The organism is Bordetella bronchialis (assembly GCF_001676705.1).
Taxonomy (GTDB): domain Bacteria; phylum Pseudomonadota; class Gammaproteobacteria; order Burkholderiales; family Burkholderiaceae_B; genus Bordetella_C; species Bordetella_C bronchialis.
In genome coordinates this window covers 5,643,716-5,757,013 of the sequence record NZ_CP016170.1, presented here as the reverse complement: position 1 = coordinate 5,757,013, position 113,298 = coordinate 5,643,716, and the positions used below count along the sequence as shown (strand labels likewise).

Here is a 113,298-nt window from a genome sequence, read left to right as displayed (position 1 = left end):
GGCGAAGCGGGCCGCGTTCATTTCCAGGATGAAGCGCCCGGCCATGGGCAGCCGCAGGGCCCGCGCGTGCCAGCGCAGGCGCGCCGCGGGGGCGCGCAGGCTCCAGCGCCAGGCGGCGAAGGCGGCGATGCCCGCGGCCAGGCCGGCGATGCCGTAGTCGCGCACCATATCGCTCATGGCGACCATGACGCGGGTGATCAGCGGCAACTGCTGGTGCGTCTGGTTGAAGGCGCCGATCACCTGCGGCACGACGAAGCCAAGCAGGAAGAAGATGATGCCCACCGACACGATTCCGACGATGGCCGGATAGATGAAGGCCGTCAGGACCTTGCCACGCAATGCATTGCGCTGCTCGACGTAGGTGGCGAGGCGTTCCATGACCAGGGAGAGGTCGCCCGATTCCTCGCCCGCCGCGACCAGCGCGCGATAGATGTCCGGGAAGTCGCGCGGGCGGGTGGCCAGCGCGTCGGCCAGGCGGTGGCCGGCCCGCACGTCGGCGCGCACGGCCGACAGCGCCTGCGCGACATGGCGCTTTTCCGCCTGCTCCAGCGTGGCGGTCAGGGCCGCGTCCAGCGGCAGGCGGGCGGCCAGCAGGCTGGCGATCTGGCGCGTCAGCCAGGCCAGCTCGACGTCGCCCAGGTGCTTGCCCAGCCAGCGCGGGGATCCGGCGCGCTGGCCGCCGGACGCGTCGCGCACGGCCAGCGGCGTCAGGCCGCGGGCGCGCAGCGCGTTGCGGGCGCCGCGCGGGGAATCGGCGTCTATCATGCCGCGTTCCAGGCGGCCGGCGGCGTCGCAGGCTTCGAAGGTGTAGGAAGGCATGAAGGTCTCCTGGCGCCGGTCAATCGTCGCGCGTGACGCGCAGGATCTCCTCCGGCGAGGTCTCCCCGGACTCCACCCAGCGCTGGCCGTCCTGGCGCATGTTGCGCATGCCGGCCGACTCCGCGGCGCGCCGCATGGCCTGCTCGCCGCCGCCCGCGTGCATGAGCGCGCGTATCTCGTCATCGATCACGAAGAGTTCATGGATGCCCGTGCGGCCGCTGTAGCCGGTGTGGCCGCAGCGCGCGCAGCCCACCGCCCGCCAGGCGCTGCCGCCGCCGGTATCGGCGGCGGGCTGCCGGCAATGCGGGCACAGGCGCCGCACCAGGCGCTGCGCCAGTACGCCCAGCAGGGACGACGACAGCAGGAAGGGCTCCACGCCCATATCCGTCAGGCGCGTGATGGCCGACACGGCGTCGTTGGTATGCAGCGTGGCCAGCACCAGGTGGCCGGTCAGCGAGGCCTGCACGGCGATCTGCGCGGTTTCCAGGTCGCGGATTTCGCCGATCATGACCACGTCCGGATCCTGGCGCAGGATGGCGCGCAGCGCGGTGGCGAAGGTCAGGTCTATGCGCGCGTTGACCTGCGTCTGGCCGATGCCGGGCAGGTCGTACTCGATGGGGTCCTCCACCGTCAGGATGTTGGTAGTGGACGCGTCCAGGCGCGCCAGCGAGGCATACAAGGTGGTGGTCTTGCCGCTGCCGGTCGGGCCGGTGACGAGAACAATGCCGTGCGGCTGGTGTATCAGGCGGTCCAGGCGCGCCAGGACCGTCGGGGCCATGCCCAGGCTTTCCAGGCGCAGGCGCCCGGCTTCCTTGTCCAGCAGGCGCAGCACGGCGCGCTCGCCGTGGCCGGTGGGCAGCGTGGAGACGCGCACGTCGATGGGGCGCCCGCCCACGCGCAGCGCGATGCGCCCGTCCTGCGGCAGGCGCTTTTCCGCGATGTCCAGGTTGGCCATGATCTTGATGCGGGAGATCAAGGCATTGTGCAGGGCACGCCGCGGGCTGACGACGTCGCGCAGCGTGCCGTCCACGCGATAGCGGACGGTGGAGTGGGTTTCGAAGGCTTCGATATGGATGTCGCTGGCGCCGTCGCGCGCGGCCTGGGTAAAGAGGGCGTTGATCATGCGGATCACGGGCGCGTCGTCCTGCGTATCCAGCAGGTCCTCGACTTCCGGGATGTCCTGCATCAGCCGGTCCAGGTCGATCTCGTTTTCCGAGGCGGCCACCACGCTGGCGGCGTCGCCCGCGTGGGCGTAGGCGGCGGCCAGCAGGGTCTCCAGTTCGTCGTCGGCGATTTCGCGTTCCTGCGCCAGCGGATGATGGCGGCGCGCCTCCGCGCGCGCCCAGTCCGGCGTGCGCGGGCTGAAGGTCAGCAGCGGGCCTTCCGGCCGGACCGTCAGCAGCGCGCGTTGCGCGCGGGCCCAGGCGTAGGGCAGTGCGCTCATCGCCGCACGCTCCAGGGAGGGGATGCGGGCCCGATCGTGGCCGGTAGGTGGCGCGGCTTCATGGGGGCGTTCATCGGGTCGGTATTCGCGGCATTCATCGGCTATCCATCGTGATGGGCCTTCCCGCGCGGGACAGGGGTCAACGTATCGTCTCGGGCCGGTAGCCCAGCCTGGTCAGCATCTCGGCGGCGGCGCCCGCCGTCGCGGGGTCCCGCGCGACGCGCGTGCGCACCAGCACGCCCGCGCCGCCGGGCGCGACCTGGGTGTAGGCGCGCAGCCCCGTGCTGGCGACGCGCTGCACGATCTGCTGGGCCTGGGCCGGGGAGTCGGCGCGCGCGATCTGCAGCACCAGGGCCTGTCCGCCCGCGTCGGGATTGGCGGCCTGGCTGGCGACGGCGGGCAGGCCCTGCAGCGACGCGGCCGGCTCGGGCAGGCGCGGCGCCGGCGGATAGATGCGGGTGTCGGTGACCGTGGGCGGCGGATCCTGGCGCAGGCTTTGCTCCGCATTGGCGGGCCGCAGGTCCACCGGCCGCGAGGACAGGGGCTGGGCGTCGCTGCCCAGCGGCGGCAGGTGCGGTGTGTCGGTGTCCGGCAGCGGCCAGCTGTGGGGCGGCTGCGCGTTGTCCTGTACGCGTCGCATGTAGTCGTAGCGGTCCAGCGTCAGGCGGCGGCTGTCCTGGCTGCTGCGCACGATGTGCGGGCGCAGGAAGATCATCAGGTTGGTCTTGGTGCGGCGCCGGCTGGTGTAGCGGAACAGCGAGCCGATGACGGGGATGTCGCCCAGTATGGGCACCGACTGCGTGCCGCTGGTGCCGGAATCCTCCAGCAGGCCGCCCAGCACGATGATCTGCCCGTCATCCACCAGGACGCTGGTGTCCAGCGCGCGCTTGCGCGTGATGATGCCCGCGCTGCTGGTGGCGGTGTCGTCGATGCTGCTGACTTCCTGGTACAGGTCCAGCTTTACCGTGCCGCCTTCGGAGATCTGCGGCCGCAGTTTCAGCGTCAGGCCGACGTCCTCGCGTTCTATCGTCTGGAAGGGGTTGCTGGAGCCGTCGCCGGAATTGGTCACGTACGAGCCCGTGACGAAGGGCACCGTCTGGCCGACGATGATGCTGGCCTGCTCGTTGTCCAGCGTCAGCAGATTGGGCGTGGACAGGATATTGGTGCCCTGCATGCCCTGCATGGCGCGCGCCAGCACGCCCAGGTTGATGATCTGGTGGCCCAGCGCGTCCACGGTGCCCTTGACGACGCCCAGGTTCAGGCCCGATCCCAGCGCGTCCAGCGTCGTCGGCGTGCTGGAGGTCAGATTGATGCCGCTGCCGTTCAGGTTGGTCCCGCCGAAGGCCGTGGTGCCGTTGCCATTGAAGCCGTTGCCGCCGAACATCCACTGGATGCCGAATTGGGCGGCGTCGTCGCTGGATACTTCCACGATCAGGCTTTCGACCAGGACCTGGGCGCGCCGCTGGTCCAGTTCGTCGATGACTTCGCGCAGGCTGCGGTACAGCGGCTCCGGCGCGGAGATGATCAGCGTGTTGGTGGTGGGATCGGCCGTCACGGTGGCGCCGTTGGCCGAGAAGGCGCTGCCCTGCGCGTCGCGGTCGGCATTGCCGGCGCCCTGGCCGAAGCGCTGCGAGGCATTCATGCCGTCAGCGCCGCCGTTCAGCGCGTTCTGCGTCTGCGTCGTCTGCGAGGGGTTCATGACCGACGTGCCGCCGCGGTACCCGCTGCCGCCATAATCGCCACCGCCCGCGCCACCGCCGGAAGCGCCGGCCGCGCCGCCACGGTTGTCCGATTGCCCTGTCAGCGCGCCGCGCAGCACGCCGGCCAGTTTCACCGCCTGGGCATTGCGCAGGTAGACCACGTGCAGGTTGCCCGCGGACGCCTGCGGGTTGTCCAGCCGCATGACCAGCTGCCGCGCCAGCTGCGCGCGCGCCGGGTTGGCGGCGCGCACCAGCACGCTGTTACTGCGCGGATCGGCGGCCACCGTCACCTGCTGGCTGGCGTCGCTGCCGCCGCGCGTGTCCATCATGCCGCCCACCACCGAGGCGATATCGCTGGCGATGCCGTAGCGTACGGGGATGACGTCGGCCGACAGCGAGTCCGGGTTGTCGATGTCGGCGATGACCTTGGCGATGCGCGCCATGTTGTCCGCGTAGTCGGTGACGACCAGCGTGTTGTTGTTGGGATAGGCGTTGATGGGATTGTTGGGCGCGATCATGGGCCGCAGCACCGGCAGCAGGTTGGTGGCGTTCTCGTACTGCAGGTGAAAGACCCGCGTAACCAGGCCGCCCGCGGCCGCGCCGCCGCCATCCGTGACGGGAGCGCCCTGCAGCTTGGCATCCGCTTCGGGCACGACGCGGCTGACGCCGTTCACTTCCACCACCGCCACGCCTTGCATGCGCAGCGCACCCAGCAGCATGTCGTAGGCGGTACGCGGCGATACGGGCTTTTCCGAGACCAGCGTGAGTTTGCCCTTGACGCGCGGATCGACGACGAAGTTGCGGCCGGTGTAGCGGGCCAGCGCGCGCACGACGGAAGGCAGGTCGGCGTCGACGAAATTCAGGTCCACGCTGTCCGTACCGCCGGCGCTCGTCGGCGCGTTGGCGGCATCGGCATCGGCGGCGGCGCCCGCCGCGCTCGCCTCGCCCGCGTCGACCTCGCGGCCGTTCACCTTGACGCGCACCCGCAGCGGACCGAGATCGCGCGGCGCCGCGGCAGGCGGCGTGCCGGTGCGCTGGGCGCGCGCGCGGGCGGGGTCGGATTGGCTGGCGCCGGCATGGATCAGCGGGTTGTCCGGCACGGCGGGCGGCGCGGGCCGCTGCGCGGGCGTCGCGCATCCGGCCAGCACCAGCAGGGTGGCGAGCGCGGCGGGGATCCGGCGAGGCATGGCCGCCGCCTGCGGCCCGGCGGGGTGCCCGCGCTGGACGGATAGGGCGGGACGGGTACGGGAAGCGCGTGCTGCGTTCATTGAAGCTTTACTCGGTGATCACGGAAGTCGCAGTTGGGTGACGCCGTTGCGGTAAGCGCCCAGCGTGTTGAGCAGGGGCTCCAGTGCGTCGCGGGTGGCGGCGTCGGCGTCGGGCGCCGGCCCGGCCTGGCCATCGAAGCGCCAGCGCCCCTGGCGGCCTTGTCCATGGCCTTCGACGCGCAAGGCGCCGCGCACGGTATGCACTTGCAGGTCCAGGCCGCCCGCGCCGTCGGCGGCCAGCGATGCCTGGTAGTCGCCCAAGGGCTGTATGCGCACGCGCGCCGAAGAGGCGTTGGACCAGGTCAGCTGCAGGAGACGGCCCTTGGATGGCAGGTCGCCCAGGTCGAGCGCGGGCCAGGACACCGCCAGTTGGCCGCCCGGTTCCAGGGTGTTCAGCGGCGCGCCCGCGGCGGTCAAGGCCACGGCCGGCAGCGTCAGCGTGCCCTGGCCCAGCCGGGCGCCGCCCAGGCCCGGCGCGATTTCCAGCGGACTCGCCAGCCAGGGATGGACGACGCGGGCGGCGGGGCCGGTGCCGGCGAGCCAATGCCAGTGCCACGTCACCGGCTGCGGCAGGGTGCGCCGCATGCCGGGCGGCCCGATGGCCAGGCGTGCCTGGCCGTTCCACAGCGTGCCGGAGGCATCGACAGGCACCACGATGGCGTCCGCGGGTACGGCGCTCAGCAGCCAGCGCGCGGGCAGGGTCGCCACGGCCGCGGCGACCGCCACCAGAACGGCGGCCACGGGCAGCGGCCAGCGGCGTGTCCTCATGGCCGCGCCCCGATCGCGGCATCGCTGGCGTCGCGCAGCACGAGCGTGCCGGTCGCGCGCGCCGGGATGGGACGGCCCAGGGAATCGCGGGGCCGGACGATATGGACTTGTACGATCCGCAGATGCAGGAAAGCGGGCGCATGCGCCAGCCAGTCGAACAGCGCGGCCGGCGATGCGTCGTCGAAAGCGATGCGCCATGCCTTGTCGTCCGGGGTCTTGCCGACCTGCTGCGTGCCGCCCAGCGCGGCCCGCGCCAGGCTGGCGCGCAGTGCCTCTTCCATATCCCGCGCCGGGATACGGTTGCCCTGTTCGCGCTTCAGGGCCCGGGCTTCCTGGACCAGGGCGTCGACCGCCGCGGCCTGGGCCCGCAAGCGTGGCAGTTCATCGCGCCATCGTTCGATATCGCGCCAGGCCGGGCGCAGCCCCAGTGCGAACACCGCGGCGGCCGTCAGGATGGCCCCCAGCGCGCGCAGCAGGCGGCGCTCGCGCGGCGTGAGCCGGGTCCAGTACCGGGACGCCCGCTCGGCGGTGTCGCGGCAGCGGGCCAGCAAGGGCGCGGGCAGCAAGAGGCGGGGAGCGCGCTGCGCGGATACTTTCATGGCCGCGACTCCGCGGCGAGCCGCGCGCGGCCGCCGGGGTCCAGGCGGTCGGCCAGCCGCGCCGGGGCGATTTTCCACCCACTGCCCGTGGCGGTCAGCACCAGTCCCGCCGTGCCGGCCTGGCGTCGGGCCGCGTCGTCGCGCGACGCCGGCGCGGGGGGCGACTTGTCGCCGCGCTCTATGGAGAGCACGCCGTTCTCGTAGGAAAGCGCGGACAGGTCGAAGCCGCCGGCGGGCAGCATCCGCGCGGCGGCCTGCGCCAGCGGCATGAAATCGCCGTCGCCGGCGACGTCGCGGGCGGCGCGCAAGGCGTCCACGCGTTGTTGCGCCTGCTTGAGCGGATCCACGATCAGGGGGAGTTCGGGAAAGGCGGCGGCCACGCGGTCATGGATGGATTGCCGCAGCGCCTGGCCTTCGGCGGCCAACTGCGCCGCGTGCAGGTTCAGCCCGGCCATCCAGACGATCGAGGCGGTCGCCGACCATATCAGCGGCGCGCGCCAGCGGTGCCGGCCTTGCGCCATGGGACGCAGCTCGGGCAGGGCCAGCGACCACGCCGGCCCGGGCTGCCGCCACCGCGCGTCGGCGGGCAAGGACAGCGCCTGGCCGGCGCGGTCCGCGCGGTCCGGATGCCGGGGCATCACCGCGCTGGCGGGATAGAGCGCCACGACGTTCAGGCCGGCCCGGGCCAGCGTCTCCCACGCCCGCGCCAGCGCGGCGCGGCCGGTCCACGCCACGTCCGCCTGCCCCTCGGCATCGCGCGGGCCGTAAGCGATGGCAAGGTCCTCCGTGGGCGATAAGGTCAATGGCTCCACCAGCGCGACGGCCGCCGCCTGCAGCCGGGGGCCGCGTAGTGGCGGCAAGGCGATGCGGGTTTCGACGGTATCGTGTGGATGCAGGATCGCCTCGACCCGTCCCGGCGGCACCGCGCCGGCCAAGCCCGACAGCGGCAGTTCGCCGCTACGCAGAATGCGTCCATCGCGATCCAGCAGGGCGAAGGGAAGCATCGAGTCGGGCGACAGGTCGCGCAAGGGCGGCAGGGCCAGGCGCAAGGCGGTCTTCAATTCATTTCCCTCATCCAGACGAGGCGCGTGGACTGTTCGTCCCGCTCCAGCAGCGCCTGCATCGCCGCCGTGGCGTGGCCCAGCCGCACGACGCCCGACAGGCTGAACCACAGGCTGTCGGTGGCGATGCCGTCCTTGTCCAGCCTGATCGCCGGGTTCGCAAGGCGGTTCGCGAAGTCGGCGGCGTCGTTGAAATAGCGTCCGCGGTCCCGCTCCGCCGCCATTGCCACGGCCTGGCCCAGGGGCAAGGGGGCGACGACCGCGTAAATGACTTCGGGCGGCGCGGTATTGACGTTGATCGGGCTCTGCTCCGGCAGGACGGTGGCGCAGCAGCGCAGCCGCTGCAGGGCTTCGTCGTCGATGCCCGCGATACCGCGCAGGTCCTCCAGCGATTGCACGCCGGGTGCAAGGGGCGGGCGGACGGCCTTGGCCGTATTGCCCGTGGCCGCGTTGCCGGCGCCCGTGCTCGTATTGCCCGCGTCCGTATTGCCCGTGTTCGTATTGCGGGGGGCCGTAACGCCGCTGCCCGCGGCAGCCGTAGCGCCGTTGTCGACGGCATCGCGCGCGGCCTGCGGCTGGCCTGCCGCGATCCGGCGCGCGATGACGGGCGCGACGGACGGACGCAGGTTCAATGCCTGCAGCAGCCGTTCGAAGGCCACGAGCTGGCGCGGATCCACCTGTCCTTGCACCGCAAGATTCTGCAGGTTGAACTTGCCCTGTTCATCCTCGATGCGGCCGGACAGGAGCGCCGGTTCGGATTCCCCCGGCGGGTCCAGGCGAAGGTCGACGATGGGCAGCGCCCAGGGCTGGTCCATGCTGGTGATGGGGCTGTGGCGGGCGGTCTCGCGCAGTATCCGCGTGGCCCATTCCACCCCGCCCAGCAGCAGCCACCGGGCTTGCGCCCGCGACCGCTCGCTTTGCACCAGGCGCGCGCGTTCGCTTTGTCCGCGCAGCATGGTGCTGGCGATGACGGCGGCGGCGCCGACCACCAGCAGGGCCGCGATCACGGCCATGCCTTGCTGGTGTCGCGAGCGGTGGTTCATGGCAATGCCACCACGCGGCGGTACACCATGGCCTGGCCGCCCACGGGGGCGGCCAGCCGCAGCACGAAGGCCAGGCCGGTCGCCGCCGCGCCGTCGCCGTTGTCCGGCAGCGCGATCCAGCCGCGGCCAGGGATCCAGGCCTGCACGGCGAAGTCCAGCACGCCGTCCAGAACGTCGGCGCCAGGGCCGGCTTCGGGCAGGGGAAAGGCTTGGGCGCCCGGTCCCGCGGCCCGGCGCAGCGCATCGCCGTCGCGCCACCAGCGCACATGCTGCCAGCGGCCGTCCGGCGCGGCGGCGCGCACGATATCCAGTTGCGCGCCGCCGCGCGCCGGGTCGACCCGTAGCGCGGCAGGCAGGCTGCGCCTGACCACCGCTTGCGCCGTGCCGCCGTCCAGCACCGTATCGGGCGCGCGCATCTGCATGTCGCGTTGCAACTGTCCCAGCACGCGAATCAGCGCATCGTCGCGCTCGGCGTCGCGCCGCACGTGATCGCGCGTGCGCACCACGCTGTCCAGTCCGCGCCATGCCAGCACGCTGACGATGGCCAGTAGCGCGATGGCCACCAGGACCTCGATCAGCGTGAATCCGCGCTGGCCGCCACGCGCCGCGGCGGATGGGCGATCCGGCGCCTTGTGGGGCGGGGTGCGCGGAGCTTGCCGGAACTTCGACTTCATGGCCGTCCGCTTATCAGGCCGCGCAGTTGCGCCAGCTGCGGTCCCCCGTCTTCCGCCAGCACGCGCACGGTGACCTGCCGCATATCCTTGTAAGGGGTGGTCTGGATATGCTGCTCGCATACCAGCGCCAGCCCGCCTTGCGGGCATGGCGAGCGCGCATCGTCGGCGGGCGGCAAGGTTTGCCGCGCGCGCAGCTCCGCCAGCGCGTTTTCCGCGGACACCAGCGCCAGCGCGCGGTCGCGCAATTGCGCCTGGCCGGTCGCGATCTGTCCCGCCGCGCGCACGCAGGCCGCCAGCGCGATGGCGATGATGGCCAGCGCCACCAGGATCTCCAGCAGCGAAAAACCCTTCTGGCGGCCACGCGGATTCATTGTTGCAGCGCATAGCGTCCGGAGGCGTCGCGCACGATGGCGATGCGCTGGAAATCGTCGCTGAGCTCGATGCGCATGGGCGGTGCGATCCATTCGGGCAGGAAGACGGCGGACTGGGGCGCATCCATCCGCACGTGGACGTTGACGGCCTCCCAGCGGCGCGGACGCAGGCTTTCGTCGTCCTGGAAGTCGTCCGGCGGCGGGGCTTCGATGACCTGGGCCCGGGCCTCGCCCGGGGTCCACGGCGGCGGCCGCGTGAAGCGATAGCCCTGGCCGTCCGTGTGCCAGCGGATGGCGCGCCCGCCCGCGCGCGCTTCCGTCTGCGCCAGCGCGAACAGCAGCGACAGGCGCCGCGCGTCGCGCGCCAAGGGCTGGTCGTCGCGCTTGGGCTGGGACAGGCCCGCCGCGGTGGTGACAATGGCGATGATGGCCACCACCACCATCATCTCGATGAGCGTGAAGCCCTGTTGCCGCGGTGGCCATCCGGCGGGCCGCCTACAGGTTCCAGGACCCGATGTCCGCGTCACTGTCTTCCCCACCGGGTTTGTTGTCCGCGCCCAGGGAAAACACATCGATTTCGCCTTTTACGCCGGGATTCAGATACTGATAAGGGTGGCCCCAGGGGTCGTTGGGGAGTCGGTCCAGGTAGCTGTGCCAGCCGGGCAGCTTTTCGTCGGCCGGCTGTTGCACCAGTGCCTGCAGGCCCTGCGTCGCGCTGGGATAGCGCCCGTTGTCCAGCCGATAGAGCTTGAGCGCCTGCAGGATGCTGGAGACGTCCTGGCGCGCGGCCACCGCGCGTGCCTGGTCGGGACGACGCAGCAGATTGGGCACCACCAGGCCCGCCAGAATGCCCATGATCACCACCACCACCATGATCTCGATCAGGGAAAATCCGCGCTGGCGGGCGCGCTGTCCTGTGCGCCGGCCGCGATGCGGAGAGCCGCAAACTTTCATGTGAATCATCCTCGGTTCCGGTCCTGTTGCGGGCTGGCCGGGAGGCGGGGCGCCTTGCGTTTCGCTGTCACAACAAGTTAGGAGTTCTGTCATATGCGGGCCCTATCATCGTGGGTCCGAATGACAGCGATATGTCCATTTCTCTCCGCCCGGCCTGGCGTTACATGCCGCTACGTATCGATCCCGCCCGCGCCGCGCGTCATGCCGTGGTCCTGGTCCTGGCCGCCGGCGTGGGCGCCTGGGGCGCCGTGCTGCTGGCCCCGCCGGCCCGCGCCCTGCCGCCCATGCTGGACGCGGCGCGGCCGGCCAGCGGCGACACCGCCGCCGTGGCAAGCTGGTTCGGGACGTCGGCGGCGCCAGTCAAGGTAAGCGTGCTGGGACTGATATCGGCGGGAACGCACGGCGCCGCCATCCTGGCGATAGACGGCGGCGAACCGCGCGCCTATCGCGTCGGGCAATCGATCGTGGACGGCGTCACCTTGTCCAGCGTGGAGCGCGCCGGCGTGGTGCTGGAACAGGCCGGACAGCGCATCCAGGTGGCGGCGCCAGCGGAACCCCCCCTGGGAAGTCCGGGCATCGTGCCGGTTCGCCGATAGCTTTGGGACGGAGCAGGCTGCGCATCGGCGATGTGCCGGTGGGCCCCATCGGGTTGGGCGTCAAAGGCAATGGTGCCGCCGCACAATCGGTTGAAATCCCGACGGCAGCCGGTGTCAACGACACTGTATAAACGTACAATCCTTTCGGGCCGGCGGCCATGCCAGCCAGCGTCAAAGGATCCCTTCAATGAGCATGAACACCGACCTCGCCGGGCGGTTGCGAAACACGCCACTGCCCCGCAGTCACGGACTCTTGCCCTTGTTCGAGGCCGTCGTTAATTCGATCCAGGCCGTCGCGGCATCCGGCCTGCAACCCGCTGATGGCGAGATAGTCGTTGATATCCTCCGTGTTCCGCAGCAGCCGATGCTCCTGGACGCACAAGGGCGACGAGGTGCACCGCCACAAGAACCTATCATGGGCTTCAAAGTCCGCGATAACGGCTGCGGATTCGACGACGCGAACCTGCAGTCCTTCCAGACGCTCGATTCCGCATTCAAGGCTGCCGAAGGCTGCCGCGGCGTCGGGCGTCTTCTGTGGCTGAAGGCATTCGATTCGGTTCGAGTAGTCAGCGACTTTTACGGGACGAGCAACGTGCTTCTCCGGCGGGCGTTCAGTTTTACCGTGGCTAAAGGAGTCGACGGAGTCACGCTGGCAGACGCGCCATCGGGCGTTAATGGACGGCAAACCGAAGTTTGCTTGCAGGGGTTCAGGAAGGAGTATCGGGACCGAGCGCCTAAGACGGCGCGAACGATTGCCAACGATTTGTTCGAGCACTGTCTGTGGTATTTCGTGCGAGATGGTGGTGCACCGCGTATCAAGGTGCTGGACCAGGATGAGGCAATTTCGCTGGATGACGTATACGAACAGTACATGTTCTCGTCGGCTCAACGGCAATCGTTGACCATCAAGGGACACGCCTTCGAGGTCACGCACTTGAAACTCAAGGCTGCCGAGACAAGAGAACCGTTTATTGCGTGGTGTGCGGCTGGCAAAGTCGTGAAGAAAGAAAGTATCGTCGGCAAGATCGCTGGTCTGCACGGGCGTATCGTCGAGGATGGTGGCGCTTTCGTCTATGCCTGCTATATGACTTCGCCATTCCTGGACCAGCACGTACGTGCGGAACGGATCGGGCTCGACATCGACGAGATCAGCGCTGACTTGTTCGAGGCGACCGACCTGGGGTTGGCCGACATCCGGTCGGCAGTCCTGGAATCGTCCAAGAGTTTTCTCGCGCACTATCTGAAGGAAAGCCGTGTAGCCGGGCGCGAACGCGTTGATAGGTTCGTTGCACAGCGTGCGCCGCGATATCGCCCTATCCTCGGCAGGATCGATGATGAAAAACTAAGCGTCGATCCTTCCATTTCGGACAAGGACCTGGACTTGTTCCTTCACAAACAGCTGTCCGAAATAGAGGGAAGTCTGCTTGCGGAAGGCCACTCGATCATGAATTTCGGAGCGGACGAGACGCCCGAAACTTATCTCAAGCGGCTCAACGAATACCTGTCCAAGGCGGACGACATCAAGAAGTCGGACCTTGCCAGCTATGTCTTCCATCGAAAAATCATCCTGGACATCTTGCAGCAGGCGGTGCAGCGGCGGGATGATGGGAGGTACGCGCGGGAGGAGCTGATTCACGACGTCATCATGCCGATGCGGAAAACATCGAATGATGTTCTGTTCGACAGTGCCAACTTATGGCTTATCGATGAACGTTTGGCATTCCATGACTTTCTTGCCTCGGACCGGCCGCTGTCGACGTTGCCGATCGTGAGAGTGGGACAGGCAAAGGAGCCCGACCTTGTTGCGTTGAATGTCTTCGACGAGCCTTCGCTTTTTTCGGAAGGGCAACGCTTGCCTCTCGCCTCCCTTGTCGTCGTCGAGATAAAGCGCCCGATGCGTAACGATGCTGCGATGGGAGAGGAGAAAGACCCGATCGAACAGGCGCTTGGCTACCTGGACCGCATTCGAAAAGGACAGGCTCAGACCGCGACCGGGCGGCCGATCCCGCGTTCCGAGGAGATTCCGGGCTTCTGTTACATCATCTGCGATATCACGCCATCAGTGGAAAGGCGCTGCAAAATGGCGCAGCTCAAGGCGACGAGTGATTGCCAGGGTTATTTTGGATACAACGACAATTACCGCGCCTACATCGAGGTGTTGTCCTATGACCGCCTGCTGAACGGTGCACGAGAGCGGAATCGGGCGTTTTTTGACAAGCTCGGTCTTCCAACCAATTAAACGCAGGTGCCCGGTGCACGCGGTCGGCGTTTCGAATGCGCGCAGGGTTGCGGCAGTTTGTTGACCCAGGCCGGTCGCCTCAGGACGCCGGCGCAAAGGACACGATAGCGATATCGCCGTCCAGGAAGACCCGGTAGTCGCGCGCCACGGACACCGCCTGCGTTTGCGGCGCCGCGCGGGGCGCCGACGCTTCGTGTGCCGTATCCACCCCGAAGAGCCGCAGTTCCTCGTAGGCCCAGCCCCAGCCTTCCGTCAGGTGCACCGGGACCAGCGTGGCGATCAGCGGATACTTGCGGATGGTGTGCCGGACCACCACCGAATGCCCCAGGCTGCCTTGCAAGGCATATTCCGTGATGCGGTGCTGCGCGCCCAGGCGGCTGAGGTCCGCAGACACCTGCGCCGCCACGCGGTTTTCGAATTCCTTCTGCAGCTTGAGCGAATCGCCATACACGAAGCAGAAGGTCAGCAGGCCGTAGACCGGCACGGCGAACCCGGCCACCTGCCAGCGCGGCGCCAGGCGCAGGCGGTCCAGCGCGGTCCAGACGAACAGCAGGCCGGCGGCGCCCAGCGCGCCGAAGCCGATGGCCACGCGCGGCGCGTAGACCGGCACCCGCAAAGCCAGCATGGGTCCCCAAGGCGCGATGAACAGGGCGGCCGGCAGCAGCGCGATGGCGGCGGCCATGGCGATACGCCCCGGCATCGACGCCGCACGCCAGGACAGCGCCAGATAGCGGACAGCCCAGTACAGCGCCACCAGCGTGCCGCCCGCCATGAACCACAACAGGGGCTTGGCCCACAGCCCAGGCAGCATGTCCACGACATAGCGCCAGAAGCCGGCCAGGTTGCGCTGGGCGATGGCCGCCAGGTCGCCGGCGGAGGCGATGGCGCCATGGGCGGTGGCGTAGTGGCCTTTTACGGTGACGGCGACGACGGCCTTGTAGGCCGCCAGCGCGCAAAGCAATTGCAGGCCCCGCATGCCCAGCATCGCGGCCAGCTCGCGCATGGGCCGCAGGTCTCGCTGCGCGAGGACGAACTCCGCCACGGCGAAAACCAGGAAGACGTTGAGGGCGGGCTGGTACAGGCACAGGGTGGCGAGCAGCGCGACCGCGCCCAGCAGGGCGCCCCAACGCACGCGCGGGATCGCGGTGACGGCCAGGCAGGACAGCGCCGTCGCCAGCGTCATGGGCAGCACGTCGAACTTGTACGACAGGTTTTCCAGGAAGAAAGGGCTGGCCACCATGGGCGCCAGGATCAGCGGCGCGCGCCAGGTGCCCGGTATGCCGAATTTCCGCGCCAGCGTGACGGCCAGGTAGGCGAGCAGCAGCAGCGCCAGCAGCTGGGGGAGGGGGGACAGGTCGGAGATGGGCGCGCCCAGGTTCAACGTCTCGACCACCAGGTTGGAGAGCGGCCTGCCGTCGGAAGTCCACCCCAGGTAGCCCGTGCGGGCGCGTCCCAGGTCGTCGATATAGAAGCGGTCCGCATGGATGATGGGGTAGATCACCAGGCCGTATAGCAGCAAAGCCGCGATGAACACTTTCTGGCGTGGCGGGGAAGAGGCGGGGGACTGCATACGGTGAGGCGATGTCCGCGACGTGTCACAAAAAAGCCGCAATTAGAGCAGCCCGTTCGTCAGGCTTGCGTCAAATTTCGGGGTGGTTTGTCAGTGGCCGGACGGGTGGGAATGTCTTTCTTTCGCTTTGCTGTCTTTTCCACGCTTTGATTGCAAGCGAACCGCCTTGCCGCGCGGTGGCGGTGGGCGGGCGGACTCTCCGCGCGCCCGCACCCGGAGAACGGTCCTCCACAAGACGGACCGCGCCCATCGCTGACCGGGGATGCCGTCGGACTCCGGGATCACCCCAAGGGCGCGAACCGCCCATCCCGTTGTGTAATCGAGAATGCAATAATACAATCATCGTCTAATACGATAAGTAAATGCCAGGCAGCACCGAAGGCAATGGAGCGGACATGGACAGACTTCAGGGCAAGGTGGCGGTGGTAACCGGCGCGGCAGGGGGCATAGGCCGGGCGATCGCCCAGGCGTATGCGCGCGAAGGCGCACGCGTGGGAATGCTGGACAACAATGCGGAACTGCTGGAGCAGGCCGTGGCGGAAACGCCCGGCGCCCAGGCGCTGGCCTGCAATGTGGCCGACCGCGGGGCGGTGCTGCGCGCGATCGGCGGCTACGCCGAACGCATGGGCGGCCTGGACGTGCTGGTCAATAACGCGGCGTATTTCCACTACGCCCCATTGACGGAAATGCCGGAGGACGTCGTCGACCGGATGATCGACGTAGGCCTGAAGGGCGCCTTGTGGAGCCTGCAGGCGGCCACCCCGCACCTGATCGCGCGGGGCGGCGGCGCGGTGATCAACCTGTCTTCGGTGGCGGTGACCATCGCCATCCGGCACGCCGCCGTGTACAGCGCCATCAAGGGCGCGCTCGATACGCTGACGCGCCAGCAGGCGGTGGAACTCGGCGCCCACGGCATACGGGTCAACGCGCTCGCGCCCGGGCCGGTAATCACGCCGGGCGCCAGCACGGTCATCGATGCGCAGGGCTGGGAAACGCGACGCCAGAAAACGCCGCTGAAGCGGCTGCCCACGGGGGAGGACATCGCCGCGGCCGCCGTGTTCCTGGCCAGCGACGAGAGCGTGACGGTGGCCGGCGTCACCCTGAAGGTGGATGGGGCCTTGACGATAAGCGGCTACTGAGCCGCCCCCCTTAGCGGGCCCGCGGGAGCTCGAAGCCACGACAGGCGCGTGGCCACCATAACAACGCGTTGCTGCGAGGAGACGCGATGACGGAACTGCAGATACAGCTGGAGGCCTTCCTACAGGCCTTGGCGGCCGGCGTGGCGGTGGGCGCGCTGTACGGCCTGATGTGCGTGGGGCTGGCCATGATTTTCGGGATCATGCGGGTGATCAACTTCGCCCAGGGCGACCTGATGATGCTGGGCATGTACGTCGCCTACTTCTTCTTCATCGCCCTGGGTTCCCACGTGCTGGCCGGGTCGCCCTTGGGCGCCTACCTGTCCATCCTGCTGACCGTCCCGGTCATGTTCGCCGTGGGCTATCTGGCCCACCGGCTGTTGATCTCGCGTGTGACGGGCGGCCGTACCGCCGCGCTGGAAGGCGAGGGGCATTATGCGCAGCTGATCCTGACGCTGGGCATCGCGCTTATCCTGCAGAACGGCGGCATGATGCTGTTCGGCCCGCAGCTGGTTTCCATACGCACGCCGGTGTCCAGCAGCGCCTGGGAGATCGGGCCGCTGTGGGGCGACTTCGTCAGTATCTTCGTCAACAAGGGCCGCGGCATCGCCGCGCTGATCTCGGCGGCGACGATCCTGCTGCTGATCGCCCTGGTCAACCGCACGCGCCTGGGCAAGTCGCTGCGCGCCGCCGCCGACAATCCCGTGGCGGCCTCCTACATGGGCATCGACGTCAACCGCGCCTATCGCATCGCCTTCGCGCTGGGGACATGCGTGACGGCCCTGTCCGGCGGCCTGCTGGCGACCAATTTTCCCTTCCATCCCTTCGTGGGCCTGGAATTCGTGATCATCATGTACGCAGGCGTGGTGCTGGGCGGCATGGGCAGTATCTCCGGCGCGTTCTGGGGCGGCATGGTGATTGGGCTGGTGCAACAGCTGTCGGCGCTGGTATTGCCCACGCAGCTGCAGAATGCCGCCATCTTCGTTTTCTTCCTGCTGATCGTGACCCTGCGTCCCCAGGGGCTGTTCGGCCGCGTGGCGGAGCGCACATGAACGGGCCGCGACATTTCTGGTGGCTGGCGGCGCTGGCGGTGGGGTATCCCGCCGTTGCCCTGCTCGTCGACAACACGTATCACCAGCTGATCTTCACGCTGGTGCTGGTCTGGGCCTGCTTCGGCCTGTCGTGGAACATGCTGAGCGGCTACACGGGCCTGGTGTCCTTCGGCCATGCGGCCTTCTTCGGCCTGGGCGCCTATGCCACGGTGCTGGCGCAGATCTACCTGGACCTGACGCCCTGGCTGATGATTCCCGTGTCGGCCGTCATCGGCGCCGCCGCGGGCCTGCTGGTGGGCCTGCCGACGTTCCGCTTGCGCGGACACTACTTCGCGCTGGCGATGCTGGCCTATCCGCTGGCCCTGCTGTATGTCTTCGAGTGGCTGGGCTACCAGGAAGTGACCTTCCCCATGAAGCGCGAGAACGCCGCGGCCTATATGCAGTTCTCCAACCCCGGGCTTTATACCGTGGTGGCGATGTGCATGCTGGTCCTGTTCGTGGTGCTGACACGGTATGTGGAGCGCACCCGCTTCGGCATGGCGCTGATCGCCATCAAGCAGAACGAGGCGGCGGCGGAAGCCGCGGGCATCGACACCTTGCGCTGGAAGCTGAAGGCGATCGCGCTGAGCGGCGCCATCGCGGGGGCCACCGGGGCCTTCTACGCCGTCGTGCTGCTGGTGGTGACGCCGGTGTCGGTGTTCGGCATGCTGGTTTCGGCGCAGGCGCTGACGGTGGCGATGTTCGGCGGCGTGGGCACCGTGTGGGGGCCCATCATCGGCGCGGCAATCCTGGTGCCCCTGGGCGAGATCCTGCATGCGGAGCTCGGCGCGCGCTATCCCGGCATACAGGGCGTGATCCTGGGCATCGCCATCATCGCGGTGATCCTGGCGGCGCCGGAAGGGGTGTTCTGGAAGACGCGCGATTACCTGCGCCGCCGCGCCGGGCGCGACGGCCGCGGCCCTGTTGTCGCGGCCAGGGGCGGCGCGCCGGACGAGCGCCGGACGGCTGCCCCGGCGCCGGCCATGGGCAATGGCCACGCGGCGCCGGCGGGCGCCGGCAATGCGATGTCTTCGGCCCTGCGCGGCATGGCCGATGGCGCGGCGGCATTCGTGCCGATGGCCTTCGAGACCCTGCCTGCGTCCGAAGCGTCGGCCACGCTGGCCGTCGCGGCCGACGCGGCCCGGCGCGGCGCCGCCCAGGGCCAGGCCGGCGCGGGGGCATCGGGCAGCCAGCCCATCCTGGAAGTCCGCAACGTGTCGCGCCGCTTCGGCGGCTTGCAGGCGGTGCGGGACGTCAGCTTCAGCGTGCGGCGCGGCATGATCCTGGGCATCATCGGCCCGAACGGCGCCGGCAAGACGACGCTGTTCAACCTGCTGAACGGCTTCCTGCGGCCCGACACGGGCGTGGTGCGCGTCAACGGCGTGGACATGGCCGGACGCAAGCCGCACGTGCTGTGTGCCGCCGGCATGGGACGCACCTTCCAGGTCATGCGGCCCTTCATGCGCCTGACGGTGCTGCAGAACGTACAGGTGGGCGCCTATGTCAAGGCCCACAACGAGGCGCACGCGCGCGAGCTGGCGCGCCAGGCCGTGGCGCGCGTGGGGCTGTCCGATTGCGCCGACCAGGTCGCGTCCACGCTGACCACGCGCCAGTTGCGGCTGATGGAGCTTGCACGGGCCCTGGCGGGCCAGCCCGAGCTGCTGCTGCTGGACGAAACGCTGGCCGGCCTGGGACACGGCGAAGTCGACGACGTGCTGGCCGTGATCCGCTCGCTGTCCCGCGACGGCGTCACCATTGTCATCATCGAGCACACCATGCAGGCCATGGTGCGCCTGGTGGACCAGTTCGTCGTGCTGGACCATGGCGAGGTGCTGGCGGTGGGCGACCCGGCGTCGATCACCCGCGACACCCGCGTGGTGGAGGCCTACCTGGGCAAGAAGTGGAGCGCCAAGGATGCTTGAGATCCAGAACCTCGTGGCCGGCTATGCCGCGCTGCCCGTGCTGCACGAAGTGTCCATCCGCGTCGAGGCCGGCGAGTTCGTTTCCATCGTCGGCCCCAACGGCGCGGGCAAGAGCACGTTGTTCAAGACCATATCGGGCACCGTGGGCGCGATGTCCGGCGCGATCCGCTTCGACGGCAAGGACCTGCTGTCGATTCCCGCCGCGCAGCGTCCGCACCTGGGTATCGCGCACGTGCCGGAGGGCCGCCAGGTTTTCGCGTCGATGACGGTGCAGGAGAACCTGGAGATGGGCGCCTACACGGCCGCGGGCCGGCGCGACTGGGCCCGCAATCTGGCGCGCATCTACGAGTGGTTCCCCGTGCTGCCGCAGCGCGCCCGGCAACTGGCGGGCACCTTGTCGGGCGGCGAGCAGCAGATGCTGGCGATAGGCCGCGGGCTGGCGTCGTCGCCGCGGCTGCTGATGCTGGACGAGCCCTCCATGGGCTTGTCGCCGGCGATCGCGGATTTCATCTTCGAGCGGCTGATCGACATACGGCGCGACGCGGGCCTGACAATTCTGCTGGTGGAACAGCGCGTGGCCGAGGCCTTGCAGTTCGCCGATCACGCCTATGTGCTGGAGACGGGCCGGGTGGCCTTGTCCGGCACGCACGAGACACTGCAGGCGGACGACCGCGTCCGCCGCGCATACCTGGGAATGTGACGCAGCGCTTGAGAACCGCTGGCGGCTGACGCCAACGCAACCGCTACCCGGGCCCGCCTTGCGGGCCCGCCAGGCGGGCCAACCCTTGAGACCCGCTGGCCGGGCTAACAGGAGGAGACAATGAAGACCTTGACGATACCGCGCCTGCTCGGCGCGGCGGCCCTGTGCGGCCTGATGCTGTCCGCCGGCCTGCCGGCGCCCGCGCGGGCCGCCGATCCGACACCGGTCAGCGTGGGCCTGATCGCACCGATGTCCGGCCTTTACGCCCGCCCCGGGCAGGTGATGCGGATGGGGGCGGAGATGGCGGTAAAAGACATCAACGCCCAGGGCGGCATCAAGGCGCTGGGCGGCGCGCCGCTGAAGCTGGTGGTGGTGGATTCCGGCGATTCGACGGAGAAAGCCAAGAGCGCGGCGCAGCGCATGGTGGCAGACTATCCGGACCTGGTGGCGGGAACGGGGGCCTATCTGAGTTCGTTCACGCTGGCCGTCACGGAAGTGACGGAACGCGCCAAACTGCCGATGCTGACCCTGTCGTATTCCGACCAGATCACGGGACGGGGCTTCAAGTACATCTTCCAGACTTCCGCCACGGCGGGCCGCCAGGCGGAAATCGCCCTGCCTATCATCCTGGAGCTGGCGGAGAAGGCCTCGGGCAAGCGGCCGAAGACGGTGGCCATCCTGACCGACAATACGGCGGCGTCGCTATCCTCTGTGAAGGCGATGAAGGACGGCTTGCTGCAGAAGAACAATCTGGAGCTGGTGGTCGACGAGACGTTCACGCCACCGCTGTCGGACGCGTCGTCGCTGATCCAGCGGGTGCGGTCGCGCCGCCCCGACCTGGTCTTTTTCCTGCCGACGGTGATTTCGGACGCGAAGCTGATTCTCGAAAAAATGAACGAGACGAACGTGCGGATCCCGGTAATCTCGTTCGGCATCGCGATCGCCGAGCCCGATGTACTGAACACGGTAAGCCCCCAGTTGCTGAACGGGGTGATGTCGGCGGTGGCAAACTGGGGGGCGAAGGGCCAGGAAGGGCTGATCCAGCGGATGAAGACGGAGTACAAGGAACCCTGGATGACCCAGAACGCCATCTCCACCTACGGCGATATGTGGATCATCAAGGCGGCCCTGGAGAAAGCAGGCAAGGCCGACCGCGAGGCCGTGGCGCAGGCAATGCGCAGCCTGAACGAAGGGCCGACGCCTTACTTTCCGGGCGGCGAGCTGAAATTCGACGAGGCGGGTCACCGGCTTGGGGCATCGCTGACGATCATCCAATGGCAGAACGGCGTGCCGGTGACGGTATTTCCTGAAAATCTTGCGCTGGCGCAGCCGATCTGGCCGGGCAAGAAATAGACATCGCGATGGTGGGGGGGCGGGGCTTCATTGTCCGAGATACGGGTTCGTGGGTGAGGGCGCGGATGATGGTGGCTGAGCGGTATCTTGCGCTTGTCGTCTGAGGGTGCCGTATCAGGTTGTCTTGCTCATTGCCGTCTGTTGGGGGTGTCTTGGTCGTGCCGTCCGTTGTGGATGTCTTGGTTATGCCGTCCGTTGTGGATGTCTTGGTCATGCTGTCTGTTGCGGATGTCTCGGTCATGCCATCTGTTGCGGATATCTCCGTCATGCCGTCCGTCGGTGGAGATGCCTGGCGTGTCCGGCCCGGTCGGCCGGTCCAGCGCCTTCGCGCTGGACTACCGCATCGTCTTCCTCGTCCGGCGGCCGAAGGGGCGGTGGTTTTCTAGCGGCTTTTTTGCCCGGCCGACCTCCCTACGGAAGCCCTCGCGCGGCCTCCGACGGGCCGGCCCCGCCAGGCATCTCCCCCGCCGGACTCACGGGTTGCCTTAGAGTCGGTCGCTGGGGCGGTCGGTGTTCTTGGCCCTTCGTGGGCCGTGTTTCCGGGTTAAGGAAGATCTTGCGTTGCCCGTCGTTTTCGGGCCGCCCTGCGCGGCCCAAAAACGCCTACGCGGTTGGGGCATGCGGTGGTTGCTGTTAATGCGACGGGGAGTGTAATTCGACGGTTGCTTGTGATGCGACGGTTTCCGGTGACGCGAGGGGCGTTGGTAGTGCGACGGTCCTTGTAATGCGACGGTCCTTGTAATGCGGCGGGCGTTAGCAGTGCGACGGTCCTGGTAATGCGACGGGCGTTAGTAGTGCGACGATTGCTGGTAATGCGGAGGTCGAGGAACTGGAGTGGAATCTTGGCCCGCGCAAGGGTGGGGGAGACAAGGCGGTGTGGCGGGCCGCCCCACGGCCCGCCACACCGTGGCACCGAGGCTTGCCGCGGATGCTGGCATAGGTGCCGCCTGCCGCTCTCGCGATTGCAGGGAGTGTGTGTACTGGCCAGACTCGATGGCGGCGGTTGATATCGCGGAAGCCGCCACGTTGCGCCCGCAGCCACGTGGCCGCAATGGGTTCGCGCGGCTGCTCAACCCGTCTCGCATTGAGACCAGGCGCGCGTCGAGCGCCAGTCGTATCCTGCTTCCTGGCGTATGCCCTGAATGCCGACGTGGCGATTTTCGACGGCCTGCTTGGGTCGCCAACGACTTACAGGTCGAATCGATGTGGGACGGTATTCGCGCGCGGCGACGAAACCGCCGTTCGCCATCCATGCTTCGTTTTGGACATGTCAGGCCTCAAGCACAAAATTCCTGACACTCCCGCGCTTTGTCTTGGACGACTGAGGTAACGGCCACACACACAAAATTTCTGACACCCTCGTCCACACACAAATTTTCTGACACCCTCGCTGCCCCTATGCCTGCGCCACTTATGGCAGCACCGACGCCATTGGATAGGGCTGCAACCGCTTATCACTGACGGCCGCGCCTATGCCACCGTCCGTGGCAAGCTTCGGTGCTACGGTGTGGCGGGCCGGCGGGCGGCCCGCCACACCGCCTTGTTACCCCCCAACCTGCGCGGGCCGAGATTCCACTCCGATTCCCCGATCGCCGCATTACCGGGACCGTCGCATTACCAGGACCGCCGCACTACCAACGCCCGTCGCATCACAAGCAACCGTCGTATTACCGGCAACCATCGCATGCCCCGACCGCGTAGGTGTTTTTGGGCCGCGCAGGGCGGCCCAAAAACGACGGGCAACGCAAGATCTTCCTTAACCCGGAAACACGGCCCACGAAGGGCCAAGAACACCGACCGCCCCAGCGACCGACTCTAAGGCAGCCCGTGAGTCCGGCGGGGGAGATGCCTGGCGGGGCCGGCCCGTCGGAGGCCGCGCGAGGGCTTCCGTAGGGAGGTCGGCCGGGCAAAAAAGCCGCTAGAAAACCACCGCCCCTTCGGCCGCCGGACGAGGAAGACGACGCGGTAGTCCAGCGCGAAGGCGCTGGACCGGCCGACCGGGCCGGACACGCCAGGCATCTCCACCGACGGACGGCATGACGGAGATATCCGCAAGAGACGGCATGACGGAGATATCCGCAACAGACAGCATGACGGAGATATCCGCAAGAGACGGCATGACGGGAGATATCCGCAACAGACGGCATGACGGAGATATCCGCAACAGAGAGCATGACCGAGACATCCACAACGGACGGCATGACCAAGACATCCGCAACGGACGGCATGACCAAGACATCCGCAACGGACGGCATGACCGAGACAACCTGGACCGCCCGCCAGGAAAACAACCGGCATGAGCAAGACACCCAGGGACAGCCGCCCGCCAGAGACCACATGAGCAGGCCGACCCCGGCCCGTGATTCGATCCTGCCTTCAGGATGCCGCCGCGGATTCCTCTTCCGCCGCTTCGTCACCTTGCCGCAGCACCTCGATGGCGACTTTTGCGGCGTTGCGGACGTGGAGGCTGCCGGCGCGCCGGGCGGCTTTGCCGTCTCGTGCGGCCAGCGCATCCATCACGTCGGAGAGTTCGGCGACGCTTTTCTTGGCGCGTCCCGGCGCCTGCATCGACGTGGATCGCAGCAGCATTACGCGGGAATTGAGCAGGCGCAGCGTTGTTGTCAGCGCCTCGTTCCCCGCGCCATCCAGCAGTTGCTGGTAGAAGAAATTCTTGGCGGTCAGCCGTTCCAGCGCCGTTCCGTGCGTCATCGCCCGCTTCAGTGCCTGGAAGGCTTCCTGCAGCGCCTTGCGCTGGGCATCGCTGGCATGTTCGGCGAAGAGTTGGCAGGCCAGGCCTTCCAGTTCCTCGCGGACCTGGTAGATGCCTTCGGCCTGCTCCGGCGACAGCCGGTCCACCACCGGCCCCCGGTGCGGGATCACATGGATGAGGCCTTCGGATTCCAGTTGGCGCAGCGCTTCGCGCACCAGCGTGCGGCTCACCCCTGTCATCTCGCAAAGCTCGCGTTCCGGCAGCCGTTCGCCCGGCCGGAAACGGCCCACCAGAATGGCGTTGCGTATGCTTTCGGTAACGCTGTGCCGCAGTACCGAGGCGGCACGCGGCACTTTGAAATCGCCTTCAGGCGCGGCAACGGCGTTCATGCGTGAGTTCGGAAAATGGCTGGCCGCATAACGGCAATGGGAGGCATTTTAACTGCTCCCGCGCCCGCCGGCGCCCTGTTGCAATGTTCGCCCGCATCATGTTGCGCGAATGCCTAACGCATCACGAAGGGATTGGGAACGTCGCCGCCCGTGCTTATCCAGACGCTTTTCTCCTGCAGGTATTCGCGGATGGCCGACAGGCCGCTTTCCCGGCCGATCCCGGACCGCTTATAGCCGCCGAAAGGCGACAGATAGCTGGTGGCGCGGTAGGTATTGACCCATACCGTGCCGGCCTCCAGCCGGCGCGACAGGTTCAGCGCGCGTCCCATGTCGCGGGTCCATAGGCCCGCCGCCAGGCCGTAGCGCGTGTCGTTGGCGATGCGTATCGCCTCGTCGTCGCTGTCGAAAGGAATGACGCAAAGCACCGGCCCGAAGACTTCCTCCTGGGCGATGCGCATATCCGGCTTGACGTCGCAGAAGACGGTGGGCTCGACGAACCAACCGCGTCCGCATTCCGGCCGGCTGCCGGGCGTGCCGCCCAGCACGCAGCGGGCGCCCTCCGCGCGGGCGACGTCGATGTAGTCCAGGATTTTTGCCAATTGCGGCTGGGTCGTGACCGGGCCGATCTGGGTTTCCGGCAGGGAGGGATCGCCCATGCGGGCGGTGCGGGCGAAGGCGATGAGTTTCTCCACGAAGGCGTCGTGGACGTCGCGGTGCACCAGGGCGCGCGAGCCCGCGATGCAGGTCTGGCCCGTCGCGGCGAAGATGCCGGAGACCGCGCCCTTGACGGCGTTGTCCAGGTCGGCGTCGGCGCAGACGATGTTGGCGGATTTGCCGCCCAGCTCCAGCGTGACCGGCTTGATGCCGCGGGCAGCCATTTCGTAGACGTGCTGGCCGGTCTGGTCGCCGCCGGTAAAGGCCACCTTGGCGACGTCCGGATGCGTGACCAGGGCCTCGCCGATATCGCTGCCCAGGCCGCTGACGATGTTCACCACGCCGGGCGGGAAGCCGGCTTCCTCGAACAGGCGGCCGAAAACCAGGGCCGAGACGGTGGAATGCTCCGAAGGCTTCCAGACCACCGTATTGCCGGCGGCCAGCGCCGGCGCCAGCTTCCAGGTGGCCAGCAGCAGGGGCGAATTCCATGGCGTGATGGCGGCCACCACGCCCAGCGGCTCGTCGCAGGTGAAATTGAAGCAGTCCGGCTTATCGATGGGAATGACGCGGCCCTCGATCTTGTCGGCGAGCCCGCCGAAGTAGTAATACCACTGCGGCATATAGCGCAGCTGGCCGCGCATTTCGGAGATCAGCTTGCCGTTGTCGCGGGTCTCGATGGCGGCCAGTTCGTCGGCGTCGCGCGCGATCAGGTCGCCCAGCCGGCGCAGCAGGGCGCCGCGCGCGGTGGGGGTCAGGCCGCGCCACGCGGGATCCCGGTAGGCATTGCGGGCGGCCTGAACGGCGCGGTCCACATCCTCGGCGCCGGCGCGGGGCACGCGCGCCCAGGCCTGGCCGGTATAGGGATTGAAGGATTCGATCCACCGGCCGTCCTGGGCGTTGACCCAACGGCCGTTGCATAGCATCTGGAAATCCTGCATGGCTGCTCCGTATAAGGCTGTGTGCGATGTGGCGTGCGTTTCAGGTGCGGGCGCGCGCGCCGCGCCACCCTGGCCGGCGGCGCTTCACTGGACCGCCAGGCGGTTATCGCGGACCACGCCCGTCCATTTGGCGGCTTCGGACTGGATGTAGCGTCCGGCTTCCTCCGGCGTGCTCAGGATGGTGCCGATGCCGTTGCGGTCCATGAATTCGACCAGCGCGGGCTGCTTCATGGCGCGCTGGCTGGCTTCGTAGAGCTTGCGGACGCGGTCCGGCGGCGTGCCCGCGGGCGCCGCCAGCACGAACCAGTTGGCCGCGTCGAAGCCGGGCAGGACCTCGGCCACCGTCGGCGCGTTGCCGGCCGCGGCCAGGCGCTGCTGACCCGTGGTCGCGATGAGCTTGAGGCGGCCCGATTGCACGAAGGGCAGCGAGGACGCCGGGTTGTCGAACATCACATCCACCTGCCCGCTGATCAGGTCGGGAAAGGCGGGACCGGCGCCCTTATAGGGCACGCTGGTCCACTTCACGCCGGCCATGCTGCCCAGCAGTTCGCCGGCCAGGAAGTGGATGCCGCTGTTGCCCGGTGCGGCGAAGTTCACCGAGCCGGCCTTGGCGCGAGCCATGTCTATCATCTGCTGGACGGTGGACGGCTTGAAATGCGTGGAGGCCACGAGCACCAGCGGGTTCGATGCCAGGATGGTCACCGGGGCGAAGTCCTTGCGGATGTCGTAGGGCAGGTCCTGGTAGAAGGCCGGCGTAATGGCATAGGCGGCAGAACTCATCACCACGGTGTAGCCGTCGGGTTCGGCGCGCGCGACTTCCGTCATGCCGATCTGGCCGTTGGTGCTGGGCTTGTTCTCGACGATCACGCTCTGGCCCAGGATCTGGCTCATCTCGCGGGCCAGCGGGCGCGCCAGCGCATCGACGCCGCCGCCCGCGCCGAAGGGCACGATCATGCGCACGGGGCGGTCCGGGTAGTCGGCCAGGGCCGGCGCGGCGCACATCCAGGCGCACAGCAGCGCCGCAATCGTGGGGACGGGTTTTCTCATGACGATCGCGAAGTCCCCGCCTCCCCGCCCGGCGCCGCCGGTCCCTTGTGGCCGTGGCGGGGCAGGCCCGTGGGGCCTCCCTCCTCCTGGTTCGTGATGATGTGCCGCGGCGTCACTGCCCTTGTGGCCGGCTGGCGCGTCGGTGCGGTGCTTGGAGCTTGTTATGATTGTATGACTGTATCATCGACATCGAAGCGTCCGCGCTAGTGATAACCCTAAAAGAGGCGTCGCCATTCCGGCATGGCGCAGCGGCCGACCACGCGATCTCGCGCTGGCGATTTACTATATGATTGCACGATTGTATGATCATGTGTATCGCGAGCGGACCGGTGCCGCCGCGCCGGACAATGCGGCAGCCGCGGGCGCAGGCCGCGCCGACCGAAAAGGGACAAGCGATGGCAAACGACGAGCTATTCCAGAAGGGCTTCCAGAACCGCAAGAACGTACTGGGCGCCGCCCACGTCGAGAAATCCTGGAACGCGGCGGACGACTTCAATCGGCCGATGCAAAGGCTGGTGACCGAATACTGCTGGGGCGAGGTCTGGGGCGACGACACCTTGCCCTTCAAGACGCGCAGCTTGTTGAATATCGGCATGCTTACCGCGATGAGCCAGCACCATGAGCTGGCTTCGCACGTGAAGGGCGCCTTGCGCAACGGTTGCAGCCGGGAAGAGATACGCGCGGTGCTGATGCAGGCCGCCATCTATTGCGGCGTACCGCTGGCCCTGGCGGCGTTTCGCGTGGCCAGCGAGGCCATCGCGGCCTATGAGGCGGAAGCCGCGCGCGGCTGATCGCGGCGCGATCCGGTACCTCGAAACATCCAGTGCCCGGCGTGCCGCGCGCGGTCGGCGCCATACGGCATGCGGGCTGGGCAGACTATCCACAGGAGGCAGGCAATGAAGGTATTTCACGGCAGGGTCAACGGCGTTCCCTCGGAACAGCGCGGCGCGACATTCACGGGCGTGGTGTGGGCCGATCCGGTGATGCCCAGCATGGACAATGTCGGTATCAACAACGTGTTCTTCTCGCCCGGCGCGCGCACCCATTGGCATACGCACGAGTATGGACAGGTGCTGCATGTGACCGCGGGGCAGGGCTGGATCTGCCTGGACGGCCAGGAGCCGCAGGTGATCCGCCAGGGCGACGTCGTATGGATAGGCCCCAACGAACGCCACTGGCACGGCGCGGCGGCCGATACCTACATGATCCACATGGCCACTTCGCTGGGCAAGGCCGACTGGCAGGACGCAGTGACCGACGCGCAGTATCCGGCGCAGCGCGCCGCGGGTTGAACAGCGCCCGCCGGCGCCATCTTCCATCCGGTGGGAGCGCGCGATGGAACTCAGACAGCTGGAAATGTTCATCGGCATCGCGGAGGCCGGCGCGTACTCGCGCGCGGCCATGCGCCTGTCCATCAGCCAGCCCATACTGAGCCGGCGCGTCAAGGCGCTGGAACGGGAGCTGGGCGTCGCGCTGTTCCACCGCACCGGCCGTGGCGTGCTGCTGACCGAGGCCGGCACCTTGCTGGCGGAATACGCGCGCGGCATCGTGGAAAGCACGCGCAGCGCCGTCACCGCGGTACAGGCGTCCAGCGCGGTGCCGCGCGGGCCGGTAGTGATCGGTATGCCGGCGTCCATCTCCGCGGTGCTGTCGGTGCCGCTGATCCAGGCTTTCCGGCGGGCGGTGCCCGGCATCTCGTTGAAGTTCATGGAAGGCTACAGCGGCCATGTGCTGGAATGGCTGGGCAACGGACAGACCGATATTTCGATCCTGTACGATGCGCCGCGGCTGGGTATTCCGTCGCTGCGGGCGGAATCGCTGCTGACCGACGAGCTATTCCTGCTGGGGCCGCGCGACGATCCGGCGGGCGTCGGCGCGGGCCCGGTGCAGGCCGCGCGCCTGAGCTGCATACCCATGATCCTGCCGGGCCGGCCGCATGGCATACGCGTACTGGTGGACGAGGCCCTGGCGGCGCTGGGGCTGGAGCCCAATGTCGAAATGGAAATCGACGCCATGCACTCCATGCTGCAACTGGTGGAGAGCGGGCTGGGATACGCCGTGCTCTCGTATTCCTGCGTAGCGCCGCAGATCGCGCAGGGCCGCATGCGCATCTGGCGCATCGAGCGGCCCGGCATTACGCGATCGCTGCTGATCGCGGCGTCCACGCAGCGGCCCTCCACCAAGGCCGTGCGCGTGCTGCGTACGATACTGCGCCGGCAGATCCAGGACATGATCGCCAGCGGGCGGTGGACGCCCGATCCGGCGGTGTTCTCCTGACCGGACCCGCGCGTGCGCCCCGCCTTGCGGGCGTCCGGCCGGGGCGGTTACGCGAGGGCCATGGACGCCCGCGACTTGCGGCCGGGCGCGGCCGCCGCGCCGCGCCGCCTACTTCGCGGTTTCCCCACGCTGCCGGATCGCCACCCCCGCAATGGTCTCGACCATCTTGGCGATATGCGTGAAATCCGCGTCCTCGCCGCACATGGCGTGCGTCATGACCAGCATCTCGCGCACGGCGGAACCCACCACCATGGGGACGCCGATAGCTTCGGCCTCGTCCACGCACAGCCGCACGTCCTTGTAGGCCAGGCGCGCGGCGAAACCGATGTCGAAGGTGCCCGTCAGTACGGCGCGCGGGAATTTGTCCTGGCTGGCGGTGTTGCGGCCGGAGCCGGAGTTGATCACGTCCAGCATGGTCTTGGGATCCAGGCCGGCCTTTACGCCCATGGCCATGGCCTCGGACGTGATGGCGACGGCCGCCGCCGACATCAGGTTGTTCGCCAGCTTCATGCTTTGGCCCATGCCGGCCTCCGCGCCCAGGTAGAACACGGGACCGAAATGCTTCAGGGCGGGCAATAGCGCGTCATAGTCGGCCTTGGGGCAGGCGGCCATGACCGCCAGCGTGCCGGCGCGCGCGCCACCCACGCCGCCGCTGACCGGCGCATCGACATACAGGATGTCGCGCCTGGCCAGCGCGCGGCTGACTTCGCGCGCGGTGCGCGGCCCGATGGTGGACAGGTCGACGACGCGCTTGACGCGGCCGCCGGCCATCAGGCCGTCCGGATCCGTGGCGACGCGCTGCACGATGTCCGGTGTCGGCAGGCTCAGGAATACGGTCTCGGCGCGTTCCGCGACTTCGCGGGCATTGGCGCACGCCGCCGCGCCGCGGCCCGCCAGCGCCTGTACCGCCGCCGCGCTGGTGTCGTAAACCGCCAGGCCATGGCCGGCGTCCAGCAGGCGTCCCGCCATGGGGCCGCCCATATTGCCCAGGCCTATGAATCCGTAAGTCTCCGATTGCATGCTCGCTCCTTCGATGGGTCAGGGGTTTCTCATTGCTGCGGCGTCAGGCCGATCTGTTTCGCCAGCGAGGCCACCTCCTTGGTGTCCTTGGCGAGCAGCGCGGAGAACGGCGCCGGACCGCGCTCGGCCTGGGCCGGCACCGTGGCGGCCAGCTGGTCGATGCGGGTCTTGAACTCGGGGCTGTCGATGACCTTGGACAGCGCCGATGCCAGCCGGTCGACGACCGGCTTGGGCGTGTTCCTGGGCGCGACCACGCCGTTCCAGATGGCCAGGTCGAAAGCGGGCAGCCCGCCTTCGGCGAAAGTCGGTACATCCGCCATCTGCGGCAGCCGCTGCGGCGCGGAGACGGCGATGGCGCGGATGCGTTTGTCCTTGTGCAGCGGCATCATCGTCACGGTCTGGTCGATGACGGCGTCGATGGTGCCCGCCATCAGGTCGGCCAGCGCCGGACCGGAGCCGCGATACTGGATCAGCTCGCCCTGCGTCCTGGAGATATGCAGGAACAGGCCTTCCGCCAGGTGGGCCGTGGTGCCGGGGCCGCCGGAGCCGAAGTTCAGCTTGGGTCCGCCCGCGCGCATGCGCTTGAGCATGTCGGGCAGGCTGGCGATGCCGCTCTTGTTGCTGACCGACAGCACCATGGGCACGGTCGCCACCGTGCCGATGGGCGACAGGTCGCGCACCGGATCCACATGGGCGGTGGGATAGAGCAGGGGAATGATGGCCAGCGACATATTGCTGAACATCAGCGTGTAGCCGTCGGGTTCGGATTTCATCAGGCGCTGGTAGCCGATCAGGCCGCCCGCGCCGGTGGTGTTCTCCACGACCACGGACTGGCCCAGTTCGGTGGTCAGCCCGCTGGCGATCTGGCGCGCCAGCGTGTCGAGGGTGCCGCCGGGGGCCACCGCGACGATCATGACGATGGGACGCGTGGGAAAGGTGTCGGCGGCCGCGGCCGGCGCGGCCAGTATCAAGGCGGCGACACAGCCGATGAGGAATCGCAACATGTCTGTCTCCTGGATGTTATCGGTAGGCGTGGCCTACGCTTCGTGCGCTTGCGGCATGCTTGCGGGCCGGTGCGCGCGTGAGCCAATACTAGTCATGCGATGGCCCGGGAAAGGCCACGCCGCCGGCATATCAGAATGCGCGCTTTCGGCATAACGCCGCGGGATGGCGGCAGGGGCGCCGGCGCCGCGCCTTGGGGTTACCCGTCCCGCGTGCCGGCCATCCGGCGCGCATGCCCCGGATGCCCGTGGACGTCATCGCAGCATGAGGCCGCGCGCCAGCGGAGAGACATCGTCCAGATGGTCCAGGCCGCGGATCAGCGACAGGGTGTGCGCCACCTGGGCGCCGTCCAGGCCGGCGCGGGGCGCCAGCTGGCGGTACTTTTCCTCGATGTCGGCCCAGTCGATGCCGCGCGCGCCGGCGCCGCGCGGCGCATGGCAGGTGGCGCGGTGCACGGTGCCGTCCACCATATGGATGATGACGGTGCCGCCATGGCGATGCGGGAAGCGGTCGGGCAGCGGGGGCGGTTCGCTGGCGTAGCGCACCTTGTCCTGCAGCGCGGCGATGCGCGGATCGCGCATCTTTTCCGGGGTCAGGTTGTCCCAGCCGAAGCCGCGGTCGACGATGGACGCGGCCACGAAATACGCCACGCTGTGGGCCGCTTCCACCAGGTTGCGCGGGTGCGGGGCGCCGCCGAAGGTGGTGTGCTGGACGGCGGCCGAGACGACGACGCCGGCGATGCGGCCGGGGTCGAGCTCATGCTCGCGCGCCGCCGTGGCGGCGGCCTCCGCGACGGCATGGAAGGGATGCGCGCCCGGCATCAGCTTGATGGCCATATCGGTCACGATGTCCCAGGACTGCCCCAGGTCCCGGGCGATGTCCTCGACCGCCTGGCCGCCCATGGCGTCCAGGAAACCGCGCGGCGCTTCCAGGATGGCGGGATCGCCCTGGAAGCCCGCGCGCGCGGCCTGGGCGGCCTGGATGCCCGCCATCGCCGCCATGCCGGCGTGGTATTCGCGCGAACAGCTGGTGTCCGCGGCCACCGCCAGGCCGCCGATGGACGTGGCGGCCAGGACGATGGCGTGCGTCATCGCATCCTCGTCCAATTCCAGCAGGCGGCCGGCGGCCACCGCCGCGCCGAACACGGTGGAGACCGAGCCATGGAAGCCGCGCCGCATGCGCCCCGGCGTCAGCGATTCGTCGATACGGCCGGCTACTTCATAGCCCAGCGCCATGGCGGCCAGCACCTCCTTGCCGGGCCGGTTGCGCCATTCCGCCAGGGCCAGCGCCGTGGCGCTGACGATGGTGCCGATATGCGCGATGCTGCGCAGGTCGCTGTCGTCGGAGGCCGCGGCATCGCTGGCCACGGCGTTGACGCGCGCCGCGCGGGCGACGGGCAGGCGCGCACCGTGGAACCACACGGTGGCGCCCGGCGTGCCCCCGTCCTCGGTTTCCAGGCGCCGCACGATGTCGGCGGAGGGGATGCGGTAGCCCATGGAGGCGCTGGCGATGGTGCTGGCCAGGCTCATCTTGGCGTGTTCCATCGCCAGCGGCGGGATGGCGGAGGCCGGCGTGCGTACCGCGTGGGCCGCCAGGACGCGGGCCAGGGTGGCGCCCCCTGTCGCGCCGTCGCGCGGGATGCCGCCGGCCGTCATTGCGCGCCCCCCTTCATGGATTTCAGGACGGGCAGCCACTTTTCCAGGTCGCGCCCGATCAGCGCGCTGAAGTCCTTGGAGGGCGCCAGCGGCGTGGGCGCCACGTCGTAGCCCTGTTCGGTGAGCTTGGCGCGCAGGCCGGGGTCGCGCATGACCGCGTCCAGCGCCTTGTGCAGGCGCGCTACGCGGTCCTGCGGCACGCCGGCCGGCGCGATGATGCCGAACCACAGGGTGACTTCGAAGCCCTTCATGCCGCTTTCGTTCAGCGAAGGAACGTCCGGCAGCAGCGGCGAGCGCTGCAGGCTGGTCACCGCCAGCGGCTTGAGCTTGCCGCCGCGGATCAGGCCGATCGCCGCCGGGATGTTGTACAGCCCCAGGTCCACCTCCTTGCTCATGACGGCCACCAGCCCTTGCGGCGCGCCGGTGTAGGCCACATGCATGAGCGGCCTGTCCAGGTATTGCCCCAGCACGACGCCGGCGATGTGATGGCTGGTGCCCACGCCGCTGGAGGAAAAGCTGAACTTGTTGGCCGGCTGTGCCTTGATGGCCTGCGCCAGCTCGGCGACGGAGCCATAGGGCGAGCCAGGCGCCACCACCAGTACATTGGCCACGTCGGCCAGCACGGCGATGGGGGTGAAATCCTTCAACGAGTCGTAGCCCGGCTTGTCGTAGAGCGCCTGGTTGGTAATCATCGTGCCCTGGGCGGCCAGGCCGATGGTGTAGCCATCGGCGGGGGCGCGGGCGATGTCCACGGTGCCTATGGTGCCGCCGGCGCCGGCCTTGTTTTCCACGACCACCGCCTGGCGCAACTGCGTGGCCAGCTGGTTGGCGACCGCCCGCGACAAGGTGTCCGCGGCGCTGCCCGCGGCGAAGGGCACGATCATCTTCAAGGCCCGCGACGGGTAGTCGTCGGCCGCATGCGCCGCGCCGGCGGCCAGCAGCAGGCAGGCGCCGGCCGCGGTCGCGGCACGGCGCAGGGTGTCGGTAAGCATGATGTCTCCTCCTGGATGTTCCCGATACAACGGGGGGACGTGTATGTTGAGAATTCTTGTTGTCCCGGTACACGACTATAGGAGGCGGTCCGGCGGACGTCATGCGAATTTATTTGGCGACCGTTGAGGATCATTCACGCATCATGCATAAGTTGCGCAATATCCTGGGGCCGCTGCGCGTGCTCGACGCCGTCCACCGCAGCGGCGGCGTCGCCCGCGCCGCGCAAAGCCTGCACGTCACGCCTGGCGCGGTCAGCCACCAGATCCGCGCGCTGGAAGCCGCGCTGGACACGCGCCTGAGCCGCAAGGTGGGGCGCGAGGCCGTGCTGACGGCCAGCGGCATGCAGCTGGCCACGCGGGTGGCGGAGCTGTTCGACCGGGTGGAGGAAGCGGTGCAGGAGGCCAGCGCGCGCGGCAAGACGCGGCGGATCCGCTTGAAGGTGATTCCCAGTTTCGCCATCAAATGGCTGATGCCCAGGCTGGCCAGTTTCTACGCCGCGCACGCGGACATCGACCTGGAGGTGGCCACCGTGACGCGCGCCGACGACGTCAGCCTGGGCGATGCGGATTTCGTGGTGCGGCGCGGCCACGGCCATTGGCCGGGGACGCACGCCGAGCGGCTGTTCGACGACGTGCTGGCCCTGGCCTGCGCGCCGTCGATGGCGGCGGGCATACGCCAGCCGGACGACGTGCTGGAGCACAAGCTGCTGCATTCGATGATCGCGCCGGTCAGCTGGGAGGCCTGGCTCGCGCATGCCGGCCTGCCGGCGGCCGGCGCGCGGCTGGTGCCGCTGGCCAACGCGGCGCTATGCCTGCAGGCCGCCGTGCAGGGCGTGGGCATCGCCCTGACGCAGCAGGCCTATATGCAGGAAGAGCTCGCGCGCGGATTGCTGGCGCACCCGCTGGACATGGCGCTGCGCAGCGGGGATGCCTACTACCTGGTCAGCGCGCCCGGCACGCTGGATATCCGTCCTTGCGCGGACTTCGCGGCCTGGGTGCGATCGGTGGTGTGAGGCCGGCGCACGCGGCGGCGGAGGCGTCCGCGAGAGCCGCCCAGGCGCCGTCAGGCCGGGTCGTTCGCCTGGCTGACCAGCTTGTCGCGCTGCGCGCGCAGGCCGGCGAAGACGGCATCCGCGACATGCGCCGGGAAACCTGGCGGCAGCAGGGCCGCGGCGTGTTCGATGGCGGGCTCGGTGGCCTCGACCAATTCGCCGATGATGTCGTCGACCATGCTTTTGTCCAGCCCCGCCTCTGCCGCCTGCGTGTACCAGTGCCGCCGGCGGATTTCCGCCAGCCGGTAATGCAGCCCGCCGGATCCCCGCACCCCCATGGCCAGCTTGGCGCGCTGCGGCGCCAATTGCGCGCGCTTGTTGCCGATGATGGGGTGCGCGGAAAGAATGTCGTATAGCGGCGTCGCATGGTAGCGGCCGCCGGCCAACAGCGCGATGCTGAAGTTCTTGGCGTGCCCATCGGTGGCGGCCAGCATCCAGAAGAACATCTGTGCCTTGTAGAAGGCGCGCACGTCTTCTTCGCGTTCGGATGAATCCAGCACGCCGCGGATGATGGCCGTTATGCCCGGGCCGCCGTCCGCCTGGTATTTGCGCAACGGCGACACGCCCATGGCCTGGCACATGTCTTCCTGGGGCAGGCGCACGATGGTGCCGGTATCCGTGAAACGGCGGTCGAAGCGCTCCACCACCAGGGCCTTCTGGTCCTCGAAACGAGCCATGTCGCAATGGGCCACCGGCAGCCCGTAGGCCGCCGCCAGCTTGGAGCACAACCATTCGTTTTCCACGGAGGCATGCATGTCCGCCTGCATCGCGCCGACCAGTCCCATCGGCAATTTCAGGATATGGGTGGTGGGCGTGCTGCCACGCGGGCGCAGCCACTGCCCCTGGTGGCGCAGCAGGGCCGTTTTTTCCTGGGCGCCCGCGATGGACAGGCGCAGATCTGCGGTCCGGTCCTCGTGGCCCAGCGGTGCGCCGCTGACCGCGGCTTTCAGGATCCGCGCGATATCCGCATCGTCCAGCGGGTCCGCTTCGATATGGTCCAGGCCGGTCGGGACTTCGCCGGGCGGCAGCAATTGCACGGCGCCCACGCAGTCGCGGCCCAGTACCGCCAAGAGGTCGAAAGGGGCTGCGCTGTCGGCGCGGTGGTGTTGGGCCAGCCTGCGCCGGATCGCGTCGCTGTCGGGCAGAAGATTGTCGAAGAAATCGTGGACGACCGCTCCCTTGTAGGGCGCGTTGCCCAGGCGGAAGGGAAGGGACAGCGAAAGCGGGCGCCCCGCGGGATCGTCCAGCCATGCCGGGCTGTATTGGAGCGACGACACGCCGGCCTCCTCCGCCCAAAGGCCGACGTGCGCGCCGTTCATCCAGATGGCCAGCCGGTGCAGCCTTCGGGCCATGTCACCACTCCGACTTGGCGACGGCGCGATCCGCCTGGTCCATGGGCCGCAGGGCAAGCTCGACACGCAGCATCTGCAGGATGCGGAAAACCCGGTCGAAGCTGGCCTTTTCCGGGGCGGCTTCCAGCTTGGCATAGCTTTGCTGGGTGATGCCCAGGCGGGCCGCCAGTTGCGCCTGGGTCAGCCCTTTGGCCTTGCGGAACCCTTGCAGGATGGGTCGCAGCTGTTGGAGCGTGCGGACGGGATAGTCCATGGTATGCGCCGGAGAAGTGTAGAAAGACAGTCTACCGGTTGTATTTTAAAAATACAACTCCCAGGCAGTAATACCGTTTTACGCCTATTAGGCTGTATTCGCGTAAAACAACTTATGGGTTGTCAGGCCCTGCCTTGTACGCCTTATTCCCGGTTGCCGCGCCCCAGGAACTGGCTGGGCCGGCGCAGGGCGGGATCGAAGGGGTTGATCTGCGCGCCGATCGTCCGGGCTTCCTTGTGCAGCATTTCCACGATAAGAGGCAGGCGTTCGCCGCTCAGGCGTTCCTGCGGGGCGGCCACGCTCAGCGCCGCCACCGTATCGCCGTTGCGGTCCTGCACCGGTACGGAAAGGCCGGCAATGCCTGGGTACAGCCCGGGCCCGTCGCTGTAGGCATAACGCGCTTCCAGGCATTGCTTGATGCGCACCCGCATGGAGATCTCGTCGATGAAGCCCAGGTGGTGCAGGCGCGGGATGTTGAAGCGGATGACTTCCTCGCGCTCCGCCGGGGGCAGGCTGGCCAGCAGGATCAACCCGGCCTGGCCCAGCCCCAGCGGCACCCGGCCGCCGATATCGCCGGTGTGGGATCGCACGGGAAAAGGGCCGTCGATGCGGTCCAGGCAGATGGCGTCGAAGCCCTGGCGCACCAGGATGAAGATGGTGTCGCTCAGCATGCCGCACAGGCGCAGCATGGAGGGGCGGTAGACCTCGCGCAGATTGGAGCGGTAGCGGCCCGCCGCGGACCCCAGCGCGTAGAAGGCCACGCTCAACTGGTATGCCTTGCCGCCGGGGGGCTGCTCCACGGCGTCTTCCTGGATCAGGGCCTGCAGCACCCGGTGCGCGGTGGCCGGCGCCAGGCCCGTGCGCTTGGCGATCTCGGTCAGGCGCAAGGCCTCGCCCTTGGCGTCGGCCAGCGCGCGCAGCACGCCGAAAGCCCGTTGCAGCACGCCCTGGGCGTTGGCCTCGTTTTCCCGTCCATCGGAAGAAGTCATAGGGAGTTCCATCCAGCCGCATAACGCGAAGTCAGCAACGGATCATAATTCTGTACAGCGGAAAAATACAGAAAATTTATCGGCTGTACGGAAAAACCCCATTGACCCGTATCGCGCGCCAAACCTAGACTGGTCTGGCGTTATGCGCGAAGGCGATCCACGGCGGACGCCTTCATCTCGGAAAACGGCAGGGTCCGGCATGTCATTTCTCCGCTTGGAAAAGCTTTCGAAGGACTATGGAGACCTGCGCGTGGTGCGGGACCTGGACCTGTCCGTGGAGCAGGGCGAGTTCGTGTCCCTGCTGGGGCCGTCGGGCTGCGGCAAGACCACCACCCTGCAAATGATCGCCGGCTTCGCGGAGGTCACCCGCGGCCGCGTCGTGCTGGACGGCCGCGATATCACCCACGCGCCGCCCAATACGCGAGGCCTGGGCATCGTTTTCCAGACCTACGCCCTGTTCCCGCACCTGACCGTGCAGGACAACGTCGCCTTCGGCCTGGCCATGCGCAAGGTGGGCCGCGCGGAACGGCGCGAACGCACCCGCGAGGCGCTGGCCCTGGTCAAGCTGGACCAGCATGCCGACCGTTACCCGCGCGAGCTGTCCGGCGGCCAGCGGCAGCGCGTGGCGCTGGCGCGGGCCCTGGTCATCCGGCCGCCGGTGCTGCTGCTGGACGAACCGCTGTCCAACCTGGATGCCAAGCTGCGCGAGGACATGCAGTTCGAACTGCGCGCCATCCAGCGCAAGACCGGCACCACCACGCTCATGGTGACGCACGACCAGGCCGAAGCGCTTTCCATCAGCGATCGCGTGGTCGTCATGCAGGAAGGCCGCGCCACGCAGATCGACGCGCCGTACCGGATGTACGAGCACCCCGGCAGCGAATTCATCTCGCGTTTCGTCGGCAAGACGAACCTGCTGCCGGGCACCGTGACGCGGGCCGGGACGCGCGCCGAGGTGCGCAGCGGCGAACTCAGCCTGGATGTGGACGGCCAGGGCCTGCGGCAGGGCGACGCCGTGCGCGTCTGCCTGCGGCCGGAAAAACTGCTGCCGGTGGCGCCGGGCCAGGGCAGGCTGACCGGCACGGTCGCCACCCGCTACTTCCTGGGCAGCCAATGGATGTACGAACTGGACACGCCGCTGGGCGCGCTGACGGTGTTGACGCCCAACGACGGCCGCGCGCCGCACGGCGACGGCGAACGCATCGGCGTGGACTGGGCGGAAAGCGTGGTGCGCGTATTGCCGACCGCGGAGGCCGCCGCATGACGGCCCGCGCAAACCGATGCGGCCGCCCGCCGCATGCGCGGCGGCAAGGGCATGCGCCCCGGACGATGGCGGAGCGATCCCATGCGCGGCGCTGATACCGGCACGCCCGTGGCCTCCCCGCCCACGCCGGCCCCGCGGCTGGACGGCCTGCCGTCCATCCTGGGGTCCATTCCCATCAGCCTGCTATTCCTGACGCTGGTGCTTACGCCGCTGGGCCTGACCTTCGTCCTGAGTTTCCGCCCCTTCGACTACAACACCGGCGTACAGCCCGGCCTGACGCTGCAGCAGTACGCCACCGTGCTCAGCGATCCGTACTTCCTGGGCATCTTCTGGCGCACCCTGTGGATATCGGTGCTGACCACGCTGATATGCGTGGTGGTCGGCGTGCCGGAGGCCTACATCCTGAGCCGCATGCGCGCCCCCTGGCGCTCGATCTTCCTGCTGGCCGTGCTGTCGCCGCTGCTGATCTCGCTGGTGGTGCGCGCCTTCGGCTGGAGCATGCTGCTGGGGCCCACGGGCCTGCTGGGACAGGCGGCCCAGGCATTGGGCCTGGGCTCGCTGCTGTACACGCCCACGGCCATCGTGATCGGCCTGGTGCACATCATGCTGCCCTTCATGATCATCCCGGTGTGGACGTCGCTGCAGAAGCTGGACCCGTCCGTGGAGCACGCCGCGTATTCGCTGAACGCCTCGCGCCTGCAGGCGCTGCTGCGCGTCGTGCTGCCGCAATGCATGCCGGGCGTCCTGTCCGGCAGCCTGATCGTGTTCGGCCTGAGCGCCAGCTCCTTCGCCATCCCGGCCCTGCTGGGCGGCCGGCGGCTGAAGATGGTGGCCACCATCGTCTACGACGAATTCCTGACGGAGCTGAACTGGCCGCTGGGCGCGACCCTGGCCATCCTGCTGCTGCTGGCCAACGTCGTCATCATGATGGCCTACAACCGCGTCATCGAGCGCTCCTACCGGCGCAGCCTGGGGTAGCACATGCTGAAGAACGGTCCTTTCGCGCTCGCCTTCAATGCCCTGGTGGCGGCTTTCGTGCTGGCGCCGCTGGCGGTGGTGTGCCTGGTCGCCTTTACGCCCGCCTCCACGCTTAGCATCCCCACCCACTCGTTCTCCCTGCGCTGGTTCCGTGCCCTGTTCGCGCACGCGGATTTCATGCAGTCCTTCCGCAACAGCCTGCTGCTGGCGACACTGGCGGCGACTATCGCCGTATGCCTGGCGCTGCCGGCGGCCATCGCGCTGACGCGCTACCGCTTTCCCGGCCGCGAGGCCCTGAACGGCCTGCTGCTGTCGCCGCTGATGATCCCGCACCTGGTGCTGGGGGTGGCGCTGATGCGCTTCTTCGCCCTGATCGGCAGCAGCGGCAGCTTCGCCTGGCTGGTGGCCAGCCACGCCGTCATCGTCACGCCCTATGTGCTGCGCCTGCTGGTGGGATCGCTCACGGGCTTCGACCGTTCGGTCGAGCACGCCGCGCTCTCGCTCAGCGCCAGCCGCGCGACGGTGTTCTTCCGCGTCACGCTGCCGCTGATCGTGCCCGGCGTCTTCGGCGGCTGGCTGCTGGCCTTCATCAATAGCTTCGACGAACTCACGATGTCGGTGTTCATTACCGCGCCGTCCACGGTGACCCTGCCGGTGCGCATGTACATGTATGCCACGGAGTCCATCGATCCCATGATGGCGGCAGTGTCGGCGGCGGTGATCGCGCTGACGGCCGTCGCCATGCTGCTGCTGGATCGCGTGTACGGACTGGACCGGGTCCTGGTGGGGCAGCGATGAACGCGCCCTGCCCGCCACCCTTGCTGACCCGCCTGGCCGAACAAGGCAGGGCGCCCGTGGATTTCGTGCTGGACGGCCGGCCGGCGCGCGCCCTGGCCGGCGATACGGTAATGACCGCCGTGCTGACGCAGGCCGGCCGCCTGCGGCAAACGGAATTCAGCGGCGCCCCGCGCGCCGGCTTCTGCATGATGGGCGCCTGCCAGGATTGCTGGATGCGGCTGGAGGACGGCACGCGCGTGCGCGCCTGCTCCACCTTCATCGCGCCGGGCATGCGCCTGCTGTCGTACGCACCGAAGGAGGACAGCCATGCAAGCGGCCGTCCCGGATAAGACCCGTCCCGGCCCGGTATCCGCCGCTGCCGCGGCACCGCAACCCATCGTCGTCGGGGCGGGGCCGGCCGGCATCCGCGCCGCGCAGGCGCTGGTGCGCGCCGGCTTGCGGCCCGTCGTGCTGGACGAGGCGCAGCGCGCCGGCGGCCAGATCTATCGGCAGCCGCCCCCGGGTTTCCAGCGCGGCGGCCGCGATCTCTACGGCTTCGAGCATCGCAAGGCGGCCAGCCTGCACCAGGCCATGCAGGCCTTGCTGCCGGCCATCGACTACCGGCCCGGCGCGCTGGTGTGGAATTGCGAGGATGGCGTGCTGGACGTGCTGCGCGACGGCAGGAACGAGACCGTCGCCTACTCCCACCTTATCCTGGCCACGGGCGCCACCGACCGCGTGCTGCCTTTTCCGGGCTGGACCATGCCGGGTGTGTACACCCTGGGCGGCGCGCAGGTCGCGCTGAAGTTCCAGGGCTGCGGTATCGGGCAGCGTGTCGCCTTCATGGGGACCGGTCCGCTGCTGTACCTGGTGGCGTATCAATATGCCAAGGCCGGCGCGCAAGTGGCGGCCGTGCTCGATACCTCGACGGCCGCCGACCGCCTGGCCGCCATGCCGGGGCTGGCGCGGGCGCCGGGGCTGGCGGCGAAGGGCCTGTACACCATGGGCTGGCTGCGCTGGCGCGGCATTCCCATGTACACGGGGGTACGGCCGGACCACGTCATCGGCTATGAACGCGTTTCGGGGGTCGTGTGCCGCCAGGGCAACGGCCAGGACGGCGGCAGGACGCTGCGCATCGCCTGCGATGCCGTGGCCTACGGCCTGGGACTGCGGGCCGAAACCCAATTGGCCGCGGTCGCGGGCTGCCGCTTCGATTATCACGAACGTGATAGGGCGTGGTTGCCGAAGCGCGATGCGGCGGGGCGTACCTCCGTGCCCGGCGTCTACGTGGCCGGGGACGGTGCCGGCATCGCGGGCGCGGACGCCGCCGAGCTGGCGGGCGAGCGCGCCGCCCTGGCCTTGCTGCAGGACCTGGGCATGCCGGTCGATACCGCGCGGGCGCGGACGCTGGGCCGCAAGCTCGCGCGCCAGGACCGGCTGCGCGATGCCCTGGAAAGAGCGTTTCCCTTCCCCGCGGAATGGGCGGCATCGCTGGACGACGACGTGGTCCTGTGCCGCTGCGAGGAAATCACGGTGGGCGCGCTGCGCGCCTCGGCCCAGGTCGACGGGGCGCGGGAATTGAACCGCGGCAAGGCGCTGACGCGCGTCGGCATGGGCCGCTGCCAGGGCCGCATGTGCGGCGCCGCCGCGGCCGAAGTCCTGGCGCGCGCCAGCGGCGTGCCGTTGCCCCAGGTAGGCTGGCTGCGCGCCCAGCCGCCCATCAAGCCCATTCCCATCCAGCTGTTCGCCATGGATATGGGCGATGAGCCGGACCTGGGACTGACCGCGCGGGGCAGGTCCTGATGGAATGCCTGCATACGGAAGTCGCCATCATCGGCGGCGGCATCGTCGGCGCCAGCGCCGCGCTGTTCCTGCGGCGCCGCGGCGTGCCGGTCGTGCTGCTCGACGCGGCGGCCTGCGGCGCCAAGGCCAGCGGCGTGAACTACGGCGGCGTGCGGCGGCAAGGGCGGCCACTGGCGCAGATGCCGCTGACCCGCCGCGCGCACGCGCTGTGGGGCGACCTGCGCGGCCTGATCGGCACCGATGGCGAATACCAGCGTTCCGGCCACCTGAAACTGGCCTACAGCCAGGCCGACCTGGCGGAGCTCGAGCACTATCGCGCCAGCACCCGCGGCTACGGCATGCACCTGGAAATGCTGGACCGGCCCGCGCTGGAGCGCCGCTTTCCCTGGCTGGGGAATAGCGTGGTCGGCGGTTCCTTCTGTCCGGAGGACGGCCACGCCAATCCCCGCCTGGTGTCGCCGGCCTTCGCGCAGGCGGCCCGGCGTGCCGGCGCCACGGTGCGCGAGTCCACGCGCGTGGACAGCGCCCTGCATGACGGCGCGGGCTTCGTGCTGCGCGCCGGCGACACGCTGGAGGTGCGCGCCCGCATGCTGTTGAACTGCGCCGGCGCCTGGGCCGGCCATTTCGCGGCGGCCTTCGGCGAGGCCGTGCCGGAAACCTCCATCCATCCGCTGATGATGGTGACCGAACCCCTGCCGCGATTCATGACGGCCAGCCTGGGCGTGCAGGGCGGCGGCGTCTATGCCCGCCAGGTAGACCGCGGCAACTGCGTGATCGGCGGCGGCCGCGGCGTCTCGGCCAGCCCGGACTTCGCCCGTCCCGGCCGCGCGCAGATCGGCGCGCTGCTGGCCAAGGCGGCCGACCTGCTGCCATCCCTGCGCACGGCGCACGTCATCCGCTTCTGGTCCGGCGTGGAGGGCAATATGCCCGACCACAATCCGGTGCTGGGACCCAGCGGCACCACGCCCGGCTTATTCCATGCCTTTGGATTTTCCGGGGCCGGTTTCCAGATCGGCCCGGCGGCCGGCGAGGTCCTGGCCGACCTGGCCGCCACCGGCCGCACCGATATTCCCATCGATGCATTCCGCATCGACCGTTACGCGGCCGGCGCTCATGCGGCCGCGCAACGCACCGATCTTGGCCATGGGCACACGCTGGAGTCGACATGAGCAAACATCGCCGCGATGGCAAATCCCGCTTCAAGCAGCTGGCTGGCGCTGCCGTGCTGACGGCCCTGGCGGCCCTGCCGGCGGGCGCCTGGGCGCAGCAGAAAACCCTGTACGTGGGCATGAACGGCGGCGATATGGAGCGCGCCTTCACGCAGTATGTCTTCCCGGATTTCGAGAAGGCCAACAACGTCAAGATCGTCGTCGTGCCGGGCACGTCCACCGAGGTCCTGGCCAAGGCCCAGGCCTACAAGGACAATCCGCAGATGCACGTGATGTTCCTGGACGACGGCGTGATGGCGCGCGCGGCCTCCATGGGCCTGTGCGAGAAGCTGCGCGACGATCCCGTGCTGAAGGATCTTTATCCCACGGCGGTGATGAAGGACGGCATGGCGGCGGGGATAGACATGGGCATGACGGGCCTGGGCTACAACACCCGCCTGTTCAAGAAGAACGGCTGGGCCGCGCCGACCTCATGGATGGACCTGGCCGATCCCAAGTACAAGGGCAAGGTCGTATTCCAGTCGGCATCGAACAGCACCTTCGGCCTGCACGCCTTCCTGATGTACAACCGCATCGAGGGCGGCGACGACCAGCATACGGACCCGGGCTTCGCCAAATGGCGCGGCACCATCGGCCCGAACGTGCTGGAATACATCCCGAATTCGGCCAAGCTGGCGGAGATGATCCAGTCCGACGAGGCGGCCATCTTCCCGCTGACGCCCACCGCCATCGCGCGCCTGAAGAAACGCGACATTCCGGTCGAGTACGCCCAGCCCAAGGAGGGTTCGGTGATCCTGATGGTGGGCGAATGCGTCATCGCCAAAAACAGCGAACCCGACCTGGCGCAGAAGCTCGCCCTGTACCTGCTGTCGCCGCAGGCGCAGGCCAATGCCTTGAAGTATGGCGGCCACTTCCCGTCCAATCGCAAGGTGCAGGCCGATCCCGCCAACCAGGATATGCTGAAGTCCTTCCAGACTTATATGGAAACCGCCAAGGTGCTGGACTGGGACGTCATCAACGCCACGCGGCCCGCCTTCAACGCGCGCTGGAACCGGACGGTGGAACGCTGAACGCCGGCGCGCCCTTTCGCAATATGCCCGCCACGCGGCGCCGCCATCGCGGCGTGGCGGCAGGAGACCGCTTCAATGAGCAATACCGCATTCGATTTCCATGACAAGGTCGCCGTCGTCACCGGCGGCTCGCAAGGCATAGGCGAGGCCTGCGTGCGGCGCCTGGCCGGCGCGGGCGCGGCCGTCGCCATCTGGGACGTGGCCGACGCGCCGGGACAGGCGCTGGCCCAGGCGCTGTCCGCCGACGGCGCCCGCGTCAGCTATGTCCATTGCGATGTGGCCAGCAAGGCGTCGGTGGATGCGGCCGTGGCCGCCACGCGGCAGGCCTGGGGGCGCATCGACCAGCTGGTCAGCAACGCCGGCATCGTGCGCCCCTGCCCCTTCCTGGACATCACGGAAGCCGACTGGGACGCGGTGCTCGACGTCAACCTGAAGGGCGCTTTCCTGGTCGGCCAGGCCGTGGCGCGCGTCATGGTGGAGCAGGGCGGCGGCGCCATCGTGCACATGAGTTCCGTGAATGCCGTCATGGCCATTCCCACCATCGCCTCGTATAACGCCAGCAAGGGCGGCCTGGCCCAGCTCACGCGCGTCATGGCGCTGGCGCTGGCCGATCACGGCATACGCGTCAACGCCGTGGGGCCGGGCACCATCGCCACGGAGCTGGCGCGCCAGGCGGTGCTGGCGGACGAGTCCACGCGGGCGCGCCTGATGAGCCGCACGCCGCTGCGCCGCCTGGGCGAACCGGCCGAGGTCGCCGACGCGGTGGCCTACCTGTTGAGCGACGCGTCCAGCTATATCACGGGCGAAACGCTGTACATCGACGGCGGCCGCCTGGCGCTGAACTACACGGTCTGAGGCGCCCGGCGGCGCATCAATATGCGTGTTCCGGCGCCGGGAAGCTGCCGTCCTTGACGGCCCGCACATAAGCCTGCACGGCGTCCTGGATGCTGGCCGCGCCGTCCATGAAGTTGCGCACGAAACGCGCCTTGCGGCCCGGGTAGACATTCAACATGTCGTGCAGCACCAGCACCTGGCCCGAGCATCCCGCGCCGGCGCCGATGCCGATGGTGGGGATGTTGACGTCGGCCGTGATGTCCGCCGCCAATGCCGCGGGAATCATTTCGTACAGCAGCATGCTGGCGCCGGCATCGCGCATGACGCGGGCCTGCTGCTTCAGGTGCGCGGCGGCCGCCTCGTCCTTGCCCTGCACGCGGTAGCCGCCCAGGGCATGCACGAACTGCGGTGTCAGGCCCATATGGGCGCAGACGGGCACGCCGCGCTCGGTCAGGAAGGCGACGATCTGGGACATCCACGGCGTGCGGCCGTCCATGCCTTCCACCTTGACCATCTGCGCACCGGCCGCCATCAGCCGGGCCGCGCTGGCATAGGCCTGCGCGGGCGACTCGTGATAACTGGCCCAGGGCAGGTCGGCCAGCACCCAGGCGGTCTTGTTGCCGCGCGCCACGCATTCCGTGTGATAGACCATGTGTTCCAGGCTGACCGGCAGGGTGGTCGACTGGCCCTGCACCACATTGCCCAGCGAGTCGCCGATCAGCAGGATGTCCACGCCGCACTGGTCCAGGAGCGCGGCGAAGCTGGCGTCGTAGCAGGTAAGCATGGCGATCTTCTCGCCGCGCTGGTGCATCGCGGACAAGGTGGCCAGGGTGATGGGCTTGCGAGGCGCTTGCGCGTCGCCGGCGACGGTCGGATACATGTGCGTGCCTGATGGTCGTGATACGTGGAGGTCGGGGCACGCCCCCGCGGCATGCACCAATAAGGCGCATTCTATCGGCTGCGGCGTAATGGCGCGCGGCCCCGCCGGTCCGGATGCGCGAAGGGCTTAGGCCGCCGGGATGATGCCCACCGGGTAATTTTCTGCAAAGAATGTGGTTCCGACCGCGGCGGCGCGGTCCCAGGGGGTGTTACAGGCCTCGCCCCGTGCCGGAGCCCATATGTCGTTACGGAAGTTCCTCGCGTATGCCCTGCGGCCGGCGCTCCGGCGGCCGGCGATCCGGTGGCCGGCATTCCGGCGGCCGGCGCTCCGGTGGCCGGCATCCGTGCGCCCGACACTCCGGCGCGGCATCGCCGCCGCCATGCTGCTGCCGTCGCTGGCTTTCGCGGGGCCCGCCGCGCGGGCGGCGCCGGCCCTGGATCCCAGCCAGGCGCGCGATATCGCCGCCGACGCCTACGTTTACGCCTACCCCCTGGTGCTGATGGACGTCGCGCGCCGCGTGCAGACCAATGTGCAGTCGCCGGACACGGCTTTCGGTGGCGGCGCGCCGGTCAACCGCTACACGCATATGAGCCGCGCGGCCGATCCGCTGCTGCATGGCCTGCCTTATCCCGACGTCGATACGCTGTGGTCGGCACTGTGGTTCGATGTATCGAAGGAACCCCTGCTGCTCGAAGTCCCCGATGCGCGGGGCCGCTATTACTCGATCACGCTCTCGGACATGTGGAGCGACGCGTTCGCGGCGCCGGGCAGCCGCACCGCGCAGGATGGACTGCGCGTCTACGCCGTGGTGGCGCCCGACTGGCAGGGCAAGCTGCCCAAGCCGGCGGAGGTCCTTCGCGCGCCGACGGCCGCCGGCCTGCTGCGCGTGCGAATCGCCTACCGTGGCATCCAGGACCTGGGCGCGGCGCAGGGCTTTCAGATGGCGCTGGACGCCACGCCCTTGTCGCGCTGGGGCAAGAAGACCGTACCGCCGGACGGCCAGTTCGACGTGGCCCTGTCGCGCCGCGCGCCGGCCGAACAGGTGGCCGAGATGAAGGCCCAGGAATTCTTTGCCGCCTTCGCCGAGCTGGCGGCGCGGTATCCGCCGCATGCGGCCGACGGGCCCATATTGCAGCGCATGGCGCGCCTGGGCCTGGCGCCCGGCCAGCGCGTGGACCTGGCGCGCCTGCCGGCCGATGTGCGGGCCGCCGTGGAGGCCGGGGTACTGCGCGGCCAGGCCAGCGTGCGTTCGCCCATCCAGCCGCGCGCGCGTCCCGGCGACGCCTGGCGCATGCCGCAGCGCCGCCTGGGCAGCTATGGCACCGACTACACCTTGCGGGCGCGCACGGCGCGCGCCCAGGGCGCCACGCCCTTGCCCGAGGACGAGATCGTGCTGCGCGCCGGCAGCGATTCGGATGGCCGGCCGCTGGATGGCAGCTTCCGCTACGAGGTGCGCTTCGATCGCGGACAGTTGCCGCCCGCCGATGCGTTCTGGTCGATGACGCTGTACAACGACCGCCGCGAACTGTACGACAACCCCATCGGCCTGTATGCCGTGGGGACCCGCCACCCCTTGACGCCGGGCGCGGACGGCACTTCCACCGTGTACGTGCAATACGCCCAGCCGGCCGGGGAACAGGTGCGCAACTGGCTGCCCGCGCCGCAGAGCGGCCGCTTTACCTTGATACTGCGGCTTTACCAGCCCGGCGCGGATGCCGTGGAGGGGCTCTGGACGACGCCGGCGATACGGCGCATCCAGTGATCGGGCTGTCAGGATCAGGCGGCCAGGATCAGGCGGCCAGGATCAGGCGGCCAGCCCGCCGAGGACCGACGCCGCCACCAGCATGACGCCCACCCACAGGTTGGCGCGAAACAGGCCCAGCCCCAGTTCCGGACGGTCCAGATCCAGCTTTTTCAATTGCCAGGCCAGGTGCGCGGCGATCAGCGCCATGCCCACCGCATAGGGCCAGCCCAGGCCGATGGCGTATCCGCCCCAGGCCCACAGCGCCACGGTCGCCACGTAGAAGCCGGCGATCCATGCCTTGCCGGCGGCGCCGAAGCGCAGCGCGGTGGAATGCAGGCCCAGCCGGCGATCGTCGCGTACGTCGATGTAGGCATAGATGGTGTCGTAGCCGATCTGCCACAGGATGGTGCCGATGTAGACCGCGATCGCGCCCAGGGGGACTTCGTTGCGGGTGTCCGACCAGGCCATCAGCATGCCCCAGTTGAAGCACACGCCCAGCACCGCCTGGGGCCAGTACGTGACCCGCTTGCACAGCGGGTAGATGACCACGATGGGCAGCAGCGCCACGGCCAGCCAGCGGCTCATGGGATTGATGGCCAGCAGCAGCAAGGCGCACACGGCCAGCTGCGCGAACAGGAACCACAGCGCCTGCCGCAGCGTGAGCTGGCCGCTGGTCAGCGGGCGGTAGCGCGTGCGTTCGACATGCTTGTCGATATCGCGGTCGAAGATATCGTTGATGGTGCAGCCGATGCCGCGCATCAGCAGCGCCCCCAGCGAGAACACCGCCACGCGCCAGGCATCCAGCCAGCCGCCGGCGGCCTGGGCCAGGGCGGCCAGCGCCGGCAGCAGGGTCAGCCAGGTGCCGATCGGGCGGTCCAGGCGGCACAGCCGCGCATACGGCCCCCACGACCGGGGCAGCCAATGGGCCACCCAGTCGTCGAACTCGATGTCGTTCAGGTCGATGCGGCCGCCGGGATGCTGCGTGGACATGCCGCCGTCCTCAGCCCAGCCGCGCCTTGATCAGGCGGCCCAGGGTCGCCATGCCGCTGCGGATTTTTTCCTCGGGCACGGTCACGAAGCTCAGCCGCAGCGTGTTGCGCGGCGCCGGGGCATTTGCGTAGAAGGGCTGGCCCGGCACGAAGGCGACCTTCTCTTCGATGGCCGCTTGCAGAAGCTCGGCGGTATCGATGCCTTCGGGCAGCGTCACCCAGATGAACATGCCGCCTTCCGGACGCGTCCAGGACGCGGCGGCCGGGAATTCGCGCTGCAGGGCGTCCAGCATGTAGCCGCATTGCTTGCGGTAGAGCTCGCGCACGGTGGGCAGGTGCTGCGCCAGGAAGCCGTCCTTGACGATCTCGTACACCGCCATCTGCGTCAGCGTGGAGGTGTGCAGGTCGGTGGCCTGCTTGGCCTGCACCATTTTGTCGATCAGTTTGCGCGAGGCGGCGATGTAGCCCAGGCGCAGGCCGGGCGCCAGCACCTTGGAAAACGAACCCATGCGGATGACATTGGCGCCCACTTCGCCGCCCAGCGACAGCAGGCTGGGCTGCGGTTCGCCGGCGTAGCGCAGTTCGCCGTAGGGGTCGTCCTCTACGAGCGGCAGCGCCAGACGGGCCGCCTGCTGCACCAGGGCTTCGCGGCGCTCGCGGCTCAGCGTGCGTCCCGTGGGGTTCTGGAAGTTGGGCAGGGCGTACAGGAAGCGCGCGCCCTGGGTGTTGGCCGGCGTCAGGGCTTCGGGGATCAGGCCGCCTTCGTCCGACGCCACGGATTCGTAGCGGGGCTGGTACAGGCTGAAGGACTGCAGCGCGCCCAGGTAGCTGGGCGTTTCGACCATGACCTTGCTGTCCTTGTCGATCAGCACTTTGCCCAGCAGGTCCAGGGCCTGCTGCGAGCCCGAGACGATCAGGATCTGTTCGGGCGTGACGTGCGCGCCGTTGCGGTTCAGGTCTTCGGCGACCCAGGCGCGCAGCGGGCTGTAGCCCTCGGTGGGGCCGTATTGCAGGGCCACCTTGCCATTCGAAACCAGTACCTTGTCGAACGCCGCGCGGACGACTTCCACCGGGAACCCGCTGGGGGCCGGCAGGCCGCCGGCGAAGGAGATGACGTCCGGCCGCTCGGTGACCTTGAGGATCTCGCGGATGGCCGAGCTGGTCAGCTGCAGGGCACGTTCAGAAAAGGAACAGTCGGGTTCGAAAGGCTTGTCCATGGAGGGTAGGCAGCAAAGAACGGGTAGAAAACGGCCACGCGGGGGGCCGGACAAGGCCGCGGCCTGGCCCGCGGGGCCGGACAGGGGATCCAGACAAGGAAACCGGGGACGGGGGGATGCGGGGGCCGGGCGGACGGCAAAGCGGTATTCTCCCACTTTTTGCCGCGGCCCCGGGGGCCGCGTACGCCCTGGCGCCGCCCATGCGGCGTGCAGGGCGCGATGCCGGCCGCGTCCGTGGCGCACCGGCAACGCCATCGTTTCCTTGTTTCGTTGTTGTTTCGTACGGGCCGGCGGCGCCATGCACGCCGGCTGGAGATGCCGCCATGTTTTCCGCCGTTCCGTCCACCGCCGCCACCAAGGCCGAACGTTATGCAGAGCTCGTCGAGCAGGCCCGCGGCCTGTTGGCCGGCGAGCGCGACCGTGTCGCCAACGCCGCGAACTTCTCCGCGCTGGTGTACCACTCGCTGTCCGAGCTGAACTGGGCGGGCTTTTACTTCTACGACGGCACGGAGCTGGTGGTGGGCCCTTTCCAGGGCAAGCCCGCCTGCGTGCGCATCGCGCTGGACCGCGGCGTATGCGGGGCGGCCGCCAGCCAGCGGCGCACGCAGGTCGTGCCCGACGTCCACGTTTTTCCCGGCCACATCGCCTGCGATGCCGCCTCGCGTTCGGAGATCGTCGTGCCGCTGGTGCGGGACGGCGAGCTGATCGGCGTGTGGGATGTGGACAGCCCGGTGCCGGCGCGCTTCGACGAAGCGGACCGCGCCGGCATGGAAGCGCTGTGCCAGGTATTCCTGGACAGCCTGCACCCCCGGGTCGCGCCCGCCAGGGTATGATCGGCGCCATGATCTCCCGCGCCTTTGCCCTTTCCCATGACGCCGCGCATGCCCCTGGCATGGCGCCGGCGCGCGCGCGGGTCCTCAAAGCCAAAAAACAGCCGCTCATCTGACCGGAGCAGCTGTTCCGTCAGAAGAGCGACGGAACAGCGGCAGGGCGGGGCCTTTCCACTCGATACCCATCCATACGTATCCGGCGCGCTTCCAGCGGACCTTCCACGGTCTTTCTCCTGGAGTCGATATGGATACGCCCACCCTTACCACCGAAGCTTCGCCCCTGCGCGCGGCCGTCCGCGCGCCGGCTTTCCGCGGCATCTGGATCCCGCTGGTTACGCCTTTCCGGCATGGCGAGGTCGACCTGGCCGCCCTGCGCCGCCTGGTCCGCCATTACCGGGATGCCGGCGTGCACGGGCTGGTGGCCTGCGGCAGCACCGGCGAAGCCGCCGCCCTGGACGCCGCCGAACAGCTGCTCGTGCTGGATACCGTCGTGGGTGAAGCGGACGGCCTGCCCGTGGCCATGGGCCTGTCGGGCAATCACCTGGGCCAGGCGAGGGACCGCATCCGCCAGTTCGGCCAGCGGCCGCTGGCCGGCGTGCTGGCGTCCGCGCCCGCCTATGTGCGGCCGGGGCAGGACGGCCTGCGGATCTGGTTCGAGACGCTGGCCGACGCCTCGGCCGTGCCGCTGGTGCTGTACGACATTCCCTATCGCACCGGCGCCACCCTGGAAACGGCGACGCTGCTGGCCCTGGCCGCCCATCCCAACATCGTGGCCATCAAGGATTGCGGCGGATCGCTGGACAAGACCGTCGCGCTGATCGCCGATGGCAGGCTCGCCGTCATGGCGGGCGAGGACTTGCAGGCCCTGGCCACGCTGGGCCTGGGCGGGACCGGCGCCATCGTGGCCTCGGCCCACGTGCGGCCGGACCTGCACCTGGCCATGTACGACGCCGCCCGGACCGGCGACTGGGATCGCGCGCGCGGGGTGTTCCATGCGCTGGCGCCGGTGATCCGCCTGCTGTATGCGCATCCCAACCCGGGCCCGGTGAAGGCGGTGCTGGCGGCGCTGCACGGCTGCGACGATGTGCCGCGCGCGCCCATGACCGCGCCCGGGCCGGAGCTGCGCGGGGCGCTGGCCGAGGCGATCGCGGCCTTGCCCCCGGCACGCAAGTGATCTAAAAACCCAGGAGCCGCCCGCATCGCCCGATGGAGCTTGCGTCCAACGGGGGGCGCCTGGAGGGGCCGCGCGGCATCGCGCACGGCATCCGATGCGCCGCGGCGGCAGACCCGAGGGCTTGCGCGGTCCCGGGCATATAAGCAGATAAGTGGAGACAAGGCCATGGCGATGGCGACAGGCGAACAATCAGCGCGGCCGGCGGTCGCGGGCGCGGCGGACGGAGTGGGCTCGCCCATGGCCCGCACGGGAATGCCATCCGGCGGCCAGGAAAACGGTCACGGCAAGGGCAGCGGCGCACGGGGCGCCGGCCCTGCCGCTGGCGGCCGCGCCGACGCGCTGCCGGGCACGGCCGAACGGCTGGAATTCGACTACGTCATCGTGGGCGCCGGCTCGGCCGGTTGCCTGCTGGCCAACCGCCTGTCGGCCGATCCGGCCACGCGCGTGCTGCTGCTGGAAGCGGGCGGGCCGGACAGCTGGCACTGGATCCACATCCCGGTGGGCTACCTGTACTGCATCGGCAATCCGCGCACCGACTGGTGCTACCGCACGCAGCCCGATGCCGGCCTGAACGGCCGCTCCCTGGGCTATCCCCGCGGCCGCGTGCTGGGCGGCAGTTCGTCCATCAACGGCATGATCTACATGCGCGGGCAGCGCCAGGATTACGACGGCTGGGCGGCCGCCGGCAATCCCGGCTGGGGCTGGGACGACGTATTGCCCCTGTTCAAGCAGACCGAGGACTATCACGGCGAGGCCGGCCCCTATCACGGCAAGGGCGGCGAATGGCGCGTGGAGCGCCAGCGCCTGTCCTGGGACCTGCTGGACGCCTTTCGCAAGGCCGCCGCGCAGGCCGGCATCCCCTCCATCGACGACTTCAACCGCGGCGACAACGAAGGCTGCGACTACTTCGACGTGAACCAGCGGCGCGGCGTGCGCTGGAACGCGGCAAGCGCCTTTCTCAAGCCTATCCTGAAGCGCCCCAATCTGCGCATCGTTACCGGCGCGCGCGTCGCGCGGCTGGCTTTCGAGGGGCGGCGCGCGGTGGGCGTGCGCTTTCGCGGCGAGTCGGGCGGCGAACAACTGGCGCGCGCCCGCGCGGAAGTCATCCTGTGCGCGGGCGCCATCGGGTCGCCGCAACTGCTGCAGGTATCCGGCATCGGTCCCGGGGCCTGGCTGCAGTCGCGCGGCGTGCCGGTGCTGCACGACCTGCCCGGCGTGGGCGGCAATCTGCAGGACCATCTGCAGCTGCGCCTGATCTACAAGGTCACCGGCGCCAAGACGCTGAACGCCATTGCCGGCACGCTGTGGGGCAAGGGCATGATGGGGCTGCAGTATCTGTTCATGAAACGCGGGCCGCTGACCATGGCGCCGTCGCAGCTGGGCGCCTTCGCGCGGTCCGGGCCGGAACACGGGCGCGCCAATGTGGAATACCACGTGCAGCCCTTGTCGCTGGAAAAATTCGGCGAGCCGCTGCATGCCTTTCCCGCCTTTACCGCGTCCGTGTGCAACCTGCGGCCCACCAGCCGCGGCCATGTGCGCATCGCCAGCCCGGATCCCGCCGACCATCCGGAGATCCTCTGCAACTACCTGTCCACCGATGAAGACCGGCGCGTGGCCGTGCAAAGCGTGCACCTGACGCGGCGCATCGTCGCGCAACCGGCGCTGGCCGGGTACAAGCCGGAGGAATACCGCCCCGGCCCCCACCTGCAAAGCGACGAGGACCTGGCGCGCGCGGCGGGCGATATCGGCACCACCATCTTCCATCCCGTGGGCACCTGCAAAATGGGCGCGGACCCGCAGGCGGTGGTCGATGCGCGACTGCGCGTGCATGGCATAGAGGGCCTGCGCGTGATCGACGCCTCCATCATGCCCACCATCACGTCCGGCAACACCAACTCGCCCACCATCATGATCGCGGAGAAAGGCGCGCGCATGATCCTGGAGGACAGGCGCGCGAGCCGGGCGGGCGTGGCAAGGTCGGCGGCGCCGGACACGGTGCCCGCATAGGGCGCTTACCCGGGCATCGGCACGCGGGTCCCGCGCGGCGGCCTGGCGTGCCGGTCCGCGCTCCCAAAGAATCGCTTATGCAAGGCATAAACGCCGAAAGCTTAATTTATGGTCCGCGGTGGCGCATGATCTCCCCCGATCCTGCTCACACCGGAACCCACATGACCTATCCCACCGACCGGCCGGCGCACGGCTTCGCCGGCATAGCCCCCCCGACGATCCGCGATGCGCTGGAAGGCGACATGGCGGCGATACAGGCCATCTACGCGCACCACGTCGCGCACGGCATGGCGTCCTTCGAGCTGGCGCCGCCGTCCCTGGACGAGATGCTGTCGCGCCGCGCGGCGGTGCTGCGCGCCGGCCTGCCCTACCTGGCGGCGGAGCTCGATGGCCAGGTGGTGGGCTATGCCTATGCGGGCCCGTACCGGCCGCGTCCCGCCTATCGCTATACCGTCGAGAATTCCGTCTACGTGGCGCCGGGACTGGACGGCCGCGGCGTGGGCACGGCGCTGCTGGCGGCGCTGATCGCGCGCTGCGAACAGGGCCCCTGGCGGCAGATGCTGGCCATCATCGGCAATAGCGCGAATGCGGGCTCCATCGCCCTGCATCGCCGCATGGGCTTCCAGCCCGTGGGCACCTTCAAGGCCGTCGGCTACAAGTTCGGCACATGGGTGGATACGGTGTTGATGCAGCGTGCGCTGGGTGCGGGCGCCGCCAGCCCGCCGGCCGGCGCCGGGCAGGACGCGCGGTGATCGCGCGGCGCACCGTCATCAGCCTGGCCGTATCGCAACTGGTCTCCTGGGGCGTGTCGTTCTACCTGATCGGTGGCTTCGGCGCGGCCATCGCCGCCGGCCTGGAATGGCGGCTGGACTCCGTCCATGCCGGCTTTGCCCTGGGCCTGCTGGTCATGGGCATGGCATCGCCGCTGACGGGTCGCCTGATCGACCGGTACGGCGGGCGTGCCGCCATGACGGCCGGTTCGGTGCTGAACGCCCTGGGCTGCGCCGCGCTGGCGGCTACGCACGGCGCGGCCATGTATATCCTTGCGTGGCTGTGCCTGGGCCTGGGAATGCGCCTGACGCTCTACGATGCGGCCTTCGCCGCGCTGGCGCGCATAGGCGGACCTTACGCACGCGGGCCCATGGCGCAGATCACCTTGCTGGGGGGATTGGCCTCTACGGTGTTCTGGCCGCTAGGGCACCTGCTGGCGGACCACTTCGGCTGGCGCGGCGCCATGGTGGCCTATGCCGTGTTCTCGCTGCTTACGATTCCGCTCTATCTGGCCATACCCGATGTCCGCCATGACGGCGCGCGGCCGGCCAGCGCGCGGCCCGCGCCCCCGCCCCTGGCGCCCCATGGCGCGCGGCTGAAGCTGGCGGCCGGCCTGTATGTGCTGCTTACCACGCTGGCCAATTTCCTGAATGCGGGAATGTCCGCGCACATGATCGCCATCCTGGGCGGGCTGGGCCTGGGCGCCGCGCTTTCCGTCTGGATCGCCACCTTGCGGGGCGTGGGGCAATCGCTGGCGCGGTTCTGCGAGATCCTGTCGGGCGGACGCCTGCACCCCATCGTGCTGAACTTCCACGCCTGCCTGCTGATGCCGCTGGCCTTCGTCGCGGCCTTGTACGCCGGGGCGTCCGACGCCGCGGCGGTCGTGTTCGCCTTTCTATACGGCGCCTGCAACGGCATCCTGACGATCACCCGCGGCACCTTGCCCCTGGTGCTGTTCGACCATCGGACCTACGGCACGCTGGTCGGCCGCCTGATCGCGCCCAGCTTCATGTTTTCCGCGGCGGCCCCCGTCGCCTATGCCTATCTGATGGAGGGCCGCGGCGAACAGTGGGGCGTGTATCTGTCCCTGGGCTGCGCGCTGGCCATGCTGGCCGCCGCCCTGGGCCTGTTGCTGGTCTTCCGCCGGCGGGACGGGCGGCAATAAGGCGAGGCCGGGCGTTCGCGCGGCGGACCGCCGGGCCGGGGTGGGCCTGCGTCCGGTCCGGATGGACGCCTCAGCCGCGCGGCGCCGGCGCCGCCAGGCCGCCCACGACGAAGGCGGTGATCTGATCCATGACTTCCTGCGCGTCGTCCGGGTTGCAGATGCCATCGGCCAGTTCTTCCAGCCGGTGCGTATCTGAAAACGCATACATGTACGCGCCCACCATCAGGGTGACGCGCCAGTACACGTCCTTGGCATCCAGGTCCGGCCGCGCCGCGCTGATCGCCTCGACATAGGCCCGGGTGGACGCGTCATAGGCTTCATTGCGCAGTTTGTAGGAGATCTCGGGCGGCTCCGTATGCAGGCGTGCCTGCAGGCGGATGAAGGCGCGGCCCTTGGCGGTGCGCCGCAGGGCCAGGGTTGGCTCCAGGAAGGCGCGCACGATGTCCCGCAGGGCCGGCGGCCGCTTCCCGCCCAGCAGCGCCTGCAGGCGCTCCATCCGCTCGTCGGAAATCTTGCGCCCGCGGCGCAGGAACACCGCTTCGTACAGCCCGTGCTTGGAACCGAAGTAATAGCTGATCAGGGCTTGCGTCACCTTGGCTTTGTCGGCGACGTCGCGCAGCGTGGTGCCGGCGTAGCCCAGGTCGGCGAAGCGGTTCTCCGCCGCATCCAGGATTTTCTCCCGCAGATTGCCGTTGGTGCCTTCCGGCCGGCCCGGGCGTCCTTGCGCGGATGCGCCGGCGGCCTTGGGGGTGGCGGCGCGTCCGCGCGCGGCGCCTGCGGGTCTACCTAGCTCTCGCATGTCGTCCTTCGAGTGGGTTTGCGCGCGCTGCAAGGCGCGCGGAGTTCCCGTCGCGGGGATGCCCGTCGCGGGGATCCCCGTCGCGGCGCCGTGCACCAGGACCGGGCCACGGACGCCGCGACGGCGAATTGTCCCATATCGCCGTGACATCGCGGGGTCATGCCGCGCGCCGCTGCGGCTCCGGCGTGGCGCGGAAAGCGGTCGCGTCGTACTCGTACACCCAGTTCGCGCGTATGCCGCCGGCATGCGGGTTGAACAGTCCGCGCCACCAGTAGCCCACATCGCGCTTGATCTGTTCCCAGCGGGTGGGCAGGTGGTAGGTGCGGCCGCGTTCGCGCGACTCCAGCTGCACGCGGCTGGTGCGCGGCAGGCGCTCCGCCTCGTAGTCGCGCAGCGCGGCGGATACATTGGCGCCGTGGGCGTCGAGCGCGGCGGCCAGCACCAGGCTGTCCTCGATCGCCATGGCCGCGCCCTGCGACAGGAAGGGCAGCATGGGGTGGGCGGCATCGCCCAGCAGGGTAATGCGGCCCTGGTGCCAGGTGGCCATGGGGTCGCGGTCGAACAAGCCCCATTTGAAGACCGTGTCCGCGCGCTCGAACAGGCGCTGAAGGTTGGCATGCCAGCCGCGGAAGGCGCCCAGCAATTCCTCGCGGCTGCTGGGCGCGTTCCAGGACTCCTCCACCCATTGCGAGGTTTCGTTCACGGCGACGATGTTCACCGCCTTGCCGCGGCTGACGTAATAGGTCACCACATGGCCGTGCGGTCCCATCCAGAAAGAGGAATCCGGGCTGACGAAGGAAGGCATGGCGTCGAAAGGCACGACCGCGCGGTAGCACATATTGCCGGTGAAGCGCGGGGCCTCGTCGCCGAACAGGTCGCGCCGCACCACCGACCGCACGCCGTCGGCGCCGACGATGACATCGGCCTCGTACTGGCTGCCGTCCTCGAAGGTGGCCACGGCGGCCGCGCCCTCGTTGCGTACCGACGCGCAGGCGCTCGACAAGGACACGGACGATTCTGGTATGCGCCGCACCAGGATCTGGTGCAGGTCGGCGCGATGGACGTGGTAGAACTCGGCGCCGTACAGGCGCGGGCACTCGTCCACCAGCGGCATGCGGAATTGCTCGCGCGCCGTCTTCCAGTTGCGCCCGACCAGCGCCTGGGGCAGGAAGCCGATGCCGCGCAGGTCCTCGGCCAGGCCCAGCGCCTTCAATACCTTCACCGCGTTGGGCGTCATCTGGATGCCCGCGCCCACCTGGCCGAATGCGGCCGTGCGCTCGAACAGCCTCACTTCGATGCCGCGCAGCGCCAGGGCGTTCGCCAGCGCGGCGCCGCCGATGCCGCCGCCGATGATGCCGACGCGTGGTTTCCTGCTCATGCTCTTCTCCTCGCGCCCCTGCCGGGCGCCTTGTTATGGGGTCTACGCCAGAATGTCCAGCGCTTCGTCGCGCGTCATCACCGCCGCGTACTTCTGGCGCATGTCGAACAGGTTGGCCTCGTGCGGGGCGATCGCGCGGTCGCCCACGCAGTCGCTTGCCACCACCGGCCGGAAGCCGTGCGACATGGCGTCCACCACGCTGGCGCGCACGCAGCCGCTGGTCGTGCATCCTGCGATCACCAGTGTGCGCACGCCCTGGCGGGCCAGCCAGGGCGCCAGGTTGGTGCCGAAGAAGGCCGACGGCAGGGTCTTGCGCACCACCGCTTCGCCGGGCCGCGGCGCCAGCGCATCGACGATGGCGCTGGCCGGATCCCGTTCCTTGAGCGTCAGCATGCCGGGCACTTTCAAGGTAAAGATGTTGGCGTCGCTGTCGTCGTCCGCGAAGACGATGCGGGTATGCGCCACCGGCCAGCCACGCCGGCGCGCCTGCGCGAGCAGGGGCACGGTGGCGGCGATGGCCGGCTCGATATTGCCGCCGCCGAAGCGGGCCGGATCGGCGAAGCCGTTGACGAAATCCACGATCAGCAGCGCCGCCGGACCGTCCAGGTCCATGCGGGCGCCGAATCCCTGCTGGCGGTAGACCGCCTCTTCCGTGTGCGTCATGCCGTTTCCCTGTCCTTGCTTTCGATGACCTTGCCGTCGCGGACTACGTCCTGCCCATCCAGGCTGACGGTGCAGCCGCGCAGCGGAATGTCGATGTGGCATGCCGTGGCGCGGCTGCCGCCGGCCTCGTTGTTGGGGCCCAGCGAGAACAGGAAATTGCCTTCGTAGGCGCGGGCGTCCATGCCTATGGTCGCCTCGCGGTCGTACAGCGACAGCGTGGTCCAGTGCGCGCGTGGCTGCAGGCCCCAGCCGATGTGCGAAATCGCATAGGCCTCCGGATCGTCGAAGGCGCGCATGTACTCGCGCAGCAGCTCGGCGTCCACGCCGCCCTCGATGGCCGTGGCGTAGCCCCCCTCGACGGTCAGCGCGATGGGCGCGTTCACATAGCATTTCTGCGGCAGCAGGATGTCGCCGCGGTCGATGACGATGGTGCCGGTGGCGCCGCCTTCATTGGGCCAGGTCAGGACGAAGCCGCTGGGCCAGTGGTCCCAGCGGCCCGGTTCGTCGACGTAGCCGTATTCGCTGATGGCGGGAAACTCGCCCAGCGGGCAGCGCAGGTCCGTGCCCGCCGGCGAGGTGACGCGCATCTCCCGCGCGGCCTGGATGCGCTTCGCCGCCGCGGTGACGCGGGCCTTGTCCCGCGCGGTGGGGACCATGCGCGCCAGCACTTCCGGCGGCTCGACGGCCAGCAGGATGCGGGTGCCCCCGCTCAGGATCTCGTGCTGTTCCGGCGAGAACAGCAGGGTCATCAGGTCCAGCACGTAGTCGCTGGCCTTCAGCGCCGCGATGGCGGCCTTGTTGCCGGTCAGCGGCGTGGTGCCCAGGTAGGCCAGCGCGTCGCGGCTCAAGGCCTTTTCGCCGTTGACCGGCGGCAGGTCCAGGCGGTTGACCACGGCGCCCATGGACTGCGTGGCGATCAGCGCGGTGGACAGGGTCTGCGGATGCGTGGCGGCGCTGGTCAGGATGGTCACGGACTGGCCGGCCCGCAGGCCGGAGAGTTCCAGCACCTGTTTCCAGGCACGCACCATTTCGAAATCGCTGACGGGCATGGTTCAACTCCTTGCGTGCGCGGCGGACGCGGGCTCGGCGGCGGGCAGGGGCGCGCCCAGGAAATCGCCGAAGGCCGCATAAAAGGCCGCTTCGTTGTCCCAGGGAATCATGTGGCCGGCGCCGGGGACGCGGGTGTGCCGGGTGCCGGGCTTCAGGGCCTGGATCTCCGCGACGTCCTCGTCCCGCACCACGTCGCCGCGCTCGGCGGTCATCAACAGCAGCGGCACGTCCAGGTGGGGCAGATGCGCGTGGATGTCCTCGGTATGGAATTCCTCGAAGCTCTGGCGGATGGCGCGCTCGTCGCAGGTATGCAGCCACTCCGCACGCAGGCGCAGTTGTTCCTCCGTCCATGTGGGGCAGAAGCGGCGCATGGCCTCCGCGTCCATGCCCTGGCGCGCCTGGGCGATGGAATCCACGTACCAGGGCAATTGCGCCGGATAGGCGCGCCGCCCGGGTCCGGAAACCGGCGGATCCACGGCCACGATGCGCGCCAGCCCGGCAGGCCGCCTGCTGGCCGCGCGGATGGCGATGCGCCCGCCCATGGAATGGCCGACATAGCTGTAGCGCGCCAGGCCCAGCGCCTGGGCAAAGGCATTCACATCGTCCGCCTGCGCATCCAGGCCGTAGTCCAGGGCCTCGCCCGCCTGCGTCAGGCCGCGGCCGCGCACGTCCAGGACATAGGTGTCGAAGACCTGGCCCAGGCGCTCGCCCACGAAGCCCCATGTGATCGCCGGGCTGGTGATGCCGGGGATGACAATGACGGGATCCAGCTTGCCGGCCCCGCCGGGTGCCGGCGCGTAGCGCAGATAGTGCTGGCGAATGCCGTTGGCATGGACATGGCCGCCGTAGTGGATGATGCCGGGCATATCAGTAGGCTCCCGAGAGCAGCGCACCGGCGCCCGGAACGATGCGTTCCAGGTCCAGCGCCTTGAGCATCGCGTAGGTCGTCGCGATGGCGGCGGTGATGACGGGCTTGCCGGTCATGGCCTCCACTTGCGCCACCACGGGCAGCGAAGGCATCTGCACGCAGGCCGAGAGCACGATGGCGTCGGCGCGCGACAGATCCATGCCGGCGACGATGGCGGGCAGGCGGGCGGGATCGTGCCGGCCCACTTCCAGGTTGTCGGGGATCTCCAGGGCGCGGTGGTCCACGACTTCGTAGCCTTCGTTGGCGATGTAGTCGATCACCAGCTGCGTCAGCGGCTTCATATAGGGCGCGACCACGGCGATGCGGCGCGTGCCGATGACGTCCAGCGCCTCGATCAGGGCCCCCGCGCTGGTGATGACCGGCGCATCGGCGCCATTGGCCGCCGTATGCGCCTTCAGGCGGCTTTCCGACTGCCTGTGGTAGCCGGGCCCCATGGCCATGATGGCGACCAGGCAGGCGTAGCCCAATACGTCCACGCGCGCATCGCTGAGCTCGACGGCGCAGCGGTCGGACTCGGCGTCCATGGCGGCCAGCTCTTCTTTCACGACCTTCTTCATCCGCATGCGGCTGGAGTGATAGGTGAAGCGCTCCGGCCGGATGGCCTGCCGCGCGTTCAGCATGGCGGGGATTTCGGTTTCCATCGTCGTGTTGGAGCTCGGCACGATCTGGCCGATCCGGAAAGTCTTCTGCATGGCGTTTCCACTCATCGTTATGGTTGTTCCGCTGGCGGCCGTGCGGCGGCGCGCGCAGCCTTCGGCGCCTGCGGACGATGCGCGCCGGCCCGGCGATCAGGCGCCCAGGTAGGCATTGAGCAGCTCCTGGTCGCCCAACAGGGCACCGGCCTCTTTCTCGGCCGCGATGCGGCCGGTTTCGACGACATAGGCGCGCGAGGCCACCGCCAGCGCGTTATGCACGTTCTGCTCGACCAGCAGCACGGTGACGCCCTGGGCGCTGATCTCCCTGACCACATCGAATACTTCCAGCGCCATCTTGGGACTGAGCCCCAGGCTGGGCTCGTCCAGCATCAGCAGGCGCGGGTTGGACATCAGCGCGCGGGCGATGGCCAGCATCTGCTGTTCGCCGCCGCTCAGCGTGCCGGCCAGCTGGCGCTGCCGCTCCTTCAGGCGCGGGAAGCGTTCGAAGGCCAGCGCCATGCGCCCTTGCACCTCGGCGCGCGATCGGCACAGATAGGCGCCCAGGTCCAGGTTCTCCTGCACGGTCATCTCGGGCCAGACGTGCCGTTCCTCCGGGCAGTGCGCCAGGCCCAGCGCCAGGATGTCCGGCGCGGGCACGCCGCCTATGGTCCGGCCATCCCAGCGGATCTCGCCGGACATGGGGGCGATCAGTCCGGAGATCACGCGCAACAGGGTGGACTTGCCGGCGCCGTTGGCGCCGATCAGGGCCACGACCTCCCCCTGCCGGACTTCCAGCGAAACGCCGTGCAGGGCCTTGAGCTTGCCGTACCCGGCATGCACGTTCGTCAGCGTAAGCAAGGCGTCGCGGCTCATGCGGCTTTCCCGATATAGGCTTCGAGGACGGCGGGATTGTTCTGGATGTCCCGCGGGGTGCCGGCCGCCAGCTTCTGGCCGAAGTTCATGACCACCACGTGGTCCGACACCTGCATCACCAGGTTCATGTTGTGCTCCACCAGCAATATGGCTTCCACCCAGGTGCCCGGCAGCGTCTTCAGCAGCCGGGCCAGCACGATGGCTTCATGGCTGTTCAGGCCCGCGGCCGGTTCATCCAGCATCAGCAGGCGGGGCCGGGCGCCCAGGGCCACGCCGACTTCCAGCAATCGCAGCTCGCCGCAGGACAGCGCATGCGCCGGCGTGTCGCAGCGCGCCTGCAGCCCCATCAGCACGGCGATGCGCTCGGCCCGCTCGGCGATGTCGCGCTCGGCGCCGCGCTGCGCGGGCCCGGGCAGGAAGGTGCGCCACAGCGGCGCGCGGGCATGCAGGTATTGCGCCGCCTTCAGGTTCTCGCGCACGGTCAGCGTCTTCAGGACGTTGGTCTTCTGGAAGGTCCGCACCACGCCCATGCGCGCCATCTCGTGCGGCCGGCTCCCGGTCACATCGCGGCCCATGAAGCGCACCCGCCCCGCGCTGGGCGCATAGAAGCCGGTGACCAGGTTGAAGCAGGTGGTCTTGCCCGCGCCATTGGGACCGATCAGGCTGACGACCTGCCCGGCGTCGACGCGGAAGTCGATATCGCGCACGGCATGGATGCCGCCAAAGGATTTGCTAAGGCCCTGGACTTCAAGCATGGCGCTTCTCCGTTTGCGGCGCGCGGCGCGGCGCCAGGCGGCGGACATAGCCCATGAAGCCGTCCGGCGAGAACAGCACCACGGCCATGACGATCAACCCGAACAGCGACAGCCGCAGCTCCTTGAACTCGCGCAGGTACTCTTCCAGCAGCGTCACCGCCACCGCGCCGACGATGGGACCGGCCAGCGTGCCCTTGCCCCCCAGCAGCACCATGATGATCATGGACACCGTGAACGGAAAACCGAATACCTCCGGACCCACGTAGGAGATATAGGCCGCGTAATAGCCGCCGGCCAATCCTGCGAGGAAGGCCGCCACGGTAAAGACGAACAGGGCGTAGCGCACCGGATCGATGCCGATCGACAGGGCCACGTAGCGGTTCTCGCGCAGCGTCACGGCCGCGCGGCCGGCGTTGGAGTGCACCAGGCGATAGGCAATGAACAGCGATGCGGCGGCCAGCGCCACCCCCATCGCCGCATAGCCGCGCTTGCCGGACAGCCACCCCGCGCCGTCCAGGAAGGCCGGATGCGGCACATTGGAAATGCCCATGGGGCCGTTGGTCAGGTCTATCCAGTTGTTCGCCACCAGCCGCAGCACCTCCGCGAAGGCCAGCGTCACGATGACGAAGAACGGCCCCTTCAAACGCAGCGTGACGCCGCCGATCAGCAAGCCCGCCAGCGCCGCGACGACGCCCGCCAGGGGGATCAGCAGGCCCGGCGCGATACCCAGCCGCGTCGCGCCCAGTGCCATCGCATACGCGCCGATGCCGAAGAACGCCACATGGCCCAGCGGGAATTCGCCCACGTAGCCGACGATCAGGTTGAGACTGCTGGCCAGCACGGTGTACAGCAGGACCAGGATGGCGATATGCAGCAGGTAATCGTTGCGGATACCCAGCGCGAAGGCCAGCATCAGCAGCACGAAGGCCGCCAGGAAGTTGCGTTCGGCATTCATCATGCGCGCTCCGCCCGCGTGGGGAACAGGCCATAGGGCCGGAAGAAAAGAATCAGGATGACCAGCGCGAAGCCGACCAGGTCCACCGAGCCCGTCGATAGATAGCCGCCCCACAATGCCTCGGCCACGCCCAGGATCAGGCCGCCGGCGATGGCGCCCGCGAAGCTGCCCATCCCGCCCAGGATCACCACGACGAAGGCCTTCAGGCTGACCAGGCCGCCGATGCTGGCCTGCGCCACGTAGATGGATCCCAGCAGCATGCCGGCCGTGCCGGCCAGCGCCGTCCCCATCGCGAAGGTGGCCGCGTAGACGCGCGCCGTCGGGATGCCGGCCAGCCGCGCGGCCATGGGATCCTGGAACGTGGCGCGCATGGCCTTGCCCAACCGGGTATGGCGGATAAGCACGTGCGCCGCGACGATCACCACCGCGCAGGCGGCCACGGCAAAGATCCGTACCTGCGTGATCACCACGGGACCCAGGAAGACCGGCGTGCCGGCCACCGGCGCGACGACTTTCTGCGGCGCCGTGCCGACCAGCAGCAGGGCGGTGTTGGTCAGGAAGATCGACAGGCCGATGGTCAGCAGGATGCCCGGTTCTTCGCCCTGGCCGCGCACGCGCTCGATCAGCACGCGGTCGACGATCCAGCCGACCGCGCCCATCGCCAGGATGACCAGCGCCAGGCCGGCGAAGAAATTCAAGTCCAGGGCCGTGGTCAGGGCCCAGCCCAGCAGGCCGCCCATCATGTAGAACTCGCCATGGGCGAAGTTCACCAGGCGCATCAGGCCGAAGACCAGGGTCAGTCCCAGCGCCGACAGGGCGTAGAACGTGCCATTGACCAGCCCATTGACCAGGAATTGCAGCAACAGGTCGAACACGGATTCCTCCGGGCGGCGGTAGGGGCATCGCCGCGTCCACGGCGATGCCAGGGATGGCCATCGCGGCAGGTGGCGGCCGCCGATGGCGTGGGCGGCGGAACGCCGGTCAGGGGGCCTGCACGGTCGTCCGCGAAACGATCTCCGGCGTGCCGCCCTTGAGCTGCACCAGCACGGCGTCGAAGCCGTAGGCCTGGTGCTTGGCGTCGAAGCGGAATTCGCCGTTCGGGCCCTTGTAGTCGGTCTGCTCCATCGCGGCGCGGATCTTGTCCGGCTCGGCGGCGCCGGCCCGCTGGATGGCGTCCATGATGATGTTCAGCGCGTTGTAGCCGGCCGCGGAATACTTGCCGGGCGCTTCCTTGTAGGCGGCCTGGTAATCGGCGACGAAGGCCTTGTTGGCCGCCGTGTCGATGGTCGCGGCGTAGGGAACCGCGGCGTGTATGCCTTCGGAGGCGTCGCCGGTCAGTTTGACGAAGTCCGCCGTGGCCCAGCTGCCCACCCCGAACACCTTGCTGCTCAGCCCCAGCTCCTTCATCTGCTTGACCACGATGGAGCCGTCCTGCGTTTCGGCGGCGACGAAGATGCCGTCCGGCTTGGCCGCGCGCACCCGGGTCAGCAGGGTGTAGAAATCCGTGGTGCCGTGGTCGAAGTACTCTTTCAGAACGGTCTTGCCGCCCATGGATTCGATCTGGCGCGAGAACTCGTCCACGCCGCCGCGTCCCCAGTCGTCATTGACGCCGATATAGGCGATGGTCTTCAGCTTCAGATTCTTGACCAGGATCTCGGCGAAGGCGTGGGCCATCAGGGCATCGGTCTCGGCCGAGCGGAAGAACCACTTGTTGCCGCGCTCGGTCAGGTCGGTCTTGGACGACACGCCGGACAGCAGGGGCACCTTGTATTTCTCGGCCACCGACATGATCGCGATGGTGGCGGAGCTGCAGAATGCGCCGGAGATGACCGGAACCTGGTCTTTCTGGATGAGCTTTTCCGCCGCGTTGACGGATTTGGCCGGTTGGCATTGGCCGTCCTCGACCACCAGTTCGACCTGCTTGCCCAGCACGCCGCCCTTGGCATTGCGCTGCGCCACCGCGAGCTTGGCGCCGTTCACATCGGCGATGCCGTTGTATGCGACCGAGCCGGTCAGCGGCTGGATCACGCCGATCTTCACCGTGTCGGCGGCCGCGGCCGTGCCGGCGGCCATGAGCGCCGCGAGCGCGGCGCAGCCCATAAAACCCTTGTGCATGTAAGCCCTCCGTTCCGTTGCCGTACTTCACCCTTGCCGGCCGCCGCCCGCCGGCAGAATGCCGGCGGGGCGGTTCGAGAATCTTGCTGAAGACACGCGCCGCGCCATCGCGGTCGCGCCGTCAAATATTAAATGATTGATTAATAAATTTGAAAGGGGAAAAACGCATCCGCGATGGCGGGGTTTTCCCGGGGGGGGCGCGAGCGTCGTGCCACCGTTCGCGGCGTGACGCCGGCGCGACAGGCGGTCATCCGCCCGTTTCGCGTAGGCCGTATGCAGGCTGCCCCGCCTATGCCCTAGGACGCCCGTCGCGCGGGCGCGTTCGATCGGCCGTTGTTCGTCGGGCAGTTCCAGAGACGCGGCCGATGCGGCCGTCATCCCTTTCTACAACCGCGCCGCTCCGGCCGCCGCTCGGTCGCCTTCACGACACCTGTACGTCGTAGTCCATATCGTCAATTGGTTACGCGTCCGATCAGCCGAATCATGGGCCAGCCCCAATGGGCAGCGCCTTCGCTTGCACCGTATTACGCCAAGCGGAGGTCTTCCACCGTTTGACATGGCAGGCCCGAAAATGAATCTGTTCCATAAGACAGTCTGGAATTCGGCCAGGCAGCAGTACATCGTTACGTCGGAAGTCGCGCGCGGACGCGCGAAGTCGGCGTCGTCGTCCTCCAGCCGCGCGCGGCGGGCATTGATGCCCGGTATCGCGTTGTCCTGCCTGGCGGCGGGCATGGCGATGCCGCCCATCGCATCGGCATCGAGTTGCCAGACCGGCACGCCGGGCCAATCGGCACCGGCAGGCGGCCAGTGCACCATCGCGGACTACAACCCGCCCGGCAGCAACGGCGGGGTGGGCGAAGCGGTGGTGGACAACGGGCAGACCGTGACCCTGCGCGGCACATCGGTGGTGGGCACCGGTTACAACGGCAATACCACCGTGCCGGCAAGCACGGTCAACGCGATCTCCGGCAGCTTCGACTCCAGCGCGCTGGTCACCGGGCCGCAGAACGTCGCGGTCAGCGCGCGCAATCCGGCGACCGGCACCAATGTGGTCTTCCGCACCTTCGATTCCGCCGCCTTCCTGGACAAGTCCAATCTGTCCACGCCGGTCAACCAGTTCGAGGACGTGAACGGCGACATGTACTACCAGGCGTCGCTGGGACGCGTGGACAAGACGGGCGGCACGCTGAACGTCAACCTGGGCGCCACGCCTTCCGGCTCGCCGACCTCGAACGGCATCCTGATGGTGTCCAAGCAGACCTACCTGACCTCGGCGGACGGCAGCGGCGCGGCGGACAGCCGTGTCGTTTGGCAATCGCGCAACACCATAGACATGGGCATCGATCCCGGCCTGCCCACGCCCGACCAGAACGGCCGCCTGACGGTGTACGTGCCGGTCACCACCTATGCGGGCACGGTAAGCTTCAATGGGGCGACCTACCAGGTGACCAACGCGGCGGAGCTGGCCGCCTACAACAATGTGCTGGTCGACGCGCTGAAGAACGGCGTGCTGACGTCGCAACTGGAGTACGACACCGCCTTCGCCCAGGCCTATACCACCGTCGACAAACCCGTCACGTACATGACGAACACCTCGGACGGCGACCTGACGCGGACGCCCAACGGCGACCGCTACGCCATACTGGCCAGCGGCGCGCGCGGCAGCGCGACCATCGCCGCGGGGGCGCAGCTGGATATGGTGCGCGCGTCCGGCGCGGTCAAGGCCACGGACGGCGCCACCGTCACCAACGAAGGCATTCTGTCCGGCAACGTGATCCAGCAGGTCGCGCGGGTGGAAAGCGGCGCGCGCTTCGTCAACGCGGCCAGCGGCGTCGTGTCGGCGGGATACCAGGTGGGCGACAAGGCCAACACGGCGACGGATGGCCTGTTCTACTACACCGGCTCGGGCATCATGGCCAGCGATACCGGGACCACGGTCGTGAACCGCGGCGTGGTGAATGTGTCGGGCATGAGCTTCGACGGCTACACCACCACCGGCATCGGCCTGGCCAATGGCGCGGCGGGGACCAACGAAGGCACGATCAACGTCGGCGTGAATCCCGGCTATACGGCCACCGTGGTGGGCGTGAATGTCCGTGGCGGCAGCAGCTTCACCAACACCGCGGGGGGCACCCTGTATATCGGCCGCGCGGCGCAGTACGCCACCGGCGATGCGGTGGCCGATGTCGCCATCGCGGGTCCGACCTATGGCGTGCGCATCATGGACACCGGCGATACGGCCATCAATGACGGCCAGATCGTCATTGGGTCGCAGGCGCAGAACGCGGTGGCGATGTTCTCGACCGCGCCGTTGTCCTCGCTGCTGCAGAACAATGGCACGATCACGATCAACGGGGCGGCGGGTGGCCTGCCCATGGCCAATATCGGCATGCTGGCGGACGATAACGGGGCGGCGGGCACCGGCGCCATCGTGCGCAACGCCGGCGTCATCAACGTCAACGGCGTCAACGGGATAGGGGTGATGGTCAACGCGGATCCCGGCATCGCGGCCAACGCCGAATCCAGCGGCACCATCAACGTCAACGGCAATGCCGATCCCGCCAGCGGCACGCGCAATTTCGGCGTATGGGTGGATGGCGCGCAGGGCAGCGCGTCGGTAACCGGCGCGATCAACCTGGGCGGCACCGGGGGCATAGGCGTATTCGCCCAGCATGGCGGCACGGTGAATGTGGCGGCGGGCTCGGTGCCGCGCTTCCTGGGCGGCACGGACCAGATCGGATTCTTCGCGGCGGGCGCCGGTTCCACCATCAATGTGTCGGCGAGCGCGATGACGGTGGACACCGAACGCTCGACGCTGTTCCGCGTCGCGGACGGCGCGGCTTTCACCGGCGCGTCCTCTGGCGGGGCCTTCGACACCACGGTGTCGGGCACCGACGCCCGCGGGGTGGTCGCCACGGGGCGCGGCACCACGATGTCGACCGGTAATTCGACGTGGCGGGTGACGGGCGCGGCCGGCGCGGCCGGTGGCGCCGTGGCCATCGTCAACGAAGGCGGGGCGGCCGGCACCATCGACGCGGGCACCGTCATCATGCTGTCGCGCGGCGGCGCGACGGCCGGCATCGTGGACGGACAGGGCCACGACCTGACGGGCGCGGCCTGGGGCGATCCGGTCGCCACCACACTGACCAACAACGCCGCCATACAGTCGGCCACGGACGGCGTGACGGGCTTCGCGGCGCGCAACCTGGGCACCCTGGTCAACAACAACAACGTCGTGCTGTCGGGCCGCTCGTCCATCGGCGTCGTCGTCGGGGCCCAGGGCGCGGTGCGGAACAACTCGACCATACAGGTCTCGCATGGCGACGGCGCGCTGGTGCAGGGGGCCAATGCATGGCTGGAGAACAACGGGATCATCCAGGCCAATGACGGCAACGCGGCCGTGCACCTGACCGGCGCGGGCGCATCGGTGGCTTTCTCCGGCAACGGGCTGATCCAGGCGCAGGGCACTGCCGACGGCATCCTGCTGGACGCGACGGCGACGGGCGGCAGCGTGGTGGGCACGGCGGGCACCATAGTCGTGAGCGGGACCGGGATGGCGATGAACAACCAGGCCGCGGGCGGCGTGATCGCCTTGACGGACACGCTGATCTCTACCAGCGGCTCGGGCTCCGCGGGTATCAGTTCATCGGGCGCCAACGGCGACGTGCTGGTGACGGGCGGGCACATCGCCACTACCGGCGCGGGTGCGGCCGGCATCCATATCAGCAGCGCGGGCACCTTGCAGCTGTCCAATGCCACCGTCGCGACGGCGGGCGAGCTGGCCTCGGGGATCATGCTCGATAGCGGGGCGACCGCGGCATTGATGGGCGCATCGGTGACGACCACGGGTCCCAATGCGGCGGCCTTGCAGGTGGAAGGCCCGGCCGGCGCGGCAAGCGCCAGCGGCAGCGCGCTGCGCAGCGCGGGCGGGCCGGGCGTGCTGGCCAACGCGGGCGGCGCGGTGGCGCTGAACGACACCGCTGTCCAAGGCGGAACGGCGGCGATCGCGGTCACGGACACCAGCGGCACCGGCAACGTGTCGACGATTTCGGTAAGCGGCGGTTCCCTGTCCGCGCAAGCGGGCCACGCGATCGACGTCACGGGGGCGCGGGCCAACATCAGCGTGCGCGCCGGCACGACGATCACGGCGGCATCGGGCACGCTGCTGAACCTGCGCAACGCCAGCGTGGTCAATCTGGACGCGCAGGGCGTGACGCTGAACGGCGACCTGATCGCCGACGCCGGCAGCAGCGGATCGGTGGCCCTGCGCAACGGCACCGTGCTGACGGGCCGCATCGATCCGCTGGCGGTTAGCATCGATACGAGCAGCACCTGGAATGTCACCGCGTCTTCGGAGACGGCGGCGCTGTCCAACGCCGGAACCATCGCCTTCATGGCGCCGACCGGCGATCCCACGCAGGCGGCGAGCTACAAGACGATCACGGCCAGCAGCTACGCCGGCAACAACGGAACCATCGCGCTGAACACCTACGTCGCGGGAGACGGCGCGCCATCCGACCGCCTGGCGATCGACGGGGGCGGCGCGACGGGCACGACGGCGCTGCGCATCCAGAATACCGGCGGACGCGGGGCGCGCACCACGGGCGACGGCATCAACGTGGTAACGGTGACGAACGGCGGGACGACGGCTCCCGGGGCTTTCCAGCTGGCGGCGCCGGTGCAGGCGGGGGCCTACGAGTATCTGCTGTACCGCGGGGGCAGTACCAGCGCGGACGATTACTTCCTGCGGTCATCGCTGGGCGGTCCGTCGTCTCCCGGCGATCCGACGCCCGCCGGTCCCCCGGCATACCGCCCCGCGGTGGCAGGCTACGCCATGATGCCCGCCTTGAACCTGGACTACGGGTTCAGCATGCTGGGCCGGCTGCATGAGCGGGTGGGCGATGTGTATGCCACGGAGCAGGCGCAGAAAGGCAACAGGAACGGCTTCTGGGGGCGCATAGGCGGCGACGGGCTGAATGCGGATTCGGGTGACCGGTTCTCGGTGAACCAGCACACCTTCTTCATGCAGTTCGGCAAGGACTGGACCTTGTCGCAGTCCGCGGAGGGCGGCAGCACGCATGCGGGCGTGACGGCGACGCTGGGCGTGTCCAATGCGGATTTCAAGGACGGCAAGCGGGATCTGAATCCGACCCTATCGGACAAGGCGGGCAGCGCGACGACGCAGGCGCAGAGCCTGGGCGGGTACTACACGAAGTACTGGCAAGATGGCAGCTACTGGGATTCGGTGGGCCAGGTGACGCACTACCGGAACAAGTACGACGACGTGTATGGCAACGGGGCCAACCAGAATGGCGTGGGGGTGGCGTTGTCGCAGGAGGTCGGCAAGCCGTTCTTCCTGATGCCCAAGCTGGCGATCGAGCCGCAGGCGCAGCTGATGTACCAGTACCTGAAGCTGGATAGTTTCGATGACGGGGTGTCCCGGGTGTCGGGGAATAGCAGCAACGGGGTGCGGGGCCGATTGGGCTTCCGCTTGTTCGCGCCTAACGTAAAGACAGAGGACGGGGCGGGGTCGGGGACGCCTTACCTGACTTTCGACGTGCTGCACGATTTCGTGCCGCCGCGCGCGGTGACGGTGGGGGGGACGTCTGTGCGGTCGGATTTCGGCAGGACCTGGGGGGAGGTGGGGGTCGGGATCAATCAGGTCGTCGGGAAGGGGGGGCAGCTATATGCCAACTTCAAACTGGCGAAGAATTTCGGCGGGGAGGAGCGGAAGGGGATATTCGGGCAGGTCGGATATCGGTATAGCTGGTAGCTGTGGGGGCGGGCCGTTGCAGGGCGTCTTTCTCATGTCATCCTTGGATGGGCGCTTGCGGAGGTCGTCTTTGTCATGCCGTCCGTCGGTGGAGATGCCTGTCGTGTCCGGCCCGCTCGGGCGGTCCAGGGCCTTCGCCCTGGACTACCGCTTCGTCTTCCTCCTTCGGCGGCCGAACGGGCGTTGGGTTTCTTGCGGTTTTTTTGCCCGGCCGTCCTACGTACGGAAGCCCTCGCGCGCCCTCGGACGGGCCGGCCCCGACAGGCATCTCCCCCGCCGGACTCACGGGTTGCCTTAGAGCCGGTCGTTGGGGCGGCTCGTGTTCTTGGCGCTTCGTGGGCTTTGTCTGTGGCCCAAGAATGATCTGCCGTTGCCCGTCGTTTTAGGGCCGCCCTGCGCGGCCCGAAAACGCCTACGCGGTCGCGGCATGCGGCGGCTGCAGGTATTGCGGCGGTTGCTGGTGATCCACGGGTGTTGGTAATGCGACGGTCGCTTGTAATGCGGCAGTCGGCGAATCGGAGTGGAATCTTGGCCCGCGCAGGGGTGGGGGAGACAAGGCGGTGTGGCGGGCCGCCCGCCGGCCCGCCACACCGTGGCACCGAGGCACCGAGGCATTTCACGGATCCTGGCAACCGCCGCATGCCCCGACCGCGTAGGCGTTTCCGGGCCGCGCAGGGCGGCCCGGAAACGACGGGCAACGCAAGATCTTTCTTACCCCGAACACGCGACCCCCGAAGGGCCAAGAACACCGCCCGCCCCAGCGACCGCCTCTAAGGCACCCCGTGAGTCCGGCGGGGAAGATGCCTGTCGGGGCCGGCCCGTCCGAGGGCGCGCGAGGGCTTCCGTACGTAGGACGGCCGGGCAAAAAAGCCGCAAGAAAAACACCGCCACTTCGGCCGCCGAAGGAGGAAGACGAAGCGGCAGTCCAGGGCGAAGGCCCTGGACCGCCCGAGCGGGCCGGACACGACAGGCATCTCCCCCGACGGACGGCATGAGAAAGAAGACCTCCGCAAGCGACATCCCAAGACGGCAAGAGCAAGAAGACCTCCGCAAGCGACATCCCAAGACGGCATGAGCAAGAAGACCTCCGCAAGCGACATCCCAAGACGGCAAGAGCAAGAAGACCTTCGCAAGCGACATCCCAAGACGGCATGAGCAAGAAGATCCACGACGACATCGCCCGTTCAGTCGCGGGCGATTCGATCGATCAGGGCCTGGCGGTGTCGCAGCTGCCTGGCTTGTTTCAGGTGTGCCATGTCGATCAGGACGCCGCCATCGCCGACCGCGCCTTGGCCCGACCGGTTGGTTTCCTCGATCAGAGCCTCCACATGCGCAGCCCACTCCAACTGCGCCGCCGTCGGCGAAAAGGCTTCGTTCGCCATATCGATCTGGGAAGGATGGATCGCCCATTTGCCTTCGAAGCCCAGGGCCGCGGCGCGGGCGGCGCAGGCTTGGTAGCCTTCGGTGTCCCGGAAGTCCGTGTAGGGACCGTCGACCGGGCGCAGGCCGTAGGCGCGGCAGGCGTTGGCGATGCGGGCCATGGCGAAGTGCCATTGGTCGTTCCAGTGCCGCTGCCGCGCGCCGTTGCCGGCGGCGGATGTCAGCACGGCGTAGCGCTCGCTGGGGGTGCCGAACACCGCATCGTAGGTTCGCATGTCCACGGTGTAGTCGCCCACGCCGAAAATCATGGCTTCCAGGCGGGGGGAGGATGCGGCGATGGCCTCGGCGTTGGCCACGCCCAGCGCGGTTTCGATCAGGACCTCGATGCCCACGCGCTTGGGGCGGCCGGTTTCGCGTTCGATCAGCGTCAGCAATTGGTCGACGAACTGGACGTCGAAGGCCGAGCCGGCCTTGGGTAGCAGGATCAGGTCCAGGCGCGGGGCCTGCCGGGCAACGTCGAGGATATCGCGGTGGGCCCACGGCGTGTCCAGGCCGTTCACGCGCACGGCCATGGTCTTGCGGCCCCAATCGATCTCGTTGAGCGCGGCGATGGCCTGGGCACGGGCCTGGTCCTTGGCGGCGGGCGCCACGGCGTCCTCCAGGTCCAGGAAGACGACGTCCGCCGCGCTGGCGGCGGCCTTGGCGAAGAAACGCGGGTTGGTCGCCGGGACGGCCAGTTCGGAACGCTGCAGGCGTTGGGGTCGTGGGGGGATGGTGACGGGCGGATGGTGCGGGGTTGGCGTCATGGCGTGGGCTTCCGTTTCGCGATGGCGTGCGCCAGGCGCAGCAGGCGCCGGGCGGGCGGGATCAGGTCGACCGCCACGAACGCGCTATCCATGACGCTGGTGCCATGGCCACGCGCGATCTGCGCGTCGTAGGCGGCGACGAGGCGGGCGGCGTGTTCGATTTCGGCTTCGGTGGGCGAGAAGATGTCGTTCACCACGTCCACCTGGTTGGGATGGAACACCACCTTGCCGGCGTAGCCCATCGCGCGGGCCACCACGGCGTCTTCGCGCGTGGCCTGGGCGTTCTTGACGTCCTGGAAGTAGGCGGCGTCGATGGCTTGCAGCCCGGCGGCCGCCGCGGCCGCGGCGATGGTGGCGCGGGGGTAGTGCAGCGTGGCTTCGGTGACGGCGGCGCCCAGTGCGGAGGTATAGTCGCCCGAGCCGAAGAAAAGGGCGCTGGTGCGCGGTACGGCGTCGGCGATGTCCAGCGCGCGCAGGACGCCGCGCGGCGTCTCGATAAGGGCGATCAGTTCGATGGGGCGGTCGCGGCCGCGGTCGGCATGCAGGGCGAGCAGGCGCGCGTCGACGGCGCGCAACATGTCGGCGGATTCGACCTTGGGGACCATGATGCTGTCCAGCCGGTCGAAGGGCAGGGCGGCGAGATCGTCGCCGCCATACGGCGTGTCGAGGGCGTTGATGCGTACGCAATACTCCAGGGGCGGTGCGCGGTTCCCGCCGGGCGTGGAGGAAGGCCGGTCCGCGTCGGCTGCCGGTGACCCCGGCAGGCTGGACGCGGCCGGCGCTTGCCGCAGCACGGCCGCCACGCAGCGTCGCGCCTCCGCCTTTTGCGCGGGCGGAACGCCGTCCTCCAGGTCGTAGACCAGTACATCGGCGCCGTAGGTGGCGGCCTTGCGCAGGCGGTCTTCGCGGTTGCCGGGCGTCATCAACAGGGTGCGCCGCAGGCGCGGCGCCGGCCCGGCCCCGGCTTCCTTGGCAATCCTGGCGCTCATGCGTCGATGGCCTCGGCGTCATGCGCGGCGGCGACCAGTCGGTCGATCTCCTCCGGGACTTCGCCCAGGAACAGCCGTTGCACGTTGGGGTTGTCCAGCAGTTCGCGGCCGGAGCCGGCGTAGACGACCTGGCCGGTGTGCATGACGTAGCCGTGGTCGGCGATCTGCAGCGCGCGCGAGGCCTTCTGTTCCACCATGATGACGGTCAGGCCGGAGGCCGAGAGTTCCACCAGTTTCTCGAAGACGGCGTTGACGAACTTCGGCGACAGGCCCAGGGACGGTTCGTCCAGGATGATGGCCGTGGGCGAGGTCATCAGCGCCCTGGCGATGGCCAGCATCTGCTGTTCGCCGCCGCTCATGGTGCCGGCCAGTTGCCGCATGCGCTGGCCGATCACGGGAAAGGTCGCAACGACGCGCTCCAGGGCCTGTCCGATGCGCGCGCGGTCCTTGCCCAGGATATAGGCGCCGATGTCCAGGTTCTCGCGCACCGTCATGTCGGGCAGCACGATGCGTCCTTGCGGGACGAAGGCCAGGCCGCGCGCCAGGCGCTTGTGCGGGGCCTCGCGGGTGACGTCGGCGCCGCCCACCAGCACGCGGCCCTTCCATGCGGGCAGCAGCCCGGCCGCGGCCTTGATCGCGGTGGACTTGCCGGCCCCGTTGGACCCGATGACGGCGGTGATGCCGCCGCTGGCGAAACGCATGCTGGCATTGCGCACCACCGCCACGTCGCCGTAGCCGGTGGTGACGCCCTGCATGTCCAGGAAAACCGCTTGGTCTGTGCTCATGCGAACCTTCCTTGCAATGCCGTCCTGAGCCTTGCGGTGCGGTGCGGTGCGGTGCCATGCCATGCCATGCCATGCCGCGCCGCGCCCCGGAGGGAAATCCCGCTTCCGCCCGTCCGGTACGACGCAATCAGCGTTTGTTCCACGCAGGCATCGGAATCACCGCATCGGTGGTCTTCAGGTCCGTGGGCATGACGATCTCGCGCTTGCCGTCGCGTACCTGCACGAGCAGGCCGGTCACGCCCACCTGCTTGCCGGTCTTCGGGTCCACCTTGTGGTGGCCCATTACGGTGTCGACCTCCAGGGTGGTCAGGACCTCGCGCAGCTTGTCCTGGTCCAGCGAGCCGGCGGCCTTGACGGCGGCCTCCATGACGGTGGCGCCGGCGTAGGAGAAGGCGGAGTAATAGCCCGGATCGCTCTTGTAGGTTTGCTGGTAGGCCTTGACGAACTCGACGTTGCCCTGGGTCTTCAGGGATGGCTCGTACAGCGACATGCCGAAGGCGTATTCGCCGTCCTTGCCGGATGCCTTCAGGAAGTCGTCGATGGATACGCCGTTGTGCACGAAGACCTTGGGCAGGTAGTTGGACGCCTTGAACTGGCGCACCATCTCGATGGCCTCGTTGGGATAGCCCACGGATACCCAGATGTCGGGCTGCGACTGCCTGGCCTGCGCGATCATCGACGAAAAATCCGTGGTGCCGGCGGGGAAGAACTCCGATGCCAGGACCTTCAGGTTGCGCTTCTCGGCTATCGCCTTGATGGACTTCTCCATGTCGCGCGCGGCGGGATAGTCGCGCCCGAAAAAGGCGATGGTCTTCAGGTTGTACTTTTCCGCCAGGGGGCCGACGCTGGCGACGTAGGCGCTGATGGGCGCGGCGGTCTGGAAGACGTATTTGTAGCCGCGCTCCTGGATCTGCTCGGATGCGCCGCCGGAGTTGAAGAAGATGCGCTTATGGCGGTTCGCGACACCGGACGCCGTCGCGGCGGAGGCCGAGCCCCAGGGCCCGAACAGCAGGTCCACATTGTCGTCGGTGATCAGCTTTTCGTACAGGCGCGCCGCGGTCGCCGGATCGCTGCGATCGTCGTACACGATCAGCTCGACCTTGCGGCCCAGCAGGCCGCCGCGGGCGTTGACCTGGTCGCGCCACAGGGCGACGCCTTCCCAGTAATGCTTGGCGCTGTCGGCCAGGTTGCCGGACTGGGACAGCGCCACGCCCACGCGTATCGGCTTGCTTTCCTGCGCCACCGCGCCGCCCGCCATGCCGGCGGCGGCCATGGCCATCGCCAGGGCGGCCGCGGCCTTCATCGCGCGGCCCATGCAAAGGCGGCGCAGTGCGTCCACCGGGCCCTTTTCCAGCAGCTGCTTCTTCATGTCTCGTCTCCTCCGTTATAGAGCCGTCCATGCTCGCGGGCCGGGCGGCGCGTGTGGACCAGGGGCGGTCCCGGGCATGCCTTCAGAAGTACGCCTCCTTGACGCGTTCGTCGGCGCGGATGGCCGCGGCATCGCCGTGGGCGATGATCTGGCCTTCGGCCAGCACGTAGAGGTCATCGCAGATTTCCAGCACGATGCGCATCTCGTGGTCGATGAAGAACACCGTCAGTCCCTGGTCCCGCAGGGACTGCAGGTGCTCGACGATGCGGTTCTGCAGCCGGGGGTTGATGCCGGCGAAGGGTTCGTCCAGCAGCATCACGCGCGGTGCCAGCATCAGCGCGCGGGCGATCTCCACCAGCTTGCGCTGGCCGTAGGAGAGCTCGGCGCCCCATTTGTCGCGCAGCGCGGGAATCTCCAGGAAATCCAGCAGCTCCAGGGCGCGCTGTACGGCATCGGCGTCGGACATTCCGTGCGCGACGGCGACCAGGTTCTCCAGCACCGTCAGTTCCGAGAACAGCCGCGATATCTGGAAGGTGCGGCCCAGGCCGCGCCGGCAGATTTCCGCGGGCGAGGTGTGCGCCAGGTCCTTGCCGTCGAACAGGACGCGGCCCGCATCGGGCGGCAGCGTGCCGGCGACGATGTTGAACAGGGTGGATTTGCCCGAGCCGTTCGGCCCGATCACGCCCGTGATGGACCCGCGCGCGACGCGCAGGCTGGCTCCGTCCAGCGCCACGCGCCCGCCGAAGCTCTTGCGTACGTCTTCCACCACCAGGATGTCTTCTTGCGCCATGCGCCGCTCCCTTTGTGTCTTGCCCCCGCCGTGACCGTCTCAACTCAAACGCTTGCGCGGCAATCGCGTCGGATCGCCGATGCTTTGCTTGCGCGCGGGCGGGGCCGCGGCCCCGCGCCGTTCCGCCAGCCGGCGCAGATGGCCGCGCGCCACCGGCACCCACTTCCAGGCGTGCCGCTGCGCGAAGTTGACGATGCCGCGCGGCATGAACAGCACGGCGACCAGGATGATCGCGCCCACCAGCGCCAGGTAGATTTCCGGCAACCGCGCCCACAGCACTTCGTTCACCACGGATAGCGCCAGCGCCCCGACCAGCGGGCCCAGCACCGTGCCCATGCCGCCCAGCAAGACCATGGCGATGACCGTCAGCTCGGTCATGGGCGCGAATGCGGTGGTGGGGTCGATGAAGCCCAGATAGCAGGCGTAAAGGCAGCCCAGCGCGCCGGGCATGAAGGCCGAGGCGATGAAGGTGCCCACCTTCAGCCGCGTGGTGCGGACCCCCAGCGCGGCGGCCGCGGTCTCGTCCTCGCGGATGGAAAGCAGCTGCAGCCCCAGCCGCGAGTTGTCCAGGCGCCAGGTGGCGATGGCCAGCGCCAGTACCACCGCGCCGGCCGCGTAGTACACCAGCTCCAGGTCCACCGCCGTCAGGTACAGCCCCGTGCCGCCCTGCGTGATGTTGTCCAGGCCCAGCGCCAGCGATTCGCAGACGCGCGCGATGCCGAACATGCCGATGGCGAAGAACGGCCCTTTCAGGCGCAGCATGATGGATCCGAGCAGGGCGGCGCACACGGAGGCGAACACGGCGGCCATCAGCGTCGCCCAGGGCCAGGCGATGTCGTTGCCGATGGCGATGGCGCCCACGTAGGCGCCCAGGCCGAAGAAGGTAACCTGCCCGAAATGCGTGTAGCCGGCATAGCCGCCGATCAGGTTCCAGGAATAGGCCAGCCCGATGAAGATAAAGGTCTGCACCAGGAAGGACATCAGGTAGGAGCCGGCATACAGGGGCGCGACGGCGGCGGCCAGCAGGACGGCGGCAAGCAGCAGGGCGTATCTCATGCGCGCGCTCCCATGCCGAAGATGCCTCGGGGGCGGAAGATCAGCACGATCAGCATGGCCAGGAATACCGTGGCGGCGCCCAGCACCTGTCCGTAGAAGTAGCCCGCGAAGACTTCCAGCACGCCCATCATCAGCGCGGCCAGCATGGCGCCGGGATAGCTGCCCATGCCGCCCACGATGATGACGGCAAAGGCCTTGATGCCGAAGCGTGCGCCCAGTTGCGCGTCCGACGCGAAGGTGGGCGCCAGCAGTACGCCGGCCAGGCCGGCCATCGCCGCGCCCAGCGCGAAGGTCACGTTGCGCACCTGGTTGATGGAGATGCCCGATATCACCGCCAGCTCCGGGGCCTGCGAAACCGAGCGTATGGCCTTGCCGTAGCGCGTGGCCTGCAGGAACCACCACACGCCCAGCGTCGCCGCCATGGCGACCAGGAAGGACACCAGCCGCGACAGCGGAATATCCATGCCCGCGATCGCCACCGAGCCGCCCAGCACGGTGGGCAGGCCGCGATAGCCGCCGCCCCAGATCAGGATGGCGACGTTGACGATGATGGTGGACAGCGCGAAGGTGGCCAGCAGCGACATGATCATGGGGCCGTCGGCGATGCGCCGTATCACGATCCACTGCATGGCCAGGCCCAGGGCGGCCGTCAGCAGCGGCGCCAGTACCAGCGCGGCGATGTAGGGCAGGTGCATGCCCGCCACCAGCGACACGGTGGTCAGCGCGCCGACCGCCAGCAGGTCGCCGTGGGCGAAGTTGATCACCCGCATGACGCCGAACACCAGATTCAGGCCGCAGGCCATCAGGGCGTACAGGCCGCCCAGCAGGATGCCGGCCACGAACAATTCGATGAAAGGCACGATGATGTCTCCTCCGTTGCGCCGCGTGCGTCGCGGCGCCGTCTCCAGCGTCGACAGGCCTTGCGCCGCCGTGCGCGGCGTCTTCCGCTGGCGCCGCGCGCCTAGATCACGCCGGCGCGCATCAGCGCCTCGATGCGCGCTTCCGACAGGCCCAGGCGCTGGCGGTAGACCTCGTCGTTGTGCTCGCCCAGCGCTGGGCCCAGCCGGTCTATGCCGCCCGGGGTGTCCGTCAGCCGCGGCACCACATTGGGCACCGCGTACTCGCCCACGCGCTCGTCCTTGAAATGCACGATGTTGCCGCGCGCGGCGTACTGCGGGTCTTCGAATATCTCGTCGATGGCGTAGACCGGGCCGCAGGGCACCTGGTGTTCCTCGCAGCGGCGCAGGACTTCGTCGCGCGTGTATTGCGCGCTCCAGGCGCCGACGTATTCGTCGACCTGCGCCCGTTCGGCCTCGCGTTGCGTGATGGTCCCCCATTTGCCGGCGCCGCCGAACTCCGGCACGCCCATGGCGTGGGCCAGGCGTTCGAAGATCTTGTCGCTGGTGCAGGCGATCGCCACCCAGCGTCCGTCCCGGGTCGGATAGTGGCTGTGCGGCACCACATTCACCGTGCCGGGCCCCATGCGCTGGCGCACATAGCCTTTCATCTTGTAGGCCGGCGCCAGCTCGTCCAGGATGCGGAATATCGGTTCGTACAGGCCGATGTCCACCACCTGCCCGCGGCCGGTCTTGGCCAGCGACTGCAGGGCCAGCAGGACGCCCAGCGCGCCGTACAGGCCCGCCATGTAGTCCGGGATGGTGGCCGAGCCGGGCGTTACCGGCGGCCGGTCCGGATAGCCGGCCAGATAGGACAGCCCGCCGAAGGCGTTGCCGATGCGGCCGAAGCCGGGACGCCCGCTATAGGGTCCGGTCTGCCCGTAGCCCGATATGCGCACCATGATCAGGCGCGGGTTCACTTCCTTCAGCACATCCCAGCCCAGGTTCCACTTTTCCAGCGTGCCGGGCTGGAAGTTTTCCACCAGCACGTCGGCATCCTTGACCAGGGCCTTCAGCAGTTCCGCGCCTTCGGGCTTGCGCAAATCCAGCGTGGCCGACTTCTTGTTGCGGCACTCGGACAGCCAGGGCAGGGAATCGCCCGATGGCGTGATGGTGCCGAAGCGCCGCAGCGCATCGCCCACGCCGGGCAGTTCCAGCTTGATGACGTCCGCGCCGAACTCGGCCAGCTGGGTCGAGCAGAACGGCCCGGCAAGAAAACTCGATACGTCGATCACTTTCAGGTGATCCAGGGGCCGTACCGCGGCCGCTGCGTTAGCCATGGGTGTCTCCTCCCGTGCGCGCGGACTGCGTGGTCCGCGCTTCGATGGTTACTGCTTCTGGGTTTTCGCGGCCAATGCCATGACGCGCCGCGCGGCGTAGACGATGGGGTAGTCGATGAACTGGCCGTCCAGCTGGATGGCCGAGGATCCCTGCGCCTCGGCCTGCGCGAAGGCGTCCAGCACGCGGCGGGCGCGGGCGATCTGCGCCTCGGTCGGCGAGAAGGCGGCGTTCACTACCGGCACCTGGTCGGGGTGGATGCACAGCTTGCCCTGGAATCCCAGTTCGCGCGCCTTGCGTGCCGAGGCCGCGCAGCCTTCCGGGTCCTGCAGGTTCACCCATACGGTGTCCAGCGGGGCTTCGATGCCCGCCGCGCGGGAATGCAGCACGACCTGGGCGCGGTAGGCGTTGAGCTCGTCCTCGTCGCGGGTCCATGTCAGGTCCAGGTCAAGCGTGAAGTCGCCCGCGCCGAAGGCGACGCGCTTCACGCGGGGCGTGGCGCCGAGCATGCGCGGCAGCTCGGCCAGGCCGCGAGCGGTCTCTATGATGGGTATCAGGTCCACGCCGCCTTCCGGCATGCCGCGTTCGCGCTCCATTTGCCGTATCAGCCAGTCCGCCGTGGAGAGCTCGCCGGCCGATTCCACCTTGGGCAGCACCACGCCGTCCAGGCCGGGCCGCACGGTTTCGGTGAGATCGCCGTAGGCGAATTCCGTGGACAGGGGATTGACGCGCACATAGCCCAGGCCGCGCCGCGGCCGCGCGATGGCCTCGCTGACCTTGGCGCGGCTGGCGACCTTCTCGGAGATGGCGCAGGCGTCTTCCAGGTCCAGGATGACCGCATCGGCATCCAGCGTGAAGGCCTTCTCCACCCGCCTCGGGTGGTTGGCGGGCGCGAACAGAAAAGACCTGAACACCGTCATGCGTATCTCCCTTCCGTCCGGCCGGCGCCGGTCTGCTTGCCGCGCCAGGCTGTGCGAAATGTGCGTTTGTACGTACAATAAGGGCCGCTCCCGCGCCTGTCAACACCGGGCGTTTACCATCCCCCTTTTTGCCGAGCCGATGCGCGCCATGCCTTCTTCCGCCGAAGCCCTGCCCTATCCCGGCGCACTCGCCGGCGGGCGTAATCCGCTCTACGTCGCGCTGGCCAAGACGCTGGCCGGCGACATCCATGGCGGGCGCTATCCCATCGGCAGCACATTGCCCACCGAAGGCGAGCTGGCGCAGCGCTACGGTGTCAGCCGCCATACCGTACGCCAGGCGCTGCGCGAGCTCAAGGAAGAAGGCCTGCTGTGGTCCCGTCCCGGCATCGGCACCAAGGTGCGCGCGCGGCCTGAATCGCCGCGCTTCTTCAGCGGTATCCACAACATCTCCGATCTGCTGCAGTTCGTCGACGCCACGGAGATGCACGTCAAGTCGCGCCGCGAGATCGTCGCCGACGGCGCGTTCGCCGAATTGCTGCACTGCGCGCCCGGCCAGGCCTGGTCCGAGACCAACATCGTGCGCAAGGTGCCGGGCGGCGCCACGCCGCTGTGCTATCTGCAGGCCTATCTGCGGCCGGAATACGCGGGCGCCATCGGCCGCGCCCGGGTCATCAAGCGCCCCATCTATTCGCTGGTGGAGGAACGCTACGGCGTACGCATCGTCGAGGTGCTGCAGGAAATCACCGCCGCCCGCCTGACACCGGAAATGGCCCAGGCCCTGAAGGCCGAGGAAGGCCAGGCGGCGCTGCGCATCTCGCGCTACTACCTGGACAAGCAGGGCGCCATCGTGGAAGTCGGCATCGGCCATTATCCCAGCGGCCGCTACACGCAGAGCACGCGGTTCCGGGCCCATCACGCGGAAGACTAGGCGGCGGCCCGCGCCCCGCCGCCGGGCCCTGCTCATTCGGGATGTTCGTGCGGATGCTCGCGTCCCCAGCGCATGACGGCCTCGCGCGTGCTGCCGTGCATGGAATGGCTGCGCGGCGGTATATCGAGCAGGCGCGCGATGTCGCGCGCGGCCGCCAGCACGGCATCCGGGTCCAGGCCGGTGTCCAGGCCCATCAGGGCCATCATGCGCGCCATATCCTCGCTGGGGAAATTGCCCACCGCGCCCAGGCTTTCGGGCATGGCGATACCGCCGCCGATGCCGCAGATGGCGCCTTCCAGCCAGCTCGCGCCCGCGTCCAGCGCCGCCAGCATATTCGCGGTGGCCATGCCGCCCAGGTTGTGCACGTGGAAGCCCAGTTCGACATCGGGATAGCGGTCGCGCAGGCGCGCGAACAGTTCGCCGACATGGCGGGGATCCTCCAGCCCCACCGATCCTGCAAGGTACAGGCGGCGGATGCCGGCGTCGCGGAAGCGGCCGACCATGGCGGTGACGCGTTCCTGCGGGATGATCCCTTCGTAGGGGCACCAGAAGGCCATGCCGATGGCCAGTACATAGCGCAGGCCCTTCGCATCGGCGATGCGGAAGCCCTCGATCGCCTGGTCCCCGGCCTGCTCGGGCGTCATGTTCTGGTTTTTCCTCAGGTACGAAGCGCTGGCGATGGTCAGTCCCACCACTTCGTCCACCCGCGCCGCCGCCGCGCGCTCCGCGCCGCGGGCATTGGGCGCCAGCCCGCGATAGATGACGCCCGGCCGGCGCACGATGCGCTCGCACACGGCTTCGGCGTCGCGCAGGTTGGGAATGACCCGCGGATGCACGAAGCCGGTCACCTCGATGACGGGAAAGCCGGCCTGCGACAGCCGGTCCACCATGCGCACCTTGTCCTCGGTGGGCACCCATTTGCGCAGGCTTTGCAGCCCGTCGCGCGGGCCCACTTCGACGATATCGATCTGGTCGGGTAGCCGCATCGCCGTCTCCCTCATGCCCGGGCGCCTGGCCCGCCGACTATCGGGGGGCCGTCCGGAGTCGTGTCCACCTGGATGCCCGCCCGGGCCAGTTCGGCCTCGCTGTAGCCCAGGCGTTCCACCAGGATCTCGCGGTTGTGCTGCCCCAGGCGCGGTCCCGGATGGCGCACCGCGCCGGGCGTGGCCGAGAGCTTGCCGACCACGTCCTGCATGCGCAGCTCGCAGGCCAGTTCTTCGTCGTAGACGGCCCGGATGTTCCCGCGCGCGCGGATATGCGGGTCGGCCAATATCTGTGCCACATCGTTCACCGGCGACATGGTGCAGCGCCGCGCCGCGGAGCGCGCCAGCAGGTCGTCCAGGTCGAAGCGCGCGATGGCCGCCTGCAATGCGTCATCCAGCGCCTCTACATGGCGCAGGCGCTGGCGGTTGTCGGCGAAGCGCGGGTCGTGGACCAGTTCCGGTATGTCCAGGGTTTCGCAGATATTGACGAAGGCGGACTGCGCGCTGCCGCCCACCGTCACCCATTTGCCGTCGCGCGTGCGGTAGGTATTGCGCGGCGCGGTGAAGGGCAGGCGGCTGCCTTCGCGGCGCTGCACGATGCCCAGCTGGTCGAAGTTGATCACATGCGGTCCGATCAGGGTCAGCAGGGTCTCGTAGATGGCCAGGTCCACATACTGCCCGCGTCCGCTGCGGCGTTTTTCCGCCAGCGCCACCAGCGCGAGGAAGGCCGCCATCAATCCGGTGGTGGAGTCCGCCAGGCCGAAGCCCGGCAGCAGCGGCGCGCCGTCCGGATAGCCGCTGATCTGCGCATAGCCGGCATAGGCCTCGGCCAGCGTGCCGAAACCCGGCCGATCGCTATAGGGCCCCGTCTGGCCGAAGCCGGTGATCCGTATCATGATCAGGCCGGGATTGATCTGCTTGAGCGTTTCGTACCCCAGGCCCCATTTCTCCAGCGTGCCGGTGCGGTAGTTCTCGACGACGATGTCCGTATCCGCCACCAGCCGTTTCACCGCGTCCACGCCCAGCGGCGTGTGCAGGTCCAGGGTGACGGACTTCTTGTTGCGGTTGATGACCTTGTAGTAAAGGCCCACCCCGTTCTTGTTTTCGCCCCAGTAGCGCACCTCGTCGCCCTTGCCGGGACGCTCCACCTTGAGGACGTCGGCGCCGAAGTCCGCCAGGAACATCGCACTCATGGGGGCGGCCAGGAAGTTGGAGATGTCCAGCACCTTCACGCCCGCGAGGGCGCCAGCCATGTCTTGCACGCCAGCCATGGTGTCTCCTTAATGTGCGTTTGTACGTACATTAAGGGCTGGCATGCCGGCCGTCAATAGCGGCGCGGCCGGCGATACGGTTCGGGTATAGTCGGCACCTTCACGATGCCTCGAAGAGCAGACCGGAAAATGCCCAGCGCCCGCGACCTGGTGTACGGTGAATTGCGCCGCCGCCTGATGGCCGGCGCCTTCCTGCCTGGCCAACGCCTGCGCGAGGAACACATCGCCAGCGAGCTATCGGTAAGTCGCACCCCCGTGCGCAACGCCATCGAGCGCCTGGCCGCCGATGGCCTGGTCAAGCGCGATGGCCGGCGCGGCACGGTGGTGCTGGGCTGGCTGGACCGCGATATCAACGAGGCCTTCGAGCTGCGCCTGCTGCTGGAACCCTATGCCGCGCGCGCCGCCGCCGAGCGCGCGACGGCGCAGCAGATCGACCTGCTGGAACAGATCAACGAAGCCATGGCGCGCGCGGTGCAGTCGGACGACCCCGACCGGGTCGCCCAGGTGCAGCAGCACAACAACCGCTTCCACCATGCGCTGGTGGAAGCGGCGCAATCGGCGCGGGTGCGCGCGCTGGTGGACAACCTGCTGGATGTGCCGATCATCATCGGTTCGTTCTATTTCTATAGCCGCGACGACATGCTGCGCAGCGTGGCGCACCACCGCCAGCTCATCGAGGCGCTGCGCGCACGCGACCCCGCCTGCGCGGAGGCCGCGATGCGCCTGCACCTGACGGCCACGCACCTGCTGTTCCGCAAGCAGCGGGAAAGCGCCGGCAAGCGCAGCCAGGCCGTCTAGGCGCCGCCGCGGAATTGCATCCCGGCGTCGAAGCGCCGCGACGCCCGTCGATTCCGCGTACGCATCGACAAACAGCAGGAACGCTAGCGGACGGGCGGAGGTACCGCCCCAAGCGGCCTATTGCTTCGGAATACCCGCCTCCTGGACGACCTTGCCGAACACCTCGTAGTCGGCGCGGTAGCGTTGCGCCAGGTCGCCCGGCGTGCCGCCCATCACGGTGTAGCCGGCCTCTTCGAGCTTGCGCACCAGTTCGGGTTTGGCCAGGCTGCGATTGAGCGCGGCGTTCAGCGCGGCGACCACATCGTCCGGCGTCTTGCCCGGCGCCATCAGGCCCCACCAGATGGTCTGGTTGATGGACTTGAAGCCGCTTTCCGCGAAGGTGGGCACCTGCGGCAGGGCCGGCGAGCGCGCGTCGGCGACCACCGCCAGGGCGCGGACCTGGCCGCCACGGATCTGCGGCAGCAACGACGCCACGGAGCCGGTGTACAGGGCGATGCGTCCGCTCATCAGGTCGGGAAAGGCCTGTCCCCAGCCGCGGTAGGGCACGTGCATCAGCTCTATGCCCGCCGCCTTGCGCCACAGGTAGCCGATCAGGTCGCCGCTGCCGCCGATGCCGGGTATGCCCAGCGATACCTGGCCGGGCTTGGCCTTGGCCGCCTTCACCACGTCGTCCAGGGTTTTGTATGGCGAGTCGGGCAGGACGACGAACACGCTGGGCGAGGACGCCACTAGGCCCACGGGCTTGAAGTCCTTGAAGGTGTCGTAGGTCAGTTTGCTGTACAGCCAGGGGTTCAGCACGATGTTGTCGGTCTGCGCCATGACCAGCGTATGGCCGTCGGGACGGGCTCGCGCGGTGGCATCCAGGGCCAGGTTGCCGCCGGCGCCGGGCTTGTTTTCGACGACGATGTTCCAGCCCGTGTCCTGGCTGACGGCCGTGCCGACCATGCGGGTCAGGGTGTCGGTACCGCCGCCCGGCGGAAAGGGCGAGATAAAGGTGATGGGCGCGCCGCCCAGGTCGGCGGCGGCCGCGGCCGCGCCGCAAAGGGCCAGGACCGCCGCGGCGGCGATTTGCTTGAAGTCTCGCATTGTCTTCCTCGTCGTTTCTTCCAGGGATGCCGGCCTGCGTCCGCGCATGCGGATCGAGGCGGCTGTTTTTTCTATTGCCGCGCGGTGCGCGGATCGACACTGGTTTCCTATGGTTTTTCCCGCAGCGCCAGCGTGGTCAGCCATTCGAGCCGCGCGGGCACGGTGTCCGGGAGCCGCAGGGGCGCGCCGCCGTTAGCCGCCCTGGCGGCATCGAGGCCTTGGGCGGTACGGGCGAAGAGGCGCTCGACGCCATCCAGCACCAGGGGCTGCAGGCCGGCCTCTACCAGTTGTTCCCGCGCCTCCCGTACTTCGGCCATGCGGCGCGGCGCGTGCAGGACATGCGAGCGCAGGAAGGAGTCCATGAAGGTGGTCAGCGGCGTGCGGTCGATGTCCGCCAGGACTTCGTACAGGGCATCCCGCAATCCCATGCGTTCGGCGGCGACCAGGCATTCCACGGTGAGGCTTTCCATGCCCTTGGTCATGATGCTGCGCAATAGCTTCAGGCGTACGGCGTCGCCTGCCTGGCCATCGATGGCCTGGGCCGGCGCGCCGGCGTCGCGCGCGAAGGCCGCCACGGCCTGGGCACCGGTGCCCGCGCACAATAGCGGCGTGCGTTCGGCCAGCAAGGCGATGGCGCCCATGATGGCGACGTCGGCGAAGGCGATGCCGTGGCGGGCGGCCACGTCCGCGGCGGCGCGCATGTCGGTGGCGCTGGCGGTGGTGAAGTCCGCGTACAGGGCGTCATGGCGCAGGTGCGGCAGCGCCTGGCCGGCGACGGCCAGGGCCGCATGGCCGAAGACGGCGGAAACGACGAGGTCGGCACCGGTCAGCCAGGGTCCGGGGGCATCGTGCAATGCGGCGCCATGGGCGGCGGCCCGCGCCTGCATTTCCGCATCCTGGCGGAGTTCGCATATCGCGTGGATGTCGTGGCCCGCGGCGCGCCAGGCCAGGGCGTAGCAGTGGCCGACCTCGCCGCAACCTATGAGTGCAATTTTCATCTGGAGTACATAAAAAGAACAAAATGGCTTTATAACGCTGCCGGGAAGGGGGAGATTATCGGGGGTTACCCGGTGTTTGGATACATAAAGAGTACATTGTCGCCTCACCATGGCTATGGCTATGGCTATGGCTATGGCTATGGCTATGGCTATGGCTATGGCTATGGCTATGGCCAAGTCGGGCGCCCGCTGCTGCGGTGCTTACCCACCCGTGCCCGTGCCCGTGCCGGCGCCGTCGTCTATGCCATTGCCGGGGGCTTGGCGTTCGTGCAGGGTTCAACGTTGCATCAACGTCGCGACGACCGGATTCTGTATAGTCTTGAGCGCCTTTACACACAATCAGCACGACGCCGCTCCGCCGGACGTCGTAGAACGACACAAAGGGAATTCCTGTCCATGCCGACCACGATCGAACTGATCGCCACCCTGCTGTTCGCCATCGCCGTCCTGCACACGTTTTCGGTTCCCTTTTTCGCTCGCCTGGCGCACCGCAATGGGCCGCACGCCGGCGTCTGGCACCTGCTCGCCGAGGTAGAAGCCGTTTTCGGGGTGTGGGCCTTCGTCCTGATCGTCAGCATGGCCTTGCTGGCGGGCAGCGGCAAGGCGATCGAGTACATGGACACGCGGAATTTCACGGAGCCGCTGTTCGTTTTCGTGATCATGGTGGTGGCGGCCAGCCGTCCCATTCTGGAGTTCGTCGATGCGGTGGTGCGCGGCCTGGCCCGTGTGCTGCCGATCCGCAACGAGCTCAGTACGTATTTGGTCGTGCTTTCGGTGGTTCCCTTGGCCGGGTCCTTCATCACCGAGCCCGCGGCGATGACGCTGGCGGCGATCCTGTTGCGGGACGCGTATTTTCGCGTGAGCGGGCGCGCGGGGTTCAAGTACCTGACCTTGGGGGTGTTGTTCGTCAATGTTTCCATCGGCGGGGTGCTGACGTCGTACGCGGCGCCGCCGGTGCTGATGGTGGCCTCTACTTTCGGCTGGGACGCCGCGCATATGGCCACGCATTTCGGCTGGCGCGCGGCGGCGGCGGTGTTCATCAATGCCGCGGCGCTGACTTTCTTCTGCCGCGATGTGCTGCGTGGCGCGGGGAAGGGGGCCTCGGCGGACGATGGCGGCCGGCCGCGCGTGCCTGTGCCGGTGATCGCCGTGCATTTGCTTTTCCTGGTCGCGGTGGTGCTGAGCGCGCATCATCCGGCGATTTTCCTGGGTTTGCTGATGATGTTCATCGGGTTCACGGAGGCCTATAAGCGCCACCAGAATCGCCTGATGATCAAGGAGGGGCTGATGGTCGGTTTCTTCCTGGCGGGCCTGGTTGTGCTGGGTGGGTTGCAGAAATGGTGGCTGCAGGATCTGTTGGGCGGGTTGTCGCCGACGGTGCTGTTCTGGGGCGCCACCGCGCTGACCGCCATCACCGATAACGCGGCGCTGACGTACCTGGGATCGCTGGTGCAAGGCACGGATGAGACCTGGCGCTATATGCTGGTCGCGGGGGCTGTCACCGGCGGCGGGCTCACCGTCATCGCCAATGCGCCGAATCCGGCGGGCTTTGCCATCCTGAAAAACCACTTCCCGGATGGGAGTATCGCGGCGGGACGCTTGTTTCTGGCGGCGCTATTGCCGACCCTGGTCGCGGCGGGGATGTTCCTGCTGCCGGTGTAGCGGCGAGGGGGCGTTCGGGCTGCTCGGCAGGCTATCGGCTTGTGGGCTGTCCGTTGTGGGCCGTCCGTTGTGGGCCGTCCGTCGTGGGCTGTCCGCCGTGGGCCGTCCGTCGTGGGCCGTCCGTCGTGGGCCGTCCGGCGGGGTGGTCGCCTGTCGGGGCCAGCCTGATCGGCCGGTCCGGCCCCCGGGGGCCGGACACCGCTGCGCTAATCTCGTCCGGCGGGCGTTTGTCGTTCGCGTTCTTCTTCATGGCGTCCGCGCCACGCCTCCCTTCGATTCCGCTTGCTCGTCCTCAACAGGCTGACCCCGACAGGCGACCACCCCGCCGGACTCCGGCGTCTCTCAGTGACGGGGGCTGGGGCGGTCGGGGTGCTTGGGCTTCGTGGATCTGGACGGGGGTTTCGGAAGATTTTGCGGGGCTGGTGGGGCGCGGCCGCCCAGCGCGGCCGTGCCCCACTGCGGGGATGCGCTCTCGGCGGCTGGGGGAAGGCGGGCTTCCGGCCGCCTTGTCGCGGGGGCTGGCGGGATTGGCGGCGGCCTTGATGGGGGTGCAGCAAAAACCCGCTAAAATTCAAGACTTTCCCGTATTTTTGCCGGCCCCGCTCCAGCCGCGCCCTGCGTATCGCACCGGGCGCTCTCGGGCGGGTTCTTTCGTGCCGGCGGGCCAGGGAGTGGACTGAATGCCTATCTACGCCTACAAGTGCAGCAGCTGCGGCCATGCCAAGGATGTGCTGCAGAAGATCTCCGACGCGCCGCTTACCGTGTGTCCCGAATGCGGGGCCAGCACGTTCGCCAAGCAGGTTACCGCCGCCGGCTTCCAGCTGAAGGGCTCGGGCTGGTACGTCACCGATTTCCGCAACAATGGCACGGGCTCGGGCTCGGCCGGCGGTGCCAAGACGGAGTCCAAGGCCGATGGGGGCGACAGTAGCGGTAGCGCCGCCAAGTCGGCCGACGCGGCCCCGGCCGCCGCCTCGTCCACGGCCCCCGCGCCGGCCGCTGCGCCCGCGGCGCCGCCCGCCGCCGCTTCCTGACGCCCGCCATGGCGATGCGCGTTTTCAAGAAGTACTTCATCACCGGGCTCCTGATATGGGTGCCGCTGGTGATCACCGTCTGGGTGCTGGGCGTGCTGATCGCCACGCTGGAAGGCTTCGTTCCCGGTTTCCTGTCGGCCGAGTCGCTGTTCGGCGTGGATATACCGGGTTTCCGCTTTCTGCTGGTCATCCTGGTGGTGCTGCTTACCGGCGTTTTTGCCGCCAACCTGCTGGGCCGCACTTTGCTGGACCAATGGGAAAAGCTGCTGGGCCGCATTCCGCTGGTGCGCTCGATCTATAACTCGGTAAAGCAGGTCAGCGATACGGTGCTGGCGCCGAACGGCCAGGCGTTTCGCCAGGCGGTGCTGGTGCAGTATCCGCGCCAAGGGGCCTGGACCATCGCTTTCCTGACCGGCACGCCCAGCGGGGAAGTGGCCACGCACCTGCCCGGCGAGCATGTCAGCGTGTACGTGCCCACCACGCCCAACCCGACGTCCGGTTTTTTCCTGATGATGCCGCGCGCCGAAGTCATCGATCTGCACATGAGCGTGGACGCCGCCCTGAAGTACGTGGTGTCCATGGGGGTGGTGGCGCCGCCCCCGCCGATGGCGCCGGCGGCGCCCGCGCCTGCTCGTCCCGCCGAAATCCCCACCGCGCCCGGCGTGCGCCAGCGCGGGGACAACACGCCCTGACAACCGGGCGGGCGATGCCCGCCTTCGATTCATTATCGTGACGCTCCAAGGCGCCCCAACAAAGTAGAAACGGAGTCATCCCGCAATGCGTACCTGCTACACCGGCCAGGTTTGCCGTGACCACCTCGGTCAGACCGTTACCCTGTACGGCTGGGTAAACCGCCGCCGCGACCACGGCGGGGTTATCTTCATCGACCTGCGCGACCGCGCCGGTCTGGCGCAAATCGTTTTCGACCCCGATAACGCTGCTTTCGCCACCGCCGAGCGCCTGCGCAACGAGTTCTGCATCCGCGTGACCGGCCTGGTGCGCCTGCGTCCGGAAGGCACGGCCAATGCCGAGCTGGCCTCCGGCGAGGTCGAGGTGCTGTGCAAGGAAGTGGAGATCCTCAATCCTTCGGTCACGCCGCCTTTCCAGCTGGACGACGACAACCTTTCCGAGACCACGCGCCTGACGCATCGCGTGCTGGACCTGCGCCGCCCGCAGATGCAGCGCAACCTGATGCTGCGCTACCGGGTTTCCATCGAGGTGCGCAAGTTCCTGGATTCGCTGGGCTTTATCGATATCGAAACGCCCATGCTGACCAAGAGCACGCCGGAAGGCGCGCGCGATTACCTGGTGCCCTCGCGCGTGAACGCCGGCCAGTTCTTCGCGCTGCCGCAGTCGCCGCAGCTGTTCAAGCAGATGCTGATGGTGTCGGGTTTCGACCGCTATTACCAGATCACCAAGTGCTTCCGCGACGAGGACCTGCGCGCCGACCGCCAGCCGGAATTCACCCAGATCGATTGCGAGACCTCGTTCCTGAATGAAGTGGAGATCCGCGAGATCTTCGAAAGCATGATCCGCCATGTATTCAAGGTGGTGCAGAACGTCGATCTGCCGCAGCCTTTCCCCAGCATGACGTGGACGGAAGCGATGCGCCGCTACGGTTCGGACAAGCCCGACCTGCGCGTGTCGCTGGAATTCACCGACATCAGCGACATCATGCGCGACGTCGATTTCAAGGTGTTCGCGGCGGCCGCCGCGGCGCCGGGCAGCCGCGTGGTGGCCTTGCGCGTGCCGGGCGGCGGTACGCTGTCGCGCAGCGAGATCGACAGCTACACGCAGTTCGTCGGCATCTACGGCGCCAAGGGCCTGGCCTGGATCAAGGTCAACGAAGCCGCCAAGGGCCGCGAGGGCCTGCAGTCGCCCATCGTGAAGAACATCCATGATGCCGCGCTGGCCGAGCTGCTCAAGCGCACGGGCGCGCAGGATGGCGACATCATTTTCTTCGGCGCCGACAAGGAAAAGGTCGTCAACGACTCCATCGGCGCGCTGCGCGTGAAGATCGGCCACAGCGAGTTCGGCAAGCAGTCGGGCCTGTTCACGCCGGGCTGGCGCCCGCTGTGGGTGATCGACTTCCCGATGTTCGAATACGACGAAGAGGAAGGCCGCTACACCGCCGCGCACCATCCCTTCACCAGCCCCAAGGACGGCCACGAGGACTTCCTGGAAACCGATCCCAGCAAGGCCTACGCCAAGGCGTACGACATGGTGCTGAACGGCTGGGAAATCGGCGGCGGCTCGGTGCGTATCCACCGCGAGGAAGTGCAAAGCAAGGTGTTCCGCGCCTTGAAGATCGGCGCCGAGGAAGCGCGGCAGAAGTTCGGCTTCCTGCTGGACGCGCTGCAGTATGGCGCGCCTCCGCACGGCGGCATCGCCTTCGGCCTGGACCGCATCGTCACCATGATGAGCGGCGCCGAGTCGATCCGTGACGTCATCGCCTTCCCCAAGACGCAGCGTGCCCAGGATCTGCTGACCCAGGCGCCTTCGCCGGTGGACGAAAAGCAGCTGCGGGAGTTGCACATCCGCCTGCGCAATACGGAAGCCAAATAGCGATGCGGTAAGCCGGGGCCATGTCCATCCTGCGCGTCGTCAGCTACAACATCCACAAGGGGCGTTCCGCGCTGGGCGCGCGGGACTCCCTGAAGGAGCTGCGCCTGGGGCTGTACGGGCTGCGCCCCGACCTGGTCTTCCTGCAGGAAGTCCAGGGCCGCAACGAAAGCCGGGGCGTGCTGGACGCGCAGCATATGTCGCTGGCCGCCGCGCTGCACATGGACATGTGCTACGGCCGCAATGCCATACGCAGCCAGACCGACCACGGCAATGCGCTGCTGTCGCGTTATCCCATCCTCGACCACGAGAACCAGGACATCTCCGATCACCGCCTGGAGCAGCGCGGCTTGCTGCACGCCACGGTAGAGGTCGGCAATCGAGAGATCCATTGTTTCGTGGTCCACCTGGGACTGTTCGCCGGCAGCCGCACGCGGCAGATCCAGGCCCTGGTCGACCGGATCGACCGCATGGTGCCGGCGGGCGCGCCCATGCTGATCGCGGGCGATTTCAACGATTGGAACGACCGCCTGGCCCCGCTGTTCGTGCAGCGCCTGGGCGTGTACGAGGTGTTCTCGCACGCGCCGCGGCTGGTGGGCGGCGAAGGTCCGCGCCTGCGCGAAAGCATGCGCCGTCTCAGCAATGTGCTGCGCGGCGTGCCGAATAGCCTGGCCATGCTGGAACGCACCAACCAGCTGACCATGCAGGGCAATTATCGGGACGTGCCGCCGCCGCGCACCTTCCCCGCCGTGTTTCCCTGGTTCCGCCTGGATCGCATCTACCAGCGCGGCTTCGGGGTGCGTAGCGCGCGGGTGCTGCGCGGGCGCGCCTGGGCCAAGCTGTCGGATCACTCCCCCTTGCTGGCGGAGCTCGAATTGCCGTGAGGACCCGGCCGGTGCGACTGCAATGGACGGACGGCAACGCCGTCCGCCTGCTCAAGAACGGCGCGGATTTCTTTCCCGCCCTGTGCGATGCCATCGATGCCGCGCGCACGGTGGTGCACCTGGAAACCTATATCTTTACGCTGGACCGTACCGCCCAACGGGTGCTGGAAACGCTGGCGCGCGCTTGCGCGCGCGGCGTCAAGGTGCGCGTGGTCATCGATGGCTTCGGCAGCTGGGAATGGGTGGACGAGGTGCGGCGGCGGATTCTCGATTTCGGCGGCCAATGCCGCATATTCCGCCCGGAGCCGGGCTGGCCCGGCCGGCTGCTGTTTTCGCGCAGCCGGCTGCGCCGCCTGCACCGCAAGGTGGCGGTGATCGACGGCCGTGTCGCCTTCGTGGGCGGCATCAACATCGTCGACGACTATGACGATCTGGAACCGGCCGACGGGATCGAGGCCAGCCCGCGCTTCGATTTCGCCGTGGAAGTGCGCGGACCGCTGGTGGCGTATGCCGTCCATGCGCAAGACCTGCTATGGATACGCCTGAGTCCCGCCGCGCAACGTAATGGCGAGATCGCCGCCGAACGGCGGCCCTTGCGCCGGCCGGTGTTCCGTCCGCTGGAGCAGGCGCCCGGCCATCTGCGCGCGGCGCTGGTGCTGCGGGACAATCTGCGCTGGCGCCAGACCTTCGAGCGCGCCTATCTGTACGGCATCAACCGCGCCCGGCGCGAGATCCTGATCGCCAACGCCTATTTCTTTCCCGGCCTGCGGCTGCGCCGGGCGCTGAAGCGCGCGGCCGCCCGCGGCGTGCGCGTCAGGCTGTTGCTGCAGGGCAAGGTGGAGTACCGGCTGCAGTATTACGCGACGCACGTCCTGTACGCGGAACTGCTCAACGCCGGCGTCGAGATCTACGAGTACATGCCCAGCTACCTGCATGCCAAGGTGGCGGTGATCGACGACATCGCCACCGTGGGCTCTTCCAACCTGGATCCCTTCAGCCTGCTGCTGGCGCGCGAGGCCAATGTGGTGGTCGACGATGCCGCCTTCGCCCGCCAGCTGTATGACCAGCTGGAAGCGGAAATCGCCCGCGGCGGCAGGCTGGTCCGCACGGACGATCACCGTGGACGCGGCTGGATGCGGCGCCTGGCGGACAATGCCGCCTATACCGTGCTGCGGCTGGGCGTCGCGCTGACGGGCCAGTCCGCCGGGTATTGAAGAGCAGCGCGCCGGGACGGTTTGCCGGACTTCCCGCACAATCCCGATTGAAGCGCTGGACTTCGCACCGCATTCCGCGGGCTGGCGCCAACGTTCCTGCAAGGAGACAACGGCCATGCATTCCCCTGGCGAGACCTTCACCGGAAACCGGGCCGACCGGGCTGCCCCCCTGCCCGCCACTGCCGGCGCCGTGCCGGCGCGCATCCGCCGCATCGCGGTGCTGGGCGCCGGTGTCATGGGGGCGCAGATCGCGGCGCATTGCGTCAATGCCGGCATCCCCGTGGTGCTGTTCGACCTGGCGGCCGAAGGACCGGACCGCAGCGCCACCGCGCGCAAGGCGATCGCGCAGCTGCAGCGCCTGAACCCCGCGCCGCTGGCCGCGCCCGACCTGGCCGGGCACATCCGGGCGGCCAACTACGACGAGCACCTGGACACCCTGCGCGATTGCGACCTGGTCATCGAGGCCATCGCGGAACGCCTGGACTGGAAGCAGGACCTGTATCGCCGTATCGCGCCGGCGCTGGCGCCGCACGCCACGCTGGCCACGAATACGTCCGGCCTGTCCATCGATACGCTGGCGGCCACCCTGCCGGAAGACTTGCGGCCGCGCTTCTGCGGCGTGCATTTCTTCAATCCGCCGCGCTATATGCCGCTGGTGGAGCTGATCCCCGCGGCGCACACCGATGCCGGGCTGCTGGACCGCGTGGAGACCTTCCTGGTATCGGACCTGGGCAAGCGCGTGGTGCGGGCCCAGGACACGCCCAATTTCATCGGCAACCGCATCGGCGTCTTCGGCATCCTGGCCGCCATGATCGAGGCCGGGCGCCACGGCCTGGGCTACGACGTCGTCGACGAACTGACCGGCGCCCGCCTGGGCCGCGCGAAATCCGGCACCTTCCGCACCGCCGACGTGGTCGGCCTGGATACCCTGGCGCATGTCATCCGCACCATGCAGCAGGGCCTGCCCGGCGATCCTTTCCGCGACGTCTTCGCCACGCCGCCGGTACTGGCCGCGCTGCTGGAGCAGGGCGCTCTGGGCCAGAAGACCGGCGCCGGCTTCTATCGCAAGGAAGGCAAGACCATCCTGCGCCTGGATCCCGCCTCGCGCGGCTACGTGCCGGTCGACGCGCGCCTGGACGATGCCACGGCCGCCGCCCTGGCCGAACGCGACCCCGCGCGCCGCCTGCGCGCCTTGCGCGAGTCCACCCATCCGCAGGGCCGTTTCCTGTGGGCGCTGCTGCGCGACACCTTCCACTATGCCGCCGTCCACCTGGCCGACATCGCGCACACCGCGCGCGACGTGGACTGCGCCATGCGCTGGGGCTTCGGCCATGCCCAGGGGCCTTTCGAAGTCTGGCAGGCCGCCGGGTGGACCACCGTGGCGCGCTGGGTGCAAGAGGACATCGACGCCGGCCTGGCCCTGTCCACGGCGCCCTTGCCGGCCTGGGTAACGCAGGGCCTGGTGGTGCAGAACGGCGGCGTCCATACGCCCGCCGGCTCGTGGAACGCGCGGGAAGGCATGTTCCAGCCGCCGCGCGACCTGCCTGTCTACCGGCGCCAGCTGGCGCCCCCGCGCCTGGTGGGCGAGCCGCGCGAGGCCCCCGGCCATACGGTTTTCGAGAACGACACCATCCGCTTGTGGACACTGGGTGCCGCAAGCGACGGCGCCGCCGCGCACCGCGCCGGCCCATTGGAAGACATCCTGGTCGCCTCCTTCAAGACCAAGATGAACACCATCAGCCCCGCCGTCACGCGGGGCCTGCTGCAGGCCGTCGACCTGGCGGAATCGCAATACCGCGGCCTGGTCGTGTGGCAACCGCGCCAGCCGTTCTCCGCGGGCGCGGACCTGCAAGCCATGCTGCCCGCCTTCATGCAGGGCGGTCCCGCCGCCATCGAACCGCTGGAGCGCGACCTGCAGCGCGTGGCGCAGCGTTTTCGCGCCGCGCTCGTGCCCACGGTCGTCGCCCTGTCCGGCCTGGCGCTGGGCGGCGGCTGCGAAATCGCGGTGCACGCCTCGGCGCGCGTCGCGCACCTGGAGACCTACATCGGCCTGGTGGAGGTCGGCGTCGGCCTGGTGCCGGGCGCCGGCGGGCTGGCCTATTGCGCCCGCCGGGCCGCCGAGCAGCGCGCCGCGTCCGCGCCGGATGCGCCCTTGCTGCCTTACCTGCAGAAATTCGCCGAAGCCGTCGCCGGCGCCAAGGTCTCGCGCTCCGCCCTGGAAGCCCGGCAGATGGGCTACCTGCGCGAGGCCGATCCCATCGTCATGCACGAGGACGAACTGCTGTACGTCGCGGTCCGCCATGCCGCCGCGATGGCCGATGCCGGCTGGCGGCCGCCGCTGCCGGCGCCTTTCCCGGTGGCGGGCGCCGATGGCGCGGCCACGCTCACGGCGCAACTGGTCAACCTGCGCGACGGCGGTTTCATCTCCGCGTACGACTACGAGCTGGGCCGTACCGTCGCCCACGTCATATGCGGCGGCGACGTGGATCCCGGCACCCTGGTGGACGAGGAATGGATGCTGGCGCTGGAGCGGCGGGCCTTCCTGACCCTGCTGGGCAACCCGCAGACGCACGAGCGCGTCCTGGGCATGCTCAAGACCGGCAAGCCGGTGCGCAACTGACAATCGTGCCGGCCCGCGCGCCGGCCGGAGGGAGACCTGCCATGACCCGAATCCTGCAAGATGCCTATATCGTCGCGGCCACGCGCGCGCCGGTCGGCAAGGCGCCCAAGGGCGCCTTGCGCCATACGCGTCCGGACGACCTGCTGGCCGACATCCTGCGCGCCGCGCTGGCCCAGGCGCCCGCGCTGGACCCGGCCGCCATCGACGATGCCATCATCGGCTGCGCGCGCCCGGAGGGCGCGCAGGGGCTGAACGTCGCACGCATGGCGGTGCTGCTTGCCGGCCTGCCCGATCGCGTGCCGGGCATTACCATCAACCGCTTCTGCGCCTCCGGCCTGAGCGCCATCGCCATGGCCGCCGACCGCATCCGCGTGGGCGAGGCGGATGTCGTCATCGCCGGCGGCACCGAATCCCTGAGCCAGGTGCCCATGATGGGCCATGCCCCGTCGTTCTCGCCACGCGTATTCGCCAACCAGGAAGACATCGGCATCGCCTATGGCATGGGCCTTACCGCCGAACGCGTGGCGGAACAATGGAAAGTCACGCGCGAGGCGCAGGACGCCTTTGCCTTGCGCTCGCACCAGCGCGCCATCGCCGCGCAGGACGCCGGCGAGTTCGACCAGGAGATCACGCCGGTCGCCGTCGTGGCCCGCCAGGCCGACCTGCAATCGCGCGACATCGACATCGTGCGGCGCGACTTCATGCGCGATGAAGGGCCGCGCCGCGATACCTCCATGCAGGCGCTGGCGGGCCTGAAGCCCGTGTTCGCGGCGCGCGGCAGCGTCACCGCAGGCAACAGCTCGCAGATCTCCGACGGCGCCGGCGCGCTCATCCTGGCGTCGGAGCGCGCCGTGCGCGACCACGGGCTGACGCCGCTGGCGCGCTTCGTGTCCTTCGCCGTCCGGGGCGTCGCGCCCGAACTGATGGGCATCGGCCCGAAGGAAGCCATTCCCGCCGCGCTGCGGCAGGCGGGGCTCCAGCAGCAGGACATGGATTGGATCGAGCTGAACGAGGCCTTCGCCGCGCAAGCGCTGGCCGTCATCGGCGACCTTGGCCTGGACCCGGACAAAGTGAATCCGCTGGGCGGCGCCATCGCGCTAGGGCATCCCCTGGGGGCGACCGGAGCCATCCGCGCGGCGACGGTCGTGCACGGCCTGCGGCGGCGCCAGGGGAAATACGGAATGGTGACGATGTGCGTCGGCACGGGGATGGGCGCAGCGGGCATATTCGAGCGGGTGTAGGCGAGCCCCGCTCGGCGTCCCGCGCGACGGCGCCGAAGCGGCATGACGCGGCGCGTGCCATGCCAGTCCCGCGCTTCGGCCGGCCGATGCGTCAGGCGCGGGCCGTCTTCGGCCGCCCGACCAGGCCCAGCGAGAGCGCCGTCCCGACCAGGATGATGGCCGCGCCCAGCAACATCGTCCCGGTGATCTGTTCATCCAGCAGCAGCGTGCCCCACAGCACGCCGAAAACCGGCACCAGGAAGGTTACGCTGACCGCTGCGGTCGGGCCCACGCTGGCGATCAGGCGGAACATCATGACGTAGGCCATCGCGGTGCAGACCAGCGCGAGCGCGGCCGTCGCGCCCCATGCCGGCATGGACACAGGCTGCGTCGGCCACGTCCAGATGGCGGCGGGGAGCAGCAGCAAGGATGCGCTGATCATGCTGCCCGTCGCGCCGCTCAGCGCGTCCACGCCCGCCAGGTAGCGTTTGGTGCTATTGGCCGCGATGCCATAGCACAGGGGCGCCAGCAGCGCCGCCATCACGGCCATGCCCGTTCCGCCGTCGCCGAAGTCGAACTTGTCCCACACCAGCACGACGATGCCGGCGAAGCCGACGAACAGCCCCAGCACGCGCCCGGCCGGCAGCCGGTCGCCCAGCCAGAGCCAGCCGATGATCGCGCCCCACATTGGCGCCGCCGCGTTCGATACCGACAGGAAACCCGCGCCCAGGTCCCGCGCGGCGTAACCGTAGAGCAGGAAGGGCAAGGCCGCGTTGAAGGCGCCCACCCACAGCATCGGCTTCCAGTGGGGCAGCATCGCGCGCAGGCCGCCTCGCCACAGCATCACCAGCAGCAGCGCCAGCGCGGCCAGGCCGACGCGCAGCTCCATCAAGGGCGCCGGACCCAGTTCCGGCACCGCGATGCGCATGAACAAGAAGGAACCGCCCCAGACGGCGGCCAGTATCAACAGGTCGGTCAGATCTCGGCTGCGCATGATGGGTGCATGGATGCCAGAGGGCAGGAAATGCCCGGAAAGGCAAAGGAACGCCGGAAGGGCGAACGGATGCCGGAAGGGCAAGCAGCATACACCCGTTGCCCGGCGTCGCACCCTGTTTTTTGCGCGGGTTCTGCCGGCCGCGTTTGCGAATGAGCGGCCCCGGAAATGTTGCCGGGTCGAATCGCAAACGGCGGCCGGAGCCGCCTTAGCCAGCGATCAGGTGAAGAAGGTGTGATAGCCCACGAAGACCAGGATCAGCGCGGTCACCACCGCCCAGGACCAGCGCGAGTTCCGCAGGCCATGGGATTCCGGCGGCGGCGGGGGAGGGGGCGGCGCCAGTTGCGGTTGGGCGGCCATGTGGTCGATGAAGGCGGCGAAGAATTTCTGGACGATCTTCTCGCCGGCCTTCATGAGCGGCGCTTCGCCGACTTCCGCCAGTTTGCCGCCGGCCATCGCCGCCAGCGTGTACGAGAGCCGGGTCCCACCATCCTTGGGCGTCAGATTGACCTGCGCCGTGCCGATCGCCAGACCGGCGGCGTTGCCCTTGCCCTCGAAGACCAGCGTACAGCCGTGGGGCGGATTCACATCGGACAGCAGGACCTCGCCTTCATAGTCCGCGGCCAGCCCGGCGACCTTGGCCCGTACGGTAAACGCGTACTCGGTGGGCGATTTGCACTCCACGTCCACGCAGCCGGGGATGCACTTGCGCAGAACGGCGCACTGGGTCAATGCGTCCCAGGTCTGGTGCGGCGTCGAAGGAATCCATTGAGCATCGGAAATGCGCATGGCTGTCTCCTTTATTGGCCTTCTTTCGGACCATTTTGGACCTGATTACTGCGAAAGGCTACAGGGTGGAATACCGAGTCGGTACCGGTTTGCAACTGACGAAGGGCTGACATGCCGGGAAGCACTCTCGGCCCGCTCCTGCGGGTGCGTCCGGCGTCCCGGCGTCTTGATAGACGCGCCTTCGGCCTGGAAACCGCTCCGCCCGCGGCGGCGCCGCGCCTGGGACAGGGTCCGCTTGCGGATTTCCAGAAGTGTCAAATGTGACGGGATATATTGAATGGGACATTCCGGCTGGCCTGTCCGCGTCCGATTTGACGGCCGATTCAAATTTTGCATTGAATCAGTGACATACGGAAAGTACGCGCCCCGGAACCGTTGCACGAAAAGCAGTAAAATCCCTGCGCCATCAACGGGGTAACGATGAGCTGTGCCGGAATACTCTTCCGTTCGCACAGAAATGAATTCATGCAGCCGACCCTAGAAAACCGGAAAAAAGAGTCACAGGGTAGGTAATCCTCCATGCTTTACGTGTCCATCGCCTTTCTCGCGTCCGCCGCGTTCACGCTCCTGACGCTCAGGTTTGGACATTGGCATTTACGGTATACGGGCGATACCGACCTGACCGGGGTGCAGAAATACCATGTGCGGCCGGTGCCCCGGGTGGGTGGAATCGCCCTGGTCGTCGGAATGCTGGTCGTGGCGGGCGCCGCGGCGTGGCGCGAGCCGCAATTGGTCCAGCCGCTGCTGCTGCTCTTGCTCTGCGGGATGCCGGCCTTCCTGGGCGGACTGGCGGAAGACCTGACCAAGCGCGTCCGGGCCGTCGCGCGCCTGCTGCTCGCCATGCTGGCCGGTGCGCTGGCCTTCTGGCTATTGAGCGCGGCGGTGGTGCGCCTGGACATCGTCGGGGTGGACTGGCTGTTGCAGTTCTGGGCTGTCTCGCTGCTGTGCACCGCGATCGCCGTGGGCGGGGCGGCCAATGCCATCAATATCATCGACGGCTACAACGGCCTGGCGGCGGTGGTATCGATCATGATCCTGGCGGGCATGGCCTATGTGTCGTACTACCTGGGCGATCGCCTGCTGGTCGTGGCCTCGGTGGGAATGATCGGCGCAATCGGCGGTTTTCTGATCTGGAATTATCCGCGCGGCCTGATTTTCCTGGGCGACGGCGGGGCGTATTTCATCGGCTACATGATCGGCGAATTGTCGATATTGATGCTGTACCGGCACCCGAATGTATCGGCGTGGTTTCCTTTGCTGTTGTGTATTTATCCTGTGTTCGAAACCCTGTTTTCAATCTATCGCAAGCGCTGGCTGCGCGGCCGTTCGCCTGGCATGCCGGACGGGGTTCACCTGCACATGCTGGTTTATAAGCGGCTGGTGCGCTGGGCGATCGGTTCCACCGAGGCACGGCATAAAGTCCAGCGTAATGCGATGACATCGCCTTATCTATGGGTGCTGTCGTCGCTGGCGGTGATTCCCGCGGTGCTCTTCTGGCAGTACGAGTATGTGCTCATGGGCTTCGTGGCTTTGTTTTCCATTATTTATCTGACCCTGTACCGCACACTGGTACGGTTCGCGACCCTGCGGTGGCTGATGGTCAAGAAAGAGGCTGACGATTGATTGCCCCAGTTGAAGCAGTGTCGAGACACCAGGACTCAGCCGCCTCCACGGGCACGCCACCGGCGCAGGTTCCTCATGTGGCTATCCTGCTGTGCTCCTATAACGGGGAAAAATTCCTCCGAGAACAGCTCGATTCGATCGAGGCGCAGACATTTCCCAACTGGAAGGTATGGGTCTCCGACGATGGCTCACGCGACGGTACCCTGCAAATCCTCAACGAATATCGTCAGCGTTGGGGAGGTGACCGACTGGAGATAGTCCGTGGGCCTTCACGGGGATTCGCGGCGAATTTCCTTTCGGTAGCCTGTCGACACGAGATCCATGCCGACTATTTCTCCTATGCCGATCAAGACGATATTTGGGAAGCGGACAAACTGGAACGGGCCGTAACGTGCCTGGAGAAACTCGGGGTAGAGCTGCCCGCGCTCTATTGCTCCCGTACCCGCCTAATTGATGAAGCCGGCGCCGAGCTGGGCCTTTCACCTCTGTTTACACAGAAACCCGACTTCCGCAACGCTCTCGTGCAGAATGTCGGGGGCGGCAATACGATGGTGTTCAACGCGGCTGGCCGTCAGCTGCTGCTGGACGCTGGTCCGGACCTCGATGTGGTGGCGCATGACTGGTGGACATACGTCGCCATCAGTGCGGCGGGGGGGACCATCGTCTACGACCCCCAGCCCTCGCTCCTGTATAGGCAGCACGGCGGCAATCTCATCGGGTCCAATCAGGGCCTGGGAGCGAGGCTCGCGCGGGTGCGGCTGTTATTGAAGGGCCAGCTGCGCGAGTGGATCGACGCCAATGTAGCGGGACTCGGACGTATCCAGGGGCGGCTTCCCTACGCTCAGCTGCAGATCTTTCTCGAGTTCGATAGTTCCCGGCACGGCGGTATCATTCGGCGGCTTGCCGGCCTCCGGCGGTCTGGCGTCTACCGGCAAACCGTCGGCGGCAATATCGGCCTTATCGTGGCCTCTTTTTTCAAGAAACTATAGCTATGACGATTCTGGTAACAGGCGGGGCCGGCTTTATTGGCGGGAATTTCGTGTTGGACTGGCTGGCCCAGTCCGATGAGCCGCTCATCAACGTGGATAAGCTAACCTATGCCGGCAACCTGGAAACCCTGGCGTCGGTCGAGAGGCGGCCTGACTATACCTTCGTCAAGGCAGATATCGGCGACCGCGCTGTTATTGCCCAGTTGCTGCAAGAGCATAAAGTAAGGGCTGTGGTGAACTTCGCGGCCGAGTCGCATGTGGACCGATCAATAGACGGACCGGCCGAATTCATCCATACCAACGTACTTGGCACTTTCAATCTGCTCGAAAGCGTGCGAGGCTATTGGTCGGCGCTGGCCGAACCCGAAAAAGCAGCGTTCCGTTTCCTCCATGTATCGACTGACGAGGTATACGGCACGTTGGGCCCTGCCGACCCCCCGTTCAGCGAGGCCAACCCCTACGAGCCGAACAGTCCGTATTCCGCTAGCAAAGCGGCGTCCGATCATCTGGTGCGCGCATGGCACCACACCTACGGCCTGCCCGTACTGACAACCAATTGCAGCAATAACTACGGCCCATATCACTTCCCGGAAAAGCTCATTCCGCTAGTCATCCTGAATGCTCTGAACGGAAAGCCCCTGCCAATCTATGGCGACGGACAGCAGATCCGCGATTGGCTCTACGTCAAGGATCATTGTTCGGCCATCAGAACCGTCCTGGCGAAGGGGCGGCTGGGTGAAACCTACAACGTAGGTGGCTGGAACGAGAAACCCAATATCGAGGTCGTCAGGACAATCTGCTCCATACTCGACGAGTTGAAGCCGCGGGCGGACGGCCAGTCCTACGCCGAACTCATCACTTTTGTCAGGGACCGTCCCGGCCACGACAGGCGCTACGCGATCGACGCTCGCAAAATCGAGCGCGAGCTGGGTTGGAAGCCCCTCGAGACCTTCGAATCCGGGATACGTAAGACGGTCCAGTGGTATCTGTCCAATAGCGAATGGACGTCGAACGTGCAGAGCGGCGCCTATCAACAGTGGCTGGACAAAAACTACAGGGGCCGTGAACGGTGAAAATCCTGCTATTCGGGAAGAACGGGCAGGTCGGATGGGAGCTGCAGCGAGCGCTGGCGCCTGTAGGAGACGTTGTCGCGCTGGGGCGAGGCACTGAAGGCGGGTTCTGCGGCGATCTGGCTAATCCTGCCGGTATCGCCGCCACGGTAAACGCTGTCCGGCCCGATGTGATCGTCAACGCTGCAGCCTATACCGCGGTGGACAAGGCCGAAGCCGAGCCCGACGAGGCGCGACGTATTAATGCGGACGGTCCGGCTCTTCTTGCAAACGCCGCGGCCGCCGTCAATGCCTTGTTCGTTCACTACTCGACCGACTACGTGTTCGACGGCAGTGGCGCTAGTCCGTGGCGGGAGGACGACCGGACGAATCCACTTAGCGTCTATGGCCGTACGAAGCTGGAAGGAGAGCGGGCAATGCGCCAGGCTGGCTGTGCGTACCTTATATTTCGCACCAGCTGGGTATATGCGGCGCGGGGCAACAATTTCGCCAAGACGATGCTGCGTCTCGCGCAGGAGCGCGAAAGCTTGTCTGTGATCGATGACCAGATAGGCGCGCCCACGGGCGCGGACCTGATCGCGGACGTGACTGCCCATGCCATCGTGCGCGCGTTCCAGGAGCCAAATCTGAGCGGCGTCTATCACCTTGCCGCCGGAGGGGAAACGTCCTGGCATTCCTATGCCCGGTTCGTCCTTGAGCATGCGGCGCGCGCGGGAGTGCCCCTTAAGGCCAGCCCCGACAACATCACGCCTATCCCTTCTACCGCGTACAGTACGGCGGCGAAGCGTCCGTTGAATTCGCGGCTGCAGACATCGCTGCTGCGCCGCTCGTTCGCGCTGTCGCTGCCATCCTGGCAAGACGGCGTGTCCCGAATGCTTACTGAAATCCTCGGAAAATGACTTCTCCCATGCAACGTCAACGTAAGGGCATCATCCTGGCCGGCGGCTCCGGCACCCGCCTGTATCCGGTCACCAAGGCCGTATCGAAACAACTGCTGCCCATTTACGACAAGCCGATGATCTACTACCCGCTGGCGACGCTGATGCTTGCCGGGCTGCGCGATATCTTGATCATTTCCACCCCGCAGGACACGCCAAGGTTTGAGCAATTGTTGGGCGACGGCAGCGCGTGGGGCTTGAATCTGCGCTATGCGGTGCAACCCAGCCCGGATGGCCTCGCACAGGCCTTTATCATCGGCAAGGACTTCCTGGATGGTTCTCCGTCGGCATTGGTCCTGGGCGACAACATTTTCTATGGACACGATCTTCACGTCCAATTGGAGCGCGCCGATGCGCAGTCCTCCGGCGCCACGGTTTTCGCCTATCACGTGCAGGATCCCGAACGATACGGTGTCGTGTCGTTCGACTCGCAAGGGCGGGCTACCTCCCTGGAGGAGAAGCCCCTCCATCCCAAATCCAACTACGCGGTAACGGGCCTGTACTTCTACGACGAGCAGATTTGCGATATTGCCGCTGGCCTCAAACCATCGGCACGCGGCGAGCTGGAAATAACAGACGCCAATCGCGTATACCTCGATCGTGGCGAACTTACGGTGGAGATCATGGGGCGCGGTTATGCGTGGCTGGACACAGGCACGCACGAAAGCCTTATCGCGGCCAGCAATTTCATCGAAACTATCGAGCACCGCCAGGGCTTGAAGGTGGCCTGTCCGGAAGAAATCGCCTATCGCCAGTGTTTCATCGACGCGGCGCAGTTGGAAAAGCTGGCCGCCCCGCTGGCGAAAAATGGCTATGGACAGTATCTGCTCCGAATCTTGAAGGACGAGCTGCAGTCGTGAGCACGTGAAGGCGGGACACCGCACACACCGATACAATCGGCCTTTTGATTGCAAGGGTAAAGCGATGCGGATGGTACAGGGGCGGTTGCTGTTTGGGTTGGTGTCGTTTCTGATCCTGGTTGCGGTTGCCATGACGTCGCACGTCTACAAGACCCGCATCGATCCGTTCGCCAGCATTGAGCATTTCCTCGATGGAACGTCCGGCCTCAACGACCCGGCGACCTTCGCGTCCATGGCCATCGACTACTTTCGGCTGGGTCATATTGGCGAAGCAAACCGATTTGCCGCGACGCTGTGGCCCCCGGGCTTCGTGTTTCTGGAAGCCGGCATCCTGAAGCTGTTCGGATGGGATGCGCCATTGCCGTTCATCCTGCAGATACTGGCCTGCGCCCTGCTCGCCGTTACGCTGGCATGCCAGCGCGAACTATTCCGCCTCTACGTAAACGAGCGGGCCGCCGCCATTCTGCCGTTCGTCATTTTTGTGTTTCCTATCGCACGGGCTTTTCTGCTCGAGCCACTTGGCGTCGTGTATGGGGAGACGTACTCCGTTTCGCTATTTGTGCTGGCGTGCACCCTGGTCGTCTTGGCTTACCAAAACGGTAGTACCTGGATGGCCATCGCGGCAGGCGTCGCTCTGGGTGGAGCCGCTTATTTTCGTTCGCAATACGAACTGATCGTTCTCGCCATGACGGGCTGCGCTATTCCCGTTCTGCTCTGGGCCATGATGCGTGCCTTGCGCAGCCGGCAGGACGCGCAGCGCAGCGAATATCGCACGGTAGTGAAGGTCGTGCTCGGAGCCATTGTCGCGGCACATGTGGTCATGTTGCCGTGGCGACTGCACAATTACACGTTGGGCTTTGGCCCGACCTGGGTCCAGACTTCCCAGATCGTCATAAAAAACTCGCTCACTTCGGAGCGGGAACTGCGTTCGATTGGAGGTGCATTCGTCATTTCGGGTGGCGGGCACCTCGCCTGCAAGTTCGAACCATCGTATTGCGGTAAGTCCGACAAGAAACTTTTCTATCGGGCTTTCTTCCATCACCTTGGCGATTGGTACAAGGCAAAAATCTCGCTATTGCCAGTCTTCTGGTCCCCTTACTGGAATACCAGCAGCGCCGACGGCTTTGCCATACGCGAGATGGTGGCCGATACGATCTTCGTGATTTGCCTGTTGCTTATCGTCCCCTTGATGGTGGCCTCCAGGAGGGCGAAAGGCTGGTTGATGGTGGTGTGGCCCGCGGTGTCCTTCTATGGTGCCTTCTTCGTGATCTTTTCGCTTGTGCACTTCGAAACCAGGTACTTCTACCTGATCAAGTTATTCTCGTTTACGCTCGTCGTGATCCTGTGTTGCATGACAGTCAGGGTCCGCCGGCACCCCGGCGAGGCCTCGTTCATGGACTCGGGGACGCGTTAGGCGTCTTGTCGTTTTCATCCGGGTCGAAGTTCACACGCTCCAGTTCCACCACCAGGGGAAGCTTGCGCACCCTGGTGTATATGGCACCGATGTATTCCCCAAGGAGCCCGATGATCATCATCTGGATGGCGGCGAAGAAAAACATGCCTATCATGATTGGCGCGATGCCGAGCTGGAAATAATCCCAGAACAGCAGCTTCGCGATGAACGTCGCTATTGCCACCACAAGGCTCAGGATAGAGAGGCCAAAGCCGCCCATCGTGAGCAGACGCAGCGGCACCTTGGAATGGTTCGTGATGCCCAGCATCGCGATGTCATACAGGGTATAGAAGTTGTTCTTCGTGATGCCGCGCGTGCGCTTGGGCTGCTTGAATGGCACTGTGGCGATAGGAAAGCCGATCTCGCATACCAGCCCGCGGAAGTACGGATATGGATCGTCCAAGGTGCGCAGGATCTGTACGACCCTGGCATCGAACAGGCCGGCGCCGGTCGCATTGGGAACCAGCGGGACTTCCGAGATCCGGGTGATGAAACGGTAATACATCGAGCGCACGAAAAACATCGCGCGGGACTCTTCGCTTTGCGGCTTCGTGGCCAACGCGATCTTGTAGCCCTGCTCCCACTTTTCGATGAATTGCGGGATCATTTCCGGCGGATCTTGCAGGTCCGAGGAAATCAATACGCAGGCGTCACCCTTCGACTGCAGGATGCCGTAATAGGGTGAACGGATATGGCCGAAATTCCGCGCGTTCACAATCAGCTTTATGCGGCGGTCTTCCGCCGCCATCCGCCGGATGCGTTCCACCGTCGTGTCGGTCGAATGGTTGTCGATGAATATGTGCTCGTAGTCGTATGGCAGCTGCTTCATGACAGCCGATATTCGTTGCGCCAGCTCCTCGACATTCTCTTCTTCGTTATAGCAAGGCGTGACTATGCTAATCAGTTTTGTCATTGCGGAAGACGAATCGCTTATTGAGGTGGTATGAAATCGCCGCGGCGGGAAGCAGCATCATCGCCGCGCTGGCGTAGGGTCCCAGGCCTATCAATGATAAAGCCTTGACGCCCGATACGTTGACGCCGTAAACGACGCCGTAGACGCTGATGAATCGGAAGAGCAGCCGATTGTCGTTCGAGCGAAAGACGAGTTTGCCGATTGTCTTGAAGTTGAAGAGAATGCCCAGGACCGTTGCGACGAGATAGGCGATGGTGTAGTGGCAACCGAAGTACACCAGCAGTACATAGCAGCCATACCCGAAAGCGGTATTGAGCAGACCGACTGCGAGGAAACGAAAGAACTGGCGATGGGCCGTTGCCGAAGCAAGGACCGCCTTCACACCACCACGCCTTGTGAGGCGAATTTGCGGCGCAAGCCCTCAAGGTCGATTCCGTGTTCCTTCAAGAGGTATTGGTAGCTCCCGCAGCGTAGCGAGAACCCGCCTTCCGTACCCATCCGTAGCACGCGGGCCCGATTACCTTCCAGCTCGCCGACGATTTCGGCCACCAATCCCCCGAGCCCCGCAGCCGCGGCATGTTCCTCAAGTACGACGATGGTGCCGTACTCCCTGGCGATGTGCTGCACTTGGTTCCGGTCGAGCGGATGTATCGCCGGCGCACTCCAGATGCCGATGTCGTCGGCCGCGCCGCACAGCTGTTGTGCGGTGCGGACCATCGAGCCCGTGGCGATGACGGCGGTGCGTTTTACCCTGGGTTCCTGGCAAGCCACCAGTTCACCGATGGGTTGCCCGATGGGCCGGGTATGCACGTCGCCGAGATCGGCCTTGCCCATCCGGATGTACGAGGGGCCGGACGCCTGCAACGCATGGTCCATGACATACGTCATCTCGGCCGCGTCAGCCGGGGAGAAGATGTTGATGTCCCGGATGGCTCGCAGCGCGGCGATGTCCTCGGTCGATTGATGGCTGGCGCCCAGGGTGCTGTACACCACGCCCGCGCCGTCGCCGATGAATATTACCGGCAAGCCTTCGTAGCAGACGTCCAGCTTGATCTGTTCCAGTACTCGGACCGGCACGAAGGCGCTCAGTCCGTAGACAATGGGCCGGAACCCGGCCTTCGCCAGTCCAGCGGCGACCCCCACCATATTCTGTTCGGCCACCCCCGCATTGATGAATTGCGCGGGCGCCGCGCGGCGAAAATCGTCGAATAGTGCGTAGCCGTGGTCGCCCGTCAGCAGCAGCCTGCGCGGGTCTTTCTGAGCGGCGGCGACGATGGCGCGTGAAAATGCGGATCTCATTGCAGGCGCTCCAATTCCGCCATGGCGGCTTCGTACGAGTCAGCGGAAAGGCGCGTGTAGTGCCAGATGTTCTGATGCTCCATGAACGATACGCCCTTACCCTTGACGGTCTTGGCGACGATGGCCTTGGGCCTGCCATTGCGTTGGTCCTTGAATGTCCGCAGCGCCGTGTCGAGCGCCGCTTCGTCGTGTCCATCCAGCGAAACCGTGTCCAGCCCGAATGCGGTCATCTTGGCCGCGAGGTCCTGCAGGTCCATCACCTCTTCCGTGCGGCCCATCGCCTGATAGCCGTTCTGGTCCACAATGACGACAAGGTTGTCCAGCTTGTGATGGGCCGCGAACAGCAGCGCTTCCCATATCGTCCCTTCGTTCGCTTCGCCGTCGCCCACGATCGCATAGCACCGCTGGTCGGTACCCTTGAGCTTCGCGGCCAAGGCAAGCCCGACGCCAACCGAAAGGCCGTGGCCCAGCGAGCCGGAAGTGACTTCGCATCCCGGCAAATGTGCATCGGACAGTCCCTTGAGTCGGGTGCCGTCACCAAAATAGTGGGCCAGGTCTTCGGCCTCGAGCCAGCCGAGCTGGTGCAGGCAGGCATATTGCGCCATGACGCCGTGCCCTTTGCTGAGCACCAGATAGTCACGCTCCGGACTTTCAGGGTCATTGCCGGGGTACTTCAGATGGTTCCTGTACAGTACGGCGCAGATCTCGATAATGGAGAACGCGCAGGCGATGTGTACGGTCGAGCCCGCGTAGGCCATGCGGAGAACACATTGGCGCAGCGTCTCAGGTTTCAAATCCGGCATGATGCGGTCCTGTATTTAATGGCTGAGGCGATCGCTTTGCAGGCGCGCCCACGCGATCGAGTGCTTGAGTGCGTTGTCCAGGTCGGTGTACTGCTGCAGGCCGAGCGTGGTGGTCGCCCGGGCGACATCCGGCACATACCGCTGACTGCCGGCAAGACTTTCCGCGCCGCATTCTTCGACATCTAGGCGCGGCTCGCCGTAGGCCAGCATGGAAAGCTGGCGCGCCATATCGAGAATCGTCACAGCCGATTGCGAGCCGACATTATAGGTCCCGCGGGCTTGGTCGCGGGTAAGCAAGGCGATCAGCCATAGCGCGAGGTCGGCGCCATAAAGGTACGACCGCACGCCTGTCCCGCCTTTGACCTTGATAGGCCGCTGTCGCACGATATCGCTCAGGAAATTCGACATCGCGAAATGCCCGTCCAGCGGAATATAGGGGCCTGTCAACGCGAAGATGCGCGCGCTTATCCACGTGATACTTCGCTGCGAGCAGAGCGTCGAGACCATCCATTCGCTGGCGCGCTTTGCTTGCGCATAAGCCGACGCAGGCCGGTCCAGCGGTGGCGCTCCCGTGTATGACTCGGGAATGTAGGGAATGGTGGCGGGTTGCGGTCCGTAAACCGCTCCGGAGCTCAGATAAAGGAAGCGCGAGGCGCTTGAGCGTGACGCCAATTCGACCGCTTGTCGGGTGCCATTGACGATCGCTTCGTACATGTCGAGCGGATTCGTACTGGGGCTGCCGACGTCCGCCGCGGCATGGATCACCCTATCGTAAGCGCCACGCACCGCCGTCAGATCCGACACGTCGCCCCGGATAAGGCAGATGGCAGGGTCCTCGGCCAGGTGCGGTGCTTTGTCCCGGAACCTGGAAGGCGTTCGCGTCAGTAGGTCGATCGCCATATCCAATTGAAATTGGCGGTTGCCCCATAGCAAACCCTCCAGCAGCCAGCATCCGACGAAACCGGTCCCGCCAGTGACGAACAGACGCTTGCCGCGCAACCGTTCCCAATCAACGCTCGAGAAGCCGCGTGCGAAGATCTCCGCGCCGCCGGCAGTTAATTGCCGCAGTGTTGGTGAACCGAGCCCGCCGCTTCCCATGGGATTAATCGAAGTTAAGGCCGAAGAATGCCTCTATCTTGTCGCATACGAACTCGAGCATCTCCTGCGTCAATCCCGGAAACACGCCGATCCACAGCGTGTCGTTCATGATGATGTCCGTATTGGTCAAATCGCCCGCGACGCGGAAATTACGGCCCACCATGTAGGGCTGGCGCGTGAGGTTGCCCGCGAACAACAGTCGCGTGCCGATCTTGTATTGATCCAGATAGGTCACGAAGTCCACGCGGTCCACGTTGGCTTCGGAGCGCAGCGTGATGGGGAAGCCGAACCATGACGGGTCGGAATTCTTCGTGGCCTCAGGCAGAATCAGGAATTCCTCGCAGCTCTTCAGGCGCTCTTTCAGGAATTTGAAGTTGCGACGACGTGCGGCAATCAAGTCATCCGCACGGTCCAATTGAGCCAGTCCGCAGGCGGCCTGCATATCGGTGATCTTCAGGTTGTAGCCTAGATGGCTGTAGGTGTACTTGTGGTCGTAACCTTGTGGCAGGTTGCCCAGCTTCCAACAGAAACGCTTACCGCAGGTATTGTCCTTGCCGGGAGCGCAATAGCAATCGCGACCCCAGTCTCGGAACGATTCGGCTATGAGCTTGAGCTCTGCGTTATTGGTGAAAACCGCTCCGCCTTCACCCATCGTGATGTGATGGGCGGGATAGAAACTGAGCGTGCCGATATCGCCGAAGGTCCCTAC

General features: G+C 67.7%; 100 protein-coding genes (2 of these 100 only partly in view). 43 read left to right on the top strand and 57 right to left on the bottom strand.

Features of this window, described 5'->3' with window-relative positions; genetic code table 11:
• From gspF to gspG, 11 genes are all read right to left on the bottom strand, one after another.
• A protein-coding gene (gene gspF / locus BAU06_RS25305; RefSeq protein ID WP_066357228.1) for a type II secretion system inner membrane protein GspF crosses the window boundary here: on the bottom strand, positions 1–819 show its 5' portion. Its footprint begins 393 nt before the window's first position; only the first 819 of its 1,212 coding nucleotides appear in the window; it begins with the start codon at positions 817–819; the stop codon falls past the left edge of the window.
• A gap of 19 nt (positions 820–838) precedes the next feature.
• The gene (gspE, locus tag BAU06_RS25300; protein WP_066357222.1) at positions 839–2,263 is read right to left on the bottom strand and encodes a type II secretion system ATPase GspE; all 1,425 of its coding nucleotides are present in this window, start codon (positions 2,261–2,263) and stop codon (positions 839–841) included.
• A 139-nt stretch (positions 2,264–2,402) separates the two neighbouring features.
• A complete protein-coding gene (gene gspD / locus BAU06_RS25295) occupies positions 2,403–5,150 on the bottom strand; it encodes a type II secretion system secretin GspD (RefSeq protein WP_082993822.1) in 2,748 nt (915 codons plus the stop codon).
• A 99-nt stretch (positions 5,151–5,249) separates the two neighbouring features.
• Positions 5,250–5,999 (bottom strand): type II secretion system protein N, encoded by a 750-nt coding sequence (gene gspN / locus BAU06_RS25290; RefSeq protein ID WP_066357221.1) that lies wholly within the window; start codon positions 5,997–5,999, stop codon positions 5,250–5,252.
• Entirely contained in the window at positions 5,996–6,598 is a 603-nt protein-coding gene (gene gspM, locus BAU06_RS25285; protein WP_066357220.1) for a type II secretion system protein GspM, read from the bottom strand. The genes gspN and gspM overlap by 4 nt, the downstream gene beginning before the upstream one ends.
• Positions 6,595–7,659: a GspL/Epsl periplasmic domain-containing protein gene (locus tag BAU06_RS25280; RefSeq protein ID WP_066357217.1), complete on the bottom strand. Its 1,065-nt coding sequence runs from the start codon at positions 7,657–7,659 to the stop codon at positions 6,595–6,597. The genes gspM and BAU06_RS25280 overlap by 4 nt, the downstream gene beginning before the upstream one ends.
• Positions 7,656–8,702 carry a type II secretion system minor pseudopilin GspK gene (gene gspK / locus BAU06_RS25275; RefSeq protein ID WP_066357216.1) on the bottom strand — a complete coding sequence of 349 codons (1,047 nt, stop codon included), beginning with the start codon at positions 8,700–8,702 and terminating at the stop codon, positions 7,656–7,658. The genes BAU06_RS25280 and gspK overlap by 4 nt, the downstream gene beginning before the upstream one ends.
• Positions 8,699–9,376 (bottom strand): PulJ/GspJ family protein, encoded by a 678-nt coding sequence (locus tag BAU06_RS25270; RefSeq protein ID WP_197509389.1) that lies wholly within the window; start codon positions 9,374–9,376, stop codon positions 8,699–8,701. The genes gspK and BAU06_RS25270 overlap by 4 nt, the downstream gene beginning before the upstream one ends.
• On the bottom strand, positions 9,373–9,747 hold the full coding sequence (gene gspI / locus BAU06_RS25265; protein ID WP_066357215.1) for a type II secretion system minor pseudopilin GspI: 375 nt from the start codon (positions 9,745–9,747) through the stop codon (positions 9,373–9,375). Before gspI ends, BAU06_RS25270 begins: the two co-directional genes overlap by 4 nt.
• The gene (locus BAU06_RS25260; protein ID WP_066357214.1) at positions 9,744–10,193 is read right to left on the bottom strand and encodes a GspH/FimT family pseudopilin; all 450 of its coding nucleotides are present in this window, start codon (positions 10,191–10,193) and stop codon (positions 9,744–9,746) included. The genes gspI and BAU06_RS25260 overlap by 4 nt, the downstream gene beginning before the upstream one ends.
• Positions 10,194–10,242: 49 nt before the next feature.
• Entirely contained in the window at positions 10,243–10,701 is a 459-nt protein-coding gene (gspG, locus tag BAU06_RS25255) for a type II secretion system major pseudopilin GspG (RefSeq protein WP_066357213.1), read from the bottom strand.
• A gap of 131 nt (positions 10,702–10,832) precedes the next feature.
• Here gspG and BAU06_RS25250 point away from each other — a divergent pair, with 131 nt between their 5' ends.
• Positions 10,833–11,297 (top strand): type II secretion system protein N, encoded by a 465-nt coding sequence (locus tag BAU06_RS25250; protein WP_156770337.1) that lies wholly within the window; start codon positions 10,833–10,835, stop codon positions 11,295–11,297.
• A gap of 187 nt (positions 11,298–11,484) precedes the next feature.
• Positions 11,485–13,536, top strand: coding sequence for a hypothetical protein (locus BAU06_RS25245; protein WP_066357210.1), 2,052 nt, complete (start codon positions 11,485–11,487; stop codon positions 13,534–13,536).
• A gap of 79 nt (positions 13,537–13,615) precedes the next feature.
• Here BAU06_RS25245 and BAU06_RS25240 read toward each other — a convergent pair whose 3' ends face one another.
• The gene (locus BAU06_RS25240) at positions 13,616–15,106 is read right to left on the bottom strand and encodes a glucosyltransferase domain-containing protein (RefSeq protein WP_066357209.1); all 1,491 of its coding nucleotides are present in this window, start codon (positions 15,104–15,106) and stop codon (positions 13,616–13,618) included.
• Between the two features lie 395 nt (positions 15,107–15,501).
• Between BAU06_RS25240 and BAU06_RS25235 the strand changes: the two genes are divergently transcribed.
• The 6 genes from BAU06_RS25235 to BAU06_RS26805 all read left to right on the top strand — a co-directional run bounded on the left by BAU06_RS25235 (position 15,502) and on the right by BAU06_RS26805 (position 23,608).
• A complete protein-coding gene (locus tag BAU06_RS25235) occupies positions 15,502–16,245 on the top strand; it encodes an SDR family NAD(P)-dependent oxidoreductase (RefSeq protein WP_066359770.1) in 744 nt (247 codons plus the stop codon).
• Positions 16,246–16,331: 86 nt separating this feature from the next.
• Positions 16,332–17,294, top strand: coding sequence for a branched-chain amino acid ABC transporter permease (locus BAU06_RS25230; RefSeq protein ID WP_197509388.1), 963 nt, complete (start codon positions 16,332–16,334; stop codon positions 17,292–17,294).
• On the top strand, positions 17,291–19,255 hold the full coding sequence (locus BAU06_RS25225; protein ID WP_197509386.1) for a branched-chain amino acid ABC transporter ATP-binding protein/permease: 1,965 nt from the start codon (positions 17,291–17,293) through the stop codon (positions 19,253–19,255). The genes BAU06_RS25230 and BAU06_RS25225 overlap by 4 nt, the downstream gene beginning before the upstream one ends.
• Positions 19,248–19,955, top strand: coding sequence for an ABC transporter ATP-binding protein (locus tag BAU06_RS25215; RefSeq protein ID WP_066357208.1), 708 nt, complete (start codon positions 19,248–19,250; stop codon positions 19,953–19,955). Before BAU06_RS25225 ends, BAU06_RS25215 begins: the two co-directional genes overlap by 8 nt.
• A gap of 120 nt (positions 19,956–20,075) precedes the next feature.
• Complete coding sequence (locus BAU06_RS25210) at positions 20,076–21,308, top strand: ABC transporter substrate-binding protein (RefSeq protein ID WP_066357206.1); 1,233 nt, start codon at positions 20,076–20,078, stop codon at positions 21,306–21,308.
• Positions 21,309–23,371: 2,063 nt separating this feature from the next.
• Entirely contained in the window at positions 23,372–23,608 is a 237-nt protein-coding gene (locus BAU06_RS26805; RefSeq protein WP_156770336.1) for a hypothetical protein, read from the top strand.
• 76 nt (positions 23,609–23,684) lie between these two features.
• Here the strand turns inward: BAU06_RS26805 and BAU06_RS25205 are convergent, their stop codons facing one another.
• From BAU06_RS25205 to BAU06_RS25195, 3 genes are all read right to left on the bottom strand, one after another.
• The gene (locus BAU06_RS25205; RefSeq protein WP_066357204.1) at positions 23,685–24,407 is read right to left on the bottom strand and encodes a GntR family transcriptional regulator; all 723 of its coding nucleotides are present in this window, start codon (positions 24,405–24,407) and stop codon (positions 23,685–23,687) included.
• Between the two features lie 113 nt (positions 24,408–24,520).
• Positions 24,521–25,999, bottom strand: a complete 1,479-nt coding sequence (locus BAU06_RS25200; RefSeq protein ID WP_066357201.1) for an aldehyde dehydrogenase — start codon at positions 25,997–25,999, stop codon at positions 24,521–24,523.
• Between the two features lie 84 nt (positions 26,000–26,083).
• A complete protein-coding gene (locus BAU06_RS25195; RefSeq protein ID WP_066357199.1) occupies positions 26,084–27,046 on the bottom strand; it encodes a Bug family tripartite tricarboxylate transporter substrate binding protein in 963 nt (320 codons plus the stop codon).
• Positions 27,047–27,441: 395 nt separating this feature from the next.
• Here BAU06_RS25195 and BAU06_RS25190 point away from each other — a divergent pair, with 395 nt between their 5' ends.
• From BAU06_RS25190 to BAU06_RS25180, 3 genes are all read left to right on the top strand, one after another.
• Complete coding sequence (locus tag BAU06_RS25190) at positions 27,442–27,837, top strand: carboxymuconolactone decarboxylase family protein (protein WP_066359768.1); 396 nt, start codon at positions 27,442–27,444, stop codon at positions 27,835–27,837.
• 105 nt (positions 27,838–27,942) lie between these two features.
• A complete protein-coding gene (locus BAU06_RS25185) occupies positions 27,943–28,338 on the top strand; it encodes a cupin domain-containing protein (RefSeq protein WP_066357198.1) in 396 nt (131 codons plus the stop codon).
• A gap of 43 nt (positions 28,339–28,381) precedes the next feature.
• A complete protein-coding gene (locus BAU06_RS25180; protein WP_066357195.1) occupies positions 28,382–29,323 on the top strand; it encodes a LysR family transcriptional regulator in 942 nt (313 codons plus the stop codon).
• Between the two features lie 108 nt (positions 29,324–29,431).
• On the opposite strand, the gene BAU06_RS25175 is transcribed toward BAU06_RS25180, so the two are convergent.
• From BAU06_RS25175 to BAU06_RS25160, 4 genes are all read right to left on the bottom strand, one after another.
• The gene (locus tag BAU06_RS25175) at positions 29,432–30,343 is read right to left on the bottom strand and encodes an NAD(P)-dependent oxidoreductase (protein ID WP_066357191.1); all 912 of its coding nucleotides are present in this window, start codon (positions 30,341–30,343) and stop codon (positions 29,432–29,434) included.
• Positions 30,344–30,372: 29 nt separating this feature from the next.
• On the bottom strand, positions 30,373–31,347 hold the full coding sequence (locus BAU06_RS25170; protein WP_066357186.1) for a Bug family tripartite tricarboxylate transporter substrate binding protein: 975 nt from the start codon (positions 31,345–31,347) through the stop codon (positions 30,373–30,375).
• A 252-nt stretch (positions 31,348–31,599) separates the two neighbouring features.
• Positions 31,600–33,000: an MmgE/PrpD family protein gene (locus tag BAU06_RS25165; protein ID WP_066357174.1), complete on the bottom strand. Its 1,401-nt coding sequence runs from the start codon at positions 32,998–33,000 to the stop codon at positions 31,600–31,602.
• Positions 32,997–33,992: a Bug family tripartite tricarboxylate transporter substrate binding protein gene (locus BAU06_RS25160; RefSeq protein ID WP_066357171.1), complete on the bottom strand. Its 996-nt coding sequence runs from the start codon at positions 33,990–33,992 to the stop codon at positions 32,997–32,999. The genes BAU06_RS25165 and BAU06_RS25160 overlap by 4 nt, the downstream gene beginning before the upstream one ends.
• 143 nt (positions 33,993–34,135) lie before the next feature.
• Between BAU06_RS25160 and BAU06_RS25155 the strand changes: the two genes are divergently transcribed.
• On the top strand, positions 34,136–35,005 hold the full coding sequence (locus BAU06_RS25155) for a LysR substrate-binding domain-containing protein (protein WP_066357167.1): 870 nt from the start codon (positions 34,136–34,138) through the stop codon (positions 35,003–35,005).
• A 50-nt stretch (positions 35,006–35,055) separates the two neighbouring features.
• Here the strand turns inward: BAU06_RS25155 and BAU06_RS25150 are convergent, their stop codons facing one another.
• The 3 genes from BAU06_RS25150 to BAU06_RS25140 all read right to left on the bottom strand — a co-directional run bounded on the left by BAU06_RS25150 (position 35,056) and on the right by BAU06_RS25140 (position 37,638).
• Positions 35,056–36,396, bottom strand: coding sequence for a type II toxin-antitoxin system HipA family toxin (locus BAU06_RS25150; protein WP_066357162.1), 1,341 nt, complete (start codon positions 36,394–36,396; stop codon positions 35,056–35,058).
• A 1-nt stretch (position 36,397) separates the two neighbouring features.
• Positions 36,398–36,649, bottom strand: a complete 252-nt coding sequence (locus BAU06_RS25145; RefSeq protein ID WP_066357156.1) for a helix-turn-helix transcriptional regulator — start codon at positions 36,647–36,649, stop codon at positions 36,398–36,400.
• A gap of 143 nt (positions 36,650–36,792) precedes the next feature.
• The gene (locus BAU06_RS25140; protein ID WP_066357150.1) at positions 36,793–37,638 is read right to left on the bottom strand and encodes an IclR family transcriptional regulator; all 846 of its coding nucleotides are present in this window, start codon (positions 37,636–37,638) and stop codon (positions 36,793–36,795) included.
• A 199-nt stretch (positions 37,639–37,837) separates the two neighbouring features.
• Between BAU06_RS25140 and BAU06_RS25135 the strand changes: the two genes are divergently transcribed.
• The 8 genes from BAU06_RS25135 to BAU06_RS25100 all read left to right on the top strand — a co-directional run bounded on the left by BAU06_RS25135 (position 37,838) and on the right by BAU06_RS25100 (position 45,554).
• On the top strand, positions 37,838–38,902 hold the full coding sequence (locus BAU06_RS25135) for an ABC transporter ATP-binding protein (RefSeq protein ID WP_066357148.1): 1,065 nt from the start codon (positions 37,838–37,840) through the stop codon (positions 38,900–38,902).
• A gap of 81 nt (positions 38,903–38,983) precedes the next feature.
• The gene (locus BAU06_RS25130; protein ID WP_082993818.1) at positions 38,984–39,880 is read left to right on the top strand and encodes an ABC transporter permease; all 897 of its coding nucleotides are present in this window, start codon (positions 38,984–38,986) and stop codon (positions 39,878–39,880) included.
• 3 nt (positions 39,881–39,883) lie between these two features.
• Positions 39,884–40,678 (top strand): ABC transporter permease, encoded by a 795-nt coding sequence (locus tag BAU06_RS25125; RefSeq protein WP_066357146.1) that lies wholly within the window; start codon positions 39,884–39,886, stop codon positions 40,676–40,678.
• A complete protein-coding gene (locus tag BAU06_RS25120; RefSeq protein ID WP_066357143.1) occupies positions 40,675–41,007 on the top strand; it encodes a (2Fe-2S)-binding protein in 333 nt (110 codons plus the stop codon). Before BAU06_RS25125 ends, BAU06_RS25120 begins: the two co-directional genes overlap by 4 nt.
• Positions 40,985–42,460, top strand: coding sequence for an FAD/NAD(P)-dependent oxidoreductase (locus BAU06_RS25115; protein WP_066357140.1), 1,476 nt, complete (start codon positions 40,985–40,987; stop codon positions 42,458–42,460). The genes BAU06_RS25120 and BAU06_RS25115 overlap by 23 nt, the downstream gene beginning before the upstream one ends.
• Complete coding sequence (locus BAU06_RS25110) at positions 42,457–43,629, top strand: NAD(P)/FAD-dependent oxidoreductase (protein ID WP_066357129.1); 1,173 nt, start codon at positions 42,457–42,459, stop codon at positions 43,627–43,629. Before BAU06_RS25115 ends, BAU06_RS25110 begins: the two co-directional genes overlap by 4 nt.
• Entirely contained in the window at positions 43,626–44,699 is a 1,074-nt protein-coding gene (locus BAU06_RS25105; RefSeq protein WP_066357128.1) for an ABC transporter substrate-binding protein, read from the top strand. Before BAU06_RS25110 ends, BAU06_RS25105 begins: the two co-directional genes overlap by 4 nt.
• Positions 44,700–44,774: 75 nt before the next feature.
• Positions 44,775–45,554, top strand: coding sequence for an SDR family NAD(P)-dependent oxidoreductase (locus BAU06_RS25100; RefSeq protein ID WP_066357127.1), 780 nt, complete (start codon positions 44,775–44,777; stop codon positions 45,552–45,554).
• Positions 45,555–45,570: 16 nt separating this feature from the next.
• Here BAU06_RS25100 and panB read toward each other — a convergent pair whose 3' ends face one another.
• A complete protein-coding gene (gene panB, locus BAU06_RS25095) occupies positions 45,571–46,413 on the bottom strand; it encodes a 3-methyl-2-oxobutanoate hydroxymethyltransferase (RefSeq protein WP_066357126.1) in 843 nt (280 codons plus the stop codon).
• 343 nt (positions 46,414–46,756) lie between these two features.
• Here panB and BAU06_RS25090 point away from each other — a divergent pair, with 343 nt between their 5' ends.
• Complete coding sequence (locus BAU06_RS25090) at positions 46,757–48,175, top strand: DUF1254 domain-containing protein (RefSeq protein WP_197509384.1); 1,419 nt, start codon at positions 46,757–46,759, stop codon at positions 48,173–48,175.
• A gap of 42 nt (positions 48,176–48,217) precedes the next feature.
• Here BAU06_RS25090 and ubiA read toward each other — a convergent pair whose 3' ends face one another.
• Positions 48,218–49,147 (bottom strand): 4-hydroxybenzoate octaprenyltransferase, encoded by a 930-nt coding sequence (gene ubiA, locus BAU06_RS25085; protein ID WP_066357117.1) that lies wholly within the window; start codon positions 49,145–49,147, stop codon positions 48,218–48,220.
• A 10-nt stretch (positions 49,148–49,157) separates the two neighbouring features.
• The gene (locus tag BAU06_RS25080; protein ID WP_066357115.1) at positions 49,158–50,363 is read right to left on the bottom strand and encodes an aminotransferase-like domain-containing protein; all 1,206 of its coding nucleotides are present in this window, start codon (positions 50,361–50,363) and stop codon (positions 49,158–49,160) included.
• A gap of 323 nt (positions 50,364–50,686) precedes the next feature.
• Here BAU06_RS25080 and BAU06_RS25075 point away from each other — a divergent pair, with 323 nt between their 5' ends.
• The 5 genes from BAU06_RS25075 to BAU06_RS25055 all read left to right on the top strand — a co-directional run bounded on the left by BAU06_RS25075 (position 50,687) and on the right by BAU06_RS25055 (position 56,310).
• Positions 50,687–51,196 (top strand): GAF domain-containing protein, encoded by a 510-nt coding sequence (locus tag BAU06_RS25075; RefSeq protein ID WP_066357113.1) that lies wholly within the window; start codon positions 50,687–50,689, stop codon positions 51,194–51,196.
• Positions 51,197–51,437: 241 nt separating this feature from the next.
• The gene (gene dapA, locus BAU06_RS25070) at positions 51,438–52,367 is read left to right on the top strand and encodes a 4-hydroxy-tetrahydrodipicolinate synthase (protein WP_082993816.1); all 930 of its coding nucleotides are present in this window, start codon (positions 51,438–51,440) and stop codon (positions 52,365–52,367) included.
• Between the two features lie 237 nt (positions 52,368–52,604).
• Positions 52,605–54,374, top strand: a complete 1,770-nt coding sequence (locus tag BAU06_RS25065; protein WP_415834937.1) for a GMC family oxidoreductase — start codon at positions 52,605–52,607, stop codon at positions 54,372–54,374.
• A gap of 161 nt (positions 54,375–54,535) precedes the next feature.
• Positions 54,536–55,126, top strand: coding sequence for a GNAT family N-acetyltransferase (locus BAU06_RS25060; RefSeq protein ID WP_066357111.1), 591 nt, complete (start codon positions 54,536–54,538; stop codon positions 55,124–55,126).
• Positions 55,123–56,310 carry an MFS transporter gene (locus BAU06_RS25055; RefSeq protein WP_066357100.1) on the top strand — a complete coding sequence of 396 codons (1,188 nt, stop codon included), beginning with the start codon at positions 55,123–55,125 and terminating at the stop codon, positions 56,308–56,310. Before BAU06_RS25060 ends, BAU06_RS25055 begins: the two co-directional genes overlap by 4 nt.
• Positions 56,311–56,380: 70 nt before the next feature.
• Here BAU06_RS25055 and BAU06_RS25050 read toward each other — a convergent pair whose 3' ends face one another.
• The 11 genes from BAU06_RS25050 to BAU06_RS25000 form a co-directional block, all read right to left on the bottom strand.
• Positions 56,381–57,109, bottom strand: a complete 729-nt coding sequence (locus BAU06_RS25050; protein ID WP_066359759.1) for a TetR/AcrR family transcriptional regulator — start codon at positions 57,107–57,109, stop codon at positions 56,381–56,383.
• A 157-nt stretch (positions 57,110–57,266) separates the two neighbouring features.
• Positions 57,267–58,487: an FAD-dependent monooxygenase gene (locus BAU06_RS25045; protein WP_066357098.1), complete on the bottom strand. Its 1,221-nt coding sequence runs from the start codon at positions 58,485–58,487 to the stop codon at positions 57,267–57,269.
• Between the two features lie 42 nt (positions 58,488–58,529).
• Positions 58,530–59,150, bottom strand: coding sequence for an N-carbamoylsarcosine amidohydrolase (locus BAU06_RS25040; RefSeq protein WP_066357096.1), 621 nt, complete (start codon positions 59,148–59,150; stop codon positions 58,530–58,532).
• Entirely contained in the window at positions 59,147–60,199 is a 1,053-nt protein-coding gene (locus tag BAU06_RS25035; RefSeq protein WP_066357094.1) for a 2,5-dihydroxypyridine 5,6-dioxygenase NicX family protein, read from the bottom strand. Before BAU06_RS25035 ends, BAU06_RS25040 begins: the two co-directional genes overlap by 4 nt.
• A gap of 3 nt (positions 60,200–60,202) precedes the next feature.
• On the bottom strand, positions 60,203–61,066 hold the full coding sequence (locus BAU06_RS25030) for an alpha/beta fold hydrolase (protein WP_066357089.1): 864 nt from the start codon (positions 61,064–61,066) through the stop codon (positions 60,203–60,205).
• 1 nt (position 61,067) lies between these two features.
• Positions 61,068–61,820, bottom strand: coding sequence for a maleate cis-trans isomerase family protein (locus tag BAU06_RS25025; RefSeq protein ID WP_066357085.1), 753 nt, complete (start codon positions 61,818–61,820; stop codon positions 61,068–61,070).
• Positions 61,821–61,916: 96 nt separating this feature from the next.
• Positions 61,917–62,636, bottom strand: coding sequence for an ABC transporter ATP-binding protein (locus tag BAU06_RS25020; protein ID WP_066357077.1), 720 nt, complete (start codon positions 62,634–62,636; stop codon positions 61,917–61,919).
• Positions 62,633–63,391 carry an ABC transporter ATP-binding protein gene (locus tag BAU06_RS25015; RefSeq protein WP_066357074.1) on the bottom strand — a complete coding sequence of 253 codons (759 nt, stop codon included), beginning with the start codon at positions 63,389–63,391 and terminating at the stop codon, positions 62,633–62,635. Before BAU06_RS25015 ends, BAU06_RS25020 begins: the two co-directional genes overlap by 4 nt.
• Positions 63,384–64,349, bottom strand: a complete 966-nt coding sequence (locus tag BAU06_RS25010) for a branched-chain amino acid ABC transporter permease (protein WP_082988471.1) — start codon at positions 64,347–64,349, stop codon at positions 63,384–63,386. Before BAU06_RS25010 ends, BAU06_RS25015 begins: the two co-directional genes overlap by 8 nt.
• Positions 64,346–65,221: a branched-chain amino acid ABC transporter permease gene (locus BAU06_RS25005; RefSeq protein ID WP_066357068.1), complete on the bottom strand. Its 876-nt coding sequence runs from the start codon at positions 65,219–65,221 to the stop codon at positions 64,346–64,348. The genes BAU06_RS25010 and BAU06_RS25005 overlap by 4 nt, the downstream gene beginning before the upstream one ends.
• A gap of 106 nt (positions 65,222–65,327) precedes the next feature.
• Positions 65,328–66,461 carry an ABC transporter substrate-binding protein gene (locus tag BAU06_RS25000; RefSeq protein ID WP_066357061.1) on the bottom strand — a complete coding sequence of 378 codons (1,134 nt, stop codon included), beginning with the start codon at positions 66,459–66,461 and terminating at the stop codon, positions 65,328–65,330.
• Positions 66,462–67,032: 571 nt separating this feature from the next.
• On the opposite strand from BAU06_RS25000, the gene BAU06_RS24995 reads away from it, so the two are divergent.
• The gene (locus tag BAU06_RS24995) at positions 67,033–72,234 is read left to right on the top strand and encodes an autotransporter outer membrane beta-barrel domain-containing protein (RefSeq protein ID WP_066357055.1); all 5,202 of its coding nucleotides are present in this window, start codon (positions 67,033–67,035) and stop codon (positions 72,232–72,234) included.
• A gap of 1,184 nt (positions 72,235–73,418) precedes the next feature.
• Here the strand turns inward: BAU06_RS24995 and BAU06_RS24990 are convergent.
• The 9 genes from BAU06_RS24990 to BAU06_RS24950 all read right to left on the bottom strand — a co-directional run bounded on the left by BAU06_RS24990 (position 73,419) and on the right by BAU06_RS24950 (position 82,503).
• Positions 73,419–74,420, bottom strand: coding sequence for an HpcH/HpaI aldolase/citrate lyase family protein (locus BAU06_RS24990; protein WP_066357054.1), 1,002 nt, complete (start codon positions 74,418–74,420; stop codon positions 73,419–73,421).
• On the bottom strand, positions 74,417–75,409 hold the full coding sequence (locus tag BAU06_RS24985; protein WP_066357051.1) for an HpcH/HpaI aldolase/citrate lyase family protein: 993 nt from the start codon (positions 75,407–75,409) through the stop codon (positions 74,417–74,419). Before BAU06_RS24985 ends, BAU06_RS24990 begins: the two co-directional genes overlap by 4 nt.
• Positions 75,406–76,194, bottom strand: a complete 789-nt coding sequence (locus tag BAU06_RS24980; protein ID WP_066357048.1) for an ABC transporter ATP-binding protein — start codon at positions 76,192–76,194, stop codon at positions 75,406–75,408. Before BAU06_RS24980 ends, BAU06_RS24985 begins: the two co-directional genes overlap by 4 nt.
• A gap of 127 nt (positions 76,195–76,321) precedes the next feature.
• A complete protein-coding gene (locus BAU06_RS24975; protein WP_066357046.1) occupies positions 76,322–77,563 on the bottom strand; it encodes an amino acid ABC transporter substrate-binding protein in 1,242 nt (413 codons plus the stop codon).
• 82 nt (positions 77,564–77,645) lie between these two features.
• Entirely contained in the window at positions 77,646–78,353 is a 708-nt protein-coding gene (locus BAU06_RS24970) for an ABC transporter ATP-binding protein (protein WP_066357040.1), read from the bottom strand.
• 39 nt (positions 78,354–78,392) lie between these two features.
• On the bottom strand, positions 78,393–79,409 hold the full coding sequence (locus BAU06_RS24965) for a branched-chain amino acid ABC transporter permease (RefSeq protein ID WP_066357038.1): 1,017 nt from the start codon (positions 79,407–79,409) through the stop codon (positions 78,393–78,395).
• Positions 79,406–80,269: a branched-chain amino acid ABC transporter permease gene (locus tag BAU06_RS24960; RefSeq protein ID WP_066357035.1), complete on the bottom strand. Its 864-nt coding sequence runs from the start codon at positions 80,267–80,269 to the stop codon at positions 79,406–79,408. Before BAU06_RS24960 ends, BAU06_RS24965 begins: the two co-directional genes overlap by 4 nt.
• A 101-nt stretch (positions 80,270–80,370) precedes the next feature.
• Complete coding sequence (locus BAU06_RS24955) at positions 80,371–81,585, bottom strand: CaiB/BaiF CoA transferase family protein (protein WP_066357032.1); 1,215 nt, start codon at positions 81,583–81,585, stop codon at positions 80,371–80,373.
• Between the two features lie 48 nt (positions 81,586–81,633).
• Entirely contained in the window at positions 81,634–82,503 is an 870-nt protein-coding gene (locus BAU06_RS24950) for an HpcH/HpaI aldolase/citrate lyase family protein (RefSeq protein ID WP_066357025.1), read from the bottom strand.
• A gap of 148 nt (positions 82,504–82,651) precedes the next feature.
• On the opposite strand from BAU06_RS24950, the gene BAU06_RS26800 reads away from it, so the two are divergent.
• Entirely contained in the window at positions 82,652–83,431 is a 780-nt protein-coding gene (locus BAU06_RS26800; RefSeq protein WP_066359756.1) for a GntR family transcriptional regulator, read from the top strand.
• Positions 83,432–83,463: 32 nt separating this feature from the next.
• On the opposite strand, the gene BAU06_RS24940 is transcribed toward BAU06_RS26800, so the two are convergent.
• Both BAU06_RS24940 and BAU06_RS24935 read right to left on the bottom strand, forming a co-directional pair.
• Complete coding sequence (locus tag BAU06_RS24940; RefSeq protein ID WP_066357022.1) at positions 83,464–84,417, bottom strand: hydroxymethylglutaryl-CoA lyase; 954 nt, start codon at positions 84,415–84,417, stop codon at positions 83,464–83,466.
• Between the two features lie 11 nt (positions 84,418–84,428).
• Positions 84,429–85,685 (bottom strand): CaiB/BaiF CoA transferase family protein, encoded by a 1,257-nt coding sequence (locus tag BAU06_RS24935; protein ID WP_197509382.1) that lies wholly within the window; start codon positions 85,683–85,685, stop codon positions 84,429–84,431.
• Between the two features lie 129 nt (positions 85,686–85,814).
• On the opposite strand from BAU06_RS24935, the gene BAU06_RS24930 reads away from it, so the two are divergent.
• The gene (locus BAU06_RS24930) at positions 85,815–86,483 is read left to right on the top strand and encodes a GntR family transcriptional regulator (protein ID WP_066357020.1); all 669 of its coding nucleotides are present in this window, start codon (positions 85,815–85,817) and stop codon (positions 86,481–86,483) included.
• A 117-nt stretch (positions 86,484–86,600) separates the two neighbouring features.
• On the opposite strand, the gene BAU06_RS24925 is transcribed toward BAU06_RS24930, so the two are convergent.
• Both BAU06_RS24925 and BAU06_RS24920 read right to left on the bottom strand, forming a co-directional pair.
• Positions 86,601–87,569 carry a Bug family tripartite tricarboxylate transporter substrate binding protein gene (locus BAU06_RS24925; protein WP_066357018.1) on the bottom strand — a complete coding sequence of 323 codons (969 nt, stop codon included), beginning with the start codon at positions 87,567–87,569 and terminating at the stop codon, positions 86,601–86,603.
• Between the two features lie 107 nt (positions 87,570–87,676).
• Complete coding sequence (locus BAU06_RS24920; protein ID WP_066357015.1) at positions 87,677–88,567, bottom strand: NAD(P)-dependent oxidoreductase; 891 nt, start codon at positions 88,565–88,567, stop codon at positions 87,677–87,679.
• Between the two features lie 396 nt (positions 88,568–88,963).
• Between BAU06_RS24920 and BAU06_RS24915 the strand changes: the two genes are divergently transcribed.
• The 8 genes from BAU06_RS24915 (at position 88,964) to BAU06_RS24880 (ending at position 99,781) form a co-directional block, all read left to right on the top strand.
• Entirely contained in the window at positions 88,964–90,229 is a 1,266-nt protein-coding gene (locus BAU06_RS24915; protein ID WP_066357013.1) for a putative Na+/H+ antiporter, read from the top strand.
• 680 nt (positions 90,230–90,909) lie between these two features.
• Positions 90,910–91,260: an FmdB family zinc ribbon protein gene (locus BAU06_RS24910; protein ID WP_066357010.1), complete on the top strand. Its 351-nt coding sequence runs from the start codon at positions 90,910–90,912 to the stop codon at positions 91,258–91,260.
• 14 nt (positions 91,261–91,274) lie between these two features.
• Positions 91,275–91,952: a DUF502 domain-containing protein gene (locus BAU06_RS24905; RefSeq protein ID WP_066359753.1), complete on the top strand. Its 678-nt coding sequence runs from the start codon at positions 91,275–91,277 to the stop codon at positions 91,950–91,952.
• Between the two features lie 85 nt (positions 91,953–92,037).
• Entirely contained in the window at positions 92,038–93,825 is a 1,788-nt protein-coding gene (gene aspS, locus BAU06_RS24900) for an aspartate--tRNA ligase (RefSeq protein ID WP_066357003.1), read from the top strand.
• A gap of 20 nt (positions 93,826–93,845) precedes the next feature.
• Positions 93,846–94,706 carry an endonuclease/exonuclease/phosphatase family protein gene (locus BAU06_RS24895; RefSeq protein ID WP_066357000.1) on the top strand — a complete coding sequence of 287 codons (861 nt, stop codon included), beginning with the start codon at positions 93,846–93,848 and terminating at the stop codon, positions 94,704–94,706.
• Positions 94,703–95,920, top strand: a complete 1,218-nt coding sequence (gene clsB / locus BAU06_RS24890; RefSeq protein ID WP_066356995.1) for a cardiolipin synthase ClsB — start codon at positions 94,703–94,705, stop codon at positions 95,918–95,920. The genes BAU06_RS24895 and clsB overlap by 4 nt, the downstream gene beginning before the upstream one ends.
• A gap of 235 nt (positions 95,921–96,155) precedes the next feature.
• A complete protein-coding gene (locus BAU06_RS24885; protein ID WP_066359751.1) occupies positions 96,156–98,540 on the top strand; it encodes a 3-hydroxyacyl-CoA dehydrogenase/enoyl-CoA hydratase family protein in 2,385 nt (794 codons plus the stop codon).
• Between the two features lie 41 nt (positions 98,541–98,581).
• Positions 98,582–99,781, top strand: coding sequence for an acetyl-CoA C-acyltransferase (locus tag BAU06_RS24880; protein WP_066356994.1), 1,200 nt, complete (start codon positions 98,582–98,584; stop codon positions 99,779–99,781).
• Positions 99,782–99,872: 91 nt separating this feature from the next.
• On the opposite strand, the gene BAU06_RS24875 is transcribed toward BAU06_RS24880, so the two are convergent.
• Both BAU06_RS24875 and BAU06_RS24870 read right to left on the bottom strand, forming a co-directional pair.
• A complete protein-coding gene (locus BAU06_RS24875) occupies positions 99,873–100,754 on the bottom strand; it encodes a DMT family transporter (protein WP_066359749.1) in 882 nt (293 codons plus the stop codon).
• A gap of 219 nt (positions 100,755–100,973) precedes the next feature.
• Complete coding sequence (locus BAU06_RS24870) at positions 100,974–101,543, bottom strand: SRPBCC family protein (protein ID WP_066356992.1); 570 nt, start codon at positions 101,541–101,543, stop codon at positions 100,974–100,976.
• Between the two features lie 519 nt (positions 101,544–102,062).
• Between BAU06_RS24870 and BAU06_RS24865 the strand changes: the two genes are divergently transcribed.
• The 6 genes from BAU06_RS24865 (at position 102,063) to BAU06_RS24840 (ending at position 108,437) form a co-directional block, all read left to right on the top strand.
• The gene (locus BAU06_RS24865; RefSeq protein ID WP_066356990.1) at positions 102,063–103,166 is read left to right on the top strand and encodes an MraY family glycosyltransferase; all 1,104 of its coding nucleotides are present in this window, start codon (positions 102,063–102,065) and stop codon (positions 103,164–103,166) included.
• Between the two features lie 77 nt (positions 103,167–103,243).
• Positions 103,244–104,155, top strand: a complete 912-nt coding sequence (locus BAU06_RS24860; protein ID WP_197509381.1) for a glycosyltransferase family 2 protein — start codon at positions 103,244–103,246, stop codon at positions 104,153–104,155.
• Between the two features lie 2 nt (positions 104,156–104,157).
• On the top strand, positions 104,158–105,228 hold the full coding sequence (rfbB, locus tag BAU06_RS24855) for a dTDP-glucose 4,6-dehydratase (RefSeq protein WP_066356987.1): 1,071 nt from the start codon (positions 104,158–104,160) through the stop codon (positions 105,226–105,228).
• Entirely contained in the window at positions 105,225–106,124 is a 900-nt protein-coding gene (gene rfbD, locus BAU06_RS24850; protein ID WP_066356985.1) for a dTDP-4-dehydrorhamnose reductase, read from the top strand. Before rfbB ends, rfbD begins: the two co-directional genes overlap by 4 nt.
• An 8-nt stretch (positions 106,125–106,132) precedes the next feature.
• Positions 106,133–107,023 carry a glucose-1-phosphate thymidylyltransferase RfbA gene (rfbA, locus tag BAU06_RS24845; RefSeq protein WP_082988467.1) on the top strand — a complete coding sequence of 297 codons (891 nt, stop codon included), beginning with the start codon at positions 106,133–106,135 and terminating at the stop codon, positions 107,021–107,023.
• Positions 107,024–107,087: 64 nt separating this feature from the next.
• On the top strand, positions 107,088–108,437 hold the full coding sequence (locus BAU06_RS24840; RefSeq protein WP_066356980.1) for a hypothetical protein: 1,350 nt from the start codon (positions 107,088–107,090) through the stop codon (positions 108,435–108,437).
• Here the strand turns inward: BAU06_RS24840 and BAU06_RS24835 are convergent.
• The 6 genes in view from BAU06_RS24835 to rfbH are tightly spaced (at most 15 nt apart) and all read right to left on the bottom strand, a layout consistent with a single transcriptional unit that may run on beyond the window.
• Positions 108,415–109,389, bottom strand: coding sequence for a glycosyltransferase family 2 protein (locus tag BAU06_RS24835; RefSeq protein ID WP_066356979.1), 975 nt, complete (start codon positions 109,387–109,389; stop codon positions 108,415–108,417). The genes BAU06_RS24840 and BAU06_RS24835 overlap by 23 nt on opposite strands.
• The gene (locus BAU06_RS24830; RefSeq protein WP_066356973.1) at positions 109,373–109,771 is read right to left on the bottom strand and encodes a GtrA family protein; all 399 of its coding nucleotides are present in this window, start codon (positions 109,769–109,771) and stop codon (positions 109,373–109,375) included. Before BAU06_RS24830 ends, BAU06_RS24835 begins: the two co-directional genes overlap by 17 nt.
• Positions 109,768–110,688: a transketolase family protein gene (locus tag BAU06_RS24825; protein WP_066356972.1), complete on the bottom strand. Its 921-nt coding sequence runs from the start codon at positions 110,686–110,688 to the stop codon at positions 109,768–109,770. Before BAU06_RS24825 ends, BAU06_RS24830 begins: the two co-directional genes overlap by 4 nt.
• Entirely contained in the window at positions 110,685–111,491 is an 807-nt protein-coding gene (locus BAU06_RS24820) for a transketolase (RefSeq protein WP_066356969.1), read from the bottom strand. The genes BAU06_RS24825 and BAU06_RS24820 overlap by 4 nt, the downstream gene beginning before the upstream one ends.
• A gap of 15 nt (positions 111,492–111,506) precedes the next feature.
• Positions 111,507–112,589 (bottom strand): NAD-dependent epimerase/dehydratase family protein, encoded by a 1,083-nt coding sequence (locus BAU06_RS24815; RefSeq protein ID WP_082988466.1) that lies wholly within the window; start codon positions 112,587–112,589, stop codon positions 111,507–111,509.
• 4 nt (positions 112,590–112,593) lie between these two features.
• Positions 112,594–113,298 carry the 3' portion of a lipopolysaccharide biosynthesis protein RfbH gene (gene rfbH / locus BAU06_RS24810; protein WP_066356968.1) on the bottom strand. 612 nt of this gene lie beyond the right edge of the window, so only the last 705 of its 1,317 coding nucleotides appear in the window; its start codon lies off the right edge, out of view; its stop codon occupies positions 112,594–112,596.

Excerpts from the sequence above, each read along its gene's own strand:
- BAU06_RS25210 (WP_066357206.1), top strand. The coding sequence starts at position 20,076 with ATGAAGACCTTGACGATACCGCGCCTGCTCGGCGCGGCGGCCCTGTGC.
- BAU06_RS24920 (WP_066357015.1), bottom strand. The coding sequence starts at position 88,567 with ATGAAAATTGCACTCATAGGTTGCGGCGAGGTCGGCCACTGCTACGCC.
- BAU06_RS24880 (WP_066356994.1), top strand. The coding sequence starts at position 98,582 with ATGACCCGAATCCTGCAAGATGCCTATATCGTCGCGGCCACGCGCGCG.
- BAU06_RS25140 (WP_066357150.1), bottom strand. The coding sequence starts at position 37,638 with ATGACTTCTTCCGATGGACGGGAAAACGAGGCCAACGCCCAGGGCGTG.
- BAU06_RS25195 (WP_066357199.1), bottom strand. The coding sequence starts at position 27,046 with ATGAGAAAACCCGTCCCCACGATTGCGGCGCTGCTGTGCGCCTGGATG.
- BAU06_RS25180 (WP_066357195.1), top strand. The coding sequence starts at position 28,382 with ATGGAACTCAGACAGCTGGAAATGTTCATCGGCATCGCGGAGGCCGGC.
- BAU06_RS25020 (WP_066357077.1), bottom strand. The coding sequence starts at position 62,636 with ATGAGCCGCGACGCCTTGCTTACGCTGACGAACGTGCATGCCGGGTAC.
- BAU06_RS24895 (WP_066357000.1), top strand. The coding sequence starts at position 93,846 with ATGTCCATCCTGCGCGTCGTCAGCTACAACATCCACAAGGGGCGTTCC.
- BAU06_RS25075 (WP_066357113.1), top strand. The coding sequence starts at position 50,687 with ATGTTTTCCGCCGTTCCGTCCACCGCCGCCACCAAGGCCGAACGTTAT.
- BAU06_RS26805 (WP_156770336.1), top strand. The coding sequence starts at position 23,372 with ATGACGGAGATATCCGCAACAGACAGCATGACGGAGATATCCGCAAGA.
- gspE (WP_066357222.1), bottom strand. The coding sequence starts at position 2,263 with ATGAGCGCACTGCCCTACGCCTGGGCCCGCGCGCAACGCGCGCTGCTG.
- BAU06_RS24950 (WP_066357025.1), bottom strand. The coding sequence starts at position 82,503 with ATGACGGTGTTCAGGTCTTTTCTGTTCGCGCCCGCCAACCACCCGAGG.
- BAU06_RS25225 (WP_197509386.1), top strand. The coding sequence starts at position 17,291 with ATGAACGGGCCGCGACATTTCTGGTGGCTGGCGGCGCTGGCGGTGGGG.
- gspD (WP_082993822.1), bottom strand. The coding sequence starts at position 5,150 with ATGCCTCGCCGGATCCCCGCCGCGCTCGCCACCCTGCTGGTGCTGGCC.
- BAU06_RS24835 (WP_066356979.1), bottom strand. The coding sequence starts at position 109,389 with ATGACAAAACTGATTAGCATAGTCACGCCTTGCTATAACGAAGAAGAG.
- BAU06_RS25175 (WP_066357191.1), bottom strand. The coding sequence starts at position 30,343 with ATGCAATCGGAGACTTACGGATTCATAGGCCTGGGCAATATGGGCGGC.
- gspK (WP_066357216.1), bottom strand. The coding sequence starts at position 8,702 with ATGAACCACCGCTCGCGACACCAGCAAGGCATGGCCGTGATCGCGGCC.
- BAU06_RS25215 (WP_066357208.1), top strand. The coding sequence starts at position 19,248 with ATGCTTGAGATCCAGAACCTCGTGGCCGGCTATGCCGCGCTGCCCGTG.
- BAU06_RS25230 (WP_197509388.1), top strand. The coding sequence starts at position 16,332 with ATGACGGAACTGCAGATACAGCTGGAGGCCTTCCTACAGGCCTTGGCG.
- ubiA (WP_066357117.1), bottom strand. The coding sequence starts at position 49,147 with ATGTCCACGCAGCATCCCGGCGGCCGCATCGACCTGAACGACATCGAG.
- BAU06_RS25240 (WP_066357209.1), bottom strand. The coding sequence starts at position 15,106 with ATGCAGTCCCCCGCCTCTTCCCCGCCACGCCAGAAAGTGTTCATCGCG.
- BAU06_RS24995 (WP_066357055.1), top strand. The coding sequence starts at position 67,033 with ATGAATCTGTTCCATAAGACAGTCTGGAATTCGGCCAGGCAGCAGTAC.
- BAU06_RS25150 (WP_066357162.1), bottom strand. The coding sequence starts at position 36,396 with ATGGCCCGAAGGCTGCACCGGCTGGCCATCTGGATGAACGGCGCGCAC.
- BAU06_RS25100 (WP_066357127.1), top strand. The coding sequence starts at position 44,775 with ATGAGCAATACCGCATTCGATTTCCATGACAAGGTCGCCGTCGTCACC.
- BAU06_RS25250 (WP_156770337.1), top strand. The coding sequence starts at position 10,833 with ATGTCCATTTCTCTCCGCCCGGCCTGGCGTTACATGCCGCTACGTATC.
- BAU06_RS25045 (WP_066357098.1), bottom strand. The coding sequence starts at position 58,487 with ATGAGCAGGAAACCACGCGTCGGCATCATCGGCGGCGGCATCGGCGGC.
- BAU06_RS24990 (WP_066357054.1), bottom strand. The coding sequence starts at position 74,420 with ATGACGCCAACCCCGCACCATCCGCCCGTCACCATCCCCCCACGACCC.
- BAU06_RS25010 (WP_082988471.1), bottom strand. The coding sequence starts at position 64,349 with ATGATGAATGCCGAACGCAACTTCCTGGCGGCCTTCGTGCTGCTGATG.
- panB (WP_066357126.1), bottom strand. The coding sequence starts at position 46,413 with ATGTATCCGACCGTCGCCGGCGACGCGCAAGCGCCTCGCAAGCCCATC.
- BAU06_RS24965 (WP_066357038.1), bottom strand. The coding sequence starts at position 79,409 with ATGAGATACGCCCTGCTGCTTGCCGCCGTCCTGCTGGCCGCCGCCGTC.
- aspS (WP_066357003.1), top strand. The coding sequence starts at position 92,038 with ATGCGTACCTGCTACACCGGCCAGGTTTGCCGTGACCACCTCGGTCAG.
- BAU06_RS25025 (WP_066357085.1), bottom strand. The coding sequence starts at position 61,820 with ATGCAGAAGACTTTCCGGATCGGCCAGATCGTGCCGAGCTCCAACACG.
- BAU06_RS24820 (WP_066356969.1), bottom strand. The coding sequence starts at position 111,491 with ATGCCGGATTTGAAACCTGAGACGCTGCGCCAATGTGTTCTCCGCATG.
- BAU06_RS25130 (WP_082993818.1), top strand. The coding sequence starts at position 38,984 with ATGCGCGGCGCTGATACCGGCACGCCCGTGGCCTCCCCGCCCACGCCG.
- BAU06_RS25235 (WP_066359770.1), top strand. The coding sequence starts at position 15,502 with ATGGACAGACTTCAGGGCAAGGTGGCGGTGGTAACCGGCGCGGCAGGG.
- BAU06_RS25165 (WP_066357174.1), bottom strand. The coding sequence starts at position 33,000 with ATGACGGCCGGCGGCATCCCGCGCGACGGCGCGACAGGGGGCGCCACC.
- BAU06_RS24970 (WP_066357040.1), bottom strand. The coding sequence starts at position 78,353 with ATGGCGCAAGAAGACATCCTGGTGGTGGAAGACGTACGCAAGAGCTTC.
- BAU06_RS25015 (WP_066357074.1), bottom strand. The coding sequence starts at position 63,391 with ATGCTTGAAGTCCAGGGCCTTAGCAAATCCTTTGGCGGCATCCATGCC.
- BAU06_RS24905 (WP_066359753.1), top strand. The coding sequence starts at position 91,275 with ATGCGCGTTTTCAAGAAGTACTTCATCACCGGGCTCCTGATATGGGTG.
- gspG (WP_066357213.1), bottom strand. The coding sequence starts at position 10,701 with ATGAAAGTTTGCGGCTCTCCGCATCGCGGCCGGCGCACAGGACAGCGC.
- BAU06_RS24840 (WP_066356980.1), top strand. The coding sequence starts at position 107,088 with ATGCGGATGGTACAGGGGCGGTTGCTGTTTGGGTTGGTGTCGTTTCTG.
- BAU06_RS25160 (WP_066357171.1), bottom strand. The coding sequence starts at position 33,992 with ATGCTTACCGACACCCTGCGCCGTGCCGCGACCGCGGCCGGCGCCTGC.
- gspI (WP_066357215.1), bottom strand. The coding sequence starts at position 9,747 with ATGAATCCGCGTGGCCGCCAGAAGGGTTTTTCGCTGCTGGAGATCCTG.
- BAU06_RS25125 (WP_066357146.1), top strand. The coding sequence starts at position 39,884 with ATGCTGAAGAACGGTCCTTTCGCGCTCGCCTTCAATGCCCTGGTGGCG.
- BAU06_RS24875 (WP_066359749.1), bottom strand. The coding sequence starts at position 100,754 with ATGCGCAGCCGAGATCTGACCGACCTGTTGATACTGGCCGCCGTCTGG.
- gspN (WP_066357221.1), bottom strand. The coding sequence starts at position 5,999 with ATGAGGACACGCCGCTGGCCGCTGCCCGTGGCCGCCGTTCTGGTGGCG.
- BAU06_RS25050 (WP_066359759.1), bottom strand. The coding sequence starts at position 57,109 with ATGCGAGAGCTAGGTAGACCCGCAGGCGCCGCGCGCGGACGCGCCGCC.
- gspM (WP_066357220.1), bottom strand. The coding sequence starts at position 6,598 with ATGAAAGTATCCGCGCAGCGCGCTCCCCGCCTCTTGCTGCCCGCGCCC.
- BAU06_RS25185 (WP_066357198.1), top strand. The coding sequence starts at position 27,943 with ATGAAGGTATTTCACGGCAGGGTCAACGGCGTTCCCTCGGAACAGCGC.
- BAU06_RS24815 (WP_082988466.1), bottom strand. The coding sequence starts at position 112,589 with ATGGGAAGCGGCGGGCTCGGTTCACCAACACTGCGGCAATTAACTGCC.
- BAU06_RS24955 (WP_066357032.1), bottom strand. The coding sequence starts at position 81,585 with ATGGCTAACGCAGCGGCCGCGGTACGGCCCCTGGATCACCTGAAAGTG.
- BAU06_RS25170 (WP_066357186.1), bottom strand. The coding sequence starts at position 31,347 with ATGTTGCGATTCCTCATCGGCTGTGTCGCCGCCTTGATACTGGCCGCG.
- BAU06_RS26800 (WP_066359756.1), top strand. The coding sequence starts at position 82,652 with ATGCCTTCTTCCGCCGAAGCCCTGCCCTATCCCGGCGCACTCGCCGGC.
- BAU06_RS25200 (WP_066357201.1), bottom strand. The coding sequence starts at position 25,999 with ATGCAGGATTTCCAGATGCTATGCAACGGCCGTTGGGTCAACGCCCAG.
- BAU06_RS25145 (WP_066357156.1), bottom strand. The coding sequence starts at position 36,649 with ATGGACTATCCCGTCCGCACGCTCCAACAGCTGCGACCCATCCTGCAA.
- BAU06_RS25205 (WP_066357204.1), bottom strand. The coding sequence starts at position 24,407 with ATGAACGCCGTTGCCGCGCCTGAAGGCGATTTCAAAGTGCCGCGTGCC.
- BAU06_RS24940 (WP_066357022.1), bottom strand. The coding sequence starts at position 84,417 with ATGCGGCTACCCGACCAGATCGATATCGTCGAAGTGGGCCCGCGCGAC.
- BAU06_RS25065 (WP_415834937.1), top strand. The coding sequence starts at position 52,605 with ATGGCCCGCACGGGAATGCCATCCGGCGGCCAGGAAAACGGTCACGGC.
- BAU06_RS24915 (WP_066357013.1), top strand. The coding sequence starts at position 88,964 with ATGCCGACCACGATCGAACTGATCGCCACCCTGCTGTTCGCCATCGCC.
- BAU06_RS25080 (WP_066357115.1), bottom strand. The coding sequence starts at position 50,363 with ATGGACAAGCCTTTCGAACCCGACTGTTCCTTTTCTGAACGTGCCCTG.
- BAU06_RS24910 (WP_066357010.1), top strand. The coding sequence starts at position 90,910 with ATGCCTATCTACGCCTACAAGTGCAGCAGCTGCGGCCATGCCAAGGAT.
- BAU06_RS24870 (WP_066356992.1), bottom strand. The coding sequence starts at position 101,543 with ATGCGCATTTCCGATGCTCAATGGATTCCTTCGACGCCGCACCAGACC.
- BAU06_RS25030 (WP_066357089.1), bottom strand. The coding sequence starts at position 61,066 with ATGCCCGGCATCATCCACTACGGCGGCCATGTCCATGCCAACGGCATT.
- BAU06_RS25000 (WP_066357061.1), bottom strand. The coding sequence starts at position 66,461 with ATGCACAAGGGTTTTATGGGCTGCGCCGCGCTCGCGGCGCTCATGGCC.
- BAU06_RS24925 (WP_066357018.1), bottom strand. The coding sequence starts at position 87,569 with ATGCGAGACTTCAAGCAAATCGCCGCCGCGGCGGTCCTGGCCCTTTGC.
- BAU06_RS25115 (WP_066357140.1), top strand. The coding sequence starts at position 40,985 with ATGCAAGCGGCCGTCCCGGATAAGACCCGTCCCGGCCCGGTATCCGCC.
- BAU06_RS24975 (WP_066357046.1), bottom strand. The coding sequence starts at position 77,563 with ATGAAGAAGCAGCTGCTGGAAAAGGGCCCGGTGGACGCACTGCGCCGC.
- BAU06_RS25035 (WP_066357094.1), bottom strand. The coding sequence starts at position 60,199 with ATGCCCGTCAGCGATTTCGAAATGGTGCGTGCCTGGAAACAGGTGCTG.
- BAU06_RS24980 (WP_066357048.1), bottom strand. The coding sequence starts at position 76,194 with ATGAGCACAGACCAAGCGGTTTTCCTGGACATGCAGGGCGTCACCACC.
- BAU06_RS25155 (WP_066357167.1), top strand. The coding sequence starts at position 34,136 with ATGCATAAGTTGCGCAATATCCTGGGGCCGCTGCGCGTGCTCGACGCC.
- BAU06_RS25040 (WP_066357096.1), bottom strand. The coding sequence starts at position 59,150 with ATGACGCACACGGAAGAGGCGGTCTACCGCCAGCAGGGATTCGGCGCC.
- BAU06_RS25245 (WP_066357210.1), top strand. The coding sequence starts at position 11,485 with ATGAGCATGAACACCGACCTCGCCGGGCGGTTGCGAAACACGCCACTG.
- BAU06_RS25190 (WP_066359768.1), top strand. The coding sequence starts at position 27,442 with ATGGCAAACGACGAGCTATTCCAGAAGGGCTTCCAGAACCGCAAGAAC.
- BAU06_RS24885 (WP_066359751.1), top strand. The coding sequence starts at position 96,156 with ATGGGGGCGCAGATCGCGGCGCATTGCGTCAATGCCGGCATCCCCGTG.
- BAU06_RS25260 (WP_066357214.1), bottom strand. The coding sequence starts at position 10,193 with ATGATGGTGGTGGTGGCCATCATCGCCATTGTCACCACCGCGGCGGGC.
- BAU06_RS24935 (WP_197509382.1), bottom strand. The coding sequence starts at position 85,685 with ATGGCTGGCGTGCAAGACATGGCTGGCGCCCTCGCGGGCGTGAAGGTG.
- BAU06_RS25105 (WP_066357128.1), top strand. The coding sequence starts at position 43,626 with ATGAGCAAACATCGCCGCGATGGCAAATCCCGCTTCAAGCAGCTGGCT.
- BAU06_RS24985 (WP_066357051.1), bottom strand. The coding sequence starts at position 75,409 with ATGAGCGCCAGGATTGCCAAGGAAGCCGGGGCCGGGCCGGCGCCGCGC.
- BAU06_RS24825 (WP_066356972.1), bottom strand. The coding sequence starts at position 110,688 with ATGAGATCCGCATTTTCACGCGCCATCGTCGCCGCCGCTCAGAAAGAC.
- BAU06_RS25135 (WP_066357148.1), top strand. The coding sequence starts at position 37,838 with ATGTCATTTCTCCGCTTGGAAAAGCTTTCGAAGGACTATGGAGACCTG.
- rfbB (WP_066356987.1), top strand. The coding sequence starts at position 104,158 with ATGACGATTCTGGTAACAGGCGGGGCCGGCTTTATTGGCGGGAATTTC.
- BAU06_RS25060 (WP_066357111.1), top strand. The coding sequence starts at position 54,536 with ATGACCTATCCCACCGACCGGCCGGCGCACGGCTTCGCCGGCATAGCC.
- BAU06_RS24930 (WP_066357020.1), top strand. The coding sequence starts at position 85,815 with ATGCCCAGCGCCCGCGACCTGGTGTACGGTGAATTGCGCCGCCGCCTG.
- BAU06_RS24865 (WP_066356990.1), top strand. The coding sequence starts at position 102,063 with ATGCTTTACGTGTCCATCGCCTTTCTCGCGTCCGCCGCGTTCACGCTC.
- BAU06_RS25120 (WP_066357143.1), top strand. The coding sequence starts at position 40,675 with ATGAACGCGCCCTGCCCGCCACCCTTGCTGACCCGCCTGGCCGAACAA.
- BAU06_RS25270 (WP_197509389.1), bottom strand. The coding sequence starts at position 9,376 with ATGAAGTCGAAGTTCCGGCAAGCTCCGCGCACCCCGCCCCACAAGGCG.
- rfbA (WP_082988467.1), top strand. The coding sequence starts at position 106,133 with ATGCAACGTCAACGTAAGGGCATCATCCTGGCCGGCGGCTCCGGCACC.
- dapA (WP_082993816.1), top strand. The coding sequence starts at position 51,438 with ATGGATACGCCCACCCTTACCACCGAAGCTTCGCCCCTGCGCGCGGCC.